108 protein-coding genes and 1 pseudogene (2 of these 109 running past the window's edge) are annotated in these 115343 nt (G+C 57.8%); 39 read left to right on the top strand and 70 right to left on the bottom strand.

Annotated elements, in window-relative coordinates; genetic code table 11:
• Nucleotides 1–45 carry the 5' portion of a cation:proton antiporter gene (locus BLU46_RS16545; RefSeq protein ID WP_063033788.1) on the bottom strand. Its footprint begins 1719 nt before the window's first position, so 45 of the gene's 1764 nt are visible here — the first part of the coding sequence; its start codon is at nt 43–45; the stop codon falls past the left edge of the window.
• A 295-nt stretch (nt 46–340) separates the two neighbouring features.
• Between BLU46_RS16545 and BLU46_RS16540 the strand changes: the two genes are divergently transcribed.
• Entirely contained in the window at nt 341–826 is a 486-nt protein-coding gene (locus BLU46_RS16540) for an acyl-CoA thioesterase (RefSeq protein ID WP_003213461.1), read from the top strand.
• On the opposite strand, the gene pdxY is transcribed toward BLU46_RS16540, so the two are convergent.
• The gene (pdxY, locus tag BLU46_RS16535; protein WP_063033787.1) at nt 823–1695 is read right to left on the bottom strand and encodes a pyridoxal kinase PdxY; all 873 of its coding nucleotides are present in this window, start codon (nt 1693–1695) and stop codon (nt 823–825) included. The genes BLU46_RS16540 and pdxY overlap by 4 nt on opposite strands.
• A 117-nt stretch (nt 1696–1812) precedes the next feature.
• Between pdxY and BLU46_RS16530 the strand changes: the two genes are divergently transcribed.
• Complete coding sequence (locus tag BLU46_RS16530; RefSeq protein WP_017476780.1) at nt 1813–2211, top strand: DUF3301 domain-containing protein; 399 nt, start codon at nt 1813–1815, stop codon at nt 2209–2211.
• Here the strand turns inward: BLU46_RS16530 and BLU46_RS16525 are convergent.
• The 4 genes from BLU46_RS16525 to dksA are packed head-to-tail and all read right to left on the bottom strand — an operon-like array spanning nt 2205 to nt 5494.
• Nucleotides 2205–3167, bottom strand: a complete 963-nt coding sequence (locus BLU46_RS16525; RefSeq protein ID WP_093203526.1) for a CobW family GTP-binding protein — start codon at nt 3165–3167, stop codon at nt 2205–2207. The genes BLU46_RS16530 and BLU46_RS16525 overlap by 7 nt on opposite strands.
• Before the next feature lie 45 nt (nt 3168–3212).
• Nucleotides 3213–3857, bottom strand: a complete 645-nt coding sequence (locus BLU46_RS16520) for a DUF1826 domain-containing protein (RefSeq protein ID WP_093203522.1) — start codon at nt 3855–3857, stop codon at nt 3213–3215.
• Nucleotides 3857–5062 (bottom strand): zinc metallochaperone GTPase ZigA, encoded by a 1206-nt coding sequence (gene zigA / locus BLU46_RS16515; protein ID WP_093203517.1) that lies wholly within the window; start codon nt 5060–5062, stop codon nt 3857–3859. The genes BLU46_RS16520 and zigA overlap by 1 nt, the downstream gene beginning before the upstream one ends.
• A 27-nt stretch (nt 5063–5089) precedes the next feature.
• On the bottom strand, nt 5090–5494 hold the full coding sequence (gene dksA / locus BLU46_RS16510; RefSeq protein ID WP_063033783.1) for an RNA polymerase-binding protein DksA: 405 nt from the start codon (nt 5492–5494) through the stop codon (nt 5090–5092).
• Nucleotides 5495–5620: 126 nt separating this feature from the next.
• Between dksA and BLU46_RS16505 the strand changes: the two genes are divergently transcribed.
• Nucleotides 5621–5989, top strand: a complete 369-nt coding sequence (locus BLU46_RS16505; protein WP_063033782.1) for a hypothetical protein — start codon at nt 5621–5623, stop codon at nt 5987–5989.
• On the opposite strand, the gene BLU46_RS16500 is transcribed toward BLU46_RS16505, so the two are convergent.
• Complete coding sequence (locus tag BLU46_RS16500) at nt 5986–7209, bottom strand: N-acetylmuramoyl-L-alanine amidase (protein ID WP_063033781.1); 1224 nt, start codon at nt 7207–7209, stop codon at nt 5986–5988. The genes BLU46_RS16505 and BLU46_RS16500 overlap by 4 nt on opposite strands.
• 127 nt (nt 7210–7336) lie before the next feature.
• Here BLU46_RS16500 and folE2 point away from each other — a divergent pair, with 127 nt between their 5' ends.
• The 7 genes from folE2 to BLU46_RS16465 are packed head-to-tail and all read left to right on the top strand — an operon-like array spanning nt 7337 to nt 12979.
• Nucleotides 7337–8233: a GTP cyclohydrolase FolE2 gene (folE2, locus tag BLU46_RS16495; protein WP_063033780.1), complete on the top strand. Its 897-nt coding sequence runs from the start codon at nt 7337–7339 to the stop codon at nt 8231–8233.
• A complete protein-coding gene (locus BLU46_RS16490) occupies nt 8230–8898 on the top strand; it encodes a metal ABC transporter ATP-binding protein (protein ID WP_093203514.1) in 669 nt (222 codons plus the stop codon). The genes folE2 and BLU46_RS16490 overlap by 4 nt, the downstream gene beginning before the upstream one ends.
• A complete protein-coding gene (locus BLU46_RS16485; protein WP_063033778.1) occupies nt 8898–9764 on the top strand; it encodes a metal ABC transporter permease in 867 nt (288 codons plus the stop codon). The genes BLU46_RS16490 and BLU46_RS16485 overlap by 1 nt, the downstream gene beginning before the upstream one ends.
• 11 nt (nt 9765–9775) lie before the next feature.
• Entirely contained in the window at nt 9776–10660 is an 885-nt protein-coding gene (locus BLU46_RS16480; RefSeq protein WP_010168406.1) for a metal ABC transporter substrate-binding protein, read from the top strand.
• Complete coding sequence (gene hisI, locus BLU46_RS16475; RefSeq protein WP_093203510.1) at nt 10657–11082, top strand: phosphoribosyl-AMP cyclohydrolase; 426 nt, start codon at nt 10657–10659, stop codon at nt 11080–11082. The genes BLU46_RS16480 and hisI overlap by 4 nt, the downstream gene beginning before the upstream one ends.
• The gene (locus BLU46_RS16470; RefSeq protein WP_017476792.1) at nt 11079–11639 is read left to right on the top strand and encodes a gamma carbonic anhydrase family protein; all 561 of its coding nucleotides are present in this window, start codon (nt 11079–11081) and stop codon (nt 11637–11639) included. Before hisI ends, BLU46_RS16470 begins: the two co-directional genes overlap by 4 nt.
• 2 nt (nt 11640–11641) lie before the next feature.
• Nucleotides 11642–12979 carry a dihydroorotase gene (locus BLU46_RS16465; protein WP_093203505.1) on the top strand — a complete coding sequence of 446 codons (1338 nt, stop codon included), beginning with the start codon at nt 11642–11644 and terminating at the stop codon, nt 12977–12979.
• 141 nt (nt 12980–13120) lie between these two features.
• Here the strand turns inward: BLU46_RS16465 and BLU46_RS16460 are convergent, their stop codons facing one another.
• A complete protein-coding gene (locus tag BLU46_RS16460) occupies nt 13121–13642 on the bottom strand; it encodes a DUF3617 domain-containing protein (RefSeq protein ID WP_063033774.1) in 522 nt (173 codons plus the stop codon).
• 130 nt (nt 13643–13772) lie between these two features.
• Here BLU46_RS16460 and cls point away from each other — a divergent pair, with 130 nt between their 5' ends.
• Nucleotides 13773–15212 (top strand): cardiolipin synthase, encoded by a 1440-nt coding sequence (gene cls / locus BLU46_RS16455; protein ID WP_093203502.1) that lies wholly within the window; start codon nt 13773–13775, stop codon nt 15210–15212.
• A gap of 129 nt (nt 15213–15341) precedes the next feature.
• Here the strand turns inward: cls and cfaB are convergent, their stop codons facing one another.
• The 8 genes from cfaB to hflK (BLU46_RS16415) all read right to left on the bottom strand — a co-directional run bounded on the left by cfaB (nt 15342) and on the right by hflK (BLU46_RS16415) (nt 24524).
• Nucleotides 15342–16526, bottom strand: a complete 1185-nt coding sequence (cfaB, locus tag BLU46_RS16450) for a C17 cyclopropane fatty acid synthase CfaB (RefSeq protein WP_063033772.1) — start codon at nt 16524–16526, stop codon at nt 15342–15344.
• An 87-nt stretch (nt 16527–16613) separates the two neighbouring features.
• Entirely contained in the window at nt 16614–17399 is a 786-nt protein-coding gene (locus tag BLU46_RS16445) for an HvfC/BufC N-terminal domain-containing protein (protein WP_093203498.1), read from the bottom strand.
• Entirely contained in the window at nt 17390–18235 is an 846-nt protein-coding gene (bufB, locus tag BLU46_RS16440; protein ID WP_093203493.1) for an MNIO family bufferin maturase, read from the bottom strand. Before bufB ends, BLU46_RS16445 begins: the two co-directional genes overlap by 10 nt.
• A gap of 67 nt (nt 18236–18302) precedes the next feature.
• Nucleotides 18303–18554, bottom strand: a complete 252-nt coding sequence (bufA2, locus tag BLU46_RS16435) for a BufA2 family periplasmic bufferin-type metallophore (RefSeq protein ID WP_003213503.1) — start codon at nt 18552–18554, stop codon at nt 18303–18305.
• A gap of 107 nt (nt 18555–18661) precedes the next feature.
• Complete coding sequence (locus BLU46_RS16430) at nt 18662–20557, bottom strand: cation-translocating P-type ATPase (RefSeq protein WP_093203489.1); 1896 nt, start codon at nt 20555–20557, stop codon at nt 18662–18664.
• Nucleotides 20554–21588: a protease modulator HflK gene (gene hflK / locus BLU46_RS16425; protein WP_063033768.1), complete on the bottom strand. Its 1035-nt coding sequence runs from the start codon at nt 21586–21588 to the stop codon at nt 20554–20556. Before hflK (BLU46_RS16425) ends, BLU46_RS16430 begins: the two co-directional genes overlap by 4 nt.
• A complete protein-coding gene (hflC, locus tag BLU46_RS16420) occupies nt 21585–22583 on the bottom strand; it encodes a protease modulator HflC (protein WP_167410192.1) in 999 nt (332 codons plus the stop codon). The genes hflK (BLU46_RS16425) and hflC overlap by 4 nt, the downstream gene beginning before the upstream one ends.
• Nucleotides 22584–22592: 9 nt before the next feature.
• A complete protein-coding gene (hflK, locus tag BLU46_RS16415; RefSeq protein ID WP_093203484.1) occupies nt 22593–24524 on the bottom strand; it encodes a protease modulator HflK in 1932 nt (643 codons plus the stop codon).
• A gap of 184 nt (nt 24525–24708) precedes the next feature.
• Here hflK (BLU46_RS16415) and BLU46_RS16410 point away from each other — a divergent pair, with 184 nt between their 5' ends.
• The 6 genes from BLU46_RS16410 to BLU46_RS16385 are packed head-to-tail and all read left to right on the top strand — an operon-like array spanning nt 24709 to nt 30393.
• The gene (locus BLU46_RS16410; RefSeq protein WP_017476804.1) at nt 24709–25329 is read left to right on the top strand and encodes a CDP-alcohol phosphatidyltransferase family protein; all 621 of its coding nucleotides are present in this window, start codon (nt 24709–24711) and stop codon (nt 25327–25329) included.
• A gap of 10 nt (nt 25330–25339) precedes the next feature.
• On the top strand, nt 25340–27094 hold the full coding sequence (locus BLU46_RS16405; RefSeq protein ID WP_093203480.1) for a bifunctional alpha/beta hydrolase/class I SAM-dependent methyltransferase: 1755 nt from the start codon (nt 25340–25342) through the stop codon (nt 27092–27094).
• A gap of 3 nt (nt 27095–27097) precedes the next feature.
• Nucleotides 27098–28396, top strand: a complete 1299-nt coding sequence (locus BLU46_RS16400) for a phosphatase PAP2/dual specificity phosphatase family protein (protein ID WP_093203475.1) — start codon at nt 27098–27100, stop codon at nt 28394–28396.
• Nucleotides 28386–28829 carry a hypothetical protein gene (locus BLU46_RS16395; protein WP_093203471.1) on the top strand — a complete coding sequence of 148 codons (444 nt, stop codon included), beginning with the start codon at nt 28386–28388 and terminating at the stop codon, nt 28827–28829. Before BLU46_RS16400 ends, BLU46_RS16395 begins: the two co-directional genes overlap by 11 nt.
• Before the next feature lie 9 nt (nt 28830–28838).
• Nucleotides 28839–29459 (top strand): lysophospholipid acyltransferase family protein, encoded by a 621-nt coding sequence (locus BLU46_RS16390; RefSeq protein ID WP_093203468.1) that lies wholly within the window; start codon nt 28839–28841, stop codon nt 29457–29459.
• Nucleotide 29460: 1 nt separating this feature from the next.
• Nucleotides 29461–30393 carry a phosphatidate cytidylyltransferase gene (locus BLU46_RS16385; protein ID WP_063033761.1) on the top strand — a complete coding sequence of 311 codons (933 nt, stop codon included), beginning with the start codon at nt 29461–29463 and terminating at the stop codon, nt 30391–30393.
• A 256-nt stretch (nt 30394–30649) separates the two neighbouring features.
• Here the strand turns inward: BLU46_RS16385 and BLU46_RS16380 are convergent, their stop codons facing one another.
• Entirely contained in the window at nt 30650–31123 is a 474-nt protein-coding gene (locus tag BLU46_RS16380) for an Lrp/AsnC family transcriptional regulator (protein WP_093210165.1), read from the bottom strand.
• Nucleotides 31124–31268: 145 nt separating this feature from the next.
• On the opposite strand from BLU46_RS16380, the gene BLU46_RS16375 reads away from it, so the two are divergent.
• The 3 genes from BLU46_RS16375 (at nt 31269) to pbpC (ending at nt 40100) form a co-directional block, all read left to right on the top strand.
• The gene (locus BLU46_RS16375; RefSeq protein WP_093203466.1) at nt 31269–31898 is read left to right on the top strand and encodes a LysE family translocator; all 630 of its coding nucleotides are present in this window, start codon (nt 31269–31271) and stop codon (nt 31896–31898) included.
• 80 nt (nt 31899–31978) lie between these two features.
• Nucleotides 31979–37822, top strand: coding sequence for an alpha-2-macroglobulin (locus BLU46_RS16370; protein ID WP_093210164.1), 5844 nt, complete (start codon nt 31979–31981; stop codon nt 37820–37822).
• The gene (gene pbpC / locus BLU46_RS16365; protein ID WP_063033759.1) at nt 37803–40100 is read left to right on the top strand and encodes a penicillin-binding protein 1C; all 2298 of its coding nucleotides are present in this window, start codon (nt 37803–37805) and stop codon (nt 40098–40100) included. Before BLU46_RS16370 ends, pbpC begins: the two co-directional genes overlap by 20 nt.
• Here the strand turns inward: pbpC and BLU46_RS16360 are convergent, their stop codons facing one another.
• The 4 genes from BLU46_RS16360 to BLU46_RS16345 form a co-directional block, all read right to left on the bottom strand.
• Nucleotides 40101–41267 carry a hypothetical protein gene (locus BLU46_RS16360; protein ID WP_063033758.1) on the bottom strand — a complete coding sequence of 389 codons (1167 nt, stop codon included), beginning with the start codon at nt 41265–41267 and terminating at the stop codon, nt 40101–40103.
• The gene (locus tag BLU46_RS16355) at nt 41264–41845 is read right to left on the bottom strand and encodes a LemA family protein (RefSeq protein WP_063033757.1); all 582 of its coding nucleotides are present in this window, start codon (nt 41843–41845) and stop codon (nt 41264–41266) included. Before BLU46_RS16355 ends, BLU46_RS16360 begins: the two co-directional genes overlap by 4 nt.
• A 366-nt stretch (nt 41846–42211) precedes the next feature.
• Nucleotides 42212–42604 carry a DUF6957 family protein gene (locus BLU46_RS16350; protein ID WP_093203463.1) on the bottom strand — a complete coding sequence of 131 codons (393 nt, stop codon included), beginning with the start codon at nt 42602–42604 and terminating at the stop codon, nt 42212–42214.
• 369 nt (nt 42605–42973) lie between these two features.
• A complete protein-coding gene (locus BLU46_RS16345; RefSeq protein ID WP_231740518.1) occupies nt 42974–43612 on the bottom strand; it encodes an antitoxin Xre/MbcA/ParS toxin-binding domain-containing protein in 639 nt (212 codons plus the stop codon).
• 222 nt (nt 43613–43834) lie between these two features.
• Between BLU46_RS16345 and BLU46_RS16340 the strand changes: the two genes are divergently transcribed.
• Complete coding sequence (locus BLU46_RS16340) at nt 43835–44383, top strand: 3'-5' exonuclease (RefSeq protein WP_093203460.1); 549 nt, start codon at nt 43835–43837, stop codon at nt 44381–44383.
• A 29-nt stretch (nt 44384–44412) separates the two neighbouring features.
• Here the strand turns inward: BLU46_RS16340 and BLU46_RS16335 are convergent, their stop codons facing one another.
• The 12 genes from BLU46_RS16335 to BLU46_RS16280 form a co-directional block, all read right to left on the bottom strand.
• A complete protein-coding gene (locus BLU46_RS16335) occupies nt 44413–44895 on the bottom strand; it encodes a Mov34/MPN/PAD-1 family protein (RefSeq protein ID WP_093203457.1) in 483 nt (160 codons plus the stop codon).
• Nucleotides 44892–46676 carry a ThiF family adenylyltransferase gene (locus BLU46_RS16330; RefSeq protein ID WP_093203454.1) on the bottom strand — a complete coding sequence of 595 codons (1785 nt, stop codon included), beginning with the start codon at nt 46674–46676 and terminating at the stop codon, nt 44892–44894. Before BLU46_RS16330 ends, BLU46_RS16335 begins: the two co-directional genes overlap by 4 nt.
• Nucleotides 46660–47910 carry a nucleotidyltransferase domain-containing protein gene (locus BLU46_RS16325; protein WP_033897209.1) on the bottom strand — a complete coding sequence of 417 codons (1251 nt, stop codon included), beginning with the start codon at nt 47908–47910 and terminating at the stop codon, nt 46660–46662. The genes BLU46_RS16330 and BLU46_RS16325 overlap by 17 nt, the downstream gene beginning before the upstream one ends.
• Nucleotides 47911–49077, bottom strand: a complete 1167-nt coding sequence (locus BLU46_RS16320) for an SAVED domain-containing protein (RefSeq protein ID WP_054068362.1) — start codon at nt 49075–49077, stop codon at nt 47911–47913.
• Between the two features lie 353 nt (nt 49078–49430).
• Entirely contained in the window at nt 49431–52574 is a 3144-nt protein-coding gene (locus tag BLU46_RS16315) for an efflux RND transporter permease subunit (RefSeq protein ID WP_093203451.1), read from the bottom strand.
• Nucleotides 52571–54055 carry an efflux RND transporter periplasmic adaptor subunit gene (locus tag BLU46_RS16310; RefSeq protein WP_093203448.1) on the bottom strand — a complete coding sequence of 495 codons (1485 nt, stop codon included), beginning with the start codon at nt 54053–54055 and terminating at the stop codon, nt 52571–52573. The genes BLU46_RS16315 and BLU46_RS16310 overlap by 4 nt, the downstream gene beginning before the upstream one ends.
• A complete protein-coding gene (locus BLU46_RS16305; protein WP_024014906.1) occupies nt 54052–55308 on the bottom strand; it encodes a TolC family protein in 1257 nt (418 codons plus the stop codon). Before BLU46_RS16305 ends, BLU46_RS16310 begins: the two co-directional genes overlap by 4 nt.
• A 100-nt stretch (nt 55309–55408) precedes the next feature.
• Nucleotides 55409–55750, bottom strand: coding sequence for a hypothetical protein (locus BLU46_RS33225; RefSeq protein ID WP_080377434.1), 342 nt, complete (start codon nt 55748–55750; stop codon nt 55409–55411).
• Between the two features lie 73 nt (nt 55751–55823).
• Nucleotides 55824–56762, bottom strand: coding sequence for a copper homeostasis membrane protein CopD (gene copD / locus BLU46_RS16295; RefSeq protein ID WP_024014908.1), 939 nt, complete (start codon nt 56760–56762; stop codon nt 55824–55826).
• Between the two features lie 3 nt (nt 56763–56765).
• On the bottom strand, nt 56766–57149 hold the full coding sequence (gene copC, locus BLU46_RS16290; RefSeq protein ID WP_024014909.1) for a copper homeostasis periplasmic binding protein CopC: 384 nt from the start codon (nt 57147–57149) through the stop codon (nt 56766–56768).
• Nucleotides 57150–57509: 360 nt separating this feature from the next.
• Nucleotides 57510–58898 (bottom strand): heavy metal sensor histidine kinase, encoded by a 1389-nt coding sequence (locus BLU46_RS16285; RefSeq protein ID WP_093203446.1) that lies wholly within the window; start codon nt 58896–58898, stop codon nt 57510–57512.
• Entirely contained in the window at nt 58898–59584 is a 687-nt protein-coding gene (locus tag BLU46_RS16280; RefSeq protein ID WP_019816984.1) for a heavy metal response regulator transcription factor, read from the bottom strand. The genes BLU46_RS16285 and BLU46_RS16280 overlap by 1 nt, the downstream gene beginning before the upstream one ends.
• Before the next feature lie 204 nt (nt 59585–59788).
• Between BLU46_RS16280 and BLU46_RS16275 the strand changes: the two genes are divergently transcribed.
• The 3 genes from BLU46_RS16275 to BLU46_RS16265 all read left to right on the top strand — a co-directional run bounded on the left by BLU46_RS16275 (nt 59789) and on the right by BLU46_RS16265 (nt 63371).
• A complete protein-coding gene (locus BLU46_RS16275; protein ID WP_024616841.1) occupies nt 59789–60142 on the top strand; it encodes a co-regulatory protein PtrA N-terminal domain-containing protein in 354 nt (117 codons plus the stop codon).
• A gap of 157 nt (nt 60143–60299) precedes the next feature.
• Nucleotides 60300–60833, top strand: coding sequence for a cupredoxin domain-containing protein (locus BLU46_RS16270; RefSeq protein WP_019816982.1), 534 nt, complete (start codon nt 60300–60302; stop codon nt 60831–60833).
• A gap of 180 nt (nt 60834–61013) precedes the next feature.
• Nucleotides 61014–63371: a heavy metal translocating P-type ATPase gene (locus tag BLU46_RS16265; protein WP_024014913.1), complete on the top strand. Its 2358-nt coding sequence runs from the start codon at nt 61014–61016 to the stop codon at nt 63369–63371.
• 20 nt (nt 63372–63391) lie between these two features.
• Here the strand turns inward: BLU46_RS16265 and BLU46_RS16260 are convergent, their stop codons facing one another.
• The 4 genes from BLU46_RS16260 to BLU46_RS16245 are packed head-to-tail and all read right to left on the bottom strand — an operon-like array spanning nt 63392 to nt 65222.
• Entirely contained in the window at nt 63392–63592 is a 201-nt protein-coding gene (locus BLU46_RS16260) for a DUF1289 domain-containing protein (RefSeq protein WP_019816980.1), read from the bottom strand.
• A 2-nt stretch (nt 63593–63594) separates the two neighbouring features.
• Entirely contained in the window at nt 63595–63966 is a 372-nt protein-coding gene (locus BLU46_RS16255; RefSeq protein WP_045061253.1) for a hypothetical protein, read from the bottom strand.
• A 39-nt stretch (nt 63967–64005) separates the two neighbouring features.
• A complete protein-coding gene (gene dmeF / locus BLU46_RS16250; RefSeq protein ID WP_093203443.1) occupies nt 64006–64926 on the bottom strand; it encodes a CDF family Co(II)/Ni(II) efflux transporter DmeF in 921 nt (306 codons plus the stop codon).
• 20 nt (nt 64927–64946) lie between these two features.
• A complete protein-coding gene (locus BLU46_RS16245; RefSeq protein ID WP_073470825.1) occupies nt 64947–65222 on the bottom strand; it encodes a metal/formaldehyde-sensitive transcriptional repressor in 276 nt (91 codons plus the stop codon).
• A gap of 358 nt (nt 65223–65580) precedes the next feature.
• Between BLU46_RS16245 and BLU46_RS16240 the strand changes: the two genes are divergently transcribed.
• The gene (locus BLU46_RS16240; RefSeq protein ID WP_047292961.1) at nt 65581–65781 is read left to right on the top strand and encodes a heavy-metal-associated domain-containing protein; all 201 of its coding nucleotides are present in this window, start codon (nt 65581–65583) and stop codon (nt 65779–65781) included.
• Nucleotides 65782–65891: 110 nt separating this feature from the next.
• On the opposite strand, the gene flgB is transcribed toward BLU46_RS16240, so the two are convergent.
• Nucleotides 65892–66305, bottom strand: coding sequence for a flagellar basal body rod protein FlgB (gene flgB / locus BLU46_RS16235; protein ID WP_019816894.1), 414 nt, complete (start codon nt 66303–66305; stop codon nt 65892–65894).
• A gap of 383 nt (nt 66306–66688) precedes the next feature.
• Between flgB and BLU46_RS16230 the strand changes: the two genes are divergently transcribed.
• The 6 genes from BLU46_RS16230 (at nt 66689) to BLU46_RS16210 (ending at nt 71478) form a co-directional block, all read left to right on the top strand.
• Entirely contained in the window at nt 66689–66895 is a 207-nt protein-coding gene (locus tag BLU46_RS16230) for a co-regulatory protein PtrA N-terminal domain-containing protein (protein WP_019816895.1), read from the top strand.
• A gap of 177 nt (nt 66896–67072) precedes the next feature.
• Complete coding sequence (locus BLU46_RS16225) at nt 67073–69001, top strand: copper resistance system multicopper oxidase (RefSeq protein WP_093203440.1); 1929 nt, start codon at nt 67073–67075, stop codon at nt 68999–69001.
• 12 nt (nt 69002–69013) lie between these two features.
• Nucleotides 69014–69262: a hypothetical protein gene (locus BLU46_RS32865; protein ID WP_143170045.1), complete on the top strand. Its 249-nt coding sequence runs from the start codon at nt 69014–69016 to the stop codon at nt 69260–69262.
• Nucleotides 69234–70208, top strand: a complete 975-nt coding sequence (locus BLU46_RS16220) for a copper resistance protein B (protein ID WP_172834542.1) — start codon at nt 69234–69236, stop codon at nt 70206–70208. The genes BLU46_RS32865 and BLU46_RS16220 overlap by 29 nt, the downstream gene beginning before the upstream one ends.
• A 9-nt stretch (nt 70209–70217) precedes the next feature.
• Nucleotides 70218–71021: a c-type cytochrome gene (locus BLU46_RS16215; RefSeq protein WP_093203437.1), complete on the top strand. Its 804-nt coding sequence runs from the start codon at nt 70218–70220 to the stop codon at nt 71019–71021.
• On the top strand, nt 71011–71478 hold the full coding sequence (locus BLU46_RS16210; protein WP_093203435.1) for a DUF411 domain-containing protein: 468 nt from the start codon (nt 71011–71013) through the stop codon (nt 71476–71478). The genes BLU46_RS16215 and BLU46_RS16210 overlap by 11 nt, the downstream gene beginning before the upstream one ends.
• Before the next feature lie 305 nt (nt 71479–71783).
• Here BLU46_RS16210 and BLU46_RS16200 read toward each other — a convergent pair whose 3' ends face one another.
• From BLU46_RS16200 to rpmH, 28 genes and pseudogenes are all read right to left on the bottom strand, one after another.
• Nucleotides 71784–72116: a DUF2790 domain-containing protein gene (locus BLU46_RS16200; RefSeq protein WP_062386549.1), complete on the bottom strand. Its 333-nt coding sequence runs from the start codon at nt 72114–72116 to the stop codon at nt 71784–71786.
• Between the two features lie 187 nt (nt 72117–72303).
• Nucleotides 72304–73338 carry a transposase gene (locus BLU46_RS33220; protein ID WP_231988899.1) on the bottom strand — a complete coding sequence of 345 codons (1035 nt, stop codon included), beginning with the start codon at nt 73336–73338 and terminating at the stop codon, nt 72304–72306.
• A 147-nt stretch (nt 73339–73485) separates the two neighbouring features.
• A pseudogene (locus tag BLU46_RS33215) lies at nt 73486–73935 on the bottom strand (TniQ family protein); the annotation flags it as partial.
• Nucleotides 73936–74306: 371 nt separating this feature from the next.
• On the bottom strand, nt 74307–75974 hold the full coding sequence (locus tag BLU46_RS16190) for a TnsD family Tn7-like transposition protein (protein ID WP_093203430.1): 1668 nt from the start codon (nt 75972–75974) through the stop codon (nt 74307–74309).
• 16 nt (nt 75975–75990) lie between these two features.
• Nucleotides 75991–77451: an ATP-binding protein gene (locus tag BLU46_RS16185; protein ID WP_093203427.1), complete on the bottom strand. Its 1461-nt coding sequence runs from the start codon at nt 77449–77451 to the stop codon at nt 75991–75993.
• Nucleotides 77448–79616 carry a Mu transposase C-terminal domain-containing protein gene (locus tag BLU46_RS16180; protein ID WP_093203425.1) on the bottom strand — a complete coding sequence of 723 codons (2169 nt, stop codon included), beginning with the start codon at nt 79614–79616 and terminating at the stop codon, nt 77448–77450. Before BLU46_RS16180 ends, BLU46_RS16185 begins: the two co-directional genes overlap by 4 nt.
• The gene (locus BLU46_RS16175; protein ID WP_093203422.1) at nt 79613–80467 is read right to left on the bottom strand and encodes a TnsA endonuclease N-terminal domain-containing protein; all 855 of its coding nucleotides are present in this window, start codon (nt 80465–80467) and stop codon (nt 79613–79615) included. Before BLU46_RS16175 ends, BLU46_RS16180 begins: the two co-directional genes overlap by 4 nt.
• A 281-nt stretch (nt 80468–80748) precedes the next feature.
• Nucleotides 80749–82581 (bottom strand): glutamine--fructose-6-phosphate transaminase (isomerizing), encoded by a 1833-nt coding sequence (gene glmS / locus BLU46_RS16170; RefSeq protein ID WP_093203419.1) that lies wholly within the window; start codon nt 82579–82581, stop codon nt 80749–80751.
• A gap of 10 nt (nt 82582–82591) precedes the next feature.
• A complete protein-coding gene (locus BLU46_RS16165; RefSeq protein WP_063033752.1) occupies nt 82592–83359 on the bottom strand; it encodes a DeoR/GlpR family DNA-binding transcription regulator in 768 nt (255 codons plus the stop codon).
• A 228-nt stretch (nt 83360–83587) separates the two neighbouring features.
• Nucleotides 83588–84955 (bottom strand): bifunctional UDP-N-acetylglucosamine diphosphorylase/glucosamine-1-phosphate N-acetyltransferase GlmU, encoded by a 1368-nt coding sequence (glmU, locus tag BLU46_RS16160; RefSeq protein WP_093203416.1) that lies wholly within the window; start codon nt 84953–84955, stop codon nt 83588–83590.
• Between the two features lie 115 nt (nt 84956–85070).
• Complete coding sequence (locus BLU46_RS16155) at nt 85071–85496, bottom strand: F0F1 ATP synthase subunit epsilon (RefSeq protein WP_008439541.1); 426 nt, start codon at nt 85494–85496, stop codon at nt 85071–85073.
• 44 nt (nt 85497–85540) lie between these two features.
• Nucleotides 85541–86920 carry a F0F1 ATP synthase subunit beta gene (gene atpD / locus BLU46_RS16150; protein ID WP_003213545.1) on the bottom strand — a complete coding sequence of 460 codons (1380 nt, stop codon included), beginning with the start codon at nt 86918–86920 and terminating at the stop codon, nt 85541–85543.
• 27 nt (nt 86921–86947) lie between these two features.
• Nucleotides 86948–87808, bottom strand: coding sequence for a F0F1 ATP synthase subunit gamma (atpG, locus tag BLU46_RS16145; RefSeq protein WP_003213547.1), 861 nt, complete (start codon nt 87806–87808; stop codon nt 86948–86950).
• Nucleotides 87809–87858: 50 nt separating this feature from the next.
• A complete protein-coding gene (gene atpA, locus BLU46_RS16140) occupies nt 87859–89403 on the bottom strand; it encodes a F0F1 ATP synthase subunit alpha (protein ID WP_003213549.1) in 1545 nt (514 codons plus the stop codon).
• 21 nt (nt 89404–89424) lie between these two features.
• A complete protein-coding gene (locus BLU46_RS16135) occupies nt 89425–89961 on the bottom strand; it encodes a F0F1 ATP synthase subunit delta (protein WP_003213551.1) in 537 nt (178 codons plus the stop codon).
• A gap of 12 nt (nt 89962–89973) precedes the next feature.
• Nucleotides 89974–90444, bottom strand: a complete 471-nt coding sequence (locus tag BLU46_RS16130; RefSeq protein ID WP_008439543.1) for a F0F1 ATP synthase subunit B — start codon at nt 90442–90444, stop codon at nt 89974–89976.
• A 56-nt stretch (nt 90445–90500) separates the two neighbouring features.
• Nucleotides 90501–90758, bottom strand: coding sequence for a F0F1 ATP synthase subunit C (gene atpE, locus BLU46_RS16125; RefSeq protein WP_002555987.1), 258 nt, complete (start codon nt 90756–90758; stop codon nt 90501–90503).
• Between the two features lie 133 nt (nt 90759–90891).
• On the bottom strand, nt 90892–91761 hold the full coding sequence (atpB, locus tag BLU46_RS16120; RefSeq protein WP_093203414.1) for a F0F1 ATP synthase subunit A: 870 nt from the start codon (nt 91759–91761) through the stop codon (nt 90892–90894).
• Nucleotides 91762–91777: 16 nt separating this feature from the next.
• Nucleotides 91778–92185 carry a F0F1 ATP synthase subunit I gene (locus BLU46_RS16115; protein ID WP_017477892.1) on the bottom strand — a complete coding sequence of 136 codons (408 nt, stop codon included), beginning with the start codon at nt 92183–92185 and terminating at the stop codon, nt 91778–91780.
• A gap of 148 nt (nt 92186–92333) precedes the next feature.
• A complete protein-coding gene (locus BLU46_RS16110; protein ID WP_063033750.1) occupies nt 92334–93206 on the bottom strand; it encodes a ParB/RepB/Spo0J family partition protein in 873 nt (290 codons plus the stop codon).
• 9 nt (nt 93207–93215) lie between these two features.
• Nucleotides 93216–94013 carry a ParA family protein gene (locus BLU46_RS16105; RefSeq protein WP_017477894.1) on the bottom strand — a complete coding sequence of 266 codons (798 nt, stop codon included), beginning with the start codon at nt 94011–94013 and terminating at the stop codon, nt 93216–93218.
• Between the two features lie 18 nt (nt 94014–94031).
• On the bottom strand, nt 94032–94676 hold the full coding sequence (gene rsmG / locus BLU46_RS16100) for a 16S rRNA (guanine(527)-N(7))-methyltransferase RsmG (RefSeq protein WP_093203411.1): 645 nt from the start codon (nt 94674–94676) through the stop codon (nt 94032–94034).
• A complete protein-coding gene (gene mnmG / locus BLU46_RS16095; protein ID WP_003213563.1) occupies nt 94673–96565 on the bottom strand; it encodes a tRNA uridine-5-carboxymethylaminomethyl(34) synthesis enzyme MnmG in 1893 nt (630 codons plus the stop codon). The genes rsmG and mnmG overlap by 4 nt, the downstream gene beginning before the upstream one ends.
• A gap of 552 nt (nt 96566–97117) precedes the next feature.
• On the bottom strand, nt 97118–98488 hold the full coding sequence (gene mnmE / locus BLU46_RS16085; RefSeq protein ID WP_093203408.1) for a tRNA uridine-5-carboxymethylaminomethyl(34) synthesis GTPase MnmE: 1371 nt from the start codon (nt 98486–98488) through the stop codon (nt 97118–97120).
• A gap of 80 nt (nt 98489–98568) precedes the next feature.
• Nucleotides 98569–100251 (bottom strand): membrane protein insertase YidC, encoded by a 1683-nt coding sequence (gene yidC / locus BLU46_RS16080; RefSeq protein ID WP_003213572.1) that lies wholly within the window; start codon nt 100249–100251, stop codon nt 98569–98571.
• A 2-nt stretch (nt 100252–100253) separates the two neighbouring features.
• Nucleotides 100254–100499, bottom strand: a complete 246-nt coding sequence (gene yidD, locus BLU46_RS16075) for a membrane protein insertion efficiency factor YidD (protein WP_003213574.1) — start codon at nt 100497–100499, stop codon at nt 100254–100256.
• Nucleotides 100492–100896: a ribonuclease P protein component gene (gene rnpA / locus BLU46_RS16070; protein WP_053128141.1), complete on the bottom strand. Its 405-nt coding sequence runs from the start codon at nt 100894–100896 to the stop codon at nt 100492–100494. Before rnpA ends, yidD begins: the two co-directional genes overlap by 8 nt.
• Before the next feature lie 16 nt (nt 100897–100912).
• On the bottom strand, nt 100913–101047 hold the full coding sequence (rpmH, locus tag BLU46_RS16065) for a 50S ribosomal protein L34 (protein WP_003213577.1): 135 nt from the start codon (nt 101045–101047) through the stop codon (nt 100913–100915).
• A gap of 585 nt (nt 101048–101632) precedes the next feature.
• On the opposite strand from rpmH, the gene dnaA reads away from it, so the two are divergent.
• The 5 genes from dnaA (at nt 101633) to dinD (ending at nt 108600) form a co-directional block, all read left to right on the top strand.
• Complete coding sequence (gene dnaA / locus BLU46_RS16060; RefSeq protein WP_063033748.1) at nt 101633–103153, top strand: chromosomal replication initiator protein DnaA; 1521 nt, start codon at nt 101633–101635, stop codon at nt 103151–103153.
• A gap of 39 nt (nt 103154–103192) precedes the next feature.
• Complete coding sequence (gene dnaN, locus BLU46_RS16055; RefSeq protein WP_003213582.1) at nt 103193–104296, top strand: DNA polymerase III subunit beta; 1104 nt, start codon at nt 103193–103195, stop codon at nt 104294–104296.
• A 20-nt stretch (nt 104297–104316) separates the two neighbouring features.
• Entirely contained in the window at nt 104317–105420 is a 1104-nt protein-coding gene (gene recF / locus BLU46_RS16050; RefSeq protein ID WP_003213585.1) for a DNA replication/repair protein RecF, read from the top strand.
• 4 nt (nt 105421–105424) lie between these two features.
• Nucleotides 105425–107848, top strand: coding sequence for a DNA topoisomerase (ATP-hydrolyzing) subunit B (gene gyrB, locus BLU46_RS16045; protein WP_017477902.1), 2424 nt, complete (start codon nt 105425–105427; stop codon nt 107846–107848).
• Nucleotides 107849–108012: 164 nt separating this feature from the next.
• The gene (gene dinD / locus BLU46_RS16040) at nt 108013–108600 is read left to right on the top strand and encodes a DNA damage-inducible protein D (RefSeq protein WP_231988890.1); all 588 of its coding nucleotides are present in this window, start codon (nt 108013–108015) and stop codon (nt 108598–108600) included.
• A 331-nt stretch (nt 108601–108931) separates the two neighbouring features.
• Here the strand turns inward: dinD and BLU46_RS16035 are convergent, their stop codons facing one another.
• The gene (locus BLU46_RS16035) at nt 108932–109654 is read right to left on the bottom strand and encodes a response regulator transcription factor (RefSeq protein ID WP_093203405.1); all 723 of its coding nucleotides are present in this window, start codon (nt 109652–109654) and stop codon (nt 108932–108934) included.
• Nucleotides 109655–109825: 171 nt separating this feature from the next.
• On the opposite strand from BLU46_RS16035, the gene BLU46_RS16030 reads away from it, so the two are divergent.
• The 3 genes from BLU46_RS16030 (at nt 109826) to BLU46_RS16020 (ending at nt 113648) form a co-directional block, all read left to right on the top strand.
• Complete coding sequence (locus tag BLU46_RS16030; RefSeq protein ID WP_063033744.1) at nt 109826–110077, top strand: hypothetical protein; 252 nt, start codon at nt 109826–109828, stop codon at nt 110075–110077.
• A 274-nt stretch (nt 110078–110351) separates the two neighbouring features.
• The gene (locus BLU46_RS16025; RefSeq protein ID WP_374106780.1) at nt 110352–111338 is read left to right on the top strand and encodes a FecR family protein; all 987 of its coding nucleotides are present in this window, start codon (nt 110352–110354) and stop codon (nt 111336–111338) included.
• A gap of 18 nt (nt 111339–111356) precedes the next feature.
• Entirely contained in the window at nt 111357–113648 is a 2292-nt protein-coding gene (locus tag BLU46_RS16020; protein WP_093203401.1) for a CHASE2 domain-containing protein, read from the top strand.
• A gap of 180 nt (nt 113649–113828) precedes the next feature.
• Here the strand turns inward: BLU46_RS16020 and BLU46_RS16015 are convergent, their stop codons facing one another.
• The 3 genes from BLU46_RS16015 to glyS form a co-directional block, all read right to left on the bottom strand.
• Nucleotides 113829–114599 (bottom strand): lysophospholipid acyltransferase family protein, encoded by a 771-nt coding sequence (locus BLU46_RS16015; protein ID WP_010168506.1) that lies wholly within the window; start codon nt 114597–114599, stop codon nt 113829–113831.
• 84 nt (nt 114600–114683) lie between these two features.
• The gene (gene gmhB, locus BLU46_RS16010) at nt 114684–115223 is read right to left on the bottom strand and encodes a D-glycero-beta-D-manno-heptose 1,7-bisphosphate 7-phosphatase (protein WP_172834592.1); all 540 of its coding nucleotides are present in this window, start codon (nt 115221–115223) and stop codon (nt 114684–114686) included.
• Nucleotides 115223–115343 carry the end of a glycine--tRNA ligase subunit beta gene (gene glyS, locus BLU46_RS16005; protein WP_093203397.1) on the bottom strand. 1934 nt of this gene lie beyond the right edge of the window, so 121 of the gene's 2055 nt are visible here — the last part of the coding sequence; the start codon falls outside the window, past its right edge — the gene reads right to left on this strand; the stop codon is at nt 115223–115225. Before glyS ends, gmhB begins: the two co-directional genes overlap by 1 nt.

Genomic DNA, 115343 nt, shown 5'->3' with positions numbered 1-115343 from the left:
CAGCATGATCACGGCCAGGTCCTGGATAAAGCTGATGGCGTGCATGGCGAGGGGCTCCTTGAGGGGTACTGGCGCTTTTCCCATTTCCACGCATTCGCCCCGAAAGGTCCAAATGAACGGAAAGAAAAGTCTGCCTTGATCGTAAGAATTGCCCCTGAGACGGGCTTTTGAAGGGTAACACCGCGACTTGCGACAGAAAGCCGGTGCAATATATGGAAACAGATCGCCCCGGGCGTGACGGCAAGCCGGGCCCCAGCGTCCCGTTATGAATGGCTCTGCAAAGATTCCAGCACCCGCAGAGGTGCCTCCCCACCCAATGCCTACAACCCGTGAGTGTGCTATGGAACCCGGAAACGCCCAGCTGTCGATGACAGTATTGATGACCCCTGACATGGCCAACTTTTCAGGCAATGTGCACGGCGGCACGCTGCTCAAATACCTCGACGAAGTGGCCTACGCCTGCGCCAGCCGTTATGCCGGCCGTTACGTGGTGACGCTGTCGGTGGACCAGGTGATTTTTCGCGAGCCGATCCATGTCGGCGAGCTGGTGACCTTCCTGGCCTCAGTCAACTACACCGGCAACACGTCGATGGAAGTGGGGATCAAGGTGGTCACCGAGAACATCCGCGAGCGTTCGGTGCGCCATACCAATAGCTGCTTCTTCACCATGGTCGCGGTGGATGACCAGCGCAAACCGGCCGCCGTACCGCCGCTGCAACCGCAGAACAGCGAAGACAAGCGCCGATTTGTGCAGGCTCAACAGCGCCGGCAGATTCGCCAGGAGCTGGAGAAGCGCTATCAGGAAATCAAGGCCGACGGGCCTTAAAGCCCTATTGGCGTCGCCTCAAAGCGAACCCGCGGATGGGCAATCCGGTCCTGGGCGCGCACCAGTTCCAGCTCATAGCTGGCGCACGCCTGGGTTTCCAGCAGCACTTCGTGCACTGCTGCAGCGGTGAACTCAAAGGCCGCCACCAGGCTGTCGCCCAACAACACCCGCGCCAAAAACAGGCCCGACGTCAGGTCACCCACGCCCACCGGCTGACGCGGGAACGCCAGCAACGGCCGGCGCAGGTGCCAGCTGCCTTCGGCTGTCACCAGTAGCATCTCGAAGCCGTCCGGCAGCTTGCCGGGATAATCCAGGTGCTTGACCAACACCGCTTTCGGCCCACGGGCCAGCAACGCACGGGCCATGCCCAGGCAATCGAACAGCGACTGTGGCTTGCGCCCGGCAAAGCTGTCCAACTCCAACTGGTTGGGGCACAGGAAGTCGGCCATCGCCGCCGCTTCGTCCAGCAGGAAGTCGCTGACCTCCTGGGGCACGATGCAGCCTTTCTCCGGATGGCCCATCACCGGGTCGCACAGGTACAAAGCCTTTGGGTTGATCGCCTTGATCCGCGCCACACCGGTAAGGATCGCCCGCCCCTGGGCCGCGCTGCCCAGATAGCCGGAGAGCACCGCATCACAGTTGCCCAGCTCGCCAATCGCCGCGATGCCTTCCACCAGTGCAGGAATTTGCTGCGGCGCCAACACTTCTCCCGCCCACTGACCATACTGAGTGTGGTTGGAGAACTGCACGGTATTGAGCGGCCACACGTTCACCCCGACCCGTTGCATGGGGAACACGGCGGCGCTGTTTCCGGCGTGGCCAAAGACCACATGAGACTGGATCGCAAGCAGATGGGGCGTACGTTTCATGCAGGGGATTTCCGTAAAGCGGTTGAATTTCTGGCTGCGCAGTATGCGACTAAACGCGGCCTGTACGACAGACCGGAGACGCAGTTAAGCTGGCCACACTTTGTTGGAGTTCATCGAATGCTGACCCTCGGAAATATCTTCGTGCTGATGCTGCTGGCGACCGGTGCCGCCTGGCTGTGGCACAACCACGGCCTGCGCGAGCGGGCGCTGGAACGGGTCAAGCAGCACTGCGCCAAGCTCGACATTGAGCTGCTCGATGGCGCCGTGGCGTTGAAGCGTATCGGTTTTGTGAAGGATGCCAGCGGTCGGCGGCGTTTGGCACGGATCTACAACTTTGAATTCACCGTGACCGGCGAAACGCGGCACCCGGGGACCATCACCCAGTTCGGCGCCCACAGCGCGCAAATCGAGCTGGCGCCCTACCCGTTTGAGATCAAGACGCCACTGCCCAGCGCCGAGATCATCGAGCTAAGCCAGTGGCGCCAGGAGCATGGCAGCAGCAAGACCCGTCACTGACGGCAATCGGCTAACGCGTCCTGTAATTGCGCAACATCCTGCGCTTCACTGAAGATCAATTCGATACGCGAATCTCGGCGCCATTCACTGGGCAACCAGGCCAACATGGCGTTATCCACAGCGTTGGCGGACATCCAACCGTCGAGGCTGTGGATAACCAGTTTTGCCCGCCGCCAGTCCAGCAACGCCAGCCATTGCTGCAAGCGCTGCCGGTCGAATTGCTGGCTTGGATGCCAGCGCCAACCAATGCTCCAGCCACCCTCCTGGCCCTGACTCAGGCAAATCGGCGCCGACGGATCCGTCCAGATGGCCGGCATTTGCCCCACGCCTTTGGGCACCTCGAAGTTATCCACAGCCGCTGCGGCTTGAGCGTTCAAACCCGGCAGTTGCGCCAGGGGTAGATGCGCCTGCTGAGTCCAATAGATCGGCCGGTCAGGCAATTGCCCTTGAATCACCAGGCGCTGCGCATCACTCAGGGCTTCATTCTTGTTCAATACCAACAGCCCGGCGCTGGCCAATGCCTCACGTTGGGCATCAGGTAATGGCTTGCCCGCCGCCAACGCCTGGGCATCCAGTACCAGCACGCACGGCTGCACCGCCAGCACCTGCTGCCAGGGCGCTTCCCGCAATTGCTTGAGCAGTTGAGCCGGATGCCCCAACCCGGACGGCTCGATAAACAGCCGGTCGGGCTTGGCCTTACGCAACAAACGGCCCAGTCCTACCTGGAACGGCGCACCGTTGACGCAACACAGGCAACCACCCGCCACTTCACCGAGGGCAATACCGTCGTCATCACGGGTGAGCAACGCGGCATCCAGGCCAATCTGCCCGAACTCGTTGATCAACACCGCCCAGCGCTCGTTGGCCGGGCGCTGGGCCAGCAGGTGCTTGATCAGGCTGGTCTTGCCGGCGCCCAAGGGCCCGGCAATCATGTGGGTAGGAATGTTCTGCAGCATGGTGGACATCATTCAGACCGTGTAGAGAGGTTTGATCCTACCCGGTTACGCCAACCAATCCAGCGTCAGGATCAACCGTCGCTCATTCGCTTGCAGCTGCGGGGAACGGTGGATCAGGCCAAAGCCTTCGTTGCCGTGCCATTTTTCGCCCTTGAGCAACGCCACTTCACCGCAGTGGATTTGCTCAATGCGCGCTTCCGGCTCCGCGCTCGCCTGGCTCAGGTGCCGCCGCTCCATCACGCCTTCGCGCAACCACTGGCTGCCGATACCGGCGTAAGTGGTGATCAGCCGCACCGGCACATGGTCCACGTGAAAACGCGGGCACATCGCTTTGTCCAGCAGCCGCAGGCGCACGCCGATGCGCTTGGCGCCCAGCAAACAGGCAAAGGCGCTGACCAGCCACGACACATCGGCGATAAAGCCTTCGTAACCTTCAAGGTCGCGGCTACCTGACGCGAAGTCCTGCAGGTTCGGCTCGGCGTCTTCGCTGTTCAACTCAACCACCAGCGACTCGGCCAACGGCTCATTGAGCGCCACCAGCAACGCGCCGAACTCGGCGATGTGCAGCGGCAACTGACGCTGCCACACCGCGAGATTCACGCCATCTTCAAGGATATCGGTGAGCACGGCCGGGGTTTCACCGTGAGTCTGGCGAATCACCGGGCGCAGTTTCAGGGTCGGTGCCAGCATCAGGCAGCCTCTTCGAACCAAGGGCCAAAGGGATCAGCCAACAAGCGCCAGCCTTCGACGCCTGTGACCATTTCATCGTCAGTGAGCAGGCAGGCGTCCAGTTCGGCGGTCATCTGCGCGAAGTCGATGTTCTGGCCGATAAACACCAGTTCCTGGCGGCAATCGCCGGTACTCGGCTGCCAGTTGTTCATGATCGCGGCGACACCCTCCTCGTCCTGCGGCCACTGGGTTTTTGGCACGAAACGCCACCAGCGTCCGGCGAAACCATGGCGCATCAGGCCGCCGGCCTGGGACCAACTGCCGGCGTCCTGGTGTTTGCTGGCCAGCCAGAAAAAGCCCTTGGAGCGCAGCAGTTTTCCATTCACCCAAGGCCGGTCGATAAAGTCGAAAAAACGCTGCGGATGGAATGGGCGGCGGGCGCGATACGCGGTGGAAGCGATGCCGTATTCCTCGGTTTCCGGCACGTGCTCGCCACGCAATTCCTGCAACCATCCGGGTGCCTGGGACGCGCGTTCGAAGTCGAAACGACCGGTGTTGAGGATCTTCGCCAGCGGCACTTCGCCCATGACCATCGGGATGATTTCCGCCTGAGCATTCAGCCGCTCCAGGATCGCCATCAACTCCTCGCGCTCGCGGCTGCTGATCAGGTCGATCTTGCTGATGAGGATCACGTCGGCGAATTCAATCTGCTCGATCAGCAGGTCGGTGATCGAGCGTTCGTCTTCTTCACCCAGGGTTTCGCCCCGCGACGTCAGGCTTTCGGCAGCCTGGTAGTCGAGCAGAAAGTTCATGCCGTCGACCACGGTGACCATGGTGTCGAGCCGAGCGATATCCGCCAGGCTCTGGCCTTCCTCATCGCGAAAGGTGAAGGTTTCCGCCACCGGCAACGGCTCGGAGATACCGGTGGATTCAATCAGCAGGTAATCGAACCGACCTTCCTTGGCGAGCTTTCCGACTTCCTCCAGTAAGTCTTCGCGCAAGGTGCAGCAGATGCAGCCGTTGCTCATCTCCACCAGTTTTTCTTCGGAGCGATTGAGGGTGACGTCGCGCTGGACCTCACTGCCATCAATGTTGATTTCGCTCATGTCGTTGACGATCACCGCCACCCGCAGGTTTTCGCGGTTGCGCAGGACGTAGTTGAGCAGCGTGCTTTTACCGGCGCCGAGGAATCCGGACAGCACAGTAACGGGGAGACGATTGGGCATCAGGTATTCCTCATCAGGGTTGGCCGGTCAAATCGCCCGTTGATGGCGTTCGCGCAGCTCTTCACGTTCTTTGGCTTCGATACACAGGGTGGCCGTGGGGCGCAGCAACAGGCGCTTGAGGCCGATGGGCTCGCCGGTTTCACGGCACCAGCCGTATTCGCCTCGGGCCAGGTGCTCCAAGGCCTCGTCGATCTTGTCCAACAGCTTCTTTTCGCGCTCCAGCAGGCGCAGTTGCCATTGGCGCTGTTCTTCAGCACTGCCCACATCGGCGGGATCGCTGTTGGGTTCCTGTTCGCGCAGCACCATGAATTCGGCATCGATGCGCGCTTGCAGCTCATTACGCTGGGCCAGCAACAGCTCGCGGAAGAAACCTTGCTGGGCTTCATTCATGTAGTCGGCGGAGGGTTGGGCGAGAAGGTCTTGTTCGGTCATTGGAGGTGGTTCACGGGTCAGGCTGTTTTTTAATGTTATAGTATAACAATGCAAATAAGCCAATCCCCCTTGCTCGTAACGACGAAGGGCGCAATGCTGGCAGGCGAAAACGCCCCGAGAACCTCTATGAAATACCTGTTGTGCGCTGTGTTGCTGATGGTGGCGAGCCTGGCCAACGCCCAGGTGCCCAGCCTGCTGGCCAACTGCACCCGCAGCGCCAACCTGCTGGCGTGCGTCGACGCGCAGGGCAATGCCTACAGCGTCGCGACGGCGGGCAGCACCACGTATTTGCGGGGTTTCGAGGTGATCGGCAAACGCTACTGGGCACAGACCAACAGCCGCTACGGGCAGCTGACGTTCTTTACCGGGTTGGCATCCGATGGTGAGGCGTGGGTGGGCTACACGCGGCGAGTGGGCTGGACCACCATCAACCGGTTTTCCAGTTCTGGTGGAGTCAGCGCCAAATTCACCTGCAGCCGGATTACCGGCTGTTAGACCTGGCCATTCTTCTGTTCCTGAACCCAGGCCATGTAGCTGTTCATCGGCGGGTTCTTCTGGAAGTAGTTTTTCAGCCCTTCAAATAAACCGTCTGCCACCGCCTGTTGATGGCGTGCGGTGACCAGCCGCTGGGCGTCCTGGGTGTTGGAGATAAACCCGGTTTCCACCAGGATCGACGGCACGTCCGGCGACTTGAGTACCGCAAAGCCGGCCTGTTCCACGCGTTTTTGATGCAGCGTGGTGATGCTTTGCAGGCTGCCCAGCACCGAACTGCCCAGCTGCAGGCTGGAGGCGATGGTGGCGTTCATCGACATGTCGAGAATGACGCCGGCGAGCATCGGGTCCTTGTCCTTGAGGTTGAGCAACGTGGTAGCGCCCAACAGGTCGGCACCGTTCTCCCGCTGTGCCATGAACCGCGCCGTGGCGGACGTCGCACCGCCCTCAGACAACGCATAGACAGAAGCGCCTGACGCCGTAAGCCGTGGCGCCGCATCAGCGTGCACCGAGATAAACATGTCGGCCTTGTGCTGACGGGCGATGTCCACGCGTTTACGCAGCGGCACGAAGAAATCGTCGTTGCGCACCAGCTTCACATCGAAGCCCTTCTCACGCTTCAAGCGCTTGGCCAGCAATTGGGCGATGGACAGCACCACGTCTTTTTCACGCTGGCCTTTGGAGCCTATTGCACCAGGGTCCTTACCGCCATGGCCGGGGTCGACCACTACGATGATGTCGCGTTTCGGATGCGCTTTGTCCACCGGCGCCGGCACGGGGGCAGCCAACGCGGCCGGTGCCGCAGCGATTTGCATAGGCGCATGAGTGGCAGTTGTCAGGTCCAGCACGAGGCGGTGGCCCTGGCCATCCTGCGGCGGCAGCAGAAAGCTGTTGAGCTGCATCGGCGCCTTCAAATCCAGCACGATCCGCGTATCACCCTGGCCAAAGTGCCCCGAGCGAATCGAGGTAATGCCGCTGTTGGTCAGGGCCAGTTGGCTGAAATCCCCGGTCAACTTCGCGCCGCTCAAATCAATGATCAACCGCTCCGGCGCGGTCAGGGTGAAGGTCTTGTATTGCACCGGGCCACTGAGATCCAGCACCAGCCGCAGCTTGTTATCCGAGCGCCACAACCGTGCATTGCGGATCTGCGCGGCAGATACACCAAAGGGCAGGGTGAACACCGCGCTGGCCAGCAGCAGGTTGAGGAGTTGACGTCTGTGCATGACTTACACCGCAAATAAAGGAGCGTCCGTACTCGACATGACTGAATAAAAGACAGAGCAGAAAAACTTTCGTCGATTCAATTGTAATAATATAACATGTCTTTTTATTTCCAACGATGGACTGCTCATGAACGCGCTGACTCTGCCCGATATCGCCGCGCAGGCTTCACGCCAAGCCTTGCCGCTGGATTGGGTGGGCATGTGCGGCATTGCCCTGCCCATTCAGATCGACGGCCAGCGCCTCAGCGCCAAGGCCGATGCAGGCGTCAGCCTGGACGACGGCGAAGCGCGTGGCATTCATATGTCTCGGCTTTATCTGGCGCTGGAGATGCTTGAACAGCAGCCGCTTACGCCAGCACTGCTGCGCAGTGTATTGCAACGTTTTCTCGACAGTCATGAAGGTTTATCCACAAATGCCTACCTGCGGATTCATACGGATCTGCTGCTAAAACGCCCGGCGTTGGTCAGCCCGTTGGCCGGGTGGAAAAGCTACCCGGTGAGCATCGAAGCCCGCCTGGAAAACCAGATGTTCCACGTGGAACTAAAAATTGACGTTACTTACTCTTCAACCTGCCCGTGCTCGGCTGCCCTCGCCAGGCAATTGATTCAGCAGCAATTTATCGAAGACTTCGCCGGCACACCGCTGCAACACGAAGACGTGCTGACCTGGCTCGGCAGTGCAAACGGCATCGTCGCCACGCCCCACAGCCAGCGCAGCAGCGCGCTGTTGCAGGTCCGCCTTCAAGGCGACCAGCCAACCCTGCCGCTGACGCAACTGATCGACGAAACCGAAGCAGCCCTTGGCACCGCCGTACAAACCGCCGTAAAGCGCGCGGACGAACAAGCCTTCGCCCTGGCCAACGGGCAGAACCTGATGTTCTGCGAAGACGCCGCCCGCCGCCTGAACCTCGCCTTGAAACGCTCGGATGCGGTCATTGCCTTCCACTTGAAAGTGATCCACGCCGAAAGCCTGCACGCGCACGATGCCGTGGCTGAAAGCCGCTGGACGAGACCTTCCGAATGATCACCTGCACCGCTTTGCGCTGGGGCGCCCCCGGCCAACCACTGACCCCTGCCGTCGATTTCACCCTGGAAAAAGGCAGTCTCACCGGCATCATCGGCGCCAACGGCACCGGCAAAAGCAGCCTGCTGAAAGTCATCGCCGGCTTGCAGAAGCCCTTGGCCGGGAAAGTGACGATTGAGGTTCCACGCCGTGGTGGCCTGTCGTTCCTGCCCCAACAACAGAACCTCGACCGCCAGTTCCCCATCAGCTTGCAAGAGTTGGTGGCCGCCGGCTTCTGGGGCAACAAGCAAACCCCGCAACAACGCACCGAACGCCTGAGCGCCGTACTCGAAGACTGGTGCCTCAGTGGCCTGGAGCATCGGCCGTTGATGGCCTTGTCCGGTGGCGAACTGCAACGCGCCCTGCTCGCCCGCATGAGTTTGGCCGAGTCCCCGATATTGCTGCTGGACGAACCCCACGCCGCCCTCGACGAAGACGGCCAGGCGCTGTGCTGGAAACACATCCATGCCTGGCACGATGAAGGCCGCACGGTGGTCGTGGTGTGCCATGACCTCGGCTCGGTCCGCCAACACACCCAGCAAGTGGTGCAGATCAAAAGCAGCGGTTGCGTGTTCGGCTCAAGCAAAGAGCTGATCCGCCCCCAGTCACACATGCAGGTGGCCTGATGCACTTCGCCGCTCACCTGTGGATGCCGTTTCTCGACTTCGTTTTCATGCGCCGCGCCCTCGTCGGCGGGCTGGTATTGGCATGCAGCACGGCGCCGCTGGGAGTGTTCCTGATCCTGCGTCGCATGAGCCTGATCGGTGACGCGGTGTCCCACGGCATCCTCCCCGGCGCCGCCCTGGGCTTCTGGTTTGCCGGGCTGAGCCTGCCCGCGCTGACCATCGGTGGCCTGGGCGCCGGCCTGAGCATGGCCGGCCTCGCCGCCTGGATCACCCGCCGCACGGGCCTTAAGGAAGACGCGAGCCTCGCCGCCATCTACCCAATCTCCCTGGCCAGCGGCGTGCTGATTCTTGGCCTCGCCGGCAAACGCCTGGACCTGCTGCACCTGCTGTTCGGCTCGGCCTTGGCGGTCGACGGCCCGACCCTCACCGGCATGCTCTGGGTCTCGGGCTTCAGCCTGATCGCCATGGTGGTGATCTACAAACCGCTGCTGCTGGACACCCTCGACCCGCTGTTCCTGCAAACCGTCAGCCGCCTCGGCCCGTTGGCTCACGGGCTGTTCCTGACGCTGGTGGTGTTGAACCTGGTGATCGGCTTCCAGGCCATCGGCGCCTTGATGGTGGTCGGGTTGATGATGTTGCCGGCGATTGCTTCACGTTTCTGGAGCCGGCGCCTGCCGGTGTTGATCGCCATATCAGCGGTGCTGGGATGCCTGTCGGTGTGGCTTGGCTTGTTGCTGTCGTTCTACTACTCGCTGCCCAGCGGCCCGGCGATTGTGCTGGTGGCTGGCGGCTTGTACCTGCTGTCCGTGGTCTTCGGTCCGGTGCACGGCTTGCTGCGCCGCCCGCCTTTGCTTACATCCCAATGAGGTGTTTCCCGATGCGCGCTCTACTCGTGCTGTTCAGTGTGTTGCTGCCGCTGTCGTTCGCGACGGCCCAGGCTGCCGACAAGCTTCAGGTGGTTACCAGCTTCAGTATTCTTGACGACATGACCCACCAGGTCGGTGGCGATCATATCCAGATCAGCAACATGGTCGGCCCCGATGCTGACGCCCACACCTACGAACCGACGCCAGACGATGCCAAGGCCCTGCTCAAAGCCAAGGTCATCATCAAGAACGGCCTCGGCTTCGAGCCGTGGCTGGATCGCTTGGTCACCAGCACCGAAACCAAGGCCACCGTGGTCACCGCCAGTAAAGGCGTGCTGTCCCACACCATGGAAGAAGACGGCGAGACCATTCCCGACCCACACGCCTGGCACAACCTGGCCAACACCGTGATCTACGTGAACAACATCACCAAGGCGCTGATCGCTGCCGACCCGGCCAACAAGGCGGACTACGAGCACAACAGCCAGGTGTACCTGAAAGAAATCTACCGCCTGCTGGCTGAAGCCAAAGCCAAGTTCGGCGCCCTGCCACCGGGCAACCGTCGCATCGTGACCTCCCATGACGCCTTCGGTTACCTGGGTCAGGCCTACGGTATCGAGTTCCTGTCGCCTCAAGGTTTGTCCACCGAACGTGAACCGTCTGCTGCCGAAGTCGCCACGCTGATCACCCAGATCCGCAAGGACAAGGTCAAGGCCGTGTTCATGGAAAACATCAAGGACTCGCGCCTGCTCAAGCAGATCGCGGACGAAAGTGGCGCGCAAATCGGCGGCACGCTGTACTCGGACGCCCTGGCTGCAGAAGGCCCGGCCAGCACCTTTACCGGCCTGTTCGAATACAACCTCAACACCCTGTGCGCGGCCCTGAGCAAGCCATGAAACTGAGCATGCTCGACCTGGAAAAGGCCGCCATCGGCAGCCGCTTTCCACTCGACCGCGTGCTCGACGCCCTGCCGTGGAACAGCGATGGCCTGATCGCCGCCATCGCCCAGCAACACGGCAGCGGCGAGGTGTTGATGCTGGCCTGGATGAACCGCCAGGCCCTCGACGAAACCCTGGCCACCGGGCAGGTCTGCTACTGGTCCCGCTCGCGCCAGCAGTTGTGGCGCAAAGGCGAAACCTCCGGCCACTGGCAACTGCTGGTGGAGGCGCGCCTGGATTGCGACGGCGACGCCGTGTTGCTGATCGTCGACCAGCAAGGCCCGGCCTGCCACACCGGGCGACCCACCTGTTTCTACAACGCCATCGACGGCCGCCACGTACACATCCTCACTGCGCCCCTCCAGGAGCCTGCCCCATGATCCGCAAGAACCCTTCCGGTGATCTGCCCGTGATTGCCGAATCGGCCTACGTCGACAAAACCGCAATCATCTGCGGCAAGGTCATCATCGGCGAAAACGTGTTTGTCGGCCCTTACGCGGTGATCCGCGCCGACGAAGTCGACGCCAATGGCGACATGGACCCGATCACCATCGGCGCCAATTCAAATATCCAGGACGGCGTGGTGATCCACTCCAAATCCGGCGCCGCGGTGACCATCGGCGAGTTCACCTCCATCGCCCACCGTTCCATCGTTCATGGCCCGTGCACCGTCGGCGACCGGGTCTTCATCGGCTTCAACAGTGTGCTGTTCAACTGCGTCGTCGGCGACGGCTGCGTGGTGCGGCACAACTCGGTGGTCGATGGCCGCGATTTGCCCGCCGCGTTCTACGTGCCTTCCACCACCCGCATCGGCCCCAACACCGACCTGTCCCAGTTTCCGCCGGTGAGTGTCAGCGCTTCGGAGTTTTCCGAAGACGTGGCACGCACCAACGTCGACCTGGTGCTGGGTTACAAAGCCCTGCAAAACGAGTTCTGACCATGAGCCGCCTGCTGATCCGCAACGCCCGCCTGGTGAACGAAGGCCAGGAATTCGAGGCTGACCTGCTGGTCGCCAATGGCCGTATCGAGAAGATCGCCAGCAGCATCGACAACGCCAATGCCACGGTGGAAATCGACGCCCAAGGCCAGTGGCTGCTACCGGGCATGATCGACGACCAAGTCCATTTCCGTGAACCCGGCGCACCGGACAAGGGCAGCTTCTACAGCGAGTCCCGTGCAGCGGTGGCCGGTGGCATCACCAGTTTCATGGACATGCCCAACACCAACCCGGCGACGTTGAACCTGGACGCCCTCGCCGACAAGAAGCGCCGCGCGGCCCTGCATTCGGTGGCCAACTATGGCTTTCACTTTGGGGTGAGCAACGACAACCTCGACACAGTGGCCGCGCTGGACCCGCGCGAGGTGGCTGGCGTCAAAGTCTTCATGGGCGCCTCCACCGGCAATATGCTGGTGGATGACCCGAAGATTCTCGAACGCCTGTTCGCCGAGGTGCCGACCATTCTCCTGGCCCACTGCGAGCACACGCCCAGCATCCAGGCCAGCGAGCAACGGATGCGCGAGCGCTTCGGCGAGCACATTCCTGCTGTGGCTCATCCGCTGATTCGCGATGCCGAAGCCTGCTATCGCTCGTCGTCTTTGGCGGTGGAACTGGCCAAGCGGCATGGCACGCGCCTGCATGTGTTGCACATCACCAGCGCCCGGGAGTTGGTGCTGTTCGAAGACAAACCCCTGGCGGAAAAACGCATCACGGCGGAAGTCTGCCTGCATCACCTCCTGTTCGATGACCGCGACTACGCGCGCCTCGGCCACCAGATCAAATGCAACCCGGCCATCAAGACACGCGCCGACCGCAACGCCCTGCGCCTGGCATTGTTGAGTGATCGTCTGGATGTGATTGGCAGTGATCATGCGCCGCACACCTGGGCGCAAAAACAGCTGCCATATCGTGAAGCACCGTCAGGCTTGCCGTTGGTGCAACACGCCCTGCCGGCGCTGCTGGAATTGGTGGCTGACGGCCTGCTGCCGCTGACTACTCTGGTGGCGAAAACCAGCCATCGCGTTGCTGACCTGTTTGCGATCCCCGACCGTGGCTACCTGCGGGAAGGCTATTGGGCCGACCTGGTGCTGATCAAACCCGAACCCCAAGGCAAGCCCGTCAGCAGCCAGCCGATTATGGCCCGTTGCGGCTGGACGCCCTTTGCCGGGCGCAGCTTCCGGCACAGCGTCAGCACCACCCTGGTCTCCGGCCACCTGGCCTGGCACGACGGGCGCGTGCACGACAGTTGCCAAGGGCTGCCGCTGCACTTCCAGCGTTGAAGAGAGCTATGAGTTGGCACCCCAATCAACTGTGGGAGCTGGCTTGCCTGCGATTGCGGTGTGCCAGTCAACCTGATTGGCACTGATAAACCGCTATCGCAGGCAAGCCAGCTCCCACAATTCTATCGGGGTACCTCTCAGTTAAGCGCGCGGTTTGACGGTGCCGCAGTCGCTGCCCAACCACTGCGCGTGGGTGTCCAGGCTGCCCTTCTGCTGAACGCCGGTAGCGTTGAAGGTGCCGTTCACCGTGGTGGTGAATTCCTGTTGGCTCTGGAACGTCGCCACGCCAGTGCCCTGGGCTTTCGGGCAGCTGAAGCGGAATTTCCACTGGTTGCCGGTCTTGTCCGTCACCTGCTGTTTGCAACCCGATTGCGGGTCCGTCAACGGGATGGAATCGGACGCCACCTGGGCTGGAGTCAGGCACACCTGGACGCCTTTGCCGGCCATGGTGATGCCTTGCTTCTCAAGCATCGCGCGTTGTTCCGGGGTCATCTGTTGCTTGAGCTGACCGAGGATCAGCGACAAGTCCGGCAGGTCCTGGTTATCGACCTTCATGTTGCTGGTGGTCAGTTCCCACAAGCCCGGCGCCAGCATCTGCGCTTGCGCCGCCACGGGCAGCGTTAAACCAACAACCATGGCCAAACCAAGCAGACGAGCATTCATCGGGTAACTCCTGGGCAATTGTCGGCGTTAGACGCCGCAAAAGCGCCAGTGTTGCACAGCAAATAAAATAGCGACATTCGGGGCCGAACATGGTCTGTTAGGCACTTGTTCGTCAGGAGTACCGTTGTCCATGGATTTCTTTGGCCCGCACCTGCTCGCCTATTTCATTGCCACCCTGCATTTTCTGGGCACCCTCGCCGCCATCCATGCGGTGCTGACCGTCAGGACCGCCCAAGGCTCGATTGCCTGGGCGTTGTCGCTGATGTTCATCCCCTACCTGACGCTGATTCCCTACCTAATCTTTGGCCGGAGCACTTTCGACGCCTACATTCAGGCGCGGCGCCAGGCCAACCAGGAAATGCACAAGGCGATAACCGAGCTGAACTGGCGCCCATGGGTTGAAGAGGCATTGGCCGCGCGCAACTCCCAGGCCTACGCTTCGCTACGGGCCATGCCCAAGCTGGGGCGCATGCCCTGCCTGGCGAACAACCAGGTGCGCTTGTTGATCAATGGCGAGGCCACCTTCAGCGCGATTTTCGAGGCGATCCGCTCGGCAAAAACCGCCGTGCTGTTCCAGTTCTTCATCATTCATGACGACGAGCTCGGCCGCCAACTGCACACCTTGCTCAAGGAAAAGGCCGCCGAAGGCGTGTCGATTTTCGTCTTGTATGACCGTATCGGTAGCCATGCCCTGCCCCACCGTTATGTCCAATCACTGCGGGACGCCGGGGTGCAGGTCAAGGCATTCGCCACGCGTAGCGGCTGGCTCAATCGCTTCCAGGTCAACTTCCGCAACCACCGCAAGATCGTGGTGGTCGACGGCATTACCGGGTTTGTCGGCGGGCATAACGTCGGCGATGAATACCTGGGCAAGAAACCACCTCTGGCACCGTGGCGTGACACCCATGTGCAAGTCAGCGGCCCGGTGGTGGCGTGCTTGCAGGAATCCTTTGCCGAAGACTGGTTCTGGGCCGCGCGTGAGTTGCCGCCGCTGCTGCTGCCGGATACCTACCCGGACGACGGCGTGCTCTGCCAATTACTCGCCAGCGGCCCGGCGGATCCCTACGAAACCTGCTCGCTGTTTTTCGTCGAGGCGATTCATGCGGCGACCGAGCGGGTGTGGATAACCAGCCCGTATTTCATTCCTGATGAGGCGGTGTTTGCGGCGTTGAGGTTGGCGGTATTGCGCGGTGTCGACGTGCGCCTGCTGCTGCCGTCACGGCCGGACCACCGCATCGTCTACGCCGCCTCCAGCCTGTATGCGATCGAAGCGGTGCGCGCGGGCGTGCGGGTCTTCCGCTACACGCCGGGGTTCCTGCATCAGAAAGTGGTGTTGGTGGACAGTGAAATCAGCGCCATCGGCAGTGCGAACCTGGATAACCGTTCATTCCGGCTGAATTTCGAAGTGATGTTGCTGACCGTGGATGAGACCTTCGCCAGCCAGGTAGAGCAAATGCTGCTGGAAGACTTCGCCCTGGCCCATGAAATCAGCCAGGAAGAAAACCGCCAGACCCACCGCCTGCAACAACTGGGCATGCGGGTCGCGCGGCTTATTTCCCCAATTTTGTAAGGCTTGCACCGAACCAAGTGTGGGAGCGGGCTTGCTCGCGAAAGCGGAGTGTCAGTCACTGAATGTGTTTCTGATACAACGCCCTCGCGAGCAAGCCCGCTCCCACATTTAGATCACCGGTACCATTGCCTACTGGTAAAGGTCATCCCGCGTCCACGGCAGCTCATGGCTACCATCGGCATGGGGTTTCACCGCCAGGATCTGGTGCAGGTTGATCCAGCCCCTGGCAAACGCATACGCGCAGCCGGCCAGGTACAGGCGCCAGATGCGCAAGGCCTGCTCCGGCACCATCTTGCCCGCCGCCTCCAGGTTATCTTCCAGGCGCTCGCTCCAATGGTCCAGCGTGCGCGCGTAATGCAGGCGCAGGCTTTCGACGTCGACCACTTCCAGCCCGACTTCGCTGATCTCGGCGGTCATCATCGCCAGGTGCGGCAGCTCGCCATTGGGAAACACATAGCGCTCGATAAAGTCCCCGGCGCCACGGCCCACAGGCCGGCCATCCGTGTGCTTGGCGGTAATGCCGTGGTTCATCACCAGGCCGCCCTCACGCACCGCGCCATAGAGAATCTTGCAGTACTCCGCCAGGTTGGCGTGACCGACGTGTTCAAACATCCCCACGCTCACCACCTTGTCGAACCGGCCATCCTGGGGCAAGTCGCGGTAGTCCAGCAGCGTCAGCTCTACCTGGTCTTCCAGGCCTTCGGCTTTCACCCTTTCCTGGGCCAGCTCCAGCTGTTCCTTGCTCAGGGTGATACCAAACACCTTGACCCCGAATTCCCGCGCGGCATAGCGTGCCAGCCCGCCCCAACCGCAGCCCACATCGAGCAGATACTCCCCCGGCTGCAGCCGCAGTTTGCGGCACAGGTGGCGGAATTTGTCTTGTTGGGCTTGATCGAGGGATTCACTGCCGGTCTCGAAATACCCGCAGGAATAGGCCATGTCACGGTCCAGCCACAGCTGGTAGAACTCGTTGGACAGGTCGTAATGGTAGGAAATAGCCGCTGCGTCGGTGGCCTTGTCGTGGATCGAGCGCACCGGACGGGTGTCCTCGTCGTCATCAACCAAGGCATGACTCAGCTCGTCAACGACCCTGATCACTTCGGAAATGGAGCCTTCCAGCTCCAGTTTGCCCTCGACGAAGGCTTCGCCCAATGAATCGAGCGTCGGATGGCTAAGCTTTGAAACCATCATGGGGTCCTTGACCACAATGGTGACGCTGGGATCCGGGCCCAGGTTGAATTCATGGCCGTCCCAGAGTCGAAGACGCAGCGGTAGCTGAAGATTCTGTAAGGCCGGTGGAAGTTGCGCGAGCATGAGTAGTCCCCCCTTGTTTCAGACGTCTGAAATGAGGGTAGACCATCCACGGAAAAATTAGCAGGCTATCGAAACAATAGCCCTTTTCTATGGTGCCCGCCGCTGGAGCAAACCCTCCTGGACCCACTGTTTCAGCCAGGTAACCGCTTGCAATGGCGCGCCCTCTTGGTAAGTGACTGCCAACTCGGCACACAGTTCGGAAAAACTCCAGCCGCTGGTGACCATGCCGGTCAGCGCGCTGGCTTCAGCCGCTTCCAGGCTGCGGTACTGGCAAACATTCTGATGGCGCCAGACCAGGCAGACCTGCGCCAACGGCAAGGCCTCGCTGCCGGGAAAATCCCACTCGCCCTTGCTGGCACGCCAGATACCCAGGCTGTTGAAATCACACGTCACCTGCTGCACCGAAGGTGCGAGCTGCACGTGCAACCCGGGCCAGTCTTCAGGCGGCAGCGTTGCCATGTCTTGCAGGGTCAACGGCTCGCCTTGCGGTGCATCAAAGGCCAGGGTGAAGGCCCATTCCAGCCGCGCCAGCTCGGCCAGCGGAGCGCCCTGCTCGGCATAATGTTCAACGATAAACCCGGGGAACCGCTCGCCGAACCAACGCAGGCTGTAATGGGCCGAGGGGTAACGCCGGATATAGGCCGAACCCAACTGCGCAAACTCATCGTCCCCCAGCCAATACCAGACGGCGCTGAAGTCATCGCGCAGCACTTCCTGCAACCGTGCGTGATAGGCGTTGTGGTAAATCGCCAGGCCCGTCTCGACATCCAGGGTCGGGCCGCCGATCAAGGTGGCACTGAAGCTGTTGCTGGCAGTGGACGTCTCGGCCAGCAAGTGCTGTTCAAAGGCCAACTGCCAATCAATCAGGCGCATAACGCTCTCCTGTCCAACGCGCTCGCGCCCAGTTCACGGGCCTTGCTCAGCTCGTCGAGCAACTCCTGGAACGGCGGGAAATGGTCATCGCGTTCCAGCAAGGTCGAGACCGGCCCAAGATGCTCCAGGGTCTGCTGATACAGCGCCCACACGGGATCGCATACCGGATGGTCGTGCGTGTCGATCACGTAGTCGCCGTAATCCATATGCCCGGCCAAGTGCAGTTGGCGGATGCTTTCGGGCGGCAGGTTGCGAATAAATTCCCAGGCGTCGAACCCATGATTGCGTGAGCTGACGTAGACGTTATTCACATCCAGCAGCAGCTGGCAGCCGGTGAGATGGGTCAGGGCGTTGAGAAATTCCCACTCGGTAAACTCATCCGCCTTGGAGCGCACATAGCTGGAGACGTTTTCCAGCACGAAGGGACGCTGCAACACATCCTGCACCTGCCGGACGCGACCGGCGACGTGGTACAGGCTTTCTTCGGTGTATGGCAGCGGCAGCAGGTCATGCAACTGGTGCGCGTTGCCGCGGCTCCAGCACAAGTGGTCGGAAACCCACGCCGGCTGGATGCGTTCGGAGAGCTGCTTGAGTTGTTTCAGGTAATCGATATCGAGGGCATGGGGTCCACCAATGGACAGGGACACGCCATGCATCACCAGGGGATAACGCTCGGCTATCGCGTCCAGGTAGTACAAGGCCTTGCCGCCCTGCACCAGATAATTCTCGGAGATCACTTCGAACCAATCCACGGCCGGCGATTGTTCAAGGATCTGCTGGTAGTACTCGCTGCGTAAACCCAGGCCGTAACCCAGACTCGGAAGGGAAGCGGACATAAAAACACTCCTGGGGAAAGTGTCCGCAGCGGAGGGGGTGCCCGCTGCGGTTGCACTCGGTTGCCGGTTACTCGCCGACTTTGCCGCCTTTCTGATCGCACATCGCTTTGCTCATCGACAGGAAGCCCTGGCCTTTGCAAGAACCCATGCCTTTGCAAGCGTGGTCTTTGGTTTTGCAGTCGTTCTGGCCTTTGCAGGCGTTGACGCCATAGCAATGGACCTGGGCGTCTGCTGCCTGCACCTGAGTGGCAACACCGGCAAACATGCCAGCAGCGGCGATAGCGAGGGCGGCACCAGCAGCAGCGGATTTGATGTTCATTGTGTATTCCTCATGATCGGTAGTGGAGTCGGTCTGAACGGATTGTTCAGTCTCGACATAGCACTAGAGTGAGGTCCCCCCATGGCGTTACAGCGAGACTGAAAAATTTATTCCTCGAGTTTCAATAACGGCTCCTGGAACCGCAACAGACGCCCCGCATTACCCAGCACCAGCAGCGTACTGAGGTTGTGCAACACCGCCGCAATCATCGCTCCCGCCGCGCCCAGCCAGCCAAATGCGGCGAACACCACGATCGCCAACGTCCAGCCCAGGCCGATAATCACATTGACCTGCAACGTGTGCCGGCACTGGCGACTCAAGCGCACACAGGTACCCAAGCGCCGCAGGTCGCTACCGATCAGCACCACATCCGCCGACGCCAAGGCGATATCCGCCCCGCCCGCGCCCATCGCCACGCCGACCACACCCGCCTTGAGCGCCAGGGAATCGTTGATCCCGTCGCCCACCACCATCGGCCGGAAGCCGCTGCCGATTTCCCCCAGCACGCGGTTGAGCTTGTCTTCCGGCAAAGCCTGGGCTTCGACGTCGCTGATGCCCACTTCCAACGCCAGGCTGTCGGCCACGCTTTGGCGGTCGCCCGTCAGCAACAGTTGGCGACCCAGGCCCAGTTCACGCAGCTCCTTCATTGCCTGGCGGGCTTCAGGTTTCACGCTGTCCGCCAGCAACAGCCAGGCGAGGAATTGCCCGTTCAGCGCCAGCCCGGCAATCGGGCCATCGTGGTTGGGGACTGCCGTGGTCGGGATGCCCAGTTGTTCAAACAATTCCGGCCGACCGAGGGCGGCTTCGCCCTGCCCGGTCTGCGCGACCACACCGAGGCCCTGGCGCTCGCGAATATCCGACAGCACCAGCATTTGTTCCTGAGTCGCCAACCCCGCCAATGCCCGGCTGACCGGGTGGCTGCTGGCGGAGCCGAGGCTGGCCGCCAGGTTGAGCAGCACTTGCCGATCCGGCTCGCGGGTGTCGATGGACTGCAAACGCAGGGTGCCAAACGTCAGAGTGCCGGTCTTGTCGACCACCAGTGACGTCAGGTCTGCAAGCTCTTCGAGAAATGCCGAGCTGCGAATCAGAATGCCGTGACGCGCCGCCACCGCAATGCCCGCAATTGCCGTGGCCGGAGCCGACAACACCAATGCACACGGGCATGCAGCCACCAGCACCGCGAGCATCGCCTGGGCGTCATTGGTGACAAACCAGGTGACCGCCGCCAGCAACAGCACCAGCACCATATAACTGCCGGCGTAGCGCTCCAGCAATCGGGTGATCGGCGGCTTGGAACGTTCGGCGCTCTGCATCAGGGCGATGACTTTGCCCAGGGTCGACTCATTGCCGGTGCGGGTCACTTCCAGGCGCAGCAGGCCGTCGAGGTTGATCGCGCCACCAAACACCTGCACGCCAACACTGGCCTCAAGCGGCACCGATTCGCCGGTGATCGGCGCAGTGTCCAGGCTGGCCTGGCCCGACAGCACCACGCCATCGGCGGGCACCCGGTCACCGGCACGCACTTCGACGATATCGCCGGTCTTCAGGATGCCGTTGTCGACTTCCAGAATGGTCCCGTCCGCCTGCACCAGGCGCGCATGGCTGCGGGTCAATTTGCCTAGGGCATGAATCGCTTCCTGGGAGCCGATGACACTGCGCTCTTCCAGCACATGGCCGAAGATCATGATGATCGGCAGCAGCGCAGCGGTCAGCAGGTCGCCGGTGGCCCAGGCGCCGAGCATGGCCAGGGCGATCAGTTGGTCGGTGATGCCATGCAGGCTCGGATAACGCAGGCTGTACCAGGCCGAGCGCATCACGGGCACGGCCACCAGCAATGAGGCGACGCCCAGCAGCAGTTGGCTCACGCCGGTCTGGTCCGGCGCCAGCCAGCGCCATACCAGGCCCAGGCTGAGCAAGCCCAAGGCGAGCATCGCCAGGGTCAGTTGCCGGGCGGCGCTGCGTTGTTCGGCCGATGAGAGTATCGGGGCGGCGTGGGCGGTCATTGTTCGGCTCCCTGAATGATCAGGCGGGAATCGTCTTTAGGGTCAACCGTGGTCACGGAGCCGGCCTGGCCGAGAATCTTCGGCAGGCGTTCGCGGTACAGGCGCAGCAGCAGGCCGGGGTCTTTGACCTGGGCCAGGCTGGCGACGGTGGCGGTTTGTGCCTGGGCGTTGGCCAGACGCTCGCTGGCCTGGGCGTGAGCTACCTGGACAGCACGGTCGGCGTCCTGGTTGGCGGTCTGGGTGAGTTTCTCGGCGTCGGTGCGCGCATTGGCTACGGCCTTGTCGGCTTGCTGGCTGGCGGTCAGTACCGCGTTGAAGGCGTTGACCGCCGGGCCCGGCAGGCTTGATTGCACGTCGACCCGGGTGACTTCGATGCCCAGGCCAAGGCCGGTGGACGTCAGGTCGGCCAGGCGTTGATTGATGCCTCGCACCAGATCACCGCGCAGCCGTTCGCGGCGTTCGGCAGCCTGGTTGTCGGCGCCGATCAGCTCGGGGCGCGCCACCAGAATGGTGTCCAGGTCTCGCGCAGCGGTCAGCACCACGGCGCTGCGGGTGACCAGTCGATCCAGCGCCGGCAGAACATGATCGCCCTGCAACACAAATGCATAGGGCTCGGTAACCTTGTAGAAGACCCGCACATCCAGTTGCACCACCCCGGCATCGCCGGTCAGCAGGTAGCCGGAGCCGGCCAGGGCGTCGCTCAGCGGCGTGGCAAAACTGGCCACGCGGTCGGCTTGGGTGGCCGCATCGGAACGCAGCAGGTTCTCCACCCGGCGCTCGATTACCCGGTCCGCTGCGGGCAACAGCACCACTTGCTCGAACGGACGCGGCCAGGCCAGCAGCAGCCCGGCATTCTGGATCCGGTCCAGCGCGCCGAAGTGCAACACCACGGCGCGGTTCTGCGGGTCGATCTGCCGCACGTTGGAAAACGCCCATGCCAATGCGGCCAACACCGTCACCGCATACAGCGCCAGGAACGTCAGCCGTCCAGCCTGGATCCACGGGCTGTCGAGGCTTTCCCGCTCACTCATGGCTGAATATCCTTCGGCCCATCCACCAAAGCGCGGAACGGCGCAGCGTCGGTGCGCAGGATGATTTTGGTACCCGGTGTGACAACTGTGCCCAGGGTGTCGAGTGAGCGCAGCAGGTTGTACAACTGCGGATTGCCGGCGTAGGCCCGGCCATAAATCTGCGCGGCTTCGACCCGGGATTGCGCTTCGATATCGGCGGCTTTCACCGTGGCGTCGGCCTGGACGATCCGCGCATCACGCTCGGCAGCCGAACGAATCTGCGCCGCCTCACGCTTGCCCACGGCCGTGCGTTCAGTGGCGATGGTCTCGCGCTCGGCGCGCATGCGGTCGACGGTGGCGGCGAGGGTCACCGAGGGCAAGGTCAGCCGTTCAACGCCCACCTGCACCACGCGCACGCCGTAGGTAGTGAGCAATTGTTGATCAATCTGCTGGCGCAGTTGCGCTTCAAAATCAGCAATACGCACCTGGCTGGCATCGGTGTTCACCAGGTTGGCCAGGTCGAAACTGGCGGCGGTGGTTTCCAGCGCCGAGCCGACAAAGGTGCGAATCTGCCGCGCCGCTTCATCCGGCTGGTTCTGCACCGCGCGCATAAAGCGCTGCACATTGTCGGGGTCGCCCTGCACCTGCCAGGCCACGTAGGCCTGCACGATGATTCGCAGGCCATCGCGGGTGCCCACATCCTGCAAACCGCTGGAGGTGGTGCGCAGGCGCAGGTCCACCGGGATCGCCGCTTCGAACGGGGCGGGCCAGCGCCAGCCCAGGCCAGGTTCCAGCAATACCCGCGACGGGTTGCCGAAACGGGTAATCACCGTGGCTTCACCGGAACGCACCTGCACCAGGCTCGCCGCGGCGACGGCGAACAGCACCAGCAACACCGCCCAGCCCATACGCCGCCAAGGGAACGGGCCGGCTTCCTGTTCATCACCGTGATGGTGATGATGATGGCCGTGGTGGTGACCATGGCCCGCGTGATCGTGAGAATGAGCGCTCAACAGATGAACTCCTTATTGAACGGCTTTACGCGGCACCGCAGGGTCAGCCGGTAAGGTAAAGGAACGCAGATCGATGGTCGGTGCGCCACTGGCGCCCAGGCGATGATCAAGAATGAGTAATTTGGCGTGGGCCAGGCCCTGGCTCAGTTGGCTCAGGTACTGCTCCAGCACGAAGGCCTGGCCCGCTTGTTGATAGGCCTTTTGTTCGGCGCTGAAGCGCAGGTCTGCTGCCTGGGCGCCAGCACTGACTTCGTGAGCCGTGGCCTGGGCCTGGTCGCGGGCTGTGCTGGCTTGCAGCAACGCCTGGTTGGTTTGCTCGCTGGCAGCGCCGCGCTCTCGGGAAATCAGCGCCTGGGCGCCAATCTGTGCGGCCTGAACCGCGTGGTAAGCGTTGGCCGCACCGGAAGGCGGGTGAATGGCTTCCACCACGGTGGCGAGGATTTCCACGCCGCTGTCGAGTGTCTTCAGGTCCGCTTGCACCGCCTTGCCAATGTCATCGGCGAGGTTGTTGCGTTCTTCACCCAGCAATTCATCGAGGGTTCGCGAGGCAAATTCGTGGACGAGGATGCGGCTGGCGGTACTGCGGATGAGCGTGGGCACATCGGCACTGTTATAGGTGGCGGCGAGTGCGGCCTGGTCGGTCAAGCCGATGCGGTACACGAAGCGCACATCCATATTGACGATCTGGAAGCTCTGTTTGTCGCCGCTGCTGCTGGCAATCACCTGGGCTTTGTCATTCACATGGGTAGCGTCCCAGAGGCGGTTGGCGATCAACGGCGCCGGGCCCTCGGCCGGAGCGACGTCGGTGTTTGCCGCTTCGCCAACGCTGGTGGCCAGCTCATGGACCACGCCGTTCTCCACGTTCAGCACGCGGCCCAGCGGCCACGGCAAACCGGCATGCAGGCCAGGCCCGAAGACCTCCACCGGCTTGCCAAAGCGTTCATAAATCCCACGGCTTTGCAGAGCGACTTCATGCACGCCGGTCAGCAACCAACCTACAGCCAGCACCACCACCAGTACCGGCAGGAACGCCCGGCGCATGTAGGTAAAGGCCCAGATCTGTCGCAGGTCGATGCCGAAACGGTTGTGCAGTTCGTGCTGCAAGGCGAGCAACGGTTGCGGCGGCCAGCGCAGCATCCCGGCGATAAAACTTTGCGCCATCAGGCGCGGTTCAAGCCGCTCTTGGCGCGGGCTGAACAGCGACAGCAAGCCTCTTAACAGAAACTCCAGCGCCACCAGGGCCGGCAACAGGCCGATCAACACGGCCAGGCGCAGCGGCCAGACGGATTCTTCACCGGCGAACAGCAGACAAATCGCACTGATCACCAGGCAGATAATCGCCACCCGGCTCAATTGCGCGAGTTGCGCGGCTTCCGGCCATTGGGCGGTGCTTTCCTGGGCCATGCGGCGTTCAAACACCAGCAAGCCGAATGCCAGTGCCAAGGCAATGGCCGCGCCCACACTGGCAGCCTGGCCCACTGCAGCGGCGGGCAAGGTTAGGCTCCAGAATTCCAGGACGCTGAACAGCGCCAGCAACGACCAGCCACACAGCCAGAACACCGGCGCGCCAATTTGCACCAGCAAGCCATTGCCGACGCGACCGAACTGCCGGTTAAGCCAGCCAGGTTCTTCTTGTGGCAGCGGCTGCTCGATCAGCCGTGCAGCCGGCTCCTCCAGCGCCATGGCCCGCCAATCCGCGACCCACCAGGCCGACTGAACACCGGCCACCAGCACCAGCAATGCCGAGGCGCAGTTGATCAGTACCACCGGCCAGATCGACAGCGGGGCGAACAGCGCCACAAACAGCGCCAGCATCCAGCCGCCGACCGCCAGCACCGTCAGGGCAATGCCGGCCTGCCTTAAACGGCGGGCATGAAACAACCCTTGCTGAAACCGCGGCAACCCTTCGATGGCCACGTCATCAGCGTCTAGATCCACTCGCATCCCCAAACGCCCACCCAGAAACAATTAGTTACTCTATAACCCGAAGCGTGAAATTTTTGTTTGGTTTCACACAGATAGTGACGAAAGCCCCAGAAACAGGAGCCATCACTGGTTTCAACCGTGATAAATCGGCACACTCCCCAGAGTTTTTCGCGGGCTTACGGACAAGGAAGCGTCACTCCCCATGATTTCGATCTATCAGCTTAAACCGCGTTTTCAGAACCTGCTGCGCCCGCTGGTGCAGCGCCTCTACGACAACGGCACCACCGCCAACCAGATCACCGTGCTGGCCGGGGTGATTTCCCTCCTGGTGGGATTGCTGATTGCCGGCTTCGCACAACATGTGTGGCTGTTTGCGCTGATTCCGCTGTGGATGATCCTGCGCATGGCCCTCAATGCCATCGACGGCATGCTCGCCCGGGAATTCGGCCAGCAGTCGCGACTCGGCGCCTACCTCAATGAACTGTGTGACGTGATCGCCGACAGCGCGCTGATCCTGCCGTTTGCGCTGATCCCCGAGGTCAGCCTGGCGCCGGTATTGCTGGTGACGCTGCTGGCGGTGTTCAGCGAATACGCCGGCGTGCTCGGGCCGATGGTCGGGGCCTCGCGGCGCTACGACGGCCCCATGGGCAAGAGCGATCGGGCATTTGTGCTCGGGGTTCTGGCCACCGGCGTGGCACTGGGCTGGCTCGGTGCCGGTTGGGTCGAGGCGGTGATGTGGCTGGTCGCGGCCTTGTTGGCCTACACCCTGGTCAACCGCGTGCGCCAAGGCCTCAAAGAACAACAAACCTCCCCTTCTGCATAAGGATTTTGCGATGCGTGAACAGCAAGAGCACACCTTCAGCACCCATGACGGGGTGGAGCTTTTCTACCGTCACTGGCCCGCCACCGCGCCCGCGGGCTTTGCACCCCGCAAGGCGATTTTGCTGTTCCATCGCGGCCACGAGCACTCCGGGCGTATCGCCCACCTGGTGGACGAACTGAACCTGCCGGAATTCGACTTCTTCGCCTGGGACGCCCGCGGCCACGGCCAATCCCCCGGCGCGCGCGGCGACAGCCCGAGCTTCGCCACCAGTGCGCGGGACGTGCAGACCTTCGTTGACCATATCGGCACCACCTACAGCATTGAGGAAGAAAACCTCGCGGTGATCGCCCAGAGTGTCGGCGCAGTGATCGCGGCGACCTGGGTGCACGACTACGCACCAAGGATCCGCTCGCTGGTACTCGCCTCGCCCGCGTTCAAGGTCAAGCTCTACGTGCCCTTCGCCCGGCCGGGCCTGGCGCTGATGCGCAAGTTTCGCGGCAATTTTTTCGTCAACAGTTACGTCAAGGCCAAGTTCCTGAGCCATGACCCGGAGCGCGTGGCGTCCTACGACAGCGATCCGCTGATCACCAAAGCCATCTCGGTGAATGTGCTGCTGGGCCTGTACGAAGCCGCCGATCGGGTTGTAGCCGATGCCCAGGCAATCCAGGTGCCGACCCAACTGCTGATCTCCGGCTCGGACTTTGTGGTGCACCGCAAACCCCAGCAGCAGTTTTTCGACCGCCTGGGCAGCCTGAAAAAAGAACTGCATATCCTCCCCGGCTTCTTCCACGACACCCTCGGTGAACGTGACCGCGCGGTGGCCTTGAGCAGCGCCCGGCGCTTTATCCTGCAGAACTTCGAACACCCGCTGGACCGCGCGACGCTGTTGGATGCCGACAAGATCGGCCTGACCTGCGCCGAATCCGAATCCCTCGCCGCGCCGTTGCCACGCAACTCCCTGCGCGACCTCTACTGGCGCATGACCCGCGCCAGCATGGGCCTGGGCAGCAAACTGTCGGATGGCGTGAAGCTTGGTTTCGATACCGGCTTCGACTCCGGCAGCACCCTGGACTACGTGTACCGCAACAAACCCACCGGCAAAGGCGGGCTGGGGCGGATGATCGACACCAATTACCTGAACTCCATCGGCTGGCGCGGTATTCGCCAACGCAAGCTGAACGTGGAAGAGCTGCTGCGCCTGGCGATGGCCAAGCTGCGGGACGAGCAGCAGGAAGTGCGCATCGTCGACATCGCCGCCGGGCATGGTCGGTACATTCTGGAAGCCTTGCAGGGCGTTTCGCCGTTGCCGGAATCGATCCTGCTGCGGGACTACAGCGACATCAACGTGCGCGACGGTGGCGCGCTGATTCGTGAAAAAGGCCTGGGAGACATCGCCCAGTTCGTCAAAGGCGATGCGTTTGACCGGGCGGACCTGGCAGCGCTGCAGCCCAAGCCGACGCTGGCGGTGGTGTCCGGGCTGTATGAACTGTTCGCGGATAACGCGATGGTCGGCGGTTCGCTCGCCGGTTTGGCCGAAGCCGTGGAGCCCGGAGGCTATCTGGTGTACACCGGCCAACCGTGGCACCCGCAACTGGAACTGATCGCCCGCGCCCTCACCAGCCACCGTCAGGGCCAGGCCTGGGTAATGCGCCGGCGTAGTCAGGCAGAGATGGATCAACTGGTGGAAGCCGCCGGTTTCCGCAAAATCACCCAGCGTGTGGATGAGTGGGGGATTTTCAGCGTGTCCCTGGCACAGCGAGTCTGACCCATGCGTGAACCGGGCCTGTTAAAACCGGCGGTGCTGTGGCTGCTGCTGTTGGCGCCGCTGTTTTTCAGCACCTACGGCTTTGCTACGTGGGTCACCAGCCAGCGCAGCGACGTGGGCACCATGGTGTTCGGCTGGGAAACCCATATCCCGTTCTGGGCCTGGACCATCGTGCCCTACTGGTCGATCGACCTGCTCTACGGTTTTTCCCTGCTGCTGCCCAGCACCCGCCATGAGTTGAAGCAACACGCCTTGCGCCTGCTGACGGCCCAGGTGATTGCCGTCACCTGCTTCCTGATCTGGCCACTGCGCTTCACCTTCGAAAGGCCGGAACTGGACGGCGTGTTCGGTTGGCTGTTTGCCGTACTCGCCGGGTTCGACAAGCCGTTCAACCAGGCGCCATCGCTGCACATCGCCTTGCTAGTAGTGCTGTGGATAATGTACCAGCGGCATAGCCAGGGCCTTTGGCGCTGGCTGGTGCATGGCTGGTTTGCGCTGATCGGCCTTTCGGTACTGACCACTTATCAACATCACTTTATCGACTTACCCACAGGTGCCCTCGCCGGCTGGCTGTGTGTGTGGCTGTGGCCGCCGGAACATCCGAGCCCGCTGCTGAATGCCCACCTGACCCGGGACCGGCAGCGTTGGCGGCTGGGTTTGCGCTATGGCTTCGGGTCGCTGGTGTGTCTGGTCCTCGCGTTTTCTCTCGGTGGGGGCTGGTTGTGGCTGCTTTGGCCGGCAGTTTCCCTCGGGTTGATGAAGGCGAATTATCTGGTGTTGGGCGTCTCAGGCTTTCAGAAACGCGCCGACGGGCGACTCACTCCGGCGGTACGCTGGTTGTTGGCGCCTTATCTAGTAGCCGCCTGGATCAATTCCCGCCTGTGGACACGTAAACATCCACAGCCCGACGAAGTTGTGGATAACGTTTGGCTAGGGCGAATTCCCACCGGCGGCGAGCTGGAGTCATTCAAGGCGGTGGTCGATCTCTGCGCCGAGTTACCGATTAATCCACAGGGCCGCGCCTATTACAGCTTGCCGGTGCTCGACCTCACGGCGCCCACCGCCGCGCAATGCCTGGAAGCCGCCCAAGCCATTGAACGACTGCGCTCAGCCGGGCCATTGCTGGTGTGCTGCGCCCTTGGTTACTCGCGAAGTGCCACGGCTGTGGCTGCATGGCTGCTACATACCGGGCGCGCAGGCAATGTCGACGAAGCGGTGGCTATTATTCGTACAGCACGCTCGCGTGTGGTCCTGCATCCCGCTCACCGTGAAGCCCTGGAGGGTTTAACCCATGCCCGCTGATATGGAATTACAGGTCGTCGCCAGCCTGCTGCGCCGCGGCCGTTCCCTGGATCAGTTATCCACAGGCCTGACCTTGCTCGGCGTACTGTTCGGCCTCGCGCAACTGCTGATGGCCAGTATCACGCCGATCTGCCTGACCCTCAGCCTGTGGATGATTGTGCTCGGGCTGCTGCAAAAATACTGGGCGCTGCGGGTGGCCTTCGACGCTGACCTGTTCGCCCTGCTGGCCCGGGACACCGAGCGCACGCCCGACTTCGACCAAGCCATGCAAACCCTTGGCCTGCAATCCGCCAAACGCGCGGGCCGGCCCTGGACCGAACGCCGTCGCGGCGCCTTGAAACTGTTGCGCAAGCAAGCCTACCTGCTGGCGGCGCAAGTGCTGCTGACCGTGGCCGTCATCCTGGCCAGCCCTTGGCTGCCCTTCGCCGGATAAGGAATCCTCATGTTCGAACCCGTGGTCGCCACCCTGATTACCTCCATGGCCCGCACCGTCACCGGCGCCCGCAGCCTGTGGCTTGGCTGCGCGCCCGTGCCGGTGCAGCGCATCTATTACGCCAACCACAGCAGCCACGGTGATTTCGTGCTGCTGTGGGCCTCGTTGCCGCAGAACCTGCGTAAATTCACCCGCCCGGTGGCCGGCAGTGACTACTGGAACAAAAGCGCCCTGCGACGCTACATCATCAGCCGGGTGTTCAATGGCGTGCTGATCGACCGCGAGCGCAAAGACCCTGTGGATAACCCCCTGCAACCGATGCTTCAGGCCCTGGAACAGGGAGACTCGCTGATCATCTTTCCCGAGGGCACACGCAACCTGGAAGACGGCCTGCTGCCGTTCAAAAGCGGGCTGTATCACCTGGCCAAGAGTTATCCACAAGCCGAGCTGATCCCGGTGTGGATCGCCAACCTCAACCGGGTCATGCCCAAGGGCCGCGTGCTGCCGCTGCCCTTGCTGTGCACTACCAGCTTTGGCGCACCGCTGCAGCTGGAGGAAGGCGAAGACAAGGCGCTGTTCCTCGCCCGCACCCGCGACGCCTTGCTCGCCCTCGCCCCGGAGCATTCCTGACATGGATAGCCAAACCCTGATGTTGTTCGGCGGGATCGGCGCGATCCTGGTGCTCGCCTCGCTGATCGGCCTGATCCTCAAACTGCGCACCCGTGGCACACCTAACGCGGTGATCGACAACCTCAACGCCCGCATCAATGCCTGGTGGGTGATGGTGGTGGTGATCGGTGTGGCCTTCTGGCTCGGCACCGGCGCGGTGATCCTGCTGTTCTACGCCGTGTCGTTCTATGCCCTGCGGGAATTCCTCACGCTCACGCCCACCCGGCGCAGCGATTACCCGGCACTGGTGGCGGCGTTTTACCTGGCGTTGCCGCTGCAATACCTGCTGATCTACTTCGACTGGTATGGGCTGTTCTCGATCTTTATCCCGGTGTACGTATTTTTGCTGCTGCCGATCCTTGCGTCACTGGGCGGCGACAGCACGCACTTCCTGGAACGGGCGTCGAAGGTGCAATGGGGGCTGATGATCGCGGTGTTCTGCGTGTCCTTCGTGCCGGCGCTGCTGACCCTGGATATCGTCGGCTACGAAGGCCGCAACCTGCTGCTGATCGCCTACCTGGTGATCGTGGTGCAGCTGTCAGACGTCTTGCAGTACGTGTGCGGCAAGCTGTTCGGCAAACACAAGATCGCGCCCAACCTGTCGCCGTCGAAGACGGTGGAAGGGTTTGTCGGCGGGATTCTGTTGTCATCCCTGATCGGTGCGGCGCTGTGGTGGACCACGCCGTTCAATCCCTGGCAGTCGTTCCTGATTGCGCTGCTGATCAACCTGCTGGGGTTTGCGGGCGGGATCGTGATGTCGGCGATCAAGCGCGACCGCGGCGTGAAGGATTGGGGGCACATGATCGAAGGACACGGCGGGATGCTGGACCGGCTGGATTCGGTGTGTTTTGCCGCGCCGATCTTCTTTCATCTCGTGCGCTACTGGTGGACCTGAAACCTCACTCCATGACCTTCTCCCCCGTAGCAGCTGTCGAGCTCCAGCGAGGCTGCGTCGGCCGCACCACCGACCTCAGACCGAGTCGCGCCCTACGCAGCCTCGCTAAAGCTCGACAGCTGCTACGAAGGGAGAGGAGTTTCTGATCGTTCCCACGCTCTGCGTGGGAATGCATCCGGTGACGCTCCGCGTCACGACGTTAAGAGCGGACGCGGAGCGTCCAAGGCGGCGTTCCCACGCGGAGCGTGGGAACGCTCTAGCCGGGAAGATGCCCCAACGGTAACGGCCCCGGGGTCTTCACCGTTTGAATTGCGAAGTTGCTGCGGATATCGCTCACCCCCGGCAACTTCAACAAACTCCCGGTCAGGAACCGCTCATACCCGCGCAAGTCCGACACCACCACTTGCAGCAGAAAATCCGATTCCCCCGACACCAGAAACGCCGAAATAACCTGAGGCAACGCGGTCACCGCCAACCGAAACGCTTCCGCCTGTTCGTCGTTATGCCGCTCCACTTTGACCCCGACAAACACCGTCAGCCCCAACCCCACTTCATCCCGATCGAGGCTCGCCTGATAGCCGCGAATCACTCCGGCTTCTTCCAACAACCGCACCCGCCGCAAGCAAGGCGACGCCGACAAGCCAATCTCGTCTGCCAGTTGCACATTGCTCAACCGGCCGTCCCGTTGCAGGGCCTCAAGAATCTTGCGGTCAAACGCATCCAGTTTCAGGTTTGGCATAAGTAAACTGTTTCGCCCGTCAAAAGTGGCAGATTGTGCCAAGACTAGACGCCTTTCCGGTTGACTACGCAAGCACCTGCCCCGGCCTTCACCTCTAAAATTGCCCTACGAATCACGTACCGCAAGGGGCAGGCACATGGCAGAACTCTGGTTGTTTTTAGTCGCGCTGGCGGTGGTGTACCTGCTGCCCGGCCCGGACATGATCCTGCTGCTGCAAACCGGCGCCCGCCAGGGCAAAGCGATGGCGCTGGCAACCGCAGTCGGTTTGGGGCTCGCACGGGCCTGCCACGTGGCACTGGCCGGGATGGGTCTGGCGACGTTGTTCAAGGTCGCGCCCTGGACCTTCGATGTGGTGCGCCTGGGCGGTGCGGCGTATCTGCTGTGGATCGGCGTGCAGTGCCTGCGCTCCAACCTGCTGCCCAACCTGAACACCGGGGATGGCCCGGCACCGGCGCATGCCTGGCGCGGAGCCTTCCAACGCGGCCTGCTGACCAACCTGCTCAACCCCAAGGCGCTGCTGTTCTGCTCCGTATTGCTGCCGCAGTTCATTGATCCACACGGCGCTTCGGTGACGGCGCAGTTCGCAACGTTGGGCGTAATTCTCGTGGCCGTCGGCCTGGCATTCGACAGTTGCTATGGATTGGCCGGCGCCAGAATCGGCCGCTGGCTGCAGCGCAGCCCGTCCGCCCAACGCCTGCAACAATGGCTGTTTGGCAGTCTTTTGATCGGTTTTGCGATACGCCTCACCTTCGTACAGCAAGCCTGAGCAAAACGACGTGTTTTGCCGTCATCTTTTGTATTAAAGAGACGTGTAAGATACGCGACACATTGCCAGGGATGCTCACCATGTTTGATTCGTTAAAAGCGACCAGCCGCCGTTTTTTCGGGGCCTTGATCTCAGTGGTGAGTGTTGTGTTCCGCGCTGTGCGATGGCTGGCGCGTAGCCTGTTCGGCCAGTGGCAACCGCCGCGTTGGATGCAAGCGTCCGGCAACGGCCTGGTCAATGTCGGCCATAAGGCCCGGGCGTATCCGCGTCAGGCCGCAGGCGGTGTACTGGCCCTGGCGTTGCTGGTGGCCGCAGGCGTCTATGGCTGGCATTGGTATTCCCACCTGCCGCAACCCCACACCGTGGGCTATTCGCTGCACAAGCCCAACCTGACGGATTACACCCAGCCGCAGCCGGTTGTGGATAACTTGCAGGTGCGCTTCGCCGAATCCGTGGCTCCGCTGGCAGCCATTGGCAAACCGGTCACCGAAGGCATCACGCTCAAGCCGACCATTGCGGGTACCTGGCGCTGGTCGGACGACCGCAGCCTGGTGTTCACCCCGGAAAAAGACTGGCCCGTCGACGCCCACTACACCATCGACCTGGCCAAGAAAAACCTGTTGGCCGACGGTGTACTGCTCAGCCAATACACCAGCCAATTCTCCACCCAGCCGTTCCGCGCGACGTTGACGCAAAACGAGCTGTACCAAGACCCGAGCAACCCGACGCAGAAACAGCTGGTCGCGACCTTCCACTTTTCCCACCCGGTAGATGAAGACAGCGTACGCAAGCGTGCCTCGGTCACCCTCGGCAAAGGCCTGGCCTACCGCGACGCGCAACTGCCCAACCGTCCGGAAGTCACCTTCGACGAGCACAAGCTCAACGCTTTTGTACGCTCCGCCGCCCTGGCCACTCCGCTGGAAAGCACCCCGGTCAGCGCCAAGCTCGATGAAGGCCTCAAGGCCCGTGACGGCGGCAACGCCAGCACTGCACCGCTGGTGGCCGAAGTCACCGTGCCCGGCCGCTATCGCCTGACCTTTACCGGCGCCGAAGTCAGCTTTGTCGACAACGAGCGCGGCGAGCCCGAGCCGGTGTTGATGTTCAGCAGTTCCAGCGCCGTGGCCGACGAGACCATCGCCAACAAGGTCCAGGCCTGGATGCTGCCGGAAAAAGCCGAGGACGATACCCGCCCCTGGAACCTGCAAGACATCGACGACAAGCTGCTGGCCAGCAGCACCAAGGTCAAGCTGACCCACGTGCCGAGCGTCGAACCGCTGAATACCCTGCACGCCTTCAAGTTCAAGGCCCCGCCGGGCCGCGCCCTGTACGTGCGGGTACCGGCCAACCTGGAAGCCATCGGCGGCTACCTGGCGAAAAATCCGACAGCTTCTCTCGTGAGCATGCCGGCTTATCCGCGCACGCTGCAGTTCCTGTCCGACGGCGCCCTGCTCAGCCTCACCGGCGAAAAACGCCTGGGCTTCATGGCCCGTGGCGTGCCCGGCGCCCATGTGGAAATCGCGCGCCTGCTGCCCAACCAGTTGCAACACTTGGTGGACCAGAGCAGCGGCAGCTTTGCCCGACCGAATTTTGCCAATGACTACTTCGACCGGATGGTGGAGCGTCAGAGCCTGGACATTCCGCTGTCGGCTGGCGACCCGTCCAAAACCGTCTACGACAACGTCGACCTGAGCAGCTACCTGACGGCCAACGGCGGCCGCCGGGGGATTTTTGTGCTCAAGCTGAGCCCGCAGGACGACCCGGCTGATCGCACCTTCGACTACTCGCGCAATACCACCAGCGACCTGCGTTTCATCGTGGTTACCGACTTGGGCATCATCGCCAAGCGCTCCAGCGATGGCAGCCACGACGTGTACGTACAGTCCATCGGCAACGGCTCGCCGGTGTCCGACGCCCAGGTCGATATCATCGGCCGCAACGGCTTGCCGGTCGCCAGCGGCCATACCGACGCCGAAGGCCACGCGCACTTCGCCAAGCTGGATGAACTGCGCCGTGAGAAAACGCCATTGATGTATGTGGTCAGTCGCGGCAACGACCAATCGTTCCTGCCGATTGCCCGTCAGTCCCAGCAGCTGGATTTGTCGCGCTTTGATGTAGGCGGCCTGGAAGAAGACGGTGCGATCAATCGCCTCAGCGCCTACCTGTTTACCGACCGTGGCCTGTACCGGCCCGGCGAGACCGCGCACTTGGGCATGATCGTGCGCAGCGGCGACTGGAAAGGCGCCCTGCAAGGCCTGCCGGTTGAGCTGCAGATCACCGACCCACGTGGTCTTGAGGTGATTCGCCAGCCATTGAAACTGTCGGCCAGCGGCTTTGAGACTTTTGATTTCCCAAGCAGCGAAGTCGCGCCATCCGGCGATTACACCGCGACCCTGCAACTGATCGGCGAGAAGCAGCGCCGCACTGATCTGGGCAGCGTCAGCTTCAAGGTCCGCGACTTTGAACCGGACCGGATGAAAGTCAGCCTGAGCTTGCACGATACACCGGTGCTGGGCTGGATCCCGCCGGACCAAGTGGTGGCCAAAGTCACCGCGATGCACTTGTTCGGCGCTCCGGCGGCGGGCCGTCGCGTCACGGCAAAAATGTCCCTGAGCCCAACGCTCGCGGCGTTTGATCGTTACCCGGATTACCGCTTCCGCCTGAATGACTCACTGGAAGAAGCCAGCTCCGAAGACCTGGCCGAAACCACCGTCGACGACAATGGCCAGGCGCTGCTCGACCTGAACCTGCAACGCTTCGCCAACAGCACCTACCGCCTGCAAGTGATGACCCAGGTGTACGAAGCCGAAGGCGGTCGTAACGTCGCCGCACAAAGCGCGTTGCTGGTGTCGGCAGCGCCGTACCTGGTGGGTGTGAAGAGTCAGGATTCGCTGTCCTTCGTCGCCAAGGACGCACCGCGTCAGGTGCAATGGCTGGCCGTGGCGCCAGACCTCACGCCAGTCGCCGTGGACGGCCTGACCAGTGAAGTAGTCGAGCACCGTTACGTCTCGGTGCTGGTGAAGCAATCCAACGGCACCTACAAATACGAGTCGCGCATCAAGAACATCAGCCAGCCGGCCTCGCCGGTGGTGATGACCAAGGACGGCGCCAAGCAAACCCTGAACACCGGCACTCCGGGCGATTTCACCCTGCAACTCAAGGACGCCAACGGCAATCTGCTGAACCAGATCGACTACAGCGTTGCCGGTCGGGGCAATACCTCACGTTCCCTGGAACGCAATGCCGAGCTGCAACTGCGCCTGGATAAACGCAGCTACGCCACCGGTGATGAGATCGCCATCAGCATTCGTGCGCCGTACACCGGGGCCGGGTTGATCACCATCGAACGGGACAAGGTCTACACCCAGCAGTGGTTCAAGGCCGACAGCACCAACAGCGTGCAACATATCCGCGTTCCTGCCGGGCTTGAGGGCAATGCCTACGTCAACGTGCAGTTCGTGCGGGACATCGGCTCGTCCGAGGTCTACATGAGCCCGCTGTCCTACGGCGTGGTGCCGTTCAGCATCAACCTCGACGCGCGGCGCATGGCGTTGAAAGTCGAAGGCCCGGCGAAGATTGAGCCGGGGCAGACTCTGGATATCAAGATCAACGCCGACCGCCCTGGCCGCGCAGTGGTCTACGCGGTGGATGAAGGCATCCTGCAAGTGGCGCGCTACCAGTCGCCGGACCCGCTGGGCTTCTTCTTCCAGAAGCGTGCACTGGAGGTCGGTACCAGTCAGATTCTTGACCTGATCCTGCCGGAATTCAGCCGCCTGCTCAGTGGGGCAGCGCCGGGTGGTGACACCGAAGGCGCCCTGGCCAATCATCTCAACCCGTTCAAGCGTAAACATCAGCCGCCAGTGGCCTGGTGGTCGGGCTTGGTGGACTTGCCGGCCGGTGAAACCGTGTTGCATTACCAGGTTCCGGACAGCTTCAACGGCAAGCTGCACCTGTTTGCGGTGGCCGTGGACAGCGACAGCGTGGGCGTCAGCGAGGCCAATACCGAAGTGCGCGGGCCGCTGGTGATCACGCCGAACGTGCCGGCTTTTGTCGCGCCGGGTGATGTGTTCAGCGTCAGCGCCGGGGTGTTCAGCAACCTCGACGCCGCGGCGGACGTGAAGTTTGAAGTGCAGACCAGCAATGGCCTGCAGGTGCAAGGCGACAAGGCCAGCACCCTGGCCCTGCAACCGCGCAAGGAAGGCGTCGCCGAGTTCAAGATCAAGGTTGGGGAAAACCTCGGCTCGGCCGACTTGCGCTTCGTCGCGGTGCTGCCGGATGGCAAGCGGATCCAGGTGGCGGAAACCACGTCGATCCGGCCATTGAGCGAACATCGGGTGGCCCTGAGCCTGGGCCGTTTCGACAGCGCCAGCAAAGAGCTGAAACCGACCCGCGACCTGTTCGGCCAGTTGCGCGATGTGCAATTGGGCGTCGCCGCTTCGCCGCTGGTCTGGGCCAACGGCCTCAAGCATTACCTGGATGACTACGGCTACGCCTGCACCGAGCAATTGGTGTCCAAGGCCATGCCGGCGTTGATCTGGGGTGGTAACGCGCCGGAGGCCGAGCAGGCCTTCAACGGCGCGGTGCGCATGCTGCGTCAGCGGCAGAACCAGGCCGGTGGTTTTGGCCTGTGGGCGGCCAACCCGGACGTAGCGCCGTACGCCAGCCTGTATGCCACCGACTTCCTGATCGAAGCCAGGGAGCGCGGGCTGCCGGTACCGGAAGACCTGTTGCAACGTTCCAACGCGTACCTCACCGACCTGGCCAACGGCCCGAGCGAAGGTCTGTCGGAATTGCGCAACCGCGCCTATGCCAGTTACCTCCTGAGCCGTCAGGGGATTCTGGTGAGCGGCGCCTTGAGCGATATCCGCGAACGCTACGAGAGCTACTTCAAGGACACCTGGCAGAACGACATTGGCGCCGCATACCTCGCCGCCAGCTACAAGTTGCTCAAGCAGGATCGTCAGGCCGACACGCTGTTCCGCAAGGTGCCGTGGCTTTCCCTGTCGGATAAATGGAACAGCGACGGCCTGTATTACGACCCGCTGGTGCACGACGCAGAGCACCTGCATTTGCTCGCCCGTCACTTCCCGGAAATGCTCGACGATGTGCCGGCAAGCCTGCTGGATAAACTCGGCAAGCGCCTCAACGAGCAACGCTACAACTCGCTGTCGGCGGCACTGTTGCTGCGGGCCCTGGACAACTATGGCCAGCGCGCGCAAAGCGACATGACCCTCAAGGCCACCGCATGGCTCAGCGACAAGCAGCAACAGTTGTTGCAGATGGCCGGCCAGCCGCCACGTGCGGCGGTGCCTGCCGGTACGCAAAAGCTGCAGATGGAAAAATCCGATGGCCCGGCGGCGTTCTACATGCTGAGCGAAGCCGGCTATGACAAGGGCGCCAACCTCAAGCCGATCAATAGCGGCCTGGAAATCATCCACGAATACCTCGACCTCAAAGGCAACCCAGTCAGCAAGGTCGCGGTGGGTGATGAGTTCCTCGTGCGCCTGCGCTTGCGGGCCACCGACCGTGATCAGGTGCAACAAGTGGCCGTGGTCGACCTGCTGCCAGGCGGCGTCGAGCCTGTGTATAACTTGCCGCCGGAGCCGGAAGCGGCCAGCAGTGAGGAAAGCGAAGGCGACGATTCGGAGTACGTTGAAACCAGCGAAGACACCGAGGAAGCCGACGCCTGGCAGGCGCCGATTGGCGAGACCGACTTGAGCAACTGGCAACCGGACTACGTCGATGTGCGTGATGACCGAGTGGTGTTGTACGGCACCGCGCTGCGGGACGTAGGCACCTTCGTGTACCGCGTGCGCGCCACCAACGCCGGTACCTTCAATACGCCACCGGCCTACGCCGAGGGCATGTACGAAACCACCCTGCAAGGACGCGGCAAAGTAGGCCAGCTTGAAATTACCAAGCCTTAAAAGCCTGACGCCGCTGCTGGCGGCGGCGTTGATTCTGGCGGGGCTGCGACTGTGGCCCCATGCACCGCTGGAACAGGCCGCCACCTCCTCACGGGTGGTGCTGGCCGATGACGGTTCGCTGCTGCGCATGACCCTGGCGGCTGATGGGCAATATCGCCTGTGGCTACCCCTGGAGCGGATTTCTCCGTCATTGGTGGAAGCGTTGCTGCTCAAGGAAGACCGCAATTTCTACTGGCACCCGGGGATCAATCCCCCGGCGTTGCTGCGGGCGGCCATGGCCACTTATAGCGGCGGCCAGCGCCAGGGCGGCTCGACCTTGAGCATGCAGTTGGCCAGGCGCCTGTGGGATCTCAATACCCGCCAGGTGCCCGGCAAGCTGCAGCAGATGGCCCTGGCGTTGTGGTTGGAGGCGCGTTACAGCAAGCATGACATTCTCGAGGCCTACCTCAACCTGGCCCCCATGGGCGGCAATATCGAAGGTGCCGAAGCGGCCAGCCGGATCTATTTCGGCAAGTCAGCGGCGCAATTGTCCTTGTCTGAAGCGCTGGCGCTGGCCGTGATTCCTCAGCAACCCGGTCGCCGCGCGCGCTTCGGGCCATCGCTGCAAACCGCTCGGCAACGACTGATGGCGGACTGGCGGGAAACTTATCCACAGGACCCGCGTAACGACAGCTTGCTGGACTTGCCGCTGGAAGCCCGCAACCGCCAGCAGATCCCGTTTCTGGCGCCGCACTTGAGCGAACAGTTGCTGGCCTCGCAAACCGGCAACGAGTTGAACAGCACCCTCAACCAGCCGCTGCAACAATTGCTGGAACGGCTGATCACCGGTTTTATCGCCGAGCGCCGCAGCAGCGGTGTGGAAAACGCTACGGCGATCCTGGTCGACAGCCGCGACCAGAGCGTAAAAGCCCTGGTGGGCTCGGCGGATTACTTATCCACAGGCATCCATGGCCAGGTCAACGGTGTGCTGTCGCGGCGCTCGCCCGGCTCTACGCTCAAGCCATTCCTGTATGGGCTGGCGCTGGACCAAGGGGTGATCCACCCCATGAGCATCCTCAAGGACATGCCGAGTAACTTCGGCTACTTCCAGCCGGAAAATTTCGACGGCAGTTTTGTCGGGCCGGTGACAGCCCGTGATGCGCTTATCCGCAGCCGCAATATCCCGGCGGTGTGGCTGGCCAGCCAAACCCGCTCGCCGTCACTCTACGGATTGCTGCAACGCGCCGGGATCAAGGGCCTGCGAGGCGAAAGCCATTACGGTTTGGCGCTGGCCCTGGGCGGCGGCGAGATGACGCCCGAGGAGCTGGCGCGGCTGTATGTGATGCTGGCCGGTGACGGACATCTGAGACCCTTGCGCTATTTGCAGGAACAGCCGCAAACCACTGGTCCCCAGCTACTCACCCCACAAGCGGCCTTTATGGTGCGCGACATGCTGCGGCGCAACCCGCGCCCGGACGGGCTGCCGGGACGCCATTGGCGCACGGCCTGGAAGACCGGCACCTCATGGGGTTTTCACGATGCGTGGAGCGCCGGCCTCGTAGGCCCTTACGTGCTGGTGGTGTGGGTGGGCAACTTCGATGGGCGTCCAAATCCGGAGTTTATTGGCGCGAAAACCGCCGCACCCCTGTTCTTCCGTATCGCCGACGCCCTGCCGCTGGCCTTGCCGAATGTGGTGATCAAACCCGACAAGCCGCCCGCCGGGCTGATCCGCATCGACGTCTGCGCCGCCTCTGGCGACTTGCCCAACCGCTGGTGCCCACGTACCCGCAAGACCTGGTACATCCCCGGCGTGTCACCAATTCGCGTGTCCAACCTGCACCGCCCGGTGCTGATCGACACCCGGACCGGCAAGGCCGCGTGCCCGCCATTCGACCCGCAGTACACCCGTGAAGAAGTCTTCGAATTCTGGCCCAGCGATGTGCAGCGGCTGTTCCGCGCCGCCGGGCTGCCCCGGCGCACGCCGCCCAATGTGCAGAAAAGTTGCCAACCCAATCGTATCGGCGACCAGAGCGAGGCGCCGCAGATTCGCTCGCCGCTGACTCAGGTCAGCTATCACCTGCGTCTTTCCCAGCCCCAGGAAAGCATCCCGCTGAACGCCAACGCAGCCAGTGATGCACTGACGCTGTATTGGTTTGCCGACCAGACTCTGATCGGCCAGGGCCCGCCGCAAACCACGCTGAACTGGCGGCCGGGTAAGTCGGGGGACTATCGGTTGCGGGTCACTGATGATCAGGGGCGCAGCGCGAGCCGAGGCTTGAAGGTTGAGTTTGTACCCTGATCAGGCGTCTTCGTCGCCTAAACCGGCGGTGCCTGCATCTTTTGCGAAATGCTTGTACGCCACCCCCAGCTTGCGTTGCTCAAAGATCGAAAACACCAGGGTGCCCAGCAGAATCATCATCCACACCAGGAACACCTTCATGGTGTCCACCTGAGCCACCACCAGCAGCAACGTCACCACGCCACCAATCACCATGCCCAATCCCATCCAGGCGCCCAGCACACGGCCCACCGCCAGGCGCATGCCCTTGGGCAGCAACAGCCGCAGCGCGAGCAACACCACAAACATCGTCAGCAAAAAGCCAAACGCGGCCATGAAAGGGATTACGAAGCCATTGTCACGGTACAACCAGGCCAGAAAACGATAGGCCGGGTTCAATCCCGCCATTTGCTGGTAGGTGGCGGGGCCCGGCAGGTGCAGTTGGGCAAAATGTTCCGGGGTCATGGCCATGATGCCGACACCGATCAGGCCCACCACCACCGCATAGAAACCACCGGCACGCCACAACGGCGCCAGCACACGGCGATTCTCCACATCCTTGGTCTCGGCCACGCCGAACACTGCGTCACGTTGCCTGCCCTGGGCAATCACCGTCTTGCCGTCACGTTCGCAGGCGTCGCCAATCAGCATCACCTGCATATCCTGGGAGAGGAGCAGTTCGCCCTGGCGGCGGGAGTTGCTGATCCACTCATGGTCGTCAGGACGCTTCTTGCCGAACAGGTCGATGCCTTCGGCAATCACCGTCACTTCCCCGGTGGCGTCCTGCAGGCGGAAGTCGTTGCAGCGAGCCTCGGCTGAGACCTGGCTCCAGCTCCAATCGCCGTCCTTGTCTTTGGTGCCTTCCTCGATGATCCACACGTAACCCGCACAAGGCTTGCCGTTGACCGGGGAGATCAGCGGTGTGTCGACGATCACCTTGCCGTTGACCTCCACCAGGCCCATGGCCAAGGAGCGTATCTGGCTGGTGGCCAGGCGTTGTTCGGTGCGATAGAAGTTGGGGCCGAAGCTGGCCAGCAAACCGATCAAAATGCAGACAGGGAAAAACAGCGCAACCAGGATCGTCGGGGCGTAAACCATCAGGCCGATGAAGCCGGCAAGAAAGATCAGCGCCACCAAGGTTTTCCAAGCCGGCTTTTTCGCGACAACGCCCGCCTGAGTGGTTTTCATGCTCCCGGCACCTCAAGCTTCACGCCCTCGTAGCGGGTTTCTTCGGCGCTGATGGCCAGCAGCGGGATGCGCTGGTAGCCAAGCATCTTGGCGAAGAACAGATCAGGGAAAATCGCGATGGCGATGTTGTAGAGGTTGACCGACTCATTGAAGAACTCGCGGCGGTCGGCGATGCGCTCTTCCACCGCCGAGATCGCCTGCTGAAACTCGACCATGTTGGGGCCGGAGATCAGCGTCGGATAATTCTCGGCCACCGCAATCACCGACTTGAGCGCCGTATTGAGCTGGTTGGAGGCATCGACCTTATCGGTGAGGCTGCTGGCGTTGAGGTACGCGGTACGGGCGTCGCTGAGGCGGGTGAACAGCGCGTTCTCATGGCTCATGGCGGCTTGCACCACGCGCATCAGGTCGGGAATCTGGTCTGCCCGCTGCTTGAGCAACACGTCGATGTTGGCGAAGGCTTTATCCACATCGTTGCGGCGCATCACCAGGCCGTTGTAGACCCCCACCAGCCAGCCGACCAGGCCGACCACAATAATCAGCACGACGATACCGGCGATCAGCAGTTCGATGTTCATGGCGGCGGCATTCCCTGGCTAGTTATCCACAGGGCGCATTCTAGGGGTAAAGCAGGGGAATACTCCCGGAATTAGTCCACAGAAACGGCAAGACCCGATATCCGGTAGCCTGAAAAAGCAAAACCCCCGAAGAACGGGGGTTTGGTTACCAACAACATAGTTTGACACAGGCCCTCAAGTAAACCGGGGCCTTTAGGATGATCCGGGGTCCACACAACAGCAACATAGACTGACACAGGCGCGTCACATTTCAAATACGGTGCTCGATTGGTAACAACATAGATTGACACAATAGCGGCGGCGTTCATTAATGCCGAAACGCTATGCGAGCGCGACTTGCCACTCACCTGTGTGGGAGTGAGTTTTTCAGCACAGGCTCAGTGCGATGTCTAAATCTGTACGCAACCTTCGACCGGCCCCCATCAGCACATAAACTGTGTTTTTTGTTGGAAACAGGCAGTTGTGGGTGAAAGAAACACCCAGTGTTGTTTTGACCCAATCACCAGGTGCGAAGCGACCTTTACTATCTTGGATAACGGTCGAAGCGTAAACGAGAGCAGGAATTAGCTCCCTGTCCTTAATGGCTTTCAGCTGACTTGTTGTGACGTCGAGATCCAATATTGCCCAATCAGCAACAAGACAATAGGCACGGGAAGGGAAATGCAGGCGGGCGAGCGCTACAGCATCTGGTGTGGTGAGTTGGCATCCGTCTACTTTCTCACCATCAGAAAGCACTGAAATATAATCTGCCAAATTCATGACTACCTCCTGCCGATCAAAAAAACCGATTCGAACGAGAAGCATCACTCAGCTTAGCTGCTAGCGGATCACCAGGTTCCGATGCCGACGGATAGCAGCAGGGTGACCTCATGGCTGTTTCGTCTTCTCCCTTCATCTCACTGAACGGGATGATTTCTATCGAGCTGCCACCCGATAAAGTGGTTTGCGCCAGTACCCAGCTATGCCATTGCCGTGCGTGTATCTTTCTCAACGGTACGTGCCGATGTGAGTGAAACCTAGTGCTTCAATGGATGCCCGTGGATGCCGTATCGGCAAGGCGACGCCGGTATAGGCGCCTGAAATCCATGTTACTCAAGGAGCGGTAGACGCCGTTTGGCTGCGGCTGAATCAAAATGACATGCCCTCCGACACTTGAATCAGCATTTCTTCGACTAGATGTGTGCCAAAGGTTGTAGCAACCATCGACGATGGGCTTTCTCCCAAAAAGCGGGCTTTGGGTTTGGAAAGCCATTGTTTGGCCTTAACTTTGTCACCGAAGATCACCTCGGCCATGGCGGTAATATGTACAAACCGGAAAAGGCGATCGCTCTCAGGCAGGGTTAAGAGCTGATTGGCTGACAGTTTTGTTTTTAGCGTTTTGGGTTGAATGATTCTATCGCGCTCTTCGTCGCTTAAGGTTCCATCATCACAAAGCATTTTGATCAGGCTGACCGAGAAGCCAGCTACTATCATGTCGTGAATGTCCAGATCCGAGGCATTGACAGAGATATGAAGAAGCCTCTCCAGACGCATGCGGTAAGCATGATAGACATCCTGACGCAGGACGCCAGAAACCATGGGCCGCAATGATGTTGCGTTGTGCACGGGCGTAAGCACTAGTGTGCCATTCGCTACGGTTAGCTCCAGGTCGTCCCCAACACCTAACCTCATTTGGTCAAGCAACTCTTGAGGCAGATCGATGATGATGTCGCCAGTACCGTCCTCAGTTTTTTGGCACTTGACTATCCAACGCTCGGTTTCACTCATGATCGTCCGGCCCTCATCCGCCATCAGAATGACACACATCATTATGCCTGGGCGCAGAGCTGACCAAAGGAATGGGCAACCGCTGACAGACAGGCACTGCCGCTGCTCGAACGCCGGATAACGAGTGAAAGGGCAAAAAATGGGTCAACGGCTATACCTGCCTTTCCACCTTCACATGGCTAAGCCTGAGCGTGATCAGGTAACTACACGAAAGGATATGACATGCACCCTGATGAGCTTTATGTTTCCGTCGATGTCGAGACGTCTGGACCTATACCAGGCGAATACAGTCTGCTTTCCATTGGAGCTTGTCTTGTAGCCCAACCTGAAACGTCCATCTATCTTGAACTACGACCTGACAGTCCGAAACACGACCCCGAAGCGCTGGCAGTATCGGGGCTGATTCTGGAGAATCTGGAGCGTGATGGCCTCGCTCCGCAACAGGCGATGCTGACATTTGATCAGTGGCTGAAATCGTCCTGCCAAACGGGGCAAAAGGTCATTTTCGTAGGACTCAATGCGCCGTTTGACTGGTCATTCGTCAATTACTACTTCCACAAATACCTGGAAACCAACCCCTTTGGTTTTACCGCCATCGACATGAAGGCCTACTTTATGGGCGCTTTAGGTTGCAGCTGGCAGGAAACAAAATCATCCAAAATGACCGCTGCGCTGAAGCCACTCAGCGAGCCGAACCATAACGCATTGGATGATGCCCGCTTTCAGGCAGAGCTCTTCGCTCTGATGCTAGCGGGTAAAGGTAAACGCTGACCTGCCTTCCACCCTCACGGACTTAAAGCTCATCTGACCCAGGTGGCCTCAACATATCTGCCGTCCCTGAACGACCACGCCTTGATACCTTCAGGTTTTTCGGACTTGCCGACAATAACGGCTATCGGGTGCGGCAAATCCTGCGTGTAACGTGCAGCAAATTTGGAGAAACTTCCGATATCTGCCGGAGAGATCACCGGAACGGATTGGGGGTGTGTATGCCAGTAGCCCACCAGACGTAACCCTTGTTCGTTGGCAGCCCTGATCTCCTGACGGCACCGCTCCGCATCCAACTCTAGCCAAGACCAACCTGACCGATCGGCGCGATGAGGCACCGTGGCCAAGGCCAACAGCAGACCTTTCGGATCAACCGGATTGACGAATAACTGTCCCCCTCGCTCCACGCCAAAAAGGCCCTGCCGATGACTAACCAAGATGTCCGCGACAGCTTGGGACACCAATAGTTCGGAATTCACCTCCGGCCATCGCCAGCGCCATGCGATATCCGTCATACCGTTTCGTCCTTATCTTCCGGCCATCCACGCTCGAGTAGGATTTGCTGCGCCCCCTCTGGCAGTTTGGGCCCTTGGTATTGGCCTCCCAGGCTCAGCACATCTTCAGGTCTGTAAATGCTGCTGATCCAAGATGCAGTGGCGATGTTGCCAGTTAATGCGCGTAGGGCCGTGTGCGACACCATAGAGGCGATATTGGTCATCCCCAGTGAGCCGCCTGGGATGAAGCTCTCCCCACAGGCGGGCAGCGGAACAACACCTCCTCCCGGCCACTCTGTAAATCTATGCAAGAAATCGCCGACGTTCGTGAATAGATGACGGCCATCAAACGTACCGGCTGGTGCGAATAGCGCATGACCTACCTGGGTATACGGTTCGCTCCAGGCTTGTAAGAGCCCCCAAGGAGCGCCGCTGGATTTCGCTCGCCATACAGTGACCTCCGACTGCCAATCTGCTGTCGTGATCACCACCAGATCTGCGTTATCGAACACTTCTGGTTTGCTGCTCATCACCACTTCGGCAAAAGTCGAATAAGCGGTGCATTCTGTCGTCGGAAGATCTAACAAAATCTTGTCCCTCAACGCTGAGGCTTTCAGTCTCCCTAGGCTATCCGCTCCAAGAACATGCCTCCCCAGATTGGCTGATACCAAGGTGTCAGGATCGATGAGGGTGAGGTGGCCGACACCGGATCGTGCCAACTGTATTGCCACCGCACTGCCTAACGAGCCAACACCAACGCAAACTACCCGAGCACTTTCAAGGTGCTGGGCAGTGCCGCTTGTATCGCGGGACAGAATGGACGCTCGATCAAGCACGTCCAGGGCAGTTGCCCGGACGAGCGCCGGAGGATGTGCATTTGCGATAGCTGGCCGGCGGCGCGCTGTACGCAAGCCAAACTTTGCCCCCCGCTCCTGCTGTACGCCAAGCGAGCGTACATTGAGGCAATACGTTGGAGCATCCGTCCCCCCAGGAAGCTCCAGAACAATCCATCGACTTGCCAACGTTCCATGCTGCTCAAACCATGCCAGCAATTGCTCAGCATCGTCTGGTTGAAGGTGGGGCGTTAGCCACGGCAATAGATCTTCTGGATCCGGGGTGCGGATATCCGGATAATTCTGAAGCTTGACGTAAAAACCGGGAGTTTCGGCCGCGCGAATGACAGCGGAACGCCCGACAACCCGTCGGTAATGCCCTTTGAGTGCAGCTACGTTCGATGCTAACCAAACCGTTTCCTGACCGGATGGCACAGCCCGGCGCGGATCGCTGAGCGCAAACAACTGCGAGGCAGCCTGAGGTCGATCCAACAGTAAAAGGTTCTGGAATGACTGACCGTGCTGAAAAGACCAGTAGGTAGTGATCTCGTTCTGAAATTCGATATCGCGCGTTGCCTGGCTTGATCCCATCTTGGACAACGAAACGATCTGTGCCAAGCGAGCAAGGCTGTCCTCTACCACAACCTCCGGGGAGCCCATGATGGGGCGTTCCTGAAAGCCATGAAGGCAAAGCCCCGACCTGGTGGCATGCGGCCAAACCAGCCATGGAGAGGGTTCGACGTTCAGCCGCAAGAGCCCACGGGGAAAATTGGAGGGGAAACCAATACGCAGTCGCCGCTCCTGCCCCGTGTAATCGATGGGCAAGGGAAAGTAAAAGGACGCCGCTTCGTCAGCCCGCATGGGTGCGGGCTGGAGCAATGCATCGGCAGCGTCCTGACCTAGGGTATTTCGCAGTGCGGCGATTCCGCGCTGCAATGGCGTCGTAATAGGATCAACCAAGGCGTCCAACTGGCTTTACGCTCGACTGAGAGGTTGCGCCACCGCTGGCCCCTCCGAAGAGCGAACCCATCGAAGCAGAGTTTCGAGTAGTGCCATCCGGTCGGCCGGGCATGGTCCAATTCGCAGGGATCTCATTGTTCACTGCCGTAATGAGTGCCGGTGCAATACCGAAATTCTTTTTCACTGCCTCGGCAAAGGAATCATTGGATTCAAAACTTTCCAAACCCAGTGATACGGATGCACTGGCGTCCGCATGCCACTTGGCAAATGCTTGGCGATAGCCTTGCCCTTCGCCTGGTCGATTCCACTTTTCTGCAAAGTTTTCGCCGTTATCGGCAGGGTTGCAGACAAAGCAATCGTTTCCTCTATGCGCGATGTGCTGCGGCATTCTGCGGACGATTTCCAAAATTGCATCAAGCGGAGCCAAAGGCTTCGACTGCGATTCCTTCACGACATCCAGATATGCGTGAGTGGCCAGGGTGGTGATGACCGCAGATATGGGGCGTGTATCAGCGCTCCTTGTGTTGATGGCCCACTCATCGCGATGCCGCTTGAGCAGCTTAATGGTTGCACGCAGGGGATCTTGATCGATGTAATCCTGATAATGCGGCAAAGGATCTTGTGTCGCGGCATCGAGCATTCGCTGGCTTTTGGCGACTACCAAGCTTTCCAGAGAGATTTCCTGGGCGGAGGCAACCTGTAACCAATTCGAGTACGGGATAGGGCTGCTTGCTTTCCACCCTGTGACCCGATCCGGAACCTCCAGCTTTCCCTCGCCGTTTGCTTCGCCATTTCCGTTGATTGCGCGGGCAGGCGTGACGTCGATGTGGAAGCCTGGATTTTCGTCGGCATAAACGATGCGGATGCCACGACGTAACTGTTTAACTTCTTCCTGAACGCGGGAGCCTTCCCTAAAACGCTGCTCAATCGCTTCTAAAACTTCCTTCGCACTAGCGCCTTGAGCGTGAGGGAGCCAGATAATCGCGTCCGCATCAATGGTGTCCAGATCCGCAGGCGCGCCGGGGATTGGCTTGATGGTCGTTTTCAGCCGCATCGAGCCTTGAACAAAGATGTGGGCCTCTGCGAGCAGCGGGTTGTCGGAAGCCGAGAGGATTTTTTCCAGTTGGGAGTAGCGGTCATTGATTTTTTCGTACTGCGCTTCCGACAGCGAGATCTCCCGCGCGGCGCGAAGCAGAAAATATTCCCAACTGCTGCGCTTGGTCTGTTCGTTGCTCAATAGCATTTACCTAGCCTCCTGGGCCACCGAGCCCAATTGCAGTGTTTGCGTAAACCGATCATGGTTTTCTTTGTCCCGATCGAAGATCAGGTACGTATGTTGATGCTGCGTTGTGAGCAACGCGCCAAACTCGATGGCCAATGCCGCAGGAATAGCGGCGAAGACGTGGATAGGGTCAGGAGTCAGAGCTTCAAGCTGGCTCAGCCGTATTTGCAGTGCGTCGCGAAAGGCATGAATCACTCGACGGTTCTGTACCATCGCATAGCTTGGTTCTGGGATCGCCAGCTCTGCAATACGTGCACCGGGCAGAGCGTCAGTCACGTCGCGAACTGGGACTTGCGCAGAAATAGAAAGCACTAGCGCCAGTGGCCCGTCGCCTTCGGGGGGAGGTGTAAACAAAAAAGCGGGCGGCTCAGCGGACTGATCGGGCCAGCGCAAACGATGTTCGCGGTGAAAGGAGAAGATCAAGCGCTTGGAACGGTCGCCGATACTCTGGCCCAGCATCATCAAAGCCGGAATGTCGGCCAAGCCGACTACTGCCAGCGCGGGCGAGTCGCCGTAGGTGCCGCCGCGACGCTTGAGTTGCTGTTCCAGCTCATACTGGATGCTGTCTTTGACGTTCTGCCAATAGGTAGTGTCGCGGCCGCGTGGTCCGGGCGCAGAAAAAGTGATTTTGATGCCTTGATCGAAGGCGGTTAATCCCTCGGCGGACATCGCAGTCAACAGATCGCGAACGGGAATATCGTTGATTGTCTGAAAATGCTGACTTTGGACGATGAGAGGAATGGCTCTACCACCATCGGGGGTCGTTGCGGCGAGTCGGATGCGTTCCAGGTACGCTTGGTGTAAACCACTCAAATCATTTTCAGGATACCCATCTGCATCACGATCGATTTTGTCATGACAACCTGGGCACAGGAGCATCAGATTAGCGGTATCGTTTGTGTGCGCCTCAGCATCATGATCGGCGCGTCCCCGAGGGCCTTTGGGACTGGCGGGCAGAATATGCGCCACTTCGCCCCATCTCATTGGCTTGCCGGCACGATAGTCGAACGTAAGATCCGTACCGCACAGTTCACAATGACCAGCGGTCTGTGTCCATACGATCCGCTTCGTCTCATCATTTGTGTTGAAGCGCCCGCTTGCGGGCTTAGCGTCTTCTTGTTCTGCCATTCCCACCTACCCCCGAGAAACATCCATGATTGAAAACGATGATGGCAAGATAAGATCATATTAAGGTCATTTGCCTCAATTTCAAGAGAGATCTGTGGGTGACGAATGCTGAGTCGGCTTTGAGTCAGAATGCTTTTCTGGGTCATCGAAACACAGTGGTGGCAGCGTTCGTTTTCAGGCAAGTGCTGGTGGGTCATGGCACTGACCACAGCGTATGTATCGAAATTAGCGAGTTTATGCAAAAGACATAAACTCGCTAATTTCAATACACATCGCGAACAGGACTGATGAAAACGAGATGTGCAGAGCAAACGAGGCTGCAAGCGCAGCCCCTTTTGTCCATTTTCTACGCGTCAGTCCCTGCCAAGCTCAGCGGATAGGTTTCGGCGGCGCATGAGCTGATAGGCCGCCGGAATGACAAACAGCGACAGCAAGGGCGCCGTGACCATACCGCCAATCATCGGGGCGGCAATGCGGCTCATCACCTCGCTGCCGGTACCGCTTCCCAGAAGTATAGGTAACAAACCAGCGATAATCACCGCCACGGTCATGGCCTTGGGTCGAACGCGCTGCACAGCGCCTTCAAGAATCGCGGCCATTAACCCGCGTTCTGTGTTGTCACCGAGGTCTTGACGCTCGGCCCAGGCATTTTTCAGGTAGAGCAGCATGATCACGCCAAATTCGGCAGAAACGCCGGCCAAGGCGATAAAGCCGACCCCGGTGGCAACCGACAGGTTGAATCCCAAAAGATAAAGAAACCATGCACCGCCCGTGAGGGCAAATGGCAGCGTGGCCATAATCAGCAGGGCCTCGTCAAAGCGGGCAAATGTCAGGTAAAGCAGCACGAAGATGATCAGCAGCGTGGCAGGGACCACCAGTTTTAGTCGTGCGTTGGCCCTCTCAAGAAATTCGAACTGACCTGAGTAGCTCAGGCTCATGCCGGGCTGCAACTTGACCTGCTCGCTGACGAGCCGGCGCAAATCGGCGACTACGGAGGCAATGTCCCGGCCGCGCACGTCGATGTACACCCAGCCTGAAGGCCGTGCGTTTTCACTTTTGAGCATCGGCGGCCCGTCGTTGACCTTGATCTTCGCCACTGTGCCAAGGGTGATCTGGCTGCCTAGCGGGGTGTAAATTGGCAACTGCTCCAAAGCGCCAAGCGAATCCCGCCATTCCCGAGGGTAACGGACGTTGATTGGGAAGCGTGCAAGCCCTTCGATGGTCTCGCCGACATTTTCACCGCCGATAGCGCCGGCCACGATTGACTGCACATCGGCGATATTCAGTCCGTATCGGGCGGCGGCTTTTCGGTCGATATCCACGTCGATGTAACGTCCACCGGTTAATCGCTCGGCCAGAGCCGAACTGACACCGGGTACGCCCTTGGCCACTCGCTCGACCGCTTGAGTCGCGGAATCAATCTCCGTCAGATTGGTGCCGGCAATCTTTACACCAATTGGACTTTTGATCCCCGTAGCCAGCATGTCGATTCGGTTGCGAATCGGTGGTATCCAGATATTGGTCAGCCCAGGAACCCGCACCACTCGGTCCAGCTCCTCCACCAGTTTTTCCTGAGTCATGCCTGGGCGCCATTGCTCCTGCGGCTTGAACTGGATAGTGGTTTCGAACATCTCCAGCGGCGCCGGGTCGGTGGCAGTTTCGGCACGTCCCGCTTTACCGAAGACATGTTCGACCTCCGGCACGGTTTTTATCAGACGGTCGGTTTGTTGCAGCAGTTGCGCCGCTTTCTGTGCGGATAATCCGGGCAGGGCCGAAGGCATATAGAGCAGGTCGCCCTCATTCAAAGGCGGAAGAAACTCGCCACCCAAGCGCGACAGTGGCCATAGCGCACTAAAAAACACCAACGCCGCCACCAGCAGCGTGACCCTCGGTCGCCGCAGCACTGCATCCAGAGCCGGCTGGTAGATCCGGATGAGCCAGCGGTTCAGCGGGTTGTTTTTTTCACTAGGAATCCGTCCCCGAATCCAATAGCCCATCAACACCGGCACCAAGGTCACTGACAATCCTGCTGCTGCGGCCATGGCGTAGGTTTTGGTAAAAGCCAGCGGGCCGAACAACCGCCCCTCTTGCGCTTGCAGGGTGAACACCGGAATGAACGAAAGGGTGATGATCAACAAACAGAAGAATAGAGCTGGTCCAACTTCAGCCGCTGCTTCGGTCATTACATGCCAATGACGCTCACCCTTCAGTTCCTCACCAGGATTGGCGACGTGCCAGGCCTCAATCTTCTTGTGTGCGTTTTCGATCATTACCACAGCAGCATCGACCATGGCGCCGATGGCGATGGCTATCCCGCCCAAGGACATGATGTTCGCGTTAATCCCTTGGTAGCGCATGACAATAAAGGCCATCAGCACACCGACCGGCAGGGAAATGATCGCCACCAGGGACGAGCGCAGGTGCCAAAGAAAGATCCCGCAAACCAATGCGACAACGATGAACTCTTCGATGAGCTTGTGGCTGAGATTTTCCACAGCACGGTCGATCAGCTTGCTGCGATCGTAGGTGGTGACGATTTCCACCCCGGCCGGCAGGCTGCTTTTGAGTTCGTCGAGTTTGGTTTTGACCGCCGCAATGGTCTCGCGAGCATTCTTACCGCTGCGCAAAATCACCACGCCGCCAACCGTCTCGCCTTCGCCGTCGAGTTCGGTGATGCCACGGCGCATCTCCGGCCCCAACTGGATCGTGGCGACATCGCCCAAGTTCACCGGCACACCGCCCGATCCCAGCTTGAGGGGGATCGCCCGAAAATCATTGAGCGTCTTCAGGTAGCCGGATGCACGCACGATGAACTCGGTCTCTGCCATCTCCAGCACCGCGCCACCCGTTTCCTGATTGGCCTTGCCGATCGCTTCGGTCACCTCGGCCTGCGTAATACCAAGACTGGCCAGTTTGAGCGGATCAAGCTGCACTTGGTACTGCTTGACCATGCCGCCCACAGTGGCCACTTCCGCCACATTGGGCAGGGTCTTGAGTTCAAACTTGAGGAACCAGTCCTGAAGTGCGCGTAGCTGCGCCAGATCATGCCCGCCAGTGCGATCCACCAGCGCGTACTGGAAGATCCATCCTACGCCTGTCGCATCTGGCCCCAACGCTGGCTTGGCGCTGGCCGGCAAGCGGCTTTGTACTTGGCTCAAGTACTCCAACACCCGCGAGCGAGCCCAGTACAAGTCAGTGCCGTCTTCGAACAGCACATAGACAAAGCTGTCACCGAAAAAGGAATAACCACGCACCGTCTTGGCACCTGGTACTGAGAGCATGGTGGTGGCCAACGGATAGGTGACCTGGTTCTCGACAATCTGGGGTGCTTGTCCAGGATACGGGGTGCGGATGATCACCTGCACATCGGACAAGTCTGGTAGCGCATCAATGGGCGTGCTCTGCACCGACCAAATGCCCCACGCCGTGATAAACAGCGTCGCCAGTAGCACCAGGAATCGGTTGGTTACGGACCAACGAATCAGGGCTGCAATCATGGCTGGCCCCCTGATTTGTCCAGACGCTCAACACGCAAGCCGTCGTCGGTCTGATTCACACCTATCCGGACCTTGTCGCCCGTTTTAAGACCCTGCATCAGAGCGGGATTGGCGAGCGGGAACGTCATCGTCATGCCAGGCATGCCCAGCGTCTTAAAAGGGCCGTGAGCGAGAGTGACTTCTTTATCGTTGATCTCAACGATTTGCCCATCCGCTTCATGCAAACCGGCGGCGGCTGCACTGGTGGGTGAAGGTTCCTCTGATTTGGCAACGATGCCTTTAAGACTGGCCTCTGAGTCGAGCAGGAACTGGCCAGAGCTAACCACTTTTTGGCCCTCTTCCAACCCTTTCAATATCGCCGTCTTGCCATCGCTTTCCTGCCCAAGTTGCACCTCCACGGGACGATAGCGACCGGCGTCTTCAGCGAGCATCACCAGGGCACGTAGACCGGTGCGAATGACCGCCTCGCTCGGCACCCACAGCACACTTTGCTCCGTCGCGCGATTAAGGCTCACGCGTGCGGTCATACCCGGCCTGAGACGGCCTTGCGGGTTAGGCAATTCGACGCGCACGCGAAGGGTGCGACTATCGGGATTGGTTTCTGGAAGAATCGCGCTTACCACGCCGTTGAGCACGACGCCTGGGAACGCGGGCAAACGCGCCTCAGCCACTTGTCCCAGCTGTATCGACCCGAATTCAGTCTCCGGGACCGCCAGAGCCAGCCAGACGTTACTCAACCCATTCACGCGTGCCAGTGTTTGGCCGGCAGCCACTGTCATACCTTCGCGCACATCGAGTTCTTGCAACACCCCACTGATAGGGCTGGTGAGGGTCAGGTTCGGTTGGACGTTGCCACTGCGCTCTACTTGAGTAATCGATGCCGCCGGCATCCCGGTAAGCCGCAAACGCTGGCGAGCCGCTGCCAGCAAGCCCGCATCGCCGCTACGCTTAAGTGCGAGAAACTCCTCCTGAGCCGCAGACCACTCCGGGACAAGAATATCCGCCAAGGCGGCGTTGGCTTTGATCACATCGCCAGGAGCATGGGCATACACGCGCTCGACGAAACCCGCCGTACGGGCCTGGATGACGGCGACGTCACGCTCGTTGAAGGTCAATACACCTACAACGTCCAGACTCGAAGCAAACACACCTCGATTGACCGTAGCCAGTCGCACACCAAGATTCTGGGTCAGGCTTGGATCAATGCGAACAGTGGCGCTGTCCCCCTTGCTATCCGCGTACTGAGGGACCATCTCCATGTCCATGAAGGGCGACTTACCCGGCTTATCGAATTTCTGTTGTGGGTACATGGGGTCGTACCAATACAGAACCTTGCGATCGACTGAGGACTCCGGCTTCGGCTCCGATGCTGCATCCGGTACTGCGCTCACCCTCGGTTGAGCCAACCAGTAACCACCGGCGACTCCCAAAGCAATTGAGATGCTGACAACAAAAACCCCTTTCCATGTTCGAGAGATCATTGAGCGGACTCCCCATAGGCGAAATACAGGCGAGCGCTGGTGAGAGCACGCTGCTCTTCAACATCAATCTGCTTGAGACGGGCTTCGATAAGCTCGCGCCGAGCGGCCACGACGGAGTTCAGATCGCCTTTGCCGGCGCGATAGCTGGCCATAGTGAGCTCGACCTTTTCCTTAGCCAAAGGGAGCAGGCTGGTCTGGGCTCGATGAACGGCGCGGTTCAGGCGCTCATAGTCCGCTAAGTCATCCTCCAATTGCTGGGTGTGCTCGCGTGAAAGGACCTCACGCTCAGCCTCAAGCTGATTGAGTTCCGCATGCTTGGCTGCGATTTTTGGGTTTTGTCGCGAGTCAGGAAACAGTGGTAGATCCCATGAAAACTGCACGCTGACCATGTCGCCGAACTCTCGGCCGCGATGCTGATAGTCGACTTCCCAGCTCCAATCAGACCGCTTTTCCGCTTCGGCCTCGCGCACCTTGGCCTGCGCTTCGCGGGTCATTGGGGCAAACGCTGCCAATTCTGGGTGATGTTGAACGTTGTGAGAGTACCCAGAGGCTTCTACAGGCCATTCAGGCAAGCTGCCCACAGGTTTATCGTTTGCGGCTGGTCCAATCCAGCTCTTCAAAGCTGCTCGGGCTTGCGATCTCTGGCGAATCAGATCGTCCTGCTGCTCTTCCAGTTGTGCCGCCTCCTGTTTGGGCGTGACGGCATCAGCAGGTTGAGCGCGGCCACCGGCAATCTGCGCGCGGACGGTATCGGCCAGCAGGCGGTTTTCCCTATAGAAGTCCTGGAACAGCGCGTCTTTACGCTCAACGGAATAGCTGCTGATCCAGGCCAGCGCCGTGGCCTGACGAACCTTTAGACGTTCGACCAGACGCTCAGCGGCAGCGCGGTCAATGGCTGCATCAGCAACCTCGATTCGGGCTTTTCGTTTGGCGCTGTTCGGCATTTCCTGACTGACACCGACCATTTGCATGGTCATGAAGTCCTGATCGATGCTCCAGCGATCCGGCCCCCCAATGGGATAGTTCTGTATACCTACCAGCAACTTGGGATCGGGTAGTTCCCCGGCTGGGATGGCTGCACTAGTGGCGGCACGAATTTTTGCATCTTGTGCAGTCAGCGACGGCGCATTGGTTTCAGCCAGCTGCAAAGCATCATCGAGTGTCAACGCAGCAGCGAAACTCGGCGTGGCCAATACGCTTGCCGCCAAGATGGCCACGAGGGGCCGCCCTGTGCAATAGCACTTGGATTTCATGTTCACGATTCCTGTGATGATCCACTGCGTGCTTCATGAGAGATGCACGCAGATATCCCATACCGCCTGACGCGGAATGAGGCTCAGTGTGGTACAGGAATCAAATGCGGGGAGGTCGCCATACCCCTGATGGAGTTTGGACAGGATGGGAATCTATGGAGATGGACGCTGCGAGGGGGCTCGACAGGGTCACCGGAGGCTTGATGATGGAGACTTGCAGCATGCCGCCGGTCTTGCACTCCTGGCCCGGCTTACAGGGTTTACCGTGCTCGGTTGGGCTTTTCATGTCATGGCAGCAGTCTTGGCCCATGCCGTCCATCATCGCCATGCCCATGGTTTGCATCGGGCACGGCTCTGTCGGCGCCTGAACACCCGCCATCCCGCTGAAGGGAAGCGCCAGGCTAATCAGGAAAATCAGGCAAAGCCGTAGATAGCGTGTCATGGGCTGAAGTGTAGCCAGTAGAAATGGTGCTAACAATCACGTTCTAGGCTTCTTGGTTAGCTGCCAGAAACCTCTATTGCGCGCTCATTTCCATTTCAGGACTTAGCGTGCCTAACCATGCGACAAGACAGATGATGAGGATTGCCATCAGGAATTCGAATTTCATGCTGCGGCGCAAGGCATTGACCGCTACAGAGTATTGACCATTGCGAACCGAGCGCTCCAATAGCGGGCTTAAGTGAAAGCGGTTCAGCGTCGCTAAAACGATCATCCCGGCAAAGAGCAGGATCTTCAAAAACAGCAACTGGCCATAGGTACTGAGCATGACCTCATCAAGGTTGGGACCGACGATGAAAAGGTAATTTACTACTCCCGTAACGCTTATGATCGCAACAATCACACCGCCGGCCGACTCAAAGCCAGTCAGCACGCGGGCAAGAATACGTGCTTCCTCCTCACCCTTCAGCGATTTCAACCGCAGCAGTAGAGCGAAGGCCGCTAGAGCACCCAACCAGCCACCTGCCGCTAATAAATGGAAAATGTCGCTGAGAAAATGCCAGTAGCGGCGGCTGCCTTCGTCCATGGCACCATGCCCTGTCCAGGCTAGCGTGGCCAACGCGATTGCTCCACAGGCGGTGACGATCCAGAGGCTGGGTGTCGGATATCGTTTATTCAACGCGACGCCCAGAATTGCCCCCACCAAGGCGGCTATCCGAACCATCCAGGTCAACCCAACATCGGTGCCCATGATGACCATTTCAAAAATGTGGTGATGTAGCTCCATAAGCTCCGATACACCGCTCATTGCTTTTGCAAGCAACAACATCGCAGCAAGGGACAGAGCTACACCTGCAATAGAAGTACCGTAAAGAAGCGACTCAAAGTTCAAGACCGTGCCCGATACCCTTTCCTTTCCCCTGAGACTGTACAAGCCGAATATGGCCAGTCCAAATAACAACATCAGGTCAAAATAGAGAGCAAAGCGAACCACGATATTTAATGAGTCGCTCATGGATCATTTCACTTTGAATGAAAAGTTGCCGGTGATCGGGTGGGTGTCCGAAGACACTGCACGCCATTCAACTTTGTAGGTACCGGTGGTCAGCGGTGCAGCCGGCGTAATCACCATCGTTTTCGGATCACCACCAGCAGCGACAGCGGCCTTTACACCCATGGGGGAGTTAGGCATGCCAGGCATGTCGGTCATGATCAGCTTTGCACCGGAAAACTGAGTGGTGAGATTCTCAGAAAAATGCAGTTCGATTTTCGACGGAGCCGCCGCATCCGAGCCTTCTGCCGGAGTGGAAGAAAGAAGTTTTGGATGTGCCTGGGCCACTGCACTCAGAAGCAAACCAGCAGTGATTGCAACGGCCACGGACGTAGTTTTAAGGAATGACATGCAAGACTCCTCACAGCAAGCGCTGTTGATTCGAGGTTTTTTGGGAGGAACTAGTTTTTAATTTCTTTAAAAACCACTGTTGATTAACTCGGAGCCCCCGTCCTCTTCGCCAGGTTGAACAGGAGAAACTCGCTAGCCCTAACGTCACAGTGCGAGAACACGATGCCACACGATCACAAACTGTTCGATTACATTTCAGTCAGCTTGATCCGATGTTTGGCATCTAATCGTTGAGCGTAGCAAGGCCTGAAAAGAGACGGCGTACCGCAGGACCGGGGAGCTCAATCACTCTGAAAAATCCGCAGAGGCGTAGCTAAACGCACAACGCCAAGACGCCGTTGGTCCCAAATGTTTTGTCGCTCAGCTAACCGTCGAATCGACGGCCGGAAACTCAAGATGAAAAGCCGTTTTCCCGTCGCCTGACGTACACCAGATCTTGCCATCGTGCGCTTCGACAATTGATCGGGTAATCGACAGACCTAGCCCTGCGTTGCTTGGACTTCCTTCTCGCCGCGCTGGGTCCACGCGATAAAAACGATCAAACAGCTTTTCAAGGTGTTCGGGGGCAATGGGCTCACCATGGTTTTCCACGACAACCGTTACCGACGCATCCTTGTGCTGAATATCGACACTGATTGACGTCCCTTCATAGGTGTAGCGCAGCGCATTTGAGAGCAGATTGGAAATCGCTCGGTGGAGCATAAGGACATCACCTCGCACGCTCCCCCGTCCTGAAACCTTAAGCTCGATCCCTCGTTCATCAGCCAACAGGCGGTAGTACTCAAGCAATTTTTCCACGACAGCCACCAGGTCTATTGGCTTGTTCTCGTGCGTAATTAGACCATTGTCAGATTTCGCCAGAAAAAGCATGTCATCAATCATCCGGCTCATGCGCTTCAAGTCATCAAGATTGGAGTACAAATTGTCTTCGTAGTCCTCGATGTTTCTTTTTCTCGAAAGCACCACTTCAGTGTGGGTCATCAAGTTGCTCACGGGGGTCCGTAGTTCGTGGGCAATGTCTGCCGAAAAGTTGGATAACCGGACAAATGCATCGTCGAGCCTGGATAACATGGCGTTGAACGACAACACCATCTGTTGAAGCTCTTTCGGAACGGGTGCCAGGGGAATACGCTCCTTGAGTGATTTTGCTGACATGGAGGCAGCTACCCGTGTGACCTGGCGGATAGGCCGCATGCCACTGCTAGCTACCATCCAGCCGAGTGCAGCACTGACCAATGCGCTGATCACCAACCCTATCCAAAACCATCGTTCGAGCGTCTCGAAAAAGGACATATGCTGAGTAACGTCAAAAATCAACATGACAGTTAATGGCCTTTCTTGTCCCGTCACTACGGATTGGGCAGTCACACCACGGAACATCTGCTCTTGCTCCCGCCATTCCCAGACGGTTGTGTTTGTGGTTGTGCGAAACGCCTTCGGAACGTCGACCGGGCCGGGATCCGCAAACAGCACCTTGCCGTCGCCATCGATGATAAGCGCAGTCAAATCACGGTGTGCGCCCAGCAGCGCTTCTAACTCCGGTTTAGCCTCGCTGAATTGATCGATGTTGCTCAGCCCGGACAAGATCCGCTGAGTCGAGTGGAGTTTTTCGTACAATGCCTGCTGATCCAGCATCTTAAAATGATGCCGGCTGAGGTTATTGAAACTGAGTCCGGCGACCGTGAGCACAGCCGTTACCGCGAGCATAAACATCAGACTCATACGAGTCGTCAGGGACATCCGGTTCATCACGACTCCGAATCTGGTGCATCGAGCATGTAACCCATTCCCCTTGAGGTATGAATCAACTTGACCTCAAAATCGTCGTCTATCTTGGCCCTGAGCCGTCTCACTGCAACCTCGATAACGTTGGTATCGCTGTCGAAGTTCATATCCCAAACCTGGGAGGCGATAAGAGACTTTGGCAGCACCTCCCCTCGACGACGCAGCAGAAGCTCAAGCAACGCAAACTCTTTGGCCGTAAGGTCTATGCGTTTGCCTCCTCGGATGGCTCGACGCTTGAGCAGGTCCACTTCAAGGTCAGCCAGTTTCATAAAGGTTTGCGAAGGTGCGCTGCTACCGCGACGCAGCAACGTTCTGACTCGAGCAAGCAATTCAGAAAACGCGAAGGGTTTGATCAGATAGTCATCCGCACCGAGTTCAAGTCCCTTCACTCGGTCTTCAACGCGGTCTCTGGCGGTGAGAAAAAGCACCGGGACGTCTTTCCCGGAAGCGCGAACCTTCTGCAGGACTTCCCAGCCATCCAAACCCGGCATCATGACGTCGAGAATCAGCAGATCATAGGCTTCGCTCAAAGCGTGCTGAAGCGCCTCTTTTCCATTCGTGAAACGGTCGACATTGAACCCGGCCTCGTTGAGCCCTTGCTGCAAATAGATACCTATTTTTGGTTCGTCTTCAGCGACAAGAAGTCTCATGAGGTCGTTCTCAGATAATAGTTAAGCGGAGTCTGCAACGAAAACTGGCAGCCAACCAGCAACTGACAGAAAAGTAATCTTGGCTTCAGGTAGATGTCAGCGAGTGCTGGCTAGGGTTCAGACATGAGTACTTCATTGGTGCTCGACCGACCTCTGAGCGATGAATCGTATGGAAGTCGGATTCCCTCATGAGGAGCTACCCCTATGAACCGCCTGAAAATGCTGTTTTTTGTAAGCTCGATACTGGTCTCGGCTTCTGTGTGGGCTGAAAGCGGCGGAGATCGAGTCATTGAGCGTATGGAAGGTTTGCGCGACAAGGCCGAAGCCACGTTGATGAAAGCTGAACAAGCCCCTGAAGGAGAGCGTCACGTCCACATGGCAGAACACATGAAGATGCTTGGGGACATCATGAGCCAGCTCCACAACGATCACCCAGATGCCTCAATGTCACCCCAAGAGCATCTAGCCTGGATGGAGAAGCACGACAAAATCGTTGATGACGTTTTGCGCCAGATGCAGCGCGAGCACAAATTGATGCTTTCAGAAAACCATCAATAAACGCCCCCTGGATAAGTACTTGTCAGCATCTTGTTGCGGCGTCAATTGGACGCCGTATCTATTTAGAAAACTGACAAAGAAGTAATGCCCAAGTCAGTTAGCTGGCAGCTGAGCATCATTAGCATAGCCAATGTTCCCACGTATTCCTGAGGTCACCATGAAAACTACGCTCGCTACTCCGTTCATCGCAGCAATGACCCTGTTTTTCGCTGCCACGGCTATGGCTAATGCAGGGCATGGACAAGACGACATAGGCCAGCCTGGTGTGGCCTCTGACGTTACCCGCACGGTTGAGGTCGAGATGGGCGACATTTTTTTCAAGCCTAAAAGCATCGACGTAAAACCTGGTGAAACAATCCGCTTTGTCCTTCGCAACGAGGGTTCGCTGCTGCATGAGTTCAACATCGGCAAAGCCGCTGCTCATGCAGCACACCAGAAAGAAATGGCAAGCATGTTCAAGAACGGAACACTAAGCCCTACCGGTACCGGGAAGATGAGCGGCATGAGCCACGGCATGGGCGGAATGAAGATGGTCGCAATGGAGCATGACGACCCTAACAGTGTCCTGATTGAGCCTGGCTCAACCCAAGAGCTGATCTGGACCTTCAACGACAGTGCAGGGCTTCAGTTTGCCTGCAACGTGCCGGGGCATTACCAATCGGGAATGGTCGGCGAATTTGATCTGAAATAAACCGGAGTCGGCTGTTTCTGCCGGCCCGACGCAAGAGTTGGCTACGCTAAGTCGCAAGTAACATAGCAACGCTTCTCAGCCGGGGTCCGTGCGGAAACATCACCGCACCACTGTGGAGCCGCAAATCAGCGTTGTACTGAATATGCTCATTTCTAGTAGCACCTTACAAGGGGAATAGACATGCCTACCACCTCTGGCCATCACGACCATAATCACACCCATGCTGCTTCCCGGGATGATGCTGATCTACATGACCCGGTGTGTGGAATGGCAGTCACTTCGTCGAGTAAATTTGCTGAGACTTACCAAGGACAGACGTATCGGTTCTGTAGCCTGAAATGTCAGGAGAAGTTTCGAGCGGACCCTGAGCGCTACAGTGGCCACGTGGTGCGCAACGAGTCAGGCAGCACAACGCCGGAGTCTGCGGTACAAACGGGCACTGAATTTACGTGCCCGATGCATCCTGAAATACGGCAGACCGGCCCCGGTAACTGTCCTAAATGTGGCATGGCACTAGAGCCTGTCATGCCGGCGCTTGATGAAGAAGAAAATCCTGAACTCCGGGATTTCAATCGCCGCTTCTGGTGGTCGCTGCCCTTAACCGTGGTCGTAACCGTGCTCGCGATGGCGGGTCACTCGTTACAACTTCTTCATGGTTCGGCTCAAAACTGGATCGAGTTCGCTCTGGCGACACCCGTGACCTTATGGGCAGGATGGCCTTTTTTTGTAAGGGGACTGGCCTCGGTTAAAAATCGCAGTCCCAACATGTGGACTCTGATTGGGTTGGGCACCGCCGCAGCTTATCTGTACAGCGTCATAGCAACGCTCTTCCCCCAAAGTTTTCCCTCCAATTTCATGCAAGATGGACGTATCGGCGTTTACTTCGAAGCGGCAGCGGTCATCATCTCGCTCACGTTGCTTGGCCAGATCCTTGAGCTCAAAGCCCGATCACAAACTTCCGCCGCCATTAAGTCTCTTCTCGGCCTTTCGCCCAAAACTGCACGCCGGATCAATGCCGATGGCCAGGAGGAAGACATTCCTCTCACACATGTGCACCTGGGAGACCACTTACGGGTCAGACCGGGTGAAAAGGTGCCAGTTGATGGTTCGGTACTTGAGGGTGAAAGTGCGGTGGATGAGTCGATGCTCACTGGCGAGCCAGTCCCGGTAATGAAGAAAGCTGGAGATAGCCTGATCGGCGCCACGCTGAATACGCATGGGAGCCTGGTGATGGAGGCCCAGAAGGTCGGTGCCGAAACCATGCTGTCCCAGATCGTACAGATGGTCGCGAGAGCTCAGCGTTCCAAGGCGCCGATGCAACGAATGGCCGACTCGATTGCCGGCTACTTCGTGATGGGTGTTATCGCGATTGCGATAATGACATTTATCGGTTGGGGGCTTTTCGGCCCTGAGCCCAGTTGGGTGTTTGGTCTAATCAACGCTGTCGCCGTGCTGATCATCGCTTGTCCCTGTGCGTTGGGACTTGCTACGCCTATGTCGATCATGGTGTCGACAGGTAAAGCAGCCAGCATGGGTGTTTTGTTCAGAGATGCCAGTGCAATTGAAAGCCTTTGCAGAATCGACACGCTGATTGTCGACAAGACAGGCACCCTGACAGAGGGACGGCCCGTGTTTCACAGCGTGGAGGCCACTCCCACCTTCAATCCCGACGACGTCCTTCACCTGGCTGCCAGCCTTGATCAGGGCAGCGAGCATCCTTTAGCACATGCGATCGTCGATCACGCCCGAGCCGAGAACATAAAGCTCACCAAGCCCGAATCCTTTGAGTCGGATTCGGGTATCGGCGTCAGTGGCGTTGTCGATGGCAAGAAGCTCCAGCTGGGGAACACAGCGTTGATGGAAGCCGCAGGCGTGAGCACCAACTCCCTACAAGAGCGCGCTGAGGTGTTGCGACTTGACGGCATCAGTATTATCTACCTCGCCGTCGACGGCGCATTGGCAGGTTTGTTGGCCGTATCAGATCCGATCAAGCCAACCTCAAAAGAGGCCGTCACCAAGCTTAAGGCTCACAACGTGAAAATCATCATGGCTACTGGGGACGGGCTTACTACCGCTCGGGCTGTCGCCAGGGAGATGGGGATTGAAGAGGTCCACGGTGAAGTCAAACCCCAAGACAAGGAACGTCTGGTGGCAGACCTACAGCAACACGGGCGAAAAGTGGCCATGGCAGGTGACGGTATCAACGATGCTCCGGCCCTGGCGCGAGCAGATGTGGGGATAGCCATGGGAACGGGGACTGACGTGGCGATGAATAGCGCGCAACTCACGCTGGTCAAAGGTGACCTGATGGGGATCTTACGAGCACGAGCTCTTTCGGTCGCCACAGTTAAAAACATGCGCCAGAATTTGGGCTTTGCTTTTCTCTACAACTCAATGGGTATACCTCTTGCCGCTGGTTTGCTCTATCCATTGACGGGGCACCTCCTGTCGCCAATGATCGCTGCCATAGCCATGAGCGTCAGTTCCGCGTCGGTAGTTTTCAATGCATTGAGGCTGAGGAATACCCGAGTTGACTGACCTTCAAAATTGCAGCGGTTTTAACTCGGGGGGAATGGCGATCCATGTGCTTTCTTCAATCCCTTTAAGCGCGCATTCGCCCTTTGCACAGCGGCCATTTTTTCGGGCCGCTTCATGCGCTTCCACTTTCTGATGTCTTCCTTATTCCGCCCGCAGCTCACACACAGATCACCACTGAGTTGGCAAACCGAGATACAAGGATTCTCGATTTCTTTTGCCATGGTCAGTCCCCCTTAGCTTTATGTAGTTGAGCCACGCGACGTTTCCAGTCGCCTATGTGCGTGCGTTGGCACTCTTGCTCCGAGTCAAAGCGGACATTGCGGTCTGAAACAGGCAGGTCAAGATTGGCCTCTTTCAAGGCGATCGCCGTCAACTCAAAGATGCGGGCCTTCGCATCAATCTCGGCCCGCTTCCTGTCAGCCAGGGTTTCGAACACCCAGATGACCTTTAGGGTTTCAGCCAACGCACTTAGGTCAGCGGTGTGAGTGAGCCAAATAAAGCCCTTTATCTCGTCCTTTGCTGTTTCGCACGCGTCGGTGAGCGTGACGATCAACTGGCGCTCGATTCGAGCCAGCTCACGTTTACCGGGCGGCATCGGTGTTTCCTATAGAGGCTGTGCTGGACAGGCGCTGAGTCATGTTTGTCGGAACTCGACGGTCAGGTGGCTGACTTCGTGAACCGGTTTGAGACGTTCACGAATGCTGTCGGCGTTCACAGTGGCTTCACCTAGAACGCTGACGATCGCCGCGCGCGCTTGAGGACCCACCCTCCAAACGTGCAAGTCTGTAATGGTAGCGCCACCCGGTTTCTCAACGAGTTCGCGGATTTCCTCGGCAACGTGGGCGTCGGTCTGATCGAGCAACACGCCCGCAGTTACCCCCATCAAGGTCCAGGCCCAACGCGCGATAACGATAGCGCCGACGATACCCATGACCGGGTCGAGCCACACCCAGCCCAGATACCGACCGGCAAGCAATGCAGCGATGGCCAGAATCGACGTCAACGCGTCTGCAATGACATGGACATAGGCGGACCTCAAGTTGTTGTCGTTTCCGTTGTGGGCATGAGGGTGATCGTGATCGTGGTCGTGGTCGTGGTCGTGCCCATGCCCCAGCAGCAGGGCACTGACAATGTTGACGAGCAAACCGACAACGGCGATGAGGGTCGCGGTGCCAAATTGAACCGGTGTTGGCTGCAACAAACGCATGACCGATTCAACGCCAATGCCCAACGCAACAATGCCGAGAATCAGCGCCGAGGCGAACCCGCCCAAGTCTCCAACCTTTCCTGTACCGAAACTGTAGCGCTGGCTGGTAGCGTGGCGTTTTGCGTATCCGTAAGCGGCCGCCGCGATGCCCAATGCGCCGGCATGGGTTGCCATGTGGAAGCCATCGGCCAGTAACGCCATCGAACCCGTGATATAGCCGGCGGTGATCTCCCCGATCATCATTACCACCGTGAGTGCTACAACCCAAAGCGTACGCTTGGCATTCTCGTCGTGCGCTGAGCCTAGAAACACGTGGTCGTGTGTGTAATCGATGTCTGTCCTGCTCATACGTGTTTACCTGGATGCATTCACTTGGAGTACCGGCGGATAGCTTCAAGAAGCTCTTCGACGCCCTTGTTACGCTCTTCTTCGCTGAGCGCAGGGTTCGCGACATGCTCTCGTGCGTGATCCTCGATGATCTCTTCCATCAGCCCGTTGATGGCACCCCGAGTGGCCGCAACAAGATGGAGTGTCTTGGCGCAGTCGAGATCCGATTCCAATGCTCGTTCAACAGCTTGAATCTGTCCGGCAATACGTTTTACGCGTTTAAGAAGATCGTCTTTGTGTGATGCGATGTGGCCCACGTGATACCCCCCTGGCTATATTAGCTCGCATGATAGGCGTACCCCCTATACCTATGCAAGGTTCGCGGGAGGACAGATCAAAGCTGTTTGACGGAACGAGAGGCTTACAAAATCGAGGGATCAAGCAAGAGAGCCGCAATGTGCCGTTAGGCGACCTCAACCGACCAGGGCCATAGGGCGCACTGGTCGAATCCGTTCAAACGGTAGTGAGCTGATTAACAACCGGGTGGTCAAGTTTGTGAAATTTCTCGAAATGACGCTCACGGCCTTGATTAGATAATTGTTGACCTTGCCACGGTGTCAACGTCGATGCTTTAGCTGCGGGGAAAAGACACCGCTCAGCACGAGGATAATTAACATGGTCGTCTTAGATGTATCAGGCATTGGTTGCGGCAGCTGCGTCGGCAAAATCACCAGAGCGATCCAGGCACTGGACGGCAACGCTACGGTCTCAGTCGATCGATCAACCGGTAAGGTGAGTGTTGAAAGTAGCGAAAACGCGGAACAGCTTCGTAAAGCTGTGGAGGCGGTTGGCTTTCCTTCCAAGATCAGCCATTGAACGGAGATTCCTGCTCCTGAGTAGAGCGCCGTCTGATGGTGAATACCTTTGAATCCGAAAGTACCTGAGCCGCTGTATCGGCCAAAGTTGGCTCGCATGCGCCTATGCTGCTAGTCACCGCGCAGAGCTTTGAGCAAACCCTTGAATGCTCCATTTAGCCGAGTAAAAGCGGCATCGAAACGTATTGCGTTTTCTGTGTATTTGGCGACCTCGACCTGCTGATCGACAGTATTTTGGTCCAAGGCAGGCTGAGCCGGCGTGCTGTAAAGCAAGTCGCGCCCGTATATAGCCACCGCCGATTCTTTCTTAAGAAAATGCTTTGCGTTTGTTGTTTTCAAAGAAAACGCAGTGGTAGCAGGTTCTTTGGTTTGGCTGGCGAGCACAGTAGAAAAATCCAAGTCCTGGGCTTTGAAGTTCGGAGTGTCAGCGTTCGCGATATTGTTACTCAAGATCTCAGCTCTTTGGCCACGATAAACTAACGCTCTTTCTGCGGAGCCTAATGCTTTCTCAAAATTAATACTCACAATTAATCACCCTCGGTGGCATTACTATCTTCTGTGATCATTGAACATTCAGCTGTTGCAGCAGCGCATTCAAGTCTCCTATTAATTTTAATGGAGAGACCTAGAACATCGCCTCCGTGAGAATTAATGGAACCCAAAGCAATGATTACACTTCAATCTTATATTCAATAAAAGTCGCGCAATGCGAAAAGATGGAGACCATACGTATTAAATAGCGTGTACTTCAAGAAAAATATCCCAAACTGACACAACTGTAATATTGGCCTAAGCTTCCTGACAGGGGGTGTCTCTTATAGTCCAACTGAGTCTATTGCTCACCCCCAAAGAGTCCAATCCATGATGTGATTCAGAGGGGATATTTTCACACATCTGAGGTAGCCCATATGAACACCATCAAAACCTTGTTCGTCGTCGCAGCGCTGACTGTTTCCACTCTGGCCATGGCTGAAGGCGGTGGTGACCGGACTTTCGCACGTATGGAAGTGGCCAGGACGAATTCGATGGAATCGTACCAGGTAGCTCAAACGCAGAGCGCTCAACCGCCTGTCGCTGAAAGCAAAGCCAAAGCGATGGATCATAAAAACTGCTGAACGATTAGGCACGCGGCCAAGCTGACAGAAATGTAATCACGAAGGTGGTTTAGATGTGGCAATTTCTAAGCTCGCCTGCAATGAAAAATTCGTCTTTTTTTCGGTAAGCGAAGCTCATCTTGCCAACTCACGGGTTGATTTGAACGGCTCCCTTTTGACTGATTGGAAATAAACGGCATGCATTCCAAAACCTCTAGACGGACATTCGTTAAAGGCCTGGCCGCCGGCGGCATCCTTGGCGGCCTTGGTCTGTGGCGCACTCCTGTATGGGCAGTGACCAGTCCAGGCCTGCCGAGCGTCCTCACCGGCAACGAATTTGATCTGTTTATTGGTGAAACGCCGGTAAACATCACTGGCTCGCCGCGCACAGCCATGACCATCAATGGCTCGTTGCCGGGGCCTTTGCTGCGTTGGCGCGAAGGGGAGACGGTCACTCTGCGCGTGAAGAACCGTCTGGATCAAGACACCTCCATCCACTGGCACGGCATTATTTTGCCTGCCAACATGGATGGCGTACCGGGTTTGAGCTTCCACGGCATCGCGCCCGACGGCATGTACGAATACAAGTTCAAGGTGCATCAAAACGGCACGTACTGGTACCACAGCCATTCTGGGTTGCAAGAGCAGGCAGGTGTTTACGGGCCAATAGTCATCGATTCGAAAGAGCCTGAGCCGTTTCAATACAATCGCGACTATGTGGTGATGCTGACTGACTGGACCGATGAGGATCCTGGTCGCGTCATGGCCAAACTCAAGAAACAATCGGACTACTACAACCACCACAAACGTACCGTGGGCGACTTCATCGACGACGTCAGCAAGCAAGGTTGGTCTGCTGCCGTCGCCGACCGAAAAATGTGGGCCGAAATGAAAATGAACCCAACTGATCTGGCAGACGTCAGCGGGGATACCTACACCTACCTCATGAATGGCCAAGCGCCGAACGGCAACTGGACCGGTATTTTTAAGCCTGGCGAGAAGCTACGCCTGCGCTTTATCAATGGCTCAGCGATGAGCTATTTCGATGTTCGCATTCCTGGTTTGAAAATGACCGTGGTGGCGGCCGACGGCCAATATGTCCAACCAGTCAGTGTCGATGAATTCCGAATCGCCGTGGCAGAAACCTATGATGTGATTGTTGAGCCTGCCACCGAGGAGGCTTACACAATCTTTGCCCAGTCCATGGATAGAACCGGCCATGCGCGGGGGACCTTGGCAGTTCGTGAAGGACTGAAAGCACCGGTACCGGCGATCGATCCGCGTCCGCTGTTGACCATGGATGACATGGGCATGGGCGGTATGGCTGGCATGGACCATGGCAGCATGGCTGGCATGGATCACAGCAAGATGCAGGGAATGGACGAAGGTGGCATGACCGGGATGACCGGCATGGACAGTGGTGACATGACCAATATGGCCAGCATGGACCATAGCAAGATGGCAGGTATGGACAAAGGTGACATGTCCAACATGGCCGGCATGGACCACAGCAAGATGGCGGGGATGGACAAAGGTGACATGCCCAACATGGCCGGCATGGATCACAGCCAGATGGGAGGCATGGGGGGCATGGGAGGCGAGATGCAATCTCACCCAGCGTCCGAAACCAACAACCCGTTGGTTGACATGCAGGCCATGAACCCAACGCCAAAACTGAACGATCCAGGTATCGGTTTGCGGAACAACGGTCGACGCGTGCTCACTTACTCAGATCTGAAGAGCACTTTCCAGGACCCTGATGGCCGAGAGCCCAATCGCACCATTGAGCTGCATCTGACCGGTCACATGGAAAAGTTTTCCTGGTCCTTCAACGGCATCAAATTTTCTGATGCTGAGCCCCTTCGCCTCAAGTACGGGGAGCGTCTTCGCATCACCTTGGTAAACGACACCATGATGACGCACCCCATCCACCTTCATGGAATGTGGAGCGACCTTGAAGATGAAAACGGCAAGTTCATGGTACGTAAGCACACAATCGACATGCCACCGGGTACCAAGCGCAGCTATCGAGTCACCGCCGATGCTTTAGGTCGCTGGGCCTATCACTGCCACCTGCTTTTCCATATGGAAATGGGCATGTTCCGTGAAGTACGGGTTGATGAGTAAAGGAGACGATCTGTGAGCACACACCTAAATCGTAAATCGCTGGTCGGTTGCCTCTTTGCCTTTGGCCTGATGGGTGGATTCTCCTGCGTAGCATTGGCAGTCGAAGAACGTGGTGATCCTTCACCTGCTACTTCTGCGGATGCGCCGAACAAGACTGCGACCACGTCAAACGAGGCAACGCCGAATCACGCGACGATGCCTCATACCAAGATGCGCCATGAGTCGATGGATCATGACCAAGAAAACAAGAAGGCGGATTGAGATCATGACCAGGAATTTTTTACGCCCAACGTTGATGGTATTGGCAGTTTCTACGAGTCCTGTCTTCTTTGCCGTGGCTCACGCCGCTGAAGAGATGGATCACTCCAAGATGAACCATGGCTCCATGGGAGCGATGGACCATAGCAACATGGGGGCTATGGACCACAGCAAGATGAAAATGGACGACGGTCAAATGACCGGCATGGAAAGTATGGATGAAGGGACGACGGCAACCAGTCGAACCCCTATCCCCGTTCTTACCGATGCTGACCGTGCAGCCGCCTTCCCAGATGTCGCTGGTCATGGTGTCCACGACAAAACAATCAACTCTTTCATGCTGCTGGATAAGTTTGAATACCAGGATGCTGACAACGGTAGTGCGTTGGCCTGGGATGCGAAAGGATGGATCGGCGGTGACAGTGATCGACTGTGGTTGCGCTCGGAAGGCGAACGTACCAATGGCGTGACGGAAAGCGCTGAATTATCCGCGCTCTGGGGGCACTCCATCGGACCGTGGTGGGACGTCGTCACCGGTGTACGACAGGATTTCAAACCAGGGTCTCCTCAAACCTGGGCCGCACTCGGCATTCAGGGCATGGCCCTATACAACTTCGAGGCCGAAGCAACTGCCTACATCGGTGAGAACGGTCAATCGGCTGCTCGGCTGGAAGGCGATTACGACATTCTGCTGACGAATCGATTGATTTTGCAGCCGACGGCCGAGGTCAATTTTTACGGGAAGAATGACCCTCAGCGCGGCATCGGGTCCGGAGTAGCCAACACCGAAGTGGGGCTCCGATTGCGTTATGAGATTGTGCGCCAATTTGCCCCTTATATCGGGGTGAGTTGGAGCCGTTCCTATGGCAATACGGCAGACTTTGCACGTGAGGAAGGTGAAGATGCCAGCGAGGCACGCTTTGTCGCCGGTATTCGGATGTGGTTTTGAGAACCAAGTATGAAAATAACGCTGAAGGCACTGATAGCTGCTGGTCTGGCCACCGTAGCAGCGGCTGCCGGCGCGGTGTATTTCGGCGTGATCAATGTCGGGGCGGATGACCCGCACTCCGCTCCCGTCTACGCGCTACTTTCTATTGCTCGGGATCGCTCGATCGAAGTGCGCTCGCGCAACATTCAGGTCCCCGACCTGAGCCAAGAAGCCCTCATCCGTGAAGGTGCTGGCAACTACAACTCGATGTGTGTCGGTTGCCATTTAGCTCCGGGCCTTACAGGCACCGAACTGAGTAACAGCCTTTACCCCGCACCTCCGAACCTTTCGAAACTGGGCGTCGATGGGCACCCAGCCGCAGCTTTTTGGATCATCAAGCACGGCATCAAATCCACCGGCATGCCCGCGTGGGGCAAAAGCATGGCCGATCCCTACATATGGGGGATGGTCGCATTTCTCCAGCAACTTCCGTCACTGGATGCAGAGCAATACAAAGCTCTGATCACGAGTAGCGGTGGCCATCAACACGGTGGTGGCGAAAGCGTGATGCACAACCATGAGGGTCAGCATGGAACGACCCAGGGGCAAAGTGGCGCAGGTGCTGCCAACCAAAGGGCGGAAGTCCGCGCTCATGATGACGAGAAAAACACGGCACATGCCCATGGCCCCTCCCCAGCGCCGTCTGCAAATGAGCCTGTTGACCACGCCGATCATAAGGTTAGGGAAGCTTCAGATGATGCGGCCCCGACTCCAACCGTACAGCCCAAATCACATACACATACTGATGGGAAGGAACATACCCATGCGAAATAACTCTCTTCGTCGCAGACGGGCACTTCGTCTCGCTGCTCTCGTGGCTCTGTTCATCAGTTCAGCCAGTCACGCAGCAGAGCCATTGACGATCGATGTACATCGCGACGCTAATTGCGGGTGCTGCAAGAAATGGATCCAGCACCTTGAAGCCAGCGGCTTTACCGTCGTTGATCACGTGGAAACCAACATGAGCGCGATCAAGCGCGGTCTCGGGATTTCTCCTGAGCTCTCGTCTTGTCACACAGCAACCATCAACGGAAAGTTTGCTGAAGGTCACGTGCCCGCCGAGCAAATCATTGCGATGAGCAAACGTGATGACCTGCTCGGGATTGCCGTTCCAGGCATGCCGGCCGGCTCCCCAGGAATGGATGTGGACGGGAAACATGACGCGTATAAGGTAATCGGCTTGTCAAAGGCAGGCACAGACCACGTCGTTGCTGAATACCCCGAAAACTGATCTTCTAATCTTGCTCCTGCATGGTGAGGGTCATGCCCGTGCAGAGGACATAGCTCATTTCGAACGTAAAAAAGGCGCCACTAGGGCGCCTAAACCACCTCCCAAACCAAAGGAAAAACAAGGAGGCGGGATGTATCAGGTAGTCGAGAAATTGTTTACTGTACGTTAGACACACTTCAACTGACGGACATGATTTCATAAAATGGATTACTTCAGGCTTTCCTGAAAATTACTTCTACGTCAGCGAGCAGTAAGCTAGTTTCGGACAAAGGAGAATTATGCAGTTCTTAAATAATTTTCATTGTCTAGCTTCCATGGGGGCAGTTGTCGGCCATGACCTTATATTCCACGGTGTTAAGCTTGCCCATAGAGTCTTCATAGGTCATGCGCGAAGGAGCAACCCCACAGGTTTTATTGGCTTGCGTGACACTGACGACCTTCTGGATATCGAGGTTCATACCATATTCATAATGAACAACTTCAGGAGGAGTCTTGCCGTTCTTTGAGGCGTATTGTTCCATTGCTTGTTGGTTCTCTTGCATCATTCGACCATACACGCGGTCACCGCCTCCTTCAGCCATGGCTAATGAAGATAAGGTCAAAATCGAAGCGGCGTAAAACGCTTTCACTGCTGTCATTGCTTTCATGATGTTCTCCTAAAGCTCAATTTACTGAGTTAAAGAGTAACAAGTGAAAGCTTTCAGAAAGCTGCCGCGAAGGTTACTAATGTGAAAGGTTGACGCTACCCCGCGTTTACGCTTTCAAGCCAGATGGGATTTTTGTTAACACCAAAGTTTGGCAGACGCTGACGGAACAAAGATGCCCTCAAAAGCTTATTTGAACCGATGGTCCCTCCCAATTCCTCGATACGCCGGTAGACCTGAGCAGGGCCTCCGCGTCGACCCCGGTTCTTGCCAGGCTTTCCAGATCCCACTCGAAGAAACTGCAAAAAGCCAGGAAAACCTTGCTTGATACCGCTGAGGTCAATCTTACCGTCGAGTAATTCACGGGGAGCTTCATCCTGATGAGTTCAGAGACAGTCCACACTAAAGTTCTTAGACGGAAATGCCATACTGACTCCTGATGAATCTTGATCTGTTGATAAGTAAGAGGGAACCTCTGCTTGCGTAGATCCAGCTCATGAGGTAACGAACCTGGGAGCAGCGATTGCAAATTCCGAATGTTCACTCTCTTCGGATCTTTCGTAACTTTATACAGCTCATCTACGCCCGCTTCGATAAGGGCTGCATAGGCGTCGTCTCTAGAATCGATGGACTTTTCGACCTTAACTGTAGCTTTTTTAGGTGCATGGAGTTTTGCCATTAACCATGCGTTATCATTTTCTAGAATCCATTGCGTAGGTTTGTACGCCTTCTTCCAGAGGTACTCGATATCGGCATCGGTACGTAGCGCTAAAAGCAACTCGATTTTTTGGCGATATCTAGTTTTTTGGCTAAGACGCGATTCTTCGACTTTGGGCGCTCGCGGAGAAACAGCGGCACTCAGCAGGATAGACTCATTCTTCAGAGCCTCTTCAAAGCCATCTGCACTGGAAAACAAATGAAGAGCAATGATCAAATGCCGCGCGAGCGGCATATTTAGCTGACCTTTGTCTGATTTGAGCCGGATCCATTGCTCATGCTTCCCGGTGTTATAGGCCGGATCAATTTGCGCCAAAAGCTCGTCGCCGTAAGCGCTTTGGATGCTGTCGAATAGTTTTGCAATACCCGCATTTTTTCCGAAAATGAATCCGCGCTTCTTGCATTGGCGGACGTAGCAAGAACTCAATACCGTACTGCCTATCGGAGGAATATTGCGTTGCAAGATATCGTGTGCGAACAGAGCGACTTTCTGTTCCATCTTTGAACCCTTGTGAGTCGCTGCGCTGTTTAAGGGGCTCCAGCCGCATGCACATGGCTCAGTCAGATTGGGAAGTAGCTTCAATTTTCGGTAGAACGGACGGGAGCACTCGGGGCAGGAATGGATCAATGCGTCGCCATGACGCCAACAGACGGCAACACCGGGTATCTGGTGAGATCTATGCCAGTAGGCAGAACCCCGATCAATCAAATCCTCCTGAACGCAGGTAGGACAAAGCTTGGCCTTGCCATGGGTGGACTCTTCTCTACGGGGCACCCGTACCACCCCGTCATAACCCAGTGGCCCTACGTCGTTCTCCGGCCCCTGCTTAACGCCAAGAAACGGCCGGTAAGCAGGAAAAGTAGTATTGCTACTGATCAACTCTGCGAGATTGCTCTCCGATTGCCCCGGCAGCCTGTGCGCGAGCCTCTCGATCTGTTTGGGTACGATGCCACCAATGCAAAAGGGTTTCGATGCGAACAAATCGCGGTAGGTTTCCGTCGCGGTTCTGTTACCTGACAGATAGTGATATCGGGTGACACGAGAGTAAAGCATTTCATCCGGCATCGAAACGGGGAAAAATAATAGATCAGACATCATTTACCGATTAAAGGTAGGGCTCGAAGAGAATGTGCATCCGGGGGCAGTATATATGCAACCCCTAAAATTCTGCATCCGGTCTGGATTTGAAATGACAAAGCCGCTCAACTTTGAATCGTAGTGAATTCATCTAAATCCTGCCGCGCCCGTATTCCTCGAATACAAAACACGTATCGATAAACCCGCGTAGGTCAGCCCATGCCGGTTGCAAAACTATTTCGGTTGATCGCGGGTTAGTACGTTTACATGCTGATCGTGATGGTATGCCGGACCTTTTCTGGAGGTGAATTTTTTCATTAACAGAAAAACAATGTGTTCACGGTGAATTGATTTAGAACTTTTTTAGATGGAGAGAATGCCCGGCTCGATTACAGCGGGGGCCGAATGCTCGCGACTCTGTAGAGCGAAGAACGTGATATAGGCTTGCCCTCCGAGAACAATTGGCGTCTAGCCCATCGCAGACGCCTATCGTGAAAGTCTTCGATTGGTTCACATACTTTTTCGAGCATTGCAGCACAGAGAGGAAGCTTGCAGAGCTGCTTTTCGAAGCGAGAAAGAACATGAAGCTCCCGACCAATCCTGGTACGCGAAATGCGGACAGGCTTACCCGCGAGAGCATAAAGCGTGTCGGCACACTGACGGACTTCGCCGGACAGTCTCGCATCGAGGGCAGCGAACATTTCGGCGCTATTCAGACGGGGCGTACGATGGGGGCTTGGGTTTGCAGTTGACTCCGAAAGCCACTGTCTGTCGTGACGATACAGCCACGCATACACCCTGCATGCATGTGCTTTGTACAATCGATAATCAGCCTCGAAAGCCGCGCGTCTTGCGCATAGCTCAATGTGAAATCGCGCCTCCCTCCAAGCATCTTGCCCGCCGGGTACATTTCGGATGTGACGATAGACATACGCTGATGAAACGCCTAGAACGACAGCGATCTTTTTGGCATCAGCTCCTTCAAGAGCATGTTCCCACACAGCGGCTGACGAACAGTCCAGGCCTTCACCAGGCATCACCGGAGAAAGGCGCGCGTGAAGCCGAATGTGAGCTTTCGGATCACATGCCACCGCCTGTTTCACAGGGCATTGACCATGCAGCAAGCTCACCATTTCAACGCCCAGAGCACCGGCCAATAAGATGTATTTGAGCGGATGGTGAGAGGTTATAGGCGTACGAAGCAGCTTCGTGACCCATGAGGCGGGTGTACCTGCACGAACATCTCCGAGTATAGAAAATTCCCATTCTCGCGGGAGTGTGGCAAAAAAATCGGCCATGTGCTGCGCCAGCATGTGCAGGTGCAAGCGATGGTTATCAGAAGCAAGGTTGAGCTGCGTTGCCCTTTGTAAAAGCGTGTAGCGCACCGCCTCCGCCGACAAAGCAGTGACTTCAGACTCGAGGACCTGAAGTGAGCGCAACGCTATTTCGTGAAGCGGTGGCATGCACCGCAACGGGGTGTCGAGATGTACCGTGTGTGCTTGCACATTCTCATCACTCGGCAGATTAAGTTGTCGAGAGCTGCGGCTTAACCAGCGAGGATCAAGGATCCTGAGTGACGTACCGTGATGCGGACATACCAGCACGCCTGGAAGCATGTGGACCCTGTGCCAGTAAGCAACTCCCCGTTGAGCCTGATCTTGGGCAATACATTCTGGGCATAACCGCACTCGGGAGGCGAATCCAATACGGCTCGCGTTGACGCCCAGCTTTAACATCAAGCCTTTCCCATCAGCGGTCATCAGTGTCCGAGCTTGTTCAACCTGGCTCATCCTCAAAAACGGCGCATAGTAGGGTAATAATGTGTGGCGCATGAGGACCTCGGCTACCGATAGCTCGGTACCGCTGGGTAGCGCGTCGACAAAATCCCCTAGATGGCTCGGGAATGCCACATTTTGCGAAAATGCTGCCGCCGATTTCAGTCCGGCAAATGCTGCTTGGCAATTACGAACACCGCAAAGACGGGCATAACGAGAAATCACGCTATGCAGCGTCTCGTCGGGAAACGCGGCGGGGAAGAAATGGAGTTTAAGCTGCACTTCACCCCCCTCCTACTCACGCTTTGTGATAGATCGGTGAGAACTCAAACAGGTCCTCGTTGAGCCAGCCCGCAGCGCGCAGAGCGTCGAGGGGAGCGTCATGTTCGCTAAGCGCTTTAGCCTCTGAGTTTTCCACAGCAGTAGCAATCGGCGATGGGTGATCTTTCGCAAGAATGGTTGGAGATGGGTCTGCCGGTTTCTCACGGGATACAACGCTTCGAAGCAAGGTGAGGCGATCCTCTCGTGCCAATCCATCGAAGACCATCATTTCGCTCAGTTGATCCTCAATCGGCAGCAAATCGTCAAACTGTCTCATCCGCTTCGGATCACGGCTACGCAGGGCTGAAAGGGCTGGCTTTAGAATCTGCATTTTTGAGTTGCTTACCTTCACCATGACCTCAGCAGTCAAACACTCCGAACCGCTCTGGACCGCATAACGCTGACTCAATACCAGAAGCTTGACCAGGAAATCTGTCACGCCTTGAGTGTGTTCATACAGCGTGTCAAAAATCTCGTCGGTCAGCTCAGCAGTCTGCTTGCACCACTGATAGCTCCATAGATTTTCGACCAACAACCGCCACTCCTCATCATCCTTTTCGAATCGTTTGAATTCGAGCGTGCCGGCACCACAGACTCGGCGGGCAGTCCGCATGGCTTCTGAGAACAGGCTAATTGTCGAGTTCGTGCCACTGAAAACCACCGGGATACCGATGTTGTTTACCAAGTGCAGGAAAAAATTCAGCATGCTCTCTTTACCACCGGTTTTCGCCAGGTGGAGGTTTTGCAGCTCGTCGATCAGCAAGGCGCCGATGAAAAACGTGCTGGCCACCTGCTCCATCTGTTGCAGCGCATCATTGATGTTTCGATGCCTGTAGCGCTTGTGGTAGTCCTTATCTCCTAGAGCGTCACCCACCGCATAAAAAAACTGCTGGCAAAACCCAGCCAGCGATCCATCCCGAGGGCAGTCAAGCTTCAGCCATGTGATTTGGGTATGAACAAACTGCTTTCCCTCATAGCGCTCATGACGGATTGTCTGTGGATAAAGGCTCAAGATGGCGTGGAGTGCCGTTGACTTGCCAATGCCGCTCAGGCCGACGACGGTAAACGTTTCTGCAGTGGACTTGAACGCATCGTGGTAACGCTGAGCCCCAGATAAAGAATGCAAATGCCGGACGGTAGCGGGCGACATCGGGTTACGCCCAACATACCCTCGACGAATGAGCAGTGAGAACAGGGCCTCCAGTTCCAGATGTAGCAAAAACGGCTGTACCACGGTTCTTAGCCGGTCGATACAGTGAATTCGAGTGGCTCCTTCGAGCGTCAGCTCTTTCGGATCCACCGGCTGAGGAAAATTCGAGATCAGCTCAACAGCCGCGGCCTCCGACAATATCGGAGGCAAAGCTTCGATAAGCGGGTTACCCGCATACTCACTAATGTCCTGTCTGACGTAATTGGCAAACGTCTGTGCACCTTTCATTTTGCCTGTCCTGGCCGAATTCTTTTGAGCAAATCGATAACCTGCGCAGTCCGCTCGCCGGCATATGAATCATGCGCTTTCGGTGTCAATTCAGATTGAAGTGAAGCTGGCTCCGCCCTAACGCCTTCAGGAACAACCGCATTTTCACGCTCACGGAGACGTTCTTCTGCGCGGTTCTCGCGGATGTTTCCAGTGGCCTCTGCCTTGGTGGGCGGAGCAGGTTCCAGTTTTCGTTCTGCGAGTGCATGACTGATGATCTGGTGGACCTGATCGCTAAGCTGCACACGGCTTTCCAGCTCGGCTCGCCGGCGAGTAGGCGGTTTTTGGCGATAGGCTTCGAGCAGATCAAAAATCTCGTCCGAGCGGTAATTCGCGTAACCGGCATCCGATCGTCGAAGATCACAACGGATAAACTGCTTGGCCTCTCCCTGAATCCAAATGTATGCCGCCGAGTTCGGATCGAACCAACACTCTATTGACCAAACGCCCCCTTTGCGAGCCTTGGCAAACCAATCTTTCTCTATGGCCATATCACACACGTAGTGCATGCCGCGAAACATAACCCCACCCTTTTGAACGGTCGCGCGCTCGCGAGGCAAGAGATGGAGGTAAACCAGCTCGTCAGGACGTTTGTTGGATTCGATCAGGTCGTTGTCGCAGGCCCAATTCCATATCCCGTTGGGTGTAGGTTCAACGCCGTCATTCATCATCGCCTGCGTCAGTCGTTCAGGCTGTCGATGGTGCCCGTTATAGTGGAGTACGCACTTGATGAGGATTTGGGTGAACTCTTTGAGATTCAGCGTGGCATCGAGCCGGTAATCTCGCTCGCCTCGCTCTTTGTCTCGCGCTGCTACCCCGCCAGGTAGCCATCTGATACCCGTCAAATCATTCAAAATGCCAAACCGACTTTCCACCATAGGCTTCCAATCCGGCCGATAAGGCGGCGCAGTGCCCATCTCAATTCCCAATCCTGACGATAGCCCCTCTGCTGCGAGTGACAGCATCTCTCCTCGGTCGGCGTAAATCTGGTGGGGCAGGTGGTGACAATTCCAATCATCTGCATTGATTTCGACGCCGTTCTGAGCGCAGAACTCGACTTTGGAGGTAAACGCGTTGAACAGCGCTTGCCTGGCCCCATTCCAACTAGGGCCCTCCAATCCTACATAGAGACCAGCAATCATTCCGGAGAAGCTATCCACAACGATATAAACTACGGGCCGGCCAATGAGCATCCGCCTGGAGTAGCTGTTGACCAAATAAATATCGGCAATAGTCGCGTCGATCTCGAACTGATGACAGGGTCCACGCAGCCAATCGCGAACGGTACCTGAAAGCGGACGGCAGTCCTTTAACCATCTCCTCAATCCTTTACGGCCACGCTCGGTTGCAATCTCGTCGAAAAAAATCTGTCCCCAATATTGGAACTGCCTCAAGCTGGGGAGTTCTGAACCAGGCAACAAACGAAGCTCTTCTTCACTGTTTTTAGAGATGTCTCGGACTGAGTAAAATCGTCTCAACATTTCGTCATATGCGCTCGAAATGGAAGATTTCTTATCTCTTACATAAAGAGCATATCCAACACGGATGCATCGTTTATCAACCGCACTGAGCATCTTGGAAGGCGAAGTAAGAACGCCTTGAAATTTAGGCTTTCGCCCTGGTGGCCTGCTCGGATCATATTTTCTATCGGCAACACCTACCGCCGTATAATTATTTAGCAATGAGTTGCGAACTTGACCATAAAACCAATATCGGTAAAGAAGCCGATAGATCGTTTTCCGCTGGATTCCGAGCTCTGACGCCCGTCTGCTAACAAGGCGGCCTAACTCACCTCGTACAAATATTTGTCCCGGGTATTCAGGATCTAATAGAGGGGCGATGACGGCCCACTTTTCGTCCCGGCCTTGCTTGGCTCTCTCATCCAACTGTTCCTCAAGCACAAGCATAAACTCGGGCGTGGTGATGGCTGCTGGTTTGGTGTGACCAGACGCTATCGAGCGACGCAGCTCCTCCAGACCAACCGCGTACGGCTGCCGGGGTGGGTCAGCTAGATCCATCAAAACTGCTAAATCATGCGTTTCATCCTGGTAAAGGAGCCTGGCTATCGTAGCAATGACCGACAGATCGGTTACAGGCTCGAAAACGTCATTAACGAGAACAGTCATGACATTTTCTCCTTCAACGATACTTGGACAGGGCTCGGTGAAACTTCGAAGCCAGGAACTAGACCAGTAAGGTGGAGAGGAGTGTTAACCAAATCGATTTTCAGTATCTTGTTCCAAACCAGATGAAAGAAAATTGCTTGAGCGTCTATATAGGAAATGGACAGAAGTGATGCTATTTTTCTTAGACAGGTGGCCAAGGTCCACGAATATTCCCGGCTGTTTACAAGGCACTCGATAAAATTCGAATGCAACGGCGTTTTCATTAAATCACGAGAGAGCTTCGAGTACCTCCTGATTAGTCCAAGATTTTTAATCAAATCTCGTGTAAAAAACTCGTCTGTTACGATTTTCCAATCAACACCTTGGCTTTCCCAAAAACGCTTTTCAATTTCAAGTTTTTCAAGCGTTCTTTTACTTCCGTTGCCAATTAAATCTGAACGATACTTCACCGTCCTAGCTACCGATTTGAAGTTTCCGCTCGGGTCCTTAACAGTTAACAGGAAGTCTGTTGTCATCACATAAGGCAGTGTTGTTCTAGGGTATCTTGGATAGCGTACATCGATCGCCGACGCTATCGCTTGCGCACGCTCTGTGGGTAGTAAAGGGTATTGCTCCCGGATATCCACGACGTCTTCAGAAAATTCACACACAAGGAAGTAGGAACGCTCGAGATCTGACAGAAGGTGATGAATCCTCTCGATCTTCACACCTTGAATCTTGTGCGAACGACCTATCGACGGGACATCTTGTACCCGCAGCCAAGGCACGTAGCTTGCCCCGGCGCCTTCGCCAAATCCATTTGCAATGTGCCGTTCAATGTCCTGCTGTGATGCAAATTTACGACCTCGCAACCCACGCCTCCTCAGTCGATGCGGACCGCTTCACCTCGCGTCGAGAAAAAGTCGTAGAAGGACACGACCGCCAAAGCGGCCGCATTCAAAACATTTTCCAGACTACACCCGCTGAAAGTTGAAGCGATGAATCCAGACCAAAGGGAAAGCCTGGAAAGGAAAACCCCCGTAGATACGGGGGTTTGAGCCTTGTGTCAATCTATGTTCATGCGTGTCAAACTTTATTGTTTTGTGTCAATCTTTATTGTTGAAAACCAGGGTTTTGGTGGTTCGGGTGCGGCTTATTCCACCGTCACCGACTTCGCCAGGTTACGCGGCTGGTCAACGTCGGTGCCCTTCAGCACAGCCACGTAATACGACAGCAGCTGCAGTGGGATGGTGTAGAGGATCGGCGACAGGGTGTCGTGAATGTGCGGCATGTTGATGACGTGAGTGCCTTCGCCATTGGTCATGCCAGCCTTCTCGTCCGCGAACACGATCAGTTGACCGCCACGGGCGCGCACTTCCTGCAGGTTGGATTTGAGCTTCTCCAGCAGTTCGTTGTTCGGCGCGACGGTAACGACTGGCATGTCGTCATCCACCAGGGCCAACGGGCCGTGCTTCAGCTCACCGGCTGGGTAGGCTTCGGCGTGGATGTAGGAGATTTCCTTGAGCTTGAGCGAACCTTCCATCGCCACCGGGTATTGCGCGCCACGGCCGAGGAACAGGGTGTGGTGTTTGTCGGCGAACAGCTCGGCAACTTTTTCCACGGTGCTGTCCATGGCCAGTGCTTCGCCCAGGCGGGCCGGCAGGCGGCGCAGTTCTTCGACCAGGTGCGCCTCGACGCCTTCGCCCAGGGTGCCGCGAACCTGGCCCAGAGACAGGGTCAGCAGCAACAGCCCGACCAACTGGGTGGTAAAGGCTTTGGTGGAGGCCACGCCGATTTCACGACCGGCCTGGGTCAGCAGGGTCAGGTCGGACTCACGCACCAGGGAGCTGATGCCGACGTTGCAGATTGCCAGACTGCCGAGGAAGCCAAGTTCCTTGGCGTTGCGCAGGGCGGCCAGGGTGTCGGCGGTTTCACCGGACTGGGAGATGGTCACGAACAGGGTGTCGGGTTGCACCACCACCTTGCGGTAGCGGAATTCGCTGGCGACTTCGACCTGGCACGGGATGCCGGCCAGTTCTTCCAGCCAATAACGGGCAACCATGCCGGCGTGGTAGCTGGTACCGCAGGCGACAATTTGCACGTTGCGCACTTTGGCGAACAGTTCGGCGGCTTGCGGGCCGAAGGCTTGCACCAACACCTGGTTCTGGCTCAGGCGGCCTTCCAGGGTGCGTTGCACCACGGCCGGTTGCTCGTGGATTTCCTTGAGCATGAAGTGGCGGAACTCGCCCTTGTCGGCGGCTTCGGCGCCGTCGCGGTACTGCACGGCTTCACGTTCCACGGATTGGCCGTTGACGTCCCAGATGGACACGCTTTCACGGCGGATCTCGGCGATGTCGCCTTCTTCCAAGTACATGAAGCGGTCGGTAACCTGGCGCAGGGCCAGTTGGTCGGAGGCGAGGAAGTTCTCACCCAGGCCCAGGCCGATCACCAACGGGCTGCCACTGCGGGCGGCGACCAGGCGGTCGGGCTGGCTGGCGCTGATCACGGCCAGGCCATAGGCGCCGTGCAGTTCCTTGACAGTGGCCTTGAGGGCATTGGTCAGGTCACCAAGGTCCTTGAGCTTGTGGTTCAGCAGGTGGGCGATGACTTCGGTGTCGGTGTCCGAGGTGAAGACATAACCCTGGCCCTTGAGCTGTTCACGCAGCACTTCGTGGTTTTCGATGATGCCGTTGTGCACAACCGCCAGGTCACCGGAGAAGTGCGGGTGAGCGTTGCGTTCACACGGTGCACCGTGGGTGGCCCAACGGGTGTGGGCGATACCCAGGCGGCCTACCAGCGGCTCACCAGCCAGTGCCTGTTCCAGTTCGCTGACCTTGCCCGGGCGACGCATGCGCTCAAGCTTGCCGGCGTTGGTGAAAAGCGCCACACCGGCGCTGTCGTAGCCACGGTATTCCAGGCGTTTGAGGCCTTCGAGCAAAATGGCGGTGACGTTTCGTTCAGCGACTGCGCCAACAATTCCACACATGGTTTCTCTCCTAGATGACTGCCGCGCAAATCAGCGTGATGCCGCGGGCTTGAATCTGGTCGCGGGCCTCAAGCGGCAGGCGATCATCGGTAATAAGGGTATGGACGCTGCTCCAGGGCAGTTCCAGGTTGGGGATCTTGCGGCCAATCTTGTCGGACTCGACCATCACCACCACTTCGCGGGCGACCTCGGCCATGACGCGGCTCAGGCCCAGCAATTCGTTGAAGGTGGTGGTACCGCGCTCCAGGTCGATGCCATCGGCACCAATGAAGAGCTGGTCGAAGTCGTAGGAACGCAGTACTTGCTCGGCGACCTGGCCCTGGAACGAGTCCGAATGCGGGTCCCAGGTGCCGCCGGTCATCAACAACACCGGCTCGTGTTCCAGTTCGCTCAAGGCGCTGGCCACGTGCAGGGAGTTGGTCATCACCACCAGGCCGGGTTGCTGGCCCAGTTCGGGGATCATGGCGGCGGTGGTGCTGCCGCTGTCGATGATGATGCGTGCGTGTTCCCGCAAGCGCCTGACGGCCGCACGGGCGATGGCGCGCTTGTAGGCAGAAATGGGCTGGGCCGGATCACCGACCAATTCCTGAGGCATGGTGATGGCGCCGCCGTAGCGACGCAGCAACAGGCCGTTACTTTCGAGGGCGGCCAGGTCCTTGCGGATGGTCACTTCCGAGGTTTCGAAACGTTTGGCCAATTCGTCCACGCTGACTTCGCCTTGCTCGGTGAGCATGGCAAGGATGTTGTGGCGACGTTGGGGTGTATTTCGTTTCGACATGGTGATGATAAGTTTCGTTTCGAAAGATAACGAAGGCAATCAAAACCTATTCAATCAAAATGGTCAAGCATGCGACTGAGTTTTTTGAATCAACACAGATAAAAATGTGGGAGCGGGCTTGCTCGCGAAAGCGGTGTGTCAGTCAGCGCATGTATCAACCGAAAGACCGCCTTCGCGAGCAAGCCCGCACACACATGAGTACTACAGTGATTCAGGGGTGTGGATAACTCAGGTCTTCTTGATTTTGACCGGGCGCTTCCAGCCGTCGATGTTGCGCTGGCGGGCGCGGGCTACGGCCAGTTGGGACTTATCCACATCCTGGTTGATGGTTGAGCCTGCCGCCGTATTCGAACCATCACCAATGGTGACGGGCGCGATCAATGAGTTGTTGGAGCCAATAAATACGTCTTCACCAATGGTCGTCTGGTACTTATTGGCGCCATCGTAGTTACAGGTAATAGCGCCGGCGCCGATATTGCTGCGTGCACCAATCACTGCATCACCGAGGTAGGCCAGGTGTCCTGCCTTGGCGTCGTCGCCCATCCGGGCGTTTTTCAGTTCTACAAAGTTACCCACATGGGCGCGGGCGCCCAGCACGCTGCCCGGACGCAAACGCGCGAACGGACCGGCATCACTGCCCTCGCCCATCACCGCACCGTCGATATGGCTGTTGGCCTTGATCACCACACCTTTGCGCAGGGTACTGTCCTTGATCACGCAGTTCGGGCCGATCACCACGTCGTCTTCAATGACCACGCGGCCTTCGAGGATCACGTTGATATCGATCAGCACGTCGCGGCCTACGGTGACATCACCCCGCACATCGAAACGTGCCGGATCACGCAGCGTCACGCCCAGCGCCATCAGGCGGCGGCCTTCACGCAGTTGATAGTGACGCTCCAGCTCCGCCAGTTGCTTGCGGTCGTTGGCACCCTGCACTTCCATCGGGTCGTGGGGCTGTTCGGTGGCGACCACCAGGCCATCGCTGACGGCCATCTCGATGACGTCGGTCAGGTAGTACTCGCCCTGGGCATTGTTGTTGGACAAGCGGCTCATCCAGTCGGCCAGGCGATCAGCCGGAACCGCGAGGATGCCGGTGTTGCCTTCAGTGATGGCGCGCTGGGCTTCGCTGGCGTCCTTGTGCTCGACGATGGCGGCGACCTTGCCATCAGCGTTGCGCACGATGCGACCGTAGCCGGTCGGGTCGTCCAGTTCGACGGTGAGCAGACCCATCTGGCCTGGCACTACGTGTTGGAGCAGGCGCTGCAAGGTTTCCACTTCGATCAGCGGCACGTCACCGTAGAGAATCAGCACGGTGTCGGCCTTGATGAACGGCACGGCTTGCGCAGTGGCATGGCCCGTACCCAATTGCTTGTCCTGCAATACGAAATTCAGGTCATCCGCCGCCAGACGCTCACGCACCACATCGGCACCGTGGCCGATCACCACGTGAATGCGCTGTGGATCCAGCTGCCGGGCGCTGTGGATAACATGGCCAAGCATGGAGTTGCCGGCAACCGGGTGCAGCACCTTGGGCAGGGCCGAACGCATGCGGGTGCCCTGGCCTGCGGCAAGAATTACGATTTCGAGAGACATGAATGGCTACCAATCCTGGGCGGTCAGACTTCAGACCAAAGAAGTGTTTTGCAAAAAAAGAAAAAGGGTAGCCGAGGCTACCCTTTTTAATCAATCACGCATGAGGCTTGACGGCTTAGCCGCCAAACTTCTTGCGGATCTGCTGGACGGTGCGCAGCTGAGCTGCGGCCTCGGCCAGACGTGCAGCAGCAGAACCGTAGTCGAAATCTGCGCCTTTTTCGTTCAGGGCCTTCTCGGCAGCCTTGACGGCTTCCTGAGCGGAGGCTTCATCCAGGTCGGCAGCACGTTGCACGGTGTCGGCAAGTACCTTGACCATGTTCGGCTGAACCTCGAGGAAACCACCGGAGATGTAAAACACCTCCCTTTCCCCGCCCAGCTTGGTCAGAGTGATCGGACCAGGCTTCAAGGATGTAATCAATGGCGCGTGGCCAAAGTTAATACCCAGGTCGCCCAGTTCGCCGTGTGCAATCACACTCTCGATCTGACCGGAGAAGATTTCCCCTTCCGCGCTGACGATATCGCAATGGAATGTCATAGCCATCTGCTTGCCTCAACCTGATTAGCGCCCGTTACCGGGCGCCGGAATTACAGTTTCTTGGCTTTCTCGATCGCTTCTTCGATGCCGCCGACCATGTAGAACGCTTGTTCTGGCAGGTGGTCGTAGTCACCGTTGAGGATGCCTTTGAAGCCAGCAATGGTGTCTTTCAGGGAAACGTATTTACCCGAGGCACCGGTGAAGACTTCAGCCACGAAGAACGGCTGCGACAAGAAGCGCTGGATCTTACGAGCGCGGGATACCAACTGCTTGTCGGTTTCCGACAGCTCGTCCATACCCAGGATCGCAATGATGTCCTTCAGTTCTTTGTAACGCTGCAGAACGTACTGGACGCCGCGAGCGGTGTCGTAGTGTTCCTGGCCGATAACGTTCGGGTCCAGCTGGCGCGAAGTCGAATCCAGTGGATCGACCGCTGGGTAGATACCCAGGGAGGCGATGTCACGGGACAGTACGACGGTGGCGTCCAAGTGGGCGAACGTGGTCGCTGGCGACGGGTCAGTCAAGTCATCCGCAGGTACGTATACCGCTTGGATCGAGGTGATCGAACCGTTTTTGGTCGAAGTGATACGCTCTTGCAGAGTACCCATCTCTTCGGCCAGGGTCGGCTGGTAACCTACTGCGGAAGGCATACGGCCCAGCAGTGCGGATACTTCAGTACCGGCCAGGGTGTAACGATAGATGTTGTCGACGAACAGCAGAACGTCGTTACCTTCGTCACGGAACTTCTCGGCCATGGTCAGGCCGGTCAGTGCTACGCGCAGACGGTTACCCGGCGGCTCGTTCATCTGACCGTAAACCAGTGCCACTTTGTCCAGAACGTTGGAATCCTTCATCTCGTGGTAGAAGTCGTTACCCTCACGAGTACGCTCACCCACACCGGCGAACACGGAATAACCGCTGTGCTCGATGGCGATGTTACGGATCAGTTCCATCATGTTTACGGTTTTGCCTACACCGGCACCACCGAACAGACCGACTTTACCGCCCTTGGCGAACGGGCAAACCAGGTCGATAACCTTGATGCCGGTTTCCAGCAGGTCGTTGCCGCCCGCTTGTTCCGCGAAGGAAGGCGCAGGACGGTGAATGCCCCAGCGCTCTTCGGTGTCGATTGGACCGGCTTCGTCGATCGGGTTACCGAGGACGTCCATGATCCGGCCCAGGGTCGCTTTACCGACCGGTACGGAGATGGCTGCGCCAGAGTCAGTGACTTCCAGACCGCGCTTCAAGCCTTCGGTGGAACCCATTGCAATGGTACGAACCACGCCGTCGCCCAGCTGCTGCTGAACTTCCAGGGTGGTGCCTGCATCGCTTTTGACTTTCAAAGCGTTGTAGATGCTCGGTACGCTGTCGCGTGGGAATTCCACGTCGATAACGGCGCCGATGATTTGAACGATACGTCCGCTACTCATAGCTGGATCCTCTGAATATTTGAACCGTTAAACCGCGGCAGCGCCGCCGACGATTTCCGAGATCTCTTGGGTGATCGCAGCCTGACGCGCCTTGTTGTAGATCAGCTGCAAATCGCTGATCAAATCACCGGCGTTGTCGGTAGCGTTCTTCATCGCGATCATCCGCGCAGCTTGTTCAGCCGCGTTGTTCTCGACCACCGCCTGGTACACCTGCGACTCCACGTAGCGCACCATCAAGCCGTCAAGCAGCTCTTTGGCGTCTGGTTCGTAGAGGTAGTCCCAGTGGTGCTTGAGTTCTTGTTCCGGGGCCGCCACCAATGGAATCAACTGCTCCACGGTAGGCTGTTGCGTCATGGTGTTGATGAACTTGTTGGACACCACGGAGAGGCGGTCAATCCGGCCTTCCAGGTATGCATCCAGCATCACTTTGACGCTGCCGATCAAATCATTGATCGACGGTTCTTCACCCAGGTGGCTGATAGCTGCAACGACGTTACCGCCGAAGTTGCGGAAAAAGGCCGCACCCTTGCTACCGACCACACACAGATCGATCTCGACGCCTTTTTCGCGGTTTACCGCCATGTCCTTGACCAGGGCCTTGAACAGGTTGGTATTCAAACCACCGCACAAACCACGGTCACTGCTCACCACGACATAACCGACGCGCTTAACTTCGCGATCGATCATGAACGGGTGGCGATATTCCGGGTTGGCGTTGGCCAGATGACCAATAACCTGGCGGATACGCTCCGCGTAGGGACGGCTAGCAGCCATGCGCATTTGTGCCTTGCGCATTTTGCTGACCGCCACTTTTTCCATGGCGCTGGTGATCTTTTGCGTGCTTTTGATGCTCGCAATCTTACTGCGAATCTCTTTTGCGCCTGCCATGTAACACCTATCAGGTTAGCAAGCGGGAGCCTCGCGGCCCCCGCTGCGGCTTACCAGGTTTGGGTGGCCTTGAACTTCTCGATACCGGCTTTGATGCCAGCGTCGATGTCGTCATTGAAGTCACCCTTCACGTTGATCTTCGCCATCAATTCGGCGTGATCGCGGTTGAAGTAAGCAATCAGCGCTTGTTCGAAGCTGCCGACCTTGGTGATTTCAACGTCGGTCAGGAACCCACGCTCAGCGGCATACAGCGACAGCGCCATGTCAGCGATCGACATTGGTGCGTATTGCTTCTGCTTCATCAGCTCGGTAACGCGCTGACCATGCTCAAGTTGCTTACGGGTCGCTTCGTCCAGGTCAGAAGCAAACTGGGCGAATGCCGCCAGTTCACGGTACTGAGCCAGAGCGGTACGGATACCACCGGAGAGCTTCTTGATGATCTTGGTCTGAGCGGCACCACCCACACGGGATACCGAAACACCGGCGTTCACTGCAGGACGGATCCCGGAGTTGAACATGGCCGATTCCAGGAAGATCTGACCGTCGGTGATGGAAATCACGTTGGTCGGAACGAACGCGGAAACGTCGCCAGCCTGGGTTTCGATGATCGGCAGTGCGGTCAGGGAACCGGTTTTGCCGGTCACTGCGCCGTTGGTGAACTTCTCTACGTATTCTTCCGAAACGCGGGATGCGCGCTCCAGCAGACGGGAGTGGAGATAGAACACGTCGCCTGGGTAAGCTTCACGGCCTGGTGGACGGCGCAGCAGCAGGGAAATCTGGCGGTAAGCCACTGCTTGCTTGGACAGATCGTCATAAACGATCAGCGCGTCTTCACCGCGGTCGCGGAAGTATTCGCCCATGGTGCAACCGGAGTACGGTGCCAGGAACTGAAGTGCAGCGGATTCGGAAGCACTGGCGGCCACGACGATGGTGTTAGCCAGGGCGCCGTTTTCTTCCAGCTTGCGAACCACGTTGGCGATGGTCGATTGTTTCTGACCGATGGCTACGTAGACGCAGAAAATCCCGCTGTCTTTCTGGTTGATGATCGCGTCGATCGCCAGAGCGGTTTTACCGATCTGACGGTCACCGATGATCAGCTCACGCTGGCCACGGCCGACAGGAATCATGGCATCGACAGCCTTGTAGCCAGTCTGTACAGGCTGGTCTACCGACTTACGCCAGATCACGCCTGGAGCAACTTTCTCGACCGCATCGGTCTCGGTGTTGTTCAGCGGACCTTTGCCGTCAACTGGGTTACCCAGTGCGTCGACAACGCGACCCAGCAGTTCCTTACCAACCGGAACCTCCAGGATGCGGCCTGTGCACTTGGCGCTCATGCCTTCAGCCAGAGTCTGGTAGGAGCCCAATACAACGGCACCTACAGAGTCTTGCTCCAGGTTGAGAGCCATACCGTAGACGCCGCCCGGAAACTCGATCATCTCGCCGTACATTACGTCGGCCAGACCGTGAATCCGCACGATGCCGTCAGATACGCTGACGACAGTGCCTTCGTTACGGGCTTGGGAGGTCACATCGAGCTTGTCGATGCGGCCCTTGATAATTTCACTTATTTCGGAAGGATTGAGTTGCTGCATTGCTCTGCTGCCCCTTCAAACTCAAGATTTCAATGCTTCGGCAAGATTCGCGAGTTTGCCGCGAATCGAGCCATCGATAACCAGGTCGCCGGCGCGAATGATGACACCACCAATCAGGGTGGCATCCTCCGCAACTTGCAGGCGCACTTCCCGGTCGAGTCGTGCACTGAGAACCTTGGCGAGTTTGTCTTGCTGTTCTTGGTTCAATGCAAAAGCACTGGTCACTTCAACGTCTACCGATTTCTCTTGTTCGGCCTTGTACAGGTCAAACAGAGCGGCGATCTCCGGCAGAAGCGGGAGACGGTCGTTTTCGGCAACGACGTGGATGAAGTTCTGCACTTTTACATCAAACTTGTCGCCGCACACGTCAATAAACGTGGCGGCCTTGTCTGCGCTCGTCAGTCGCGGGGCCTTGAGCACGCGCTGCATGGTGTCGTCTTGCGACACTGCTGCTGCCAGGCCGAGCATGGCTGACCAAGAGGCCAGCTGCTGGTGGGCCTGGGCGTGCTCGAAGGCTGCCTTAGCGTAAGGTCGGGCCAACGTGGTCAATTCTGCCATGATCGCCCTCGCTTAAATTTCAGCAGCCAGTTTGTTTACCAGCTCCGCGTGCGCGTTTTGATCGATTGTGGCACCCAGGATCTTCTCAGCACCGCCGACGGCCAGAGCACCCAGTTGGGCACGCAGCGCATCTTTGACACCGTTCAGTTCCTGCTCGATCTCGGCTTGAGCCTGAACCTTCACACGGTCAGCGTCGATACGGGCTTTTTCAACAGCCTCTTCAACGATCTGGTTACCGCGTTTCTTGGCTTGCTCAATGATTTCAGCTGCCTGAGCTTTCGCTTCGCGCAGTTGTTGACCCGCTTTATCTTGGGCCAACTCCAGGTCGCGAGCTGCTCGTGCGGCAGCGTCCAGTCCGTCTGCGATCTTCTTCTGACGTTCGTGCAAAGCCGCGATGACCGGAGGCCATACGAACTTCATGCAGAAAACTACAAAAATCAAGAACGCTAAGGACTGACCAATAATGGTTGCATTAATGTTCACGCCAATACCTCGCTCGTTCGTTGCACAACACACCAATCACTCGAAAAAACGAGTGATTAACCGGCGAGTTGACCAACGAAGGGGTTCGCGAAGGTGAAGAACAGAGCGATACCAACACCGATCATGGTCACGGCGTCGAGCAGGCCGGCGACGATGAACATTTTAACTTGCAGCATTGGAACCATTTCTGGCTGACGCGCTGCGCCTTCCAGGAACTTGCCGCCCAACAGGCCGAAACCAATGGCAGTACCCAGGGCGCCCAGGCCGATCAACAGTGCAACAGCGATAGCGGTTAGACCAACTACAGTTTCCATCTTTCCTCCCGACTTTTACGTCGTATGGTTTAGGTTTTTTAGATTTTAAAGCGGTAAAACAAATCGTTTCATAGCCCTTCAGGGCTACCCTCCCGTTTGACCGGGAGGGACATCAGACTAGTCGAGACTGGTCTTAATGGTTCTCTTCGTGCGCCATCGACAGGTAGACGATGGTCAGCATCATGAAGATAAACGCCTGCAGGGTGATGATCAGGATGTGGAACACAGCCCACGCCCACTGCAGAACAATGCCCAAGCCGCTAAGCCAGAGCAGACCACTGCCGAACATCACAGCGATCAGAATGAACACCAGCTCGCCGGCATACATGTTGCCGAACAGTCGCAGAGCCAGGGAAATCGGCTTGGCGATCAGGGTCACGAATTCCAGCAGGAAGTTCACCGGGATCAGCAGGGCTTGAATGAAGATGTTCTTGCTGCCGAACGGGTGCAGGGTCAGTTCGCCGATGAAGCCGCCGATGCCCTTGATCTTGATGCTGTAGAAAATGATCAACACGAACACCGACAGGGCCATGCCCAGGGTAGCGTTCGGGTCAGTGGTCGATACGGCACGGAATGGAATGTGCGGATCGCCGGAGATCGCCATGGCCAACTGAGGAATCCAGTCAACCGGAATCAGGTCGACGGCGTTCATCAGGAACACCCAGACGAAGATGGTCAGTGCCAACGGTGCAATCACCGCGCTACGACCATGGAAGCTGTCTTTCACGCTGCCATCGACGAATTCGACCAATACTTCAACGAAGTTCTGCAAAGCACCTGGCTGACCGGAAGTCGCCTTCTTTGCCGCCATGCGGAAAATCAGGACGAAGATCAGACCCAATGCGACAGACCAGCCCAGAGTATCCAGGTGGAATGCCCAGAAGCCCATTTCTTTGGCTTCTGCTGCGGTGTGGGCAAAGCCCCAGCCGCCGTTGGGAAGCTGACCGAAGGTCAGGTTCTGCAAGTGGTGCTGGATATAGCCCGAAGCGGTTGTTTCTGCCATGGTTGCCTCAAACGCCCTAAGGTTTCGAAAGTCTTGTTTTCATTAGCAGGGGAGCGAACCAGCTGACCAGTTGGGTCAACACGAAGACGCCGAATACAGCCAGCGGCGCCAATGGCTTCACACCTGCAAAGGTCAGTGCAAACAGCACTGCCGTCAAAATCAATTTCCCCGCCTCGCCAGCATAAAAAGACCGGACGATGGCTTGGGCTGCTCGGGCGCCGGAAAACCGAAAGGCCCTGTGAGCAAAATACATATTGGGCAGCAAGGCTATCAGGCCTCCGCAGAGTCCCGAGTATCCGGCTACGACTCCATGCCAGTACCAAAACGCCAAAGCGGCGATCAGCAAGATGACAAATTGAGCCACTAAAACCGGGAAAACGGCCAAGCGATGGAACGGCAACGTGTTTGGCGTGCGGGTTTCCATCACTCTTGCTCCTCAATGGTCGGCTGCCGGAAATCAATAACTTGGCATAATTTGTGCCGACAAAATGCGCGCAGAGTATAGGGGCGGTTCTGCCCCTATTCAACTGCCGGGTAGTGATTTCCGACTGCGCGCTACAGAAGCAATTGTTTCAACGGATGTGGGCAAGGACGCCCTGAAGCTCATCCAATGAGTTATATCCGATGACCAATTGCCCTTTACCTTTCTTGCCGTGGCGAATTTGCACCGCAGAGCCTAGGCGTTCGGCCAGGCGCTGCTCCAGGCGTGCAATGTCCGGATCAGGTTTGGCAGTTTCGACCGGTGCAGGTTTGCCACTGAGCCACTGGCGAACCAGGGCCTCGGTCTGACGAACGGTGAGGCCTCGTGCGACAACGTGTCGCGCCCCTTCAACCTGTTGATTTTCCGGCAAACCGAGCAAGGCACGGGCGTGCCCCATTTCCAGGTCTCCATGGGAAAGCATGGTTTTGATGACTTCCGGCAGCGCGATCAGGCGCAACAGGTTGGACACGGTCACCCGGGACTTGCCCACCGCGTCCGCGACTTCCTGCTGAGTCAATTTGAATTCCTGCTGCAAACGCTGCAGGGCGATCGCCTCCTCAATAGGATTAAGGTCTTCGCGCTGGATGTTCTCGATCAACGCCATGGCAATGGCGGTTTCATCCGGCACATCACGCACCATCGCCGGGATGGTTTCCTTGCCGGCCTGTTGGCTCGCGCGCCAGCGGCGTTCGCCGGCGATGATTTCAAAGCGACCTGCACCAATCGGGCGCACCACGATTGGCTGCATCACGCCCTGGGCCTTGATCGAATTCGCCAATTCTTCCAGCGCCTGAGGGTCCATGTCCCGGCGCGGCTGGTATTTGCCGCGCTGGATCAGGTCCAGCGGCAGATGTTGCAGCTCGCGCTCGTCGGCCTGCACTGCCTGTTCTTCAAGCGAAGTGACAGTCGGACCACTCAGCAGTGCATCCAGTCCACGTCCGAGACCTCGTTTCTTGACGGCCATGGGGATTCCTTAAGTTGGCTGGGCTGCAGCGGTGCGTGAATTGCGGCGTTGACGACGAACCATCTCGCCGGCCAGAGCCAGGTAGGCAATGGCGCCGCGGGACGATTTGTCGTACGCCAGCGCGGGCATGCCATAGCTTGGCGCTTCGGCCAGGCGGATGTTGCGTGGAATCACGGTGTCGTACAACTGGTCGCCGAAGTGTTCCTTGAGCTGCGCCGATACATCGTTCATCAGGCTCAGGCGCGGGTCATACATGGTCCGCAACAGGCCTTCGATTTGCAGGTTCGGGTTGAGCAACTCGGCAATACGCTTGATGTTATCCACAAGGTCGCTCAAGCCTTCGAGCGCGAAGTACTCGCACTGCATGGGGATAATCACCCCGTCGGCGGCAACCAGTGCGTTCAACGTCAGCATCGACAGCGACGGTGGGCAGTCGATCAAAATGTAGTCGTAATTCTCGCGGATTGGCGCCAAGGCGCTGCGCAGACGGCTTTCTTTCATCTGCATTTCCAGCAGCACCACTTCCGCCGCAGTCAAATCGCGGTTGGCCGGCAGCAGTTGATAACCACCGTGCTCGGAATAGTGCATGGCCTGGGCCAGGTCGCACTCGCCAATCAACAAGTCGTAGACCGAGTTTTCCAGGCCGTGTTTATCCACACCGCTACCCATGGTGGCGTTGCCCTGTGGATCGAGATCGATCAACAGCACCCGACGCTTGGTAGCGACCAGGGATGCTGCGAGGTTGATGCAGGTGGTGGTTTTGCCCACGCCACCTTTCTGGTTCGCTATCGCGAATACCTTAGCCATTCTTGCTTGTGTTCCCAATCATGCCGTGCGGCGCAGTATCAGCAGATGGCGTTGGCCTTGGCAACCGGGTACGGCCAAGGCGTGTTCGCTATCGAGGTGGAAGTCTGCCGGCAATGCTAACAGCTCGTCGCTTGGATGAACGCCCTTCATTGCCAGCCAACGGGTATCGCGGTCGCCAAGGTGGCGGGTCCAGTTGCTGAAGTTCTCCATGCTGCTGAACGCCCGGGACACAATTCCGTTGAAAGGCTGTTCAGGCGTGAAGGCTTCGACGCGACTGTGGATAACTTGCAGGTTATCCAGCTTGAGTTCGAGTTTGACCTGGGTCAGGAAGCGGGTTTTCTTGCCATTGCTGTCCAGGCAAGTCACTTGCGACTCGGGAAACAGGATCGCCAACGGGATGCCGGGCATACCGCCGCCGCTGCCAACGTCGAGCCAGCGGCCGTTTTCGATAAACGGCATCACGCTGAGACTGTCGAGGAGATGGCGAGAGACCATTTCGTCTGGATCACGCACCGCCGTGAGGTTGTAAGCCTTGTTCCATTTGATCAACAGGGCCAGATAACCCAGCAGCAACTCGTGCTGGGCTTCGGTCAGGTCGACGCCAAGCTGGCGAGCACCTGTGGATAACTCTTCGGCGTGTTGCGAGGTGACCAACGAACTCAAGCGCTTTGCTCCAACTGACGGCCCGCGCCGCGTTTTTTCAAATGAATCATCAACAGCGAAATGGCTGCCGGCGTGACGCCCGGGATACGGGATGCCTGGCCCAGGGTCTCTGGTCGAGTTATCCCCAGCTTGCCTTGAATCTCTTTCGACAGCCCGGAAATGTTTGTGTAATCAATATCCACAGGCAGCTTGGTGTCTTCGCTGGCCCGCAGACGAGCGATCTCATCCTGCTGGCGGTCAATGTAGCCGGCGTATTTGGTCTTGATTTCGACCTGCTCGGCCACCTGTGGATCTTCTGCGCCACCGCCGGTGACCGAGATCAGACCAGCGTAGTCGATTTCCGGACGGGACAGCAGGTTCAGCAAGTTGTATTCGTGGGTCAGCGGCGTGCCGAATTTTTCGGCAATCGCGTCGCCTTGCTCGGTGCCCGGGCGAACCCAGGTACTTTTCAGGCGTTGCTCTTCCAACTCGATGCTTTCGCGTTTTTTGCAGAACGCCGCCCAACGCACGTCGTCGACCAGGCCCAACTCGCGACCTTTTTCGGTCAAGCGCAGGTCGGCGTTGTCTTCCCGCAGGATCAGGCGGTATTCGGCCCGGGACGTAAACATCCGGTACGGTTCCTGGGTACCGAGAGTAATCAGGTCATCGACCAACACCCCGATGTACGCCTCATCGCGACGCGGGCACCAGCTGTCTTTGCCCTGTGCACGCAGTGCCGCGTTGGTGCCGGCCAGCAAACCCTGGGCGCCTGCTTCTTCGTAACCGGTAGTGCCGTTGATTTGGCCAGCGAAGAACAAACCGCCAATAACCTTGGTTTCCAGGCTGTATTTCAGGTCACGCGGGTCGAAGTAGTCGTATTCGATGGCGTAGCCAGGCCGCACGATGTGGGCGTTTTCCATACCGCGAATCGATTGCACAATCTGGATTTGCACGTCGAACGGCAAGGAAGTGGAAATCCCGTTCGGGTACAGCTCGTGGGTAGTCAGACCTTCCGGCTCGATAAAAACCTGGTGGCTTTCCTTGTCGGCAAAGCGATGGATCTTGTCTTCGATCGACGGGCAGTAGCGTGGGCCAATACCTTCGATCACACCGGAATACATCGGCGAACGGTCGAGGTTCGCAGCAATGATTTCGTGGGTGCGAGCGTTGGTATGGGTAATCCAGCAACTGACCTGTTTCGGATGCTGTTCCTTGGAGCCCATGAACGACATCACCGGGATCGGTGTATCGCCGGCTTGCTCGGTCATCACCGAGAAATCCACAGACCGGCCATCAATTCGCGGCGGCGTGCCGGTTTTCAGGCGACCAACACGCAGTGGCAGTTCGCGAAGGCGCTGAGCCAAGGCGATTGACGGTGGATCACCGGCGCGGCCACCGGAATAGTTCTGCATACCGATGTGGATAAGTCCGCCGAGGAAGGTACCGGTGGTCAACACCACGGATTCTGCGAAGAAACGCAGGCCCATTTGCGTGACAACACCGCGTACCTGGTCTTGTTCGACGATCAGGTCATCGGCTGCCTGTTGAAATATCCACAGGTTCGGCTGGTTTTCCAGGGTTTCGCGGACAGCGGCCTTGTACAGGATCCGGTCGGCTTGAGCACGCGTGGCTCGCACGGCCGGGCCTTTGCGGCTGTTCAATACGCGAAATTGAATACCACCTTTGTCGGTAGCCATGGCCATCGCGCCGCCTAGGGCATCGATTTCCTTGACCAAGTGGCTTTTGCCAATCCCGCCAATTGCGGGGTTGCAGCTCATGGCGCCGAGGGTTTCCACGTTATGCGTCAGCAACAGGGTTTTTGCCCCCATGCGTGCTGACGCCAGTGCTGCCTCGGTACCGGCATGACCGCCGCCGATGACGATCACTTCAAAACGGGAAGGGAAATCCACCACGCACCTCGTGCCTGCTTCTGTAGGTAATTAGGAATGAGCGTTCGAGATCAGGTTTTCGAACGAGTCGGCAAGTATAGGGACTTCGCCCTTCCTAAAGAACCCTTTGCACAAAATTTAACCAGCTGTGGATGAATCACGAACAATAGAAATTAAAAGAGAGAAATTTATTAAATCTTTGTTTTTATGTTTATTTCTACTGAGGCATGTTTCTGTGGATAGATCTATACAGGCCTTTATTTACTTTGTGTACAGAGCTTCAAAAGTCTGTGGTTAGGTGCCAAGGAGGCCCTTGGATAAGTGGTTTAAGCCTGTGGATTAAACAGGCGGTTATCCACAGAGGGGGTTTTACTCAGGTTTCAAGGCTGGTTATCAACTGGGCACAGGGGGGGTTATTCACAGGGCTTAATCCACAGAAAAGCGTCCGTAGAGACAAATTACGGGCGCAGAAAAGCCGTCGCAGCGTTCGCGTTATTCAGAAAAGACAGTTGGATGCCCTGAAACGGGCAGAACAGACAGGCGCGAATGGCCTGTCTGGGTAGCAGCGAAAGGTTATTTACCGATGCAGAAGCTGGAAAAGATCCGTCCCAGCAAGTCATCGGAGCTGAACGCACCGGTAATCTCGCCCAATAAATGTTGAGCCTGGCGCAGGTCTTCAGCCAGAAGCTCACCAGCACCTGCCAGGGTCAACTGTGCCCGCCCGTGCTCGAGGGCCGCGCTGGCATGACGCAACGCTTCCAGGTGCCTGCGGCGCGCGCTAAAGCTGCTTTCCGAGGTCTGTTCGTAGCCCATGCACGCTTTCAGATGATCGCGCAGCAGTTCCAGCCCTTCTCCTGCGGCCTTGGCACTCAAGCTGATTGTCACGTGGCCATCTTCACTGACTTCCAGGGCAATTGCCTCGCCCGTCAGGTCAGCCTTGTTGCGAATCAGCGTGACCTTGGCCGGGTCCGGCCGTTGTTCGAGGAATTCCGGCCACAGCGCGAATGGATCTGCAGCCTCTGGCGCAGTGGCATCCACCACCAGCAGGACACGGTCAGCTTCCGTAATGGCCTTCAACGCGCGTTCCACACCGATCTTTTCCACCTGGTCATCGGTGTCACGCAGCCCGGCCGTGTCCACCACATGCAGGGGCATGCCATCGATGTGGATATGTTCGCGCAGGATGTCCCGCGTGGTGCCGGCGATCTCGGTGACGATCGCGGCTTCTCGCCCGGCCAGGGCATTGAGCAGGCTCGACTTGCCGGCGTTGGGACGACCGGCAATCACCACGGTCATACCGTCGCGCAGCAAGGCACCTTGCCCGGCTTCACGCAGTACTGTGGATAACTCGTCGCGGACTTTATCCAGCATCGCCAGGACATGGCCATCGGCGAGGAAGTCGATTTCTTCCTCCGGAAAATCAATCGCGGCCTCCACGTAGATGCGCAAGCTGATCAATTGCTCGGTGAGGTTATGCACACGCAGGGAAAATGCGCCCTGCAATGAGCGCAACGCATTGCGCGCGGCTTGTGCAGAGCTGGCTTCGATCAGGTCGGCAATCGCCTCGGCCTGAGCCAGGTCGAGTTTGTCGTTGAGGAACGCGCGTTCGCTGAATTCACCCGGCCGTGCCAGGCGGCAACCCAACTGCAGGCAACGCTGCAGCAGCATGTCCAGGACGATCGGGCCGCCGTGGCCTTGCAGTTCCAGGACGTCTTCACCGGTAAAGGAGTTCGGGCCCGGAAAATAAAGGGCAATACCTTCATCCAGCACCTCTTCATCAGCACCTAAAAACGGCCCGTAATGCGCATACCGCGGCTTCAGCTCCCGACCACTGATGGCTTGGGCAGCCACGCCGGCGAGCGGCCCGGAAATACGAACGATACCGACACCACCACGACCTTGAGCGGTGGCGACAGCGGCGATGGTTTCACGAGGAGCGCTCATGGCGGGTACCCGGATAAAAGTGACGGAAAGCAAAACGCCCCACTAGGGGGCGTCTTGAGTGGTGTTATCCACAGAGTAAATTACGCCTCGGCTTTTTTGGTAGCCGCTTCGATTTTACGTGTGATGTACCACTGTTGGGAGATCGACAGGCAGTTGTTGACGACCCAGTACAGCACCAGACCAGCCGGGAACCACAGGAAGAAGAAGGTGAAGATGATTGGCATCATTTTCATTACCTTGGCCTGCATCGGGTCCGGAGGCGTCGGGTTCAGACGCTGCTGGATGAACATGGTCGCGCCCATGATGATCGGCAGAATAAAGAACGGGTCTTTGATCGACAGGTCAGTTATCCACAGCATGAACGGAGCCTGGCGCATTTCCACGCTTTCCAGGAGCACCCAGTACAGCGACAGGAACACCGGCATCTGCACCAGAATCGGCAAGCATCCACCCAACGGGTTGATCTTCTCTTTCTTGTACAGCTCCATCATGGCCTGCGACATTTTCTGCCGGTCATCGCCATGTTGTTCTTTCAGCGCGGCCAGTTTCGGGGCCACGGCACGCATACGCGCCATCGACTTGTAGCTGGCAGCCGACAGTGGGAAGAAGATCCCCTTGATCAACATGGTCAGCAGGATGATCGAGAAGCCCCAGTTGCCGACGATGCTGTGGATATGTTGCAGCAGCCAGAAGATAGGCTGGGCAATGAACCACAGAATGCCGTAATCCACAGTCAGTTCCAGACCTGGGGATAACTCTTTCAGCACAGCCTGGCTCTTCGGACCGGCATACAACGTAGCGCTGGCTTCGGCCTTGGCACCCGGAGCGACGGTCAACGTCGGGCCAGTAAAGCCAATGATGTAGTTACCTTGGCTGTCTTTGCGGGTTTGAACCAGGTTCGCATCACCCTTGTTCGGGATCCATGCGGTCACGAAGTAGTGTTGCAACCAGGCAACCCAGCCACCTTGAACGGTTTCTTTCAGCGCGCCCTTGTCGATATCTTTCATCGACACTTTTTTGTACGGCTCGCTACTTGTCCACAGGGCGGCGCCCAGGTAAGTCGCGGTGCCGGTGGCGGTGCTGGAAGAAGGATCGGCGCTGTTGTCACGCTTGAGCTGGGCAAACAGGTTGCCGGTCCACGGCTTCGCGCTTTCGTTATCGATCAGATAAGTGACTTTCAGATCGTACAAACCGCGGGTGAAGCTGAAACGCTTGATGTAGTTGACGCCGTCGTGACTGAATTTCAGGTCGACGTTCAACTGGTTCTGGCCGTCAGCCAGTTGATAAGTCTTCTGTTCGGTCGAATAAACCGGACGACCGGTAGCACGAGCATCCGGACCGTCAGTGCCGGTCAGGCCACTTTGTGCCAGATATACACGTTCGCCGCCGTTATCGAACAGCTGGAACGGAACATCCGGATGGTCTTGGCGACGTGGATACAGCGGCAGCTTCAGCTGGGCGATATCACCACCCTGTGGATCGATTGCCAGGTCCAGTACATCCGTTTTTACATGGATGAGGTCTTTATTGGTGACGACCGGGGTTTCTACCGGGGTGCTGGTATCGGCATTCGCGCTGGGTACATCGGCACTGGCGGCAGCATTGTTACCCAGTGGCGTATCCGGAATAGCCGGCGCCGACTGATTGGTAGCAACATTCTGAGTCGGCAGGGCAGCTTGGCCATAATCCTGGTTCCACTTAAGAACCATAGAGTAGGACACGATTGCCAGGGCGACGATCAGGATCGTGCGTTTAATATCCATGATTACTCGGCCATCGAAGAAGAACGGGAGGTAGGGATAGGTGGAACCGGGTCATAACCACCGGGATTCCACGGATGACAGCGACCTAAACGACGAAAGGTCAGCCAGCCACCGCGCAGAAGGCCATGATTTTCTATGGCTTCCAACGCGTAGCAGGAACAACTGGGGTAGAAACGACAGTGATTTGCCATCAGGGGACTAATGGCATAGCGGTAAAACTGGATCGGAACGAGGGCCAGTTTACGCATCAGTACTGTCTACCCCTACAGTTTCGGTGCTGACAGCTGGTGCTGGCTTGTTGGTACGAGCCAAACGTTTCCAGAGCTTGCCGAAATGCTGAATCAATTCGGGGTTTTCTACGTCCCCCAAGCCTTTGCGCGCGACGATAACAATATCCCAACCAACCAGAGTGTCCTGGTGGAGGCGAAACGATTCGCGCATCAGACGCTTGAGGCGATTGCGCTCAACGGAGAGCTTTACGCTCTTCTTGCCGATCACTAACCCGAGACGGGGGTGATCCAGATCGTTGTTACGCGCAAGGAGCAGGAGATTTTTCCCCGGAACCTTGCCGGTGGGGGAGTCAAAGACTGCCTTGAAATGCCGGGGGGTTAGCAGACGCTTTTCCCGACTGAAGTCCTGACTCACCACCAGTACCGGATTATCAAACTGCCAGACGCGCACGACCTTTGGCGCGGCGACGCGACAGGACAGCACGGCCGTTCTTGGTTGCCATGCGAGCACGGAAGCCGTGAGTACGGGCGCGTTTGATGGTGCTTGGTTGGAAAGTACGTTTCATGGCGTGTTACCTGGTTCGTCCACAACGGGCCGGAATGGCCCCCGTTTTAAGAGACCGGCGATTCTAGAGAAAGCAAGCCTCTAGGTCAATTTCCAACCAGCTTTTCCTTTAATTAGATATCTGGGGGCCCCTGGACCGAATCCGGGCGGTTCGGCTTTCACGAGCAATGCCATAGATATAAAAATAAAGAAGGAAGTTATTTAAAGCTTTTCTGTAAAGCTTATAAAAGCTAGGGAGGCGATCTTCTGTGGATAACTGCCTTAAGGCCATATTCTACGTGCTGTACAGAGAATGACAACACGGGGGAGAAACGGTGCTCTGCCTGTGCTGCGCTATCGGATAAGCTGTGTGTGGAATGGCTACTTATCCACAGGCCAGTTACCCACAGACTTTCGACCCCACTTGTACAACGAGCTTAGGGGCGCTTATCCACAGAGCTTATGCACAGACCATTTGTCGCCTTTTTTACGGTTAAGGCATTGATTCTTGGCGCCCTGTGAGCAACCTACATGTGGATAAGTGGACGGCTGGCCGCTACAATGGCGGCTGTTTTTGCCTCACCGGCTTTCAACTTAGGGGATATCCGTGTCAGTGGAACTTTGGCAGCAGTGCGTGGAGCTTTTGCGCGATGAGCTGCCTGCCCAGCAATTCAACACCTGGATCCGTCCGCTACAGGTCGAAGCCGAAGGCGACGAGTTGCGTGTCTACGCACCCAATCGTTTTGTTCTCGACTGGGTCAACGAGAAATACCTGAGCCGCGTTCTCGAATTGCTCGATGAACATGGCAACGGGCTTGCTCCGGTGCTCTCCTTATTAATAGGCAGCAAACGCAGCTCGGTACCTCGTGCTGCGCCGAATGCACCGTTGGCAGCCAGTGCCTCCCAGGCTCAGGCCGCGGCGGCACCTGTTAATAACTCGCCGGCCCCGGTTGCCCAGACGCCTTCGAAATCGTCGTCGCAGAAAAACGCGCCTATAAATGAAGAGCCGTCCCGCGACAGCTTTGACCCAATGGCCGGCGCCAGCTCTCAGCAGGCCCCGGTTCGTGCTGAACAGCGCACCGTCCAGGTAGAAGGTGCGCTTAAGCACACCAGTTACCTGAACCGCACGTTCACCTTTGAGAACTTTGTCGAAGGTAAATCCAACCAGCTGGCCCGTGCGGCTGCCTGGCAGGTTGCCGACAATCCCAAGCACGGTTACAACCCGCTCTTCCTTTATGGCGGTGTTGGCTTGGGTAAAACTCACTTGATGCACGCCGTGGGGAACCACCTATTAAAGAAGAACCCGAATGCCAAGGTCGTGTACCTGCACTCGGAGCGCTTCGTGGCCGACATGGTCAAGGCGCTGCAGCTCAATGCAATCAACGAGTTCAAACGGTTCTACCGTTCCGTTGATGCCTTGCTGATCGATGACATTCAATTCTTCGCCCGCAAGGAACGTTCCCAGGAAGAGTTTTTCCACACGTTCAACGCGTTGCTCGAAGGTGGCCAACAGGTCATCTTGACCAGTGACCGTTATCCGAAGGAAATCGAAGGCCTGGAAGAGCGCCTGAAGTCGCGCTTCGGCTGGGGCCTAACCGTCGCGGTAGAACCGCCGGAACTGGAAACCCGCGTCGCGATCCTGATGAAAAAGGCCGACCAGGCTAAAGTCGACCTGCCTCACGACGCCGCGTTCTTCATCGCCCAGCGCATTCGTTCCAACGTGCGTGAGCTGGAAGGCGCACTCAAGCGGGTCATCGCTCACTCGCACTTCATGGGCCGCGACATCACCATCGAGTTGATTCGCGAATCCCTGAAAGACCTGTTGGCGTTGCAAGACAAGCTGGTGAGTGTGGATAACATCCAGCGCACTGTGGCCGAGTACTACAAGATCAAGATTTCCGACCTGCTGTCCAAGCGCCGTTCGCGCTCGGTAGCACGTCCCCGTCAGGTAGCGATGGCGCTCTCCAAAGAGCTGACCAACCACAGCCTGCCGGAAATTGGTGATGTGTTTGGCGGTCGCGACCACACCACGGTCTTGCACGCGTGCCGCAAGATCAACGAACTTAAGGAATCCGACGCGGATATTCGCGAGGACTACAAGAACCTGCTGCGTACACTGACTACTTGATGAACACCAGCGCAGCTTATTAAGGCAAGGGACTAGACCATGCATTTCACCATTCAACGCGAAGCCCTGTTGAAACCCCTGCAACTGGTCGCAGGCGTCGTCGAGCGCCGACAGACCTTGCCGGTGCTTTCCAACGTATTGCTGGTTGTCGAAGGCCAGCAATTGTCCTTGACCGGTACCGACCTGGAAGTCGAACTGGTCGGTCGTGTCCAACTGGAAGAGCCCGCCGAACCTGGCGAGATCACCGTGCCGGCGCGCAAGCTGATGGACATCTGTAAAAGCCTGCCTAACGACGCACTGATCGACATCAAGGTTGATGAGCAGAAGCTGGTGGTCAAGGCCGGTCGCAGCCGCTTCACCCTTTCGACCTTGCCGGCCAACGACTTCCCGACCGTGGAAGAAGGTCCTGGCTCGCTGACCTGCAGCCTGGAACAAAGCCGACTGCGCCGTTTGATCGAGCGCACCAGCTTCGCCATGGCCCAGCAGGACGTGCGTTATTACCTCAACGGCATGCTGCTGGAAGTCTCCGAAGGCATCATCCGCGCCGTAGCCACTGACGGTCACCGTCTGGCCATGTGCTCGATGAAAGCCGATATCGGTCAGCCGGATCGCCACCAGGTGATCGTGCCGCGTAAAGGTATTCTGGAACTCGCGCGCCTGCTGACCGAGCCGGATGGCAATGTCAGCATCGTCCTGGGCCAGCACCACATCCGCGCGACTACCGGCGAGTTCACCTTCACATCCAAGCTTGTTGACGGCAAGTTCCCGGATTACGAGCGTGTTCTGCCTAAAGGCGGTGACAAGCTGGTGATCGGTGATCGTCAGGCCCTGCGTGAAGCATTCAGCCGTACCGCTATTCTCTCCAACGAGAAGTACCGTGGTATTCGCCTGCAATTGGCCAACGGCCAGCTGAAAATTCAGGCGAATAACCCTGAGCAGGAAGAAGCGGAAGAGGAAGTGGGCGTCGACTACAACGGCGGCAACCTGGAAATCGGCTTCAACGTCAGCTACCTGCTGGACGTGCTGGGCGTCATGACCACCGAACAGGTTCGCCTGATTCTGTCTGACTCCAACAGCAGCGCCCTGGTGCAAGAATCCGACAACGATGACTCGGCTTACGTTGTCATGCCGATGCGCCTGTAATCATGTTCAGCAGAAGCTAGATGTCCCTCAGTCGCGTCTCGGTCACCGCGGTGCGCAATTTGCACCCGGTGACCTTCTCCCCTTCCCCCCGCATCAATATCCTCCACGGCGCCAACGGCAGTGGCAAAACCAGCGTGCTGGAAGCCATTCACCTGCTAGGGCTAGCCCGTTCCTTTCGCAGTGCCCGCTTGTTACCGGTGATTCAGTACGAGCAATTGGCGTGCACGGTATTTGGCCAAGTCGAATTGGCGGAAGGCGGTCATAGCAGCTTGGGGATTTCTCGTGATCGCCAGGGGGAGTTTCAAATACGCATCGACGGGCAGAATGCTCGCAGTGCCGCGCAGCTGGCGGAAATCCTGCCACTGCAACTGATCAACCCAGACAGCTTCCGCTTGCTGGAAGGCGCGCCAAAAATCCGCAGGCAATTCCTCGATTGGGGAGTGTTCCACGTGGAACCGCGTTTCATGGCCACTTGGCAGCGCCTGCAGAAGGCCCTGCGGCAGCGGAACTCATGGCTGCGGCATGGTACACTTGACGCCGCTTCGCAAGCGGCCTGGGACCGGGAACTGTGCCTGGCCAGCGCTGAAATAGATGAATACCGCCGCGCCTATATCAAAGCCTTGAAACCAGTCTTTGAACAGACCTTGAGCGAGTTGCTTGAACTCGAGGGGCTGACGTTGAGCTACTACCGTGGTTGGGACAAAGACCGGGAACTGAGTGCAGTGCTCGCCACGTCCTTACAACGGGATCAGCAAATTGGTCACACCCAGGCCGGACCACAACGGGCTGATTTGCGCCTTAGATTAGGCGCACATAATGCTGCGGACATCTTGTCCCGCGGTCAGCAGAAGTTGGTGGTTTGCGCGCTGCGTATCGCCCAGGGGCATCTGGTTAGCCAGGCCCGGCGCGGGCAATGTATTTATCTGGTGGATGACTTGCCGTCCGAGCTGGACGAGCAGCACCGCCGCGCGTTATGCCGCTTGTTGGAAGACTTACGCTGCCAGGTGTTTATCACCTGTGTAGACCACGAATTATTGAGGGAAGGCTGGCAGACGGAAACGCCAGTCGCTTTGTTCCACGTGGAACAAGGCCGTATCACCCAGACCCACGACCATCGGGAGTGAAGGCATGAGCGAAGAAAATACGAATACGTACGACTCGACCAGCATTAAAGTGCTTAAAGGTTTGGATGCCGTACGCAAACGTCCCGGTATGTACATCGGTGATACCGATGATGGCAGCGGTCTGCACCACATGGTGTTCGAGGTGGTCGATAACTCGATCGACGAAGCTTTGGCCGGTCACTGCGACGACATCAGTATCATCATCCACCCGGACGAATCCATCACCGTGCGCGACAACGGTCGCGGCATCCCGGTAGATGTGCATAAAGAAGAAGGCGTTTCGGCGGCAGAGGTCATCATGACCGTGCTCCACGCCGGCGGTAAGTTCGACGACAACTCCTACAAAGTATCCGGCGGTTTGCACGGTGTAGGTGTTTCCGTGGTGAACGCCCTCTCCGAACTGCTGGTGCTGACCGTGCGTCGCAGCGGCAAGATCTGGGAACAGACCTACGTTCACGGCGTTCCGCAAGAACCGATGAAGATCGTCGGCGAAAGCGAAACAACCGGTACCCAGATTCATTTCCGTCCTTCAGACGAGACCTTCAAGAACATCCACTTCAGCTGGGACATTCTGGCCAAGCGGATTCGTGAATTGTCCTTCCTCAACTCCGGTGTGGGTATCGTCCTCAAGGACGAGCGCAGCGGCAAGGAAGAGCTGTTCAAATACGAAGGTGGCCTGCGTGCGTTCGTTGAATACTTGAACACCAACAAGACTGCGGTCAACCAGGTGTTCCACTTCAACATCCAGCGTGAAGACGGCATCGGCGTGGAAATCGCCCTGCAGTGGAACGACAGCTTCAACGAGAACCTGTTGTGCTTCACCAACAACATTCCTCAGCGCGATGGCGGTACTCACCTGGTGGGTTTCCGTTCGGCACTGACGCGTAACCTGAACACCTACATCGAAGCAGAAGGCCTGGCGAAGAAGCACAAAGTCGCCACCACCGGTGACGATGCCCGTGAAGGCCTGACCGCGATTATTTCGGTCAAGGTTCCGGATCCGAAGTTCAGCTCCCAGACCAAAGACAAGCTGGTGTCTTCCGAAGTGAAGACCGCCGTTGAACAGGAAATGGGCAAGTACTTCTCCGACTTCCTGCTGGAAAACCCGAACGAAGCCAAATTGGTTGTCGGCAAGATGATCGACGCGGCGCGGGCTCGTGAAGCGGCGCGTAAAGCCCGTGAGATGACCCGTCGTAAAGGTGCACTGGATATCGCTGGCCTGCCGGGCAAACTGGCTGACTGCCAGGAGAAAGACCCTGCCCTCTCCGAACTGTACCTGGTGGAAGGTGACTCTGCTGGCGGTTCCGCCAAGCAGGGTCGTAACCGTCGCACCCAGGCCATCCTGCCGTTGAAGGGTAAGATCCTCAACGTCGAGAAGGCACGCTTCGACAAGATGATTTCCTCGCAGGAAGTCGGCACCTTGATCACCGCTCTGGGCTGTGGCATCGGCCGCGACGAGTACAACATCGATAAGTTGCGCTACCACAACATCATCATCATGACCGATGCTGACGTCGACGGTTCGCACATCCGGACCCTGCTGCTGACGTTCTTCTTCCGTCAGTTGCCGGAGCTGATCGAGCGTGGCTATATCTACATCGCCCAGCCGCCGCTGTACAAAGTGAAAAAGGGCAAGCAAGAGCAATACATCAAAGACGACGACGCCATGGAAGAGTATATGACGCAGTCGGCCCTGGAAGATGCGAGCCTGCACTTGAACGACGAAGCCCCGGGCATCTCCGGTGAAGCGTTGGAGCGCCTGGTAAACGATTTCCGCATGGTGATGAAGACCCTCAAGCGTTTGTCGCGCCTGTACCCTCAGGAGCTGACTGAGCACTTCATCTATCTGCCTGCCGTCAGCCTCGAGCAGTTGGGCGATCACGCTCATATGCAGAATTGGCTGGCCCAGTATGAAGTCCGTCTGCGTACCGTTGAAAAATCCGGCCTGGTTTACAAAGCCAGCCTGCGTGAAGACCGTGAACGTAATGTCTGGCTGCCAGAGGTCGAACTGATCTCCCACGGCCTGTCGAACTACGTCACCTTCAACCGCGATTTCTTCGGCAGCAACGACTACAAGACGGTTGTTACCCTCGGCGCGCAACTAAGCACTCTGCTGGACGACGGTGCTTACATCCAGCGTGGCGAACGCAAGAAAGCGGTCAAAGAGTTCAAGGAAGCCCTGGACTGGTTGATGGCTGAAAGCACCAAGCGCCACACCATTCAGCGATACAAAGGTCTGGGCGAAATGAACCCGGATCAGCTGTGGGAAACCACCATGGACCCAGCTCAGCGTCGCATGCTGCGTGTGACCATCGAAGACGCCATTGGCGCGGATCAGATCTTCAACACCCTGATGGGTGATGCGGTGGAGCCTCGTCGTGACTTCATCGAGAGCAATGCCTTGGCGGTGTCCAACCTGGACTTCTGAAGGCGCAGCGAAGTTGCAATTGTAGGGAGGCTGTCTATGCCTCCCTTTAAAAACAACCCCGGCTATGTCCGGGGTTTGTCATTTTTAGAAACGGTAGAAAGGGCGATGGAAACCAATCATCTCTAAGGTCATGCTAAAAAGTGTGCCTCACTGAGGATGCGCAGATGACAGACAAACACATTGCTCAAAGGCACCACGAAACCTTTGAAGGTATCCGTCAAGTCGACTTCGACGGAAATGAATACTGGTTGGCGCGTCAACTGGCAAAGGTGTTGGATTATTCGCAGTATCGCCATTTCTTACCGGTTGTTGAGCGGGCAATGGACGCTTGTCGTAATAGCGGCCAGACGATTTCTGACCATGTGGAGGGTGTCCTCACAATGGTGGAAATTGGGTCAGGTGCTAAACGTCAACTGGAGGACCTGCGCCTCTCCCGTTATGCTTGTTATCTCATTGTGCAAAATGCCGATCCCGCTAAACCGGTTATTGCAAATGGACAGACCTATTTTGCCATTCAGACCAGAAGGCAGGAGTTGGGTGATAGTGAGGCGTTCAGGCAACTTGATGAAGACGAAAAGCGACTATCTATTCGTAATGAGCTTGCTGTTCACAACAAGCATTTGGCCGCAGCAGCCAAGGAGGCCGGTGTAGAAAGTGGGATGGATTTCGCCATCTTTCAAGACCACGGTTACAAGGGACTATATGGCGGGTTAGGTAATAGAGACATTCACGTCCGTAAAGGATTGAAGTAGAGTCAAAAGATTCTCGATCATATGGGTAGCACTGAACTTGCAGCCAATCTCTTCCGAGCGACGCAAACCGAAGAGAAATTACGGCGAGATCAGGTGGATGGTAAAAGCAGAGCGAACAACACGCACTATGAGGCAAGGTCCGACAAACCATAGAAGAGTTGGGTGGCACGATGCCTGAAGACCTGCCGAAACCTGCCAGTAGTATTCAGCAAATCGAGTCAGACAAGAGCAGGCTGCAAAACGGCAAACCGAAGAAGTGAGTTCACCGGGTACTGCAGGGTTAAATGCTTTGAGAAGGGTGGAGATTTATAAATGCTCCACGTGGAACATCTCAATCCTCGGCAGCAGATGTCACACTCTCCAACCGATACCCATACCCATAGATCGTCAGCAACTGCCACCCCCGCTCCGTCGTCAGTCCGAGCTTATTCCGTAGCCGATAAATATGCGTATCCAGCGGCCGTGACGACACCATTTCTTCATGAGTCCAAAACCGCTCATACAAATATTCCCGAGAAAGTGGTCGCGCCAGATTCTCAAACAGACACCGAGCCAGGCGATATTCGCGCTCCGTCAGGTTGATGGGCTTCCCTGCCCTGCTCACTGTGAGTTCAGCATCATCAAACGTCAGGTCGTTGAAGGTCAGCACTTCGCTGGCCGCGGACTTTTGCAGGCCGTGGCGCCGCAGAACGGCATTGACCCGTGCCTTAAGCTCGTTAGGGCGAAATGGCTTGCTGACGTAATCATCGGCGCCACTGTTCAGCGCCTGGACGATATCGCTCTCGGCATCGCGGCTGGTGAGCATGATGGCGGCGGGTGGCGCTTCCATGTGCTCGCGGGTCCAGCGCAGCAATGCCAGGCCGCTGAGGTCAGGCAGTTGCCAGTCCAGGATCAGCAGGTCAAAGGTTTCCCGGCGCAATTGGCGCAGCAGGTCTTCTCCACGCTCGAAGCAGTGCAGCGTCCATGGCTGATCCGCAGCGCTGGGGATTTGTCGCAGTGTCTGTTCCACCCGCCGCAGTTCAGCAGGTTCGTCATCCAGTATTGCGACACGCATGGCAGGGTCCTTTCTTATTGAAGAATGCAGGCAGGAATCTGAACAATTATGGCCAGATTCTCAGGCCCTCTGAATCTCTCGGTACGCTGATATCAAATGGCCGTAGCCATTCGAAATCGTCAATACCCAAGCTGGGAAGATACCGGCTCGAGACCTTCAGGAAAAGGATCAATGGCAATCTGGTTTTATGCTGTTTCGAGGCGTGTGATTGTTCTGGAAAAGATTAATGTGTGGGGGCGATTGGTATTGGTGGTAATGGCGGCAACCTTGGGGACCGAAACGGTGGGGGCATCGAAGCCGGTAATGCCTGCATCATTCGATGAGCGTCAAACCCTGAGTGAACCCGGTAACGGCATGGGCTTCGCCAACTCACCCTTTGAGCAGCTCAGCGAACAACAGCAGAACCAACGCTGGGTGTTTTAGCACCGCCAAATCTGAACAAATGTTGCGAATCGATCCGATGCACCTATCTTGTAGGTAAATTCGTTGTCGCTGGATGACACACGGATTGGGGCGAGGGAATTGCTCCGACACAGGGACGTGTCATCTTCTGCATAGATCCCACGCCCCAGACATTTCGGCTATCGACTGGATACCTCATCGAGTATCGTAGGCGGTATTCAAGGTCTTCCCGCGCAAGACGCTTCCTGAACGTGCTTTCTGATGACCCATTAGAACTAGAATCTTGATGAGCGCCATGACCTTTTTTCCCTGCCGATTCCGCTTTGCCATTTCTACCCTGTTGGGCTCAGGCTTGATCCTTACGCTTGGCGTCATGAGTATGCCGGCTTTCGCACGTCCCGCCCCTTCCCGCGCGCCCTACATTGACGACAACCAGATGTGCCGTCCGCAGCCTCTGCCGGCGGTGGTGCAGCATCTGACAGGCGAGGCTTGGAAGCTGGATGCCAAGGGCGTGTCTACTGCCTTGGAAGAAGGCATGGTCATTGATGAACAGGAGAGTGTGAAAACCTCACCGGACGCGTTTGTCAGCCTTCTGCTGGGAGACGGTTCGCGGATTGTCTTGCCGTCCAGCTCCCAGGTTCGACTGCACCTGGTCGAGGAGCAATCGATCCCTCAGGTCATTCTTGAAGAAGGTCAGGTTGAGGCGTATGTGATCAAGCGTGCCAGCGACTATGACCGTTTCCAGATCGTGACACCGGTAGGTGTGCTCGGTGTGCGCGGCACGCATTTCCGCGTACGCAACGACGGCGAACAATCACTGGTGGAAGTGCTCAATGGGCAAGTCGCGGTCAATCGTGATGATGCTCCACCGAGCCCACGACCGATCAAGAAGAAGCCCATTACCGGTCCGGTTGCGGGTGAAGTGAAGGTCGGTGCGAGGCAAGGTCTGGCATTCAAGAAACAAGGCGAACTCAAGCCCGTGGAATTGCTGGATGCGCCACGTCTGGTGGGCCAGGACGGGCAAAAAGGCGATGCGCCGGTATGGACGCTGTTCCTGCGTCCGTTAGCCGGTGCCCAGCGTTACAGGGCCCAGGTCGCGACCGATAAGGCGTTTCTGAACATCAAGCAGGAAAACTTCTCCGACAAGCCGCAAATGCACTTCACTGGGCTCAAAGCATCGTTCTATCACGTTCGTTTGTCGGCCTATGATGAACACGGGCTTGAGGGAGAAACCGGGGTCTATGACATCTTCTATTACCCGCCCGCGAACCGCGTGCAATAGTGCTCCGGACGCTAACCGGTGAGGCTGTGGCACAGGGCTGAAAAGCGTCAGCCGACCCAGGCTCAGCGGCTGTTCAATGGCCTGGTGCGCGAATGGCTCTGGGTCAGCCTGTTGTTGTTACCCATCACGGCATTCCTGTCACTGAGCCCGGGCTTTTCTCTCAACAACCTGCTGTATGACAGCCTCCGCCGCCTGGCGCCTTTGCCGGTGGATCCACGCATCTTGCTGGTGACCATTGATGACCGAAGCCTGAAGGAACTCGGCCAATGGCCTTGGTCCCGGCGTGTACACGCCGACCTGCTTGATCGGCTGAGCGCGGCCAAACCCACGAGTATTCTATTTGATGTGATCTTCAGTGAGCCTGCCCGGGAGCCGGCCAATGACCTGCGCCTAGCCGAGGCTATGTGCAACTCCGGCACTGTCCTGTTGCCGTTGATTCGCGAAGGCACGCCCCGCTACGACCAACCTGTGGCGCAAATCCTGCCGGTGCTGCCCTTGCGCGATTGTGCCAGGGGTGTCGGCCATATCAACGTTGAAGCTGACGGCGACGGTATCGTTCGAAGCCTGTATTTGCGCGAAGGCCCGCCAGGCAACATGACGCCCCAACTCGCTTGGTTGGCGTTTGAACTGAGTGGCCAGCCATCCGTCATGCCGGGAGCGCTCGGTCCGACGGACAGCAACACCTGGCAGCGTGAAAACTCCATTCGAATTCCGTTCATCGCCAGCCATGCCGGCTTTCCCAGCGTGCCGTATGTCAGCGTATTACGTGGCGAGGTGCCGCCTGAGCTGCTGAGAGACCGCTTGATCCTGGTCGGCGCCACTGCGCCGGGTATGGGCGACCGGTACGTCACGCCGCTGTCAGCCAGCGTCGGCACCACCCCCGGTGTGGAGATCCAGGCCAACATTCTCAATGGCTTGCTGCAAGGGCGTAGCATCGTCGACTTGCCTGCGTGGATGGCGACACTGCTGGCCATCGTCATGGTCGCGCTGCTATTGGGCTCGCTGTTGTTTCGTCCGCGTTATGCACTATGGCTAACCCTCGGTTGCATGAGCGCCGCGCTGCTCGGTTCCTGGAGCCTGTTGCGCCTGGGCCATTGGTGGTCCCCGGCGGCTTGCCTGATCGGCATGTTGCTCAGCTACCTGATCTGGAACTGGCGGCGCCTGAGCGTGATCCTGGCCTACTTCGGTTGGGAGCTGGCACGCCTGGACAACGAACCCAAAGTGCTCCCGGAGCGGCGTAGGGCGCCCGCCAACCAAGGTGATGTATTGCAGGGACGGATCTTTGCCCTGGAACAAGCGGTCAGCCGTACCCGGGACACGCGACGCTTTATGGCCGATGGCCTGGAGTGTTTGCCGGTAGCAACGTTGATTACCGACCCCAAGGGCAACGTCCTGCTGGCCAATCGGATTGCCCGTGATGTATTCGGCAATGAGCTGGTGGCGGAAAACCTCTTGGAGCAGCTCGCGGCATTGGGTTACCCACCGCTGCAGGAGGGCGTTCGCCCTGCCCTGTCGGCACTGGAAATTGTCGAATTCCGCGACACCCATAACCGTAGCTTGCGCCTCGACCTGGCCCCGCTACTGCCTGCGGACGGTGACGTGGCATTGGGCTGGCTACTCAGCCTCACCGACCTGAGCATTGAGCGCGATGCCCAGCAGCAGCGGGAAACCTTGCTGCGCTTTCTGTCCCACGACCTGCGCGCTCCGCATTCGGCGATCCTCGCCCTGTTGGATGTCCAGGACACTGCAGCACCAATATTTGGCCAGATCGAACAACAAGTCCGTCGCGCCCTGAACCTGACCGAATCATTCGTGCAACTGGCGAAAGCCGAATCTGACGGCTACCAATTCCAGCCCAGCCTGTTTGCCATGCTGGTGCTCGACGCATTTGATCAAGTCGCGGTGCACGCCCAGTTGAAAGGCATCCACCTGGTCCACGATCTGAATGAAGACGGCGAGGAAATGGTCTGGGCCGATCAATCGCTGCTGACCCGCGCCTTGTTCAACCTGCTGGAGAACGCGGTCAAATACAGTCCTTCGGGGACCACCGTGACGTTAAGCCTGACCAGCCGGGAAGATCGTTTGGAATGCCGCGTCAGCGACCAGGGACGAGGAATCGCTGCGCAGGACCTGCCAGAACTCTTCGCTCAATACCGGCGCTTCGCCTCTGCTCAAGGCAGTGAGGGATTGGGATTGGGACTGACCATGGTCAAGGCCGTCGTGGATCGCCATGGTGGGCGAATTGGCTGCGAAAGTGTGGTGGATGAAGGCACGACCTTCATCCTTCAGCTGCCATTGTGGAGAGAGTGAACGGCTGCTTTTTACCTGTGCATAAAAAACCGGTCTCAAGGACCGGTTTTTTAATGTGGAAAAAACTTATGCACCTTTTCCGCTGTTTTATGAGCTTGGGAAATATGTAAGTAAATCAGCAGCCTATAATTGAAAAAGCCCAATTCGCCAACAAACCGTACACAGGTTATCCACAGAAACTCAAATCACCGGAGTGTCGACAACAACCGGCTCCGGCGGCAGCGAACCCATGGCCCTTTGTTGCGCTTCATTCCATGCCTGGGCACGGTCGTTCAGCGCTGCAATAGCGCGTGGGCCTTCGCCCTCGGCATACATCGGTTCGCCAATCACTACAGTGATGGTGCCTTCACGCTTGGCCCAGCCCGTCTTTGGCCAGAACTTGCCGGCGTTGTGGGCAATCGGCAGCACCGGCAGGCCGGCGTTCACCGCCAAGGCCGTACCGCCGCGTGAGAACTTGCCCACAGTGCCATAGGGCACCCGCGTACCTTCGGGGAAGATCAGCACCCAAACGCCGTCCTTGAGCAGCTCGTCGCCCTTCTTCGCCACATGCTTGAGCGCTGCCTTGGGGTTGTCGCGGTCGATGGCGATCGGACGCAGCATGGCCATGGCCCAGCCGAAGAACGGCACATACAGCAGCTCACGCTTGAGCACCTGACTCAAGGGCGAGAAGTACGCAGACAGGAAGAAGGTTTCCCAAGTGCTCTGGTGGTTCGACAAAATCACGCAGGGCTGGTCAGGGACGTTTTCGGCGCCCTTGATCTCGAAACGAATGTTCAGGAACACCTTGGTCAACCACAACGCGCAGTTGCACCAAAAGACGTTGATGAAACGATAGCGCGCCTTGAACGGCAGAAAAGGCGCGATAAAAAAGCTCAGGGTGCACCAGAGGAAAGAACTGGTGCCCAGCAGCAGGTAAAAGAAGAAGGTTCTGATGGCCTGCAAAATCGACATGGCGGCATTTACCGTTGCGGGACAACGCCCGCCTGTTAAAAGCGCGCTCCCGAACAATCCTTGGTCAGGAAGTCAGAAGTGCTGCTAGTTGTTGATAAGTTCTGCGGCAACCGCCGCCAGATCGTCAAAAATCAAGGTACCTACCGGCAGGGTTTTAGCCTGGGTCTTTTCGCCTTTCCCGGTTTTTACCAAAACTGGCTGAGAGTCGACGGCTTTGGCAGCTTCCAGGTCACCGAGGCTGTCCCCGACAAACCATAGACCAGCCAATGGCACGTTGTAATGTTCAGCAATAGTTTTAAGCATACCCGGTTTGGGCTTGCGGCAATCGCAGCCTTCATCCGGGCCGTGCGGGCAATACACCACCAGCCCTACTTCACCGCCCTGCTCGGCCACGAGTGCGCGCAGGCGCGCGTGCATGGCGTCGAGGGTGGCGATGTCGTAGTAGCCGCGGGCGATGCCGGACTGGTTGGTTGCGATAGCCACCGTCCAGCCCGCTTTGCTCAACTGCGCGATGGCCTCGATCGAGCCGGGCAGTGGAATCCATTCCGCCACCGATTTGATGTAAGCGTCGGAGTCGTAATTGATCACTCCGTCCCGATCGAGAATCAGCAGTTTCAACATGATCAGCCCAGTACGGAAATGTCAGCGATATTGATGAACAAGCCACGCAGACGCGCCAGCATGGCGTAGCGGTTTTTCCGCACGCCCGCATCTTCGGCATTGATCATCACCGCTTCGAAGAAC

This window comes from Pseudomonas yamanorum, assembly GCF_900105735.1.
GTDB lineage: Bacteria > Pseudomonadota > Gammaproteobacteria > Pseudomonadales > Pseudomonadaceae > Aquipseudomonas > Aquipseudomonas yamanorum.
Note: the sequence above shows the minus strand (reverse complement) of the source record. Positions and strands in the feature narration are given on the sequence as shown.

Coding starts and splice junctions, on each gene's coding strand:
- BLU46_RS16540 (WP_003213461.1), top strand. CDS start 341: ATGGAACCCGGAAACGCCCAGCTGTCGATGACAGTATTGATGACCCCT.
- pdxY (WP_063033787.1), bottom strand. CDS start 1,695: ATGAAACGTACGCCCCATCTGCTTGCGATCCAGTCTCATGTGGTCTTT.
- BLU46_RS16530 (WP_017476780.1), top strand. CDS start 1,813: ATGCTGACCCTCGGAAATATCTTCGTGCTGATGCTGCTGGCGACCGGT.
- BLU46_RS16525 (WP_093203526.1), bottom strand. CDS start 3,167: ATGCTGCAGAACATTCCTACCCACATGATTGCCGGGCCCTTGGGCGCC.
- BLU46_RS16520 (WP_093203522.1), bottom strand. CDS start 3,857: ATGCTGGCACCGACCCTGAAACTGCGCCCGGTGATTCGCCAGACTCAC.
- zigA (WP_093203517.1), bottom strand. CDS start 5,062: ATGCCCAATCGTCTCCCCGTTACTGTGCTGTCCGGATTCCTCGGCGCC.
- dksA (WP_063033783.1), bottom strand. CDS start 5,494: ATGACCGAACAAGACCTTCTCGCCCAACCCTCCGCCGACTACATGAAT.
- BLU46_RS16505 (WP_063033782.1), top strand. CDS start 5,621: ATGAAATACCTGTTGTGCGCTGTGTTGCTGATGGTGGCGAGCCTGGCC.
- BLU46_RS16500 (WP_063033781.1), bottom strand. CDS start 7,209: ATGCACAGACGTCAACTCCTCAACCTGCTGCTGGCCAGCGCGGTGTTC.
- folE2 (WP_063033780.1), top strand. CDS start 7,337: ATGAACGCGCTGACTCTGCCCGATATCGCCGCGCAGGCTTCACGCCAA.
- BLU46_RS16490 (WP_093203514.1), top strand. CDS start 8,230: ATGATCACCTGCACCGCTTTGCGCTGGGGCGCCCCCGGCCAACCACTG.
- BLU46_RS16485 (WP_063033778.1), top strand. CDS start 8,898: ATGCACTTCGCCGCTCACCTGTGGATGCCGTTTCTCGACTTCGTTTTC.
- BLU46_RS16480 (WP_010168406.1), top strand. CDS start 9,776: ATGCGCGCTCTACTCGTGCTGTTCAGTGTGTTGCTGCCGCTGTCGTTC.
- hisI (WP_093203510.1), top strand. CDS start 10,657: ATGAAACTGAGCATGCTCGACCTGGAAAAGGCCGCCATCGGCAGCCGC.
- BLU46_RS16470 (WP_017476792.1), top strand. CDS start 11,079: ATGATCCGCAAGAACCCTTCCGGTGATCTGCCCGTGATTGCCGAATCG.
- BLU46_RS16465 (WP_093203505.1), top strand. CDS start 11,642: ATGAGCCGCCTGCTGATCCGCAACGCCCGCCTGGTGAACGAAGGCCAG.
- BLU46_RS16460 (WP_063033774.1), bottom strand. CDS start 13,642: ATGAATGCTCGTCTGCTTGGTTTGGCCATGGTTGTTGGTTTAACGCTG.
- cls (WP_093203502.1), top strand. CDS start 13,773: ATGGATTTCTTTGGCCCGCACCTGCTCGCCTATTTCATTGCCACCCTG.
- cfaB (WP_063033772.1), bottom strand. CDS start 16,526: ATGCTCGCGCAACTTCCACCGGCCTTACAGAATCTTCAGCTACCGCTG.
- BLU46_RS16445 (WP_093203498.1), bottom strand. CDS start 17,399: ATGCGCCTGATTGATTGGCAGTTGGCCTTTGAACAGCACTTGCTGGCC.
- bufB (WP_093203493.1), bottom strand. CDS start 18,235: ATGTCCGCTTCCCTTCCGAGTCTGGGTTACGGCCTGGGTTTACGCAGC.
- bufA2 (WP_003213503.1), bottom strand. CDS start 18,554: ATGAACATCAAATCCGCTGCTGCTGGTGCCGCCCTCGCTATCGCCGCT.
- BLU46_RS16430 (WP_093203489.1), bottom strand. CDS start 20,557: ATGACCGCCCACGCCGCCCCGATACTCTCATCGGCCGAACAACGCAGC.
- hflK (WP_063033768.1), bottom strand. CDS start 21,588: ATGAGTGAGCGGGAAAGCCTCGACAGCCCGTGGATCCAGGCTGGACGG.
- hflK (WP_093203484.1), bottom strand. CDS start 24,524: ATGCGAGTGGATCTAGACGCTGATGACGTGGCCATCGAAGGGTTGCCG.
- BLU46_RS16410 (WP_017476804.1), top strand. CDS start 24,709: ATGATTTCGATCTATCAGCTTAAACCGCGTTTTCAGAACCTGCTGCGC.
- BLU46_RS16405 (WP_093203480.1), top strand. CDS start 25,340: ATGCGTGAACAGCAAGAGCACACCTTCAGCACCCATGACGGGGTGGAG.
- BLU46_RS16400 (WP_093203475.1), top strand. CDS start 27,098: ATGCGTGAACCGGGCCTGTTAAAACCGGCGGTGCTGTGGCTGCTGCTG.
- BLU46_RS16395 (WP_093203471.1), top strand. CDS start 28,386: ATGCCCGCTGATATGGAATTACAGGTCGTCGCCAGCCTGCTGCGCCGC.
- BLU46_RS16390 (WP_093203468.1), top strand. CDS start 28,839: ATGTTCGAACCCGTGGTCGCCACCCTGATTACCTCCATGGCCCGCACC.
- BLU46_RS16385 (WP_063033761.1), top strand. CDS start 29,461: ATGGATAGCCAAACCCTGATGTTGTTCGGCGGGATCGGCGCGATCCTG.
- BLU46_RS16375 (WP_093203466.1), top strand. CDS start 31,269: ATGGCAGAACTCTGGTTGTTTTTAGTCGCGCTGGCGGTGGTGTACCTG.
- BLU46_RS16370 (WP_093210164.1), top strand. CDS start 31,979: ATGTTTGATTCGTTAAAAGCGACCAGCCGCCGTTTTTTCGGGGCCTTG.
- BLU46_RS16360 (WP_063033758.1), bottom strand. CDS start 41,267: ATGAAAACCACTCAGGCGGGCGTTGTCGCGAAAAAGCCGGCTTGGAAA.
- BLU46_RS16355 (WP_063033757.1), bottom strand. CDS start 41,845: ATGAACATCGAACTGCTGATCGCCGGTATCGTCGTGCTGATTATTGTG.
- BLU46_RS16350 (WP_093203463.1), bottom strand. CDS start 42,604: ATGAATTTGGCAGATTATATTTCAGTGCTTTCTGATGGTGAGAAAGTA.
- BLU46_RS16345 (WP_231740518.1), bottom strand. CDS start 43,612: ATGAGTGAAACCGAGCGTTGGATAGTCAAGTGCCAAAAAACTGAGGAC.
- BLU46_RS16340 (WP_093203460.1), top strand. CDS start 43,835: ATGCACCCTGATGAGCTTTATGTTTCCGTCGATGTCGAGACGTCTGGA.
- BLU46_RS16335 (WP_093203457.1), bottom strand. CDS start 44,895: ATGACGGATATCGCATGGCGCTGGCGATGGCCGGAGGTGAATTCCGAA.
- BLU46_RS16325 (WP_033897209.1), bottom strand. CDS start 47,910: ATGCTATTGAGCAACGAACAGACCAAGCGCAGCAGTTGGGAATATTTT.
- BLU46_RS16320 (WP_054068362.1), bottom strand. CDS start 49,077: ATGGCAGAACAAGAAGACGCTAAGCCCGCAAGCGGGCGCTTCAACACA.
- BLU46_RS16315 (WP_093203451.1), bottom strand. CDS start 52,574: ATGATTGCAGCCCTGATTCGTTGGTCCGTAACCAACCGATTCCTGGTG.
- BLU46_RS16310 (WP_093203448.1), bottom strand. CDS start 54,055: ATGATCTCTCGAACATGGAAAGGGGTTTTTGTTGTCAGCATCTCAATT.
- BLU46_RS16305 (WP_024014906.1), bottom strand. CDS start 55,308: ATGAAATCCAAGTGCTATTGCACAGGGCGGCCCCTCGTGGCCATCTTG.
- BLU46_RS33225 (WP_080377434.1), bottom strand. CDS start 55,750: ATGACACGCTATCTACGGCTTTGCCTGATTTTCCTGATTAGCCTGGCG.
- copD (WP_024014908.1), bottom strand. CDS start 56,762: ATGAGCGACTCATTAAATATCGTGGTTCGCTTTGCTCTCTATTTTGAC.
- copC (WP_024014909.1), bottom strand. CDS start 57,149: ATGTCATTCCTTAAAACTACGTCCGTGGCCGTTGCAATCACTGCTGGT.
- BLU46_RS16285 (WP_093203446.1), bottom strand. CDS start 58,898: ATGAACCGGATGTCCCTGACGACTCGTATGAGTCTGATGTTTATGCTC.
- BLU46_RS16280 (WP_019816984.1), bottom strand. CDS start 59,584: ATGAGACTTCTTGTCGCTGAAGACGAACCAAAAATAGGTATCTATTTG.
- BLU46_RS16275 (WP_024616841.1), top strand. CDS start 59,789: ATGAACCGCCTGAAAATGCTGTTTTTTGTAAGCTCGATACTGGTCTCG.
- BLU46_RS16270 (WP_019816982.1), top strand. CDS start 60,300: ATGAAAACTACGCTCGCTACTCCGTTCATCGCAGCAATGACCCTGTTT.
- BLU46_RS16265 (WP_024014913.1), top strand. CDS start 61,014: ATGCCTACCACCTCTGGCCATCACGACCATAATCACACCCATGCTGCT.
- BLU46_RS16260 (WP_019816980.1), bottom strand. CDS start 63,592: ATGGCAAAAGAAATCGAGAATCCTTGTATCTCGGTTTGCCAACTCAGT.
- BLU46_RS16255 (WP_045061253.1), bottom strand. CDS start 63,966: ATGCCGCCCGGTAAACGTGAGCTGGCTCGAATCGAGCGCCAGTTGATC.
- dmeF (WP_093203443.1), bottom strand. CDS start 64,926: ATGAGCAGGACAGACATCGATTACACACACGACCACGTGTTTCTAGGC.
- BLU46_RS16240 (WP_047292961.1), top strand. CDS start 65,581: ATGGTCGTCTTAGATGTATCAGGCATTGGTTGCGGCAGCTGCGTCGGC.
- BLU46_RS16230 (WP_019816895.1), top strand. CDS start 66,689: ATGAACACCATCAAAACCTTGTTCGTCGTCGCAGCGCTGACTGTTTCC.
- BLU46_RS16225 (WP_093203440.1), top strand. CDS start 67,073: ATGCATTCCAAAACCTCTAGACGGACATTCGTTAAAGGCCTGGCCGCC.
- BLU46_RS16220 (WP_172834542.1), top strand. CDS start 69,234: ATGACCAAGAAAACAAGAAGGCGGATTGAGATCATGACCAGGAATTTT.
- BLU46_RS16215 (WP_093203437.1), top strand. CDS start 70,218: ATGAAAATAACGCTGAAGGCACTGATAGCTGCTGGTCTGGCCACCGTA.
- BLU46_RS16210 (WP_093203435.1), top strand. CDS start 71,011: ATGCGAAATAACTCTCTTCGTCGCAGACGGGCACTTCGTCTCGCTGCT.
- BLU46_RS16200 (WP_062386549.1), bottom strand. CDS start 72,116: ATGACAGCAGTGAAAGCGTTTTACGCCGCTTCGATTTTGACCTTATCT.
- BLU46_RS33220 (WP_231988899.1), bottom strand. CDS start 73,338: ATGGAACAGAAAGTCGCTCTGTTCGCACACGATATCTTGCAACGCAAT.
- BLU46_RS16185 (WP_093203427.1), bottom strand. CDS start 77,451: ATGAAAGGTGCACAGACGTTTGCCAATTACGTCAGACAGGACATTAGT.
- BLU46_RS16180 (WP_093203425.1), bottom strand. CDS start 79,616: ATGACTGTTCTCGTTAATGACGTTTTCGAGCCTGTAACCGATCTGTCG.
- glmS (WP_093203419.1), bottom strand. CDS start 82,581: ATGTGTGGAATTGTTGGCGCAGTCGCTGAACGAAACGTCACCGCCATT.
- BLU46_RS16165 (WP_063033752.1), bottom strand. CDS start 83,359: ATGTCGAAACGAAATACACCCCAACGTCGCCACAACATCCTTGCCATG.
- glmU (WP_093203416.1), bottom strand. CDS start 84,955: ATGTCTCTCGAAATCGTAATTCTTGCCGCAGGCCAGGGCACCCGCATG.
- BLU46_RS16155 (WP_008439541.1), bottom strand. CDS start 85,496: ATGGCTATGACATTCCATTGCGATATCGTCAGCGCGGAAGGGGAAATC.
- atpD (WP_003213545.1), bottom strand. CDS start 86,920: ATGAGTAGCGGACGTATCGTTCAAATCATCGGCGCCGTTATCGACGTG.
- atpG (WP_003213547.1), bottom strand. CDS start 87,808: ATGGCAGGCGCAAAAGAGATTCGCAGTAAGATTGCGAGCATCAAAAGC.
- atpA (WP_003213549.1), bottom strand. CDS start 89,403: ATGCAGCAACTCAATCCTTCCGAAATAAGTGAAATTATCAAGGGCCGC.
- BLU46_RS16135 (WP_003213551.1), bottom strand. CDS start 89,961: ATGGCAGAATTGACCACGTTGGCCCGACCTTACGCTAAGGCAGCCTTC.
- atpE (WP_002555987.1), bottom strand. CDS start 90,758: ATGGAAACTGTAGTTGGTCTAACCGCTATCGCTGTTGCACTGTTGATC.
- atpB (WP_093203414.1), bottom strand. CDS start 91,761: ATGGCAGAAACAACCGCTTCGGGCTATATCCAGCACCACTTGCAGAAC.
- BLU46_RS16115 (WP_017477892.1), bottom strand. CDS start 92,185: ATGGAAACCCGCACGCCAAACACGTTGCCGTTCCATCGCTTGGCCGTT.
- BLU46_RS16110 (WP_063033750.1), bottom strand. CDS start 93,206: ATGGCCGTCAAGAAACGAGGTCTCGGACGTGGACTGGATGCACTGCTG.
- BLU46_RS16105 (WP_017477894.1), bottom strand. CDS start 94,013: ATGGCTAAGGTATTCGCGATAGCGAACCAGAAAGGTGGCGTGGGCAAA.
- mnmE (WP_093203408.1), bottom strand. CDS start 98,488: ATGAGCGCTCCTCGTGAAACCATCGCCGCTGTCGCCACCGCTCAAGGT.
- yidC (WP_003213572.1), bottom strand. CDS start 100,251: ATGGATATTAAACGCACGATCCTGATCGTCGCCCTGGCAATCGTGTCC.
- yidD (WP_003213574.1), bottom strand. CDS start 100,499: ATGCGTAAACTGGCCCTCGTTCCGATCCAGTTTTACCGCTATGCCATT.
- rpmH (WP_003213577.1), bottom strand. CDS start 101,047: ATGAAACGTACTTTCCAACCAAGCACCATCAAACGCGCCCGTACTCAC.
- dnaN (WP_003213582.1), top strand. CDS start 103,193: ATGCATTTCACCATTCAACGCGAAGCCCTGTTGAAACCCCTGCAACTG.
- recF (WP_003213585.1), top strand. CDS start 104,317: ATGTCCCTCAGTCGCGTCTCGGTCACCGCGGTGCGCAATTTGCACCCG.
- gyrB (WP_017477902.1), top strand. CDS start 105,425: ATGAGCGAAGAAAATACGAATACGTACGACTCGACCAGCATTAAAGTG.
- dinD (WP_231988890.1), top strand. CDS start 108,013: ATGACAGACAAACACATTGCTCAAAGGCACCACGAAACCTTTGAAGGT.
- BLU46_RS16035 (WP_093203405.1), bottom strand. CDS start 109,654: ATGCGTGTCGCAATACTGGATGACGAACCTGCTGAACTGCGGCGGGTG.
- BLU46_RS16030 (WP_063033744.1), top strand. CDS start 109,826: ATGGCAATCTGGTTTTATGCTGTTTCGAGGCGTGTGATTGTTCTGGAA.
- BLU46_RS16025 (WP_374106780.1), top strand. CDS start 110,352: ATGACCTTTTTTCCCTGCCGATTCCGCTTTGCCATTTCTACCCTGTTG.
- BLU46_RS16015 (WP_010168506.1), bottom strand. CDS start 114,599: ATGTCGATTTTGCAGGCCATCAGAACCTTCTTCTTTTACCTGCTGCTG.